Origin of the sequence: Halomonas alkalicola, from assembly GCF_030704205.1 — a bacterium.
Lineage (GTDB): Bacteria > Pseudomonadota > Gammaproteobacteria > Pseudomonadales > Halomonadaceae > Halomonas > Halomonas alkalicola.
The window spans coordinates 1,974,242-2,085,057 of record NZ_CP131913.1 but is presented as its reverse complement, the minus strand read 5'-3'; the positions used below and the strand labels follow the sequence as shown (position 1 = coordinate 2,085,057).

Genomic DNA, 110,816 nt, shown 5'->3' with positions numbered 1-110,816 from the left:
GCAGCAGGGAGACCTGACGGTAGGCCCAGGCCTGCTTGGTGAGGTCGTCGTAGACGATCAGGGCGTCTTCGCCGCGGTCGCGGAAGTACTCGCCCATGGTGCAGCCGGCATAGGGCGCCAGGAACTGCATCGGGGCCGGGTCGGCTGCGCCGGCGGCGACCACGATGGTGTGCTCCATGGCACCGTGCTCTTCGAGCTTGCGCACCACGTTGGCGATGGTGGACTGCTTCTGGCCAATGGCGACGTAGATACAGGTGACGCCTTTGCCCTTCTGGTTGATGATCGCATCGACGGCGATGGCCGACTTGCCGATCTGGCGGTCGCCGATGATCAGCTCACGCTGGCCGCGACCGATCGGCACCATGGCGTCGATGGACTTGAAGCCGGTCTGGATCGGCTGGTCCACCGACTGACGGGTGATGACGCCCGGGGCGACCTTTTCCACCGCGTCGGTAAGCTTGGCGTCGATGTCGCCCTTGCCATCGATGGGGTTGCCCAGGGCATCCACCACGCGACCCTTCAGCTCGGGGCCCACCGGCACCTCGAGGATGCGGCCGGTACAGCTGGCGGTCATGCCCTCTTCCAGCTGCAGGTAGTCGCCCAGCACCACGGCGCCCACGGAGTCGCGCTCGAGGTTGAGCACCATGCCGAAGATGCTGCCGGGGAATTCGATCATCTCACCGAACATCGCATCCTCGAGCCCGTGGATCTTCACGATGCCGTCGGAGACGCTGACGATGGTGCCCTGATTACGGGCTTCGGATGCGACGTCAAGCTTTTCGATACGCTGCTTGATGATGTCGCTGATCTCGGAAGGATTCAGTTGCTGCATGCCATGTCCCTCAGACTCAGGCGGTAAGGGCTTCGGCGAGGCGGTTCAATCGACCGCGCACCGACCCGTCGATGACGGTGTCGCCGGCGCGCAGGATCACGCCACCGAGAAGCCTGGGATCCACCTGAGTGGTAATGGAGATTTCGCGATTCAGGCGCTTCTTGAGCGCACCGGCGAGCTTCTGCTGCTGCTTGGCGTCGAGTTCGAAGGCCGACACCACGGTCACGTCGACGCGCTGCTCGTGGTCGGCACGCAGCCGCTCGAACTGCCCGGCGATGGCGGCCAGCGCCGGCAGGCGACGCTGGTCGGCCAGCTCATCGAGGAAACGACGCGCCGCGTCGTCCACCTTGATGTCGGCCACATCGACCAGCAGCGCCACCTTGCGCTCGTGGGTGAGCTTCGGACTGGCAACGAGTGCCTGGACGTCCCGGTTGGCCATGACCTGGCCCAGGGTGCCCAGCATCTCGGACCAGGCATCCAGCGCCTTGTGATCACGCGCATACTCGAACGCCGCCTTGGCGTAGGGCCGTGCGACGGTAGATGTTTCCGCCATGGATCACCTCCTCACAGTTCGGCAGCAAGCTTGTCGACCAGCTTGCGGTGTGCCTTTTCGTCGATGGAGGCTTCCAGAACACGCTCGGCACCCACGATCGCGAGGCGCGACACCTGAGCGCGAAGCTCTTCCTTGGCGCGATTGATCTCCTGATCGATCTCGGCGCGGGCGCTGGCCACCAGGCGCTCGCCCTCTGAGCGAGCCTGCTCGCGAGCTTCCTCGACGATCTGCGAGGCACGCTTGTTGGCCTGCTCGAGGATCTGTGAGGACTGCTCCTTGGCTTCGCGCAGGGTCTGAGACGCCTGTTCTTGAGCGAGCTCGAGGTCACGTGACGCACGGCTGGCCGCGTCGAGGCCGTCGGCGATCTTCTTCTGGCGCTCGTGAAGCGCAGAGCTGATCGGCGGCCACACGTACTTGATGCAGAACCAGACAAAGATCGCAAAGGCGATCGTCTGCCCGATAAGCGTCATGTTGATATTCACGGGTAAGTACCTCTGACTGGTTCGTGGCGACCGGGTAGAAGCGAACCGAGCGCCCTAGAGGCGCTCGGTTGGGCCATTAACCGGCAACGACGAAGATCAGGTACATCGCAATACCAACGCCGATCATCGGCACGGCGTCGAGCAGGCCGGCCATGATGAAGGTACGGGTCTGCAGCTGGTCGCTCATTTCCGGCTGACGCGCGGTGTTGTCGAGCAGCTTGCCACCCAGCATGGCGAAACCGAAGCCGGTGGTCAGGGCGCTAACGCTGATGATCAGGGCGGCGGCAATGTAGACGATTTCCATGGTAGTACTCCTGGTAGATTGAATTACAAGGGTTTAGGGGTTGGTTTGGTGAAGCGTTGCTCGGGTCTCAGTGGTGCTCGTGTGCGGCGCTCAAGTACACGATGGAGAGCGTCGTGAAGATGAAGGCCTGCAGCGAGACGACGAGGATGTGGAAGATGGCCCACGGCACGTCCAGCAGCCAGATGGCCCAGAAGGGCAGCAGAGCGATCAGGATGAAGATCACCTCACCGGCGAACATGGCGCCGAAGAGACGGAAGCCAAGGCTGATCGGCTTAACCAGCAGACCAACGATCTCGAGGATCAGGTTGAAGGGGGCCAGCAGCCAGGTATTGAAGGGGGTGAGCGCGAGCTCCTTGGCGAAGCCGCCAACGCCCTTGACCTTGCAGCTGTAGTAGATGATCAGCAGGAAGACGCCGATGGCCATGCCCAGGGGGGCATTGATGTCGGTGGTGGGGACGATCTTCATGTACTCGAAGCCCAGCTTGCCGAACATCTCGGGGAAGTAGTCCACCGGGATCAGCTTGAGGCTGTTCATCAGCAGGATCCACATGAACAGCGTCAGCGCCAGGGGCGCAATGCTGGGGTTCTTGCCGTGGAAGGTGGAGCGGGTGAGGTTCTCGATGAACTCCACCACGATCTCCACGGCGTTCTGCAGCCCGCCGGGCACGCCGGTGGTGGCCATGCGACCGGCCTTGTGGAAGACCCACAGGAACAGCGCCCCCATGGCGATCGACCACCCCATGGTGTCCAGGTGGATCGCCCAGAAGCCCATCTCGGTGGCTTCGGCGGAGGTGCTGGCCAGCGACCAGCCGTTTTCCGGATGCCTGCCAAAGGTCAGGTTCTGGAGGTGGTGCTGTATGTAATAAATGGCGGTCACTTCGTTTTCCGCTGCCATACTGCGCTTCCTCAGGTTCGTGGGGGTGACCCCTCACTTACCAGCCAGGGACTCAGCCAGTGCGTGAGTTGGGCCGCCACATATGCGACAAAGAATAAAGCTGGGTTTGAGGGAGGCACTGTGACGAACACGATCACGAACAGTGCCACCGTCAAACCGAACTTGCCCGCTGCCGCCTGGTAGAAACTCATGACATTCCGGCGCCCGCGATACAGCCCCCGCCACACGAAGTAGAGCGATGGCAGCAGGCTGACCAGCCCGCCCAGCAGGGCCGATGCCGCGCCTTCGGCCCCTGCCTGCCAGAGCCCCAGCAGGGCCACCAGCAGGGCGGCAAGCCCCTGGGCAAGGAATAGCCGCGTGAAGTCCAGCTGCCGGCGAGCGGCGTTGGCTCTGTGCATCGTGTCGACATCCTGGCCGCGCAATCCGCGGGACGACTTTGCCGCTGCTATCCTGCCTAGGTTCAGGCAAACACCGGCGGATTATAGGGAAGGGCTATCGGAGCTTCAACAGAACGGCCTGGGAAATTCCCGGCTTCGGTCCTCCCTTGCGACCAAAGGTGCAGGGATTGTCAACAGACACCCCCCTGCCGTTTTGCCTAGCGGATGTGCTCGAGAATGCCGTCTAGCTCGTCGAGACTCGAGTAGCGAATGGTCAGCCGCCCCTTGCCACCGCGGCCGTGCTGGATCTGCACCGGGGCACCCAGCAGTTCGCCCAGACGCGTCTCCAGACGCGCCACATCGGGGCTCGCCACAGGCTTCTCGGTTCGCTTTGGGTCGCCGGCGACGAGTCGTTTCACCAGCGCCTCGGTATCGCGCACGGTGAGGTCCTTGTGGACCACCTCGTGGGCCGCCTTGCGCTGCTTGGCGCCGGAGAGCCCCAGCAGGGCCCGGGCGTGGCCCATGTCGAGGTCGCCGCGCTCCAGCAGGGTCTGCACCTCGGGGTCGAGCGCCAGCAGGCGCAGCAGGTTGGCCACCTGGGCCCGGGACTTGCCCACGGCGTCGGCGACCTGCTGCTGGGTTAGCTCGAACTCCTCCAGCAGCCGCTTCAGCGCCAGCGCCTCTTCCACCGGGTTGAGGTTCTCGCGCTGGATATTCTCGATCAGGGCCAGGGCCAGGGCGACCTCGTCGCTCACCTCGCGGATCACCGCGGGGATCACGTCCAGCTCGGCCAGCTGGGCGGCGCGCCAGCGCCGCTCGCCGGCGATGATCTCGTAGCGCTCCTCGCCGACGGGGCGCACCACGATGGGCTGCATCACACCTTGGGCGCGAATCGAGTCGGCCAGCTCTTCCAGGGCTTCAGGCTGGATATCGCGGCGCGGCTGGTACTTCCCGCGGGTCAGCTGGTTCAGCGGCAGGCGCTCGAGGCGCTCCCCCGCATCCGGCGCCTGCGCGACCGGGGCCTCGTCGACCCCCTCGCCCTCCATCTCGGGCAGGTCGAGGCTCTCACGGCGACGGGCGCCGGCCCCAATCAGCGCATCCAGTCCACGTCCCAGGGCGCGTTTACGCGTCATCGACACTCCCTCATCACAGCGTTTGCGGCATGCAGACGCCGGATGTCATCACAGCGACAGCCGGCGAATCAGTTCCTTGGCCAGCACCCGGTGGGCCTGGCTGCCCCGCGAGAAGCGGGCATACTTGGTCACCGGCAGGCCGTGGCTGGGCGCCTCGGCCACCCGCACGTTGCGCGGAATGGTGGCCTTGAGCAGGGTATCGCCGAAGTAGTCGCGCAGCTGCTTGGTGACGTCGCGAGTCAGGCTGTTGCGGGCATCGAACATGGTGCGCAGGATGCCGTAGACCTCGAGCCCGGGATTCACGCTGTCCTTGATCTGCTCGACGGTATCGAGGAGCGCCGAGAGCCCCTCCAGGGCGTAGAACTCGCACTGCAGCGGGATCAGCACCCCGTGGGCCGCGGTGAGGCCGTTGACGGTGAGCATGTTGAGCGACGGCGGGCAGTCGATCAGCACCACGTCGTATTCGCCGGCCACATCGGCCAGCGCCCGCTCCAGGCAGCGCTCGCGTCCGGCCTCGCGGTCGAGCAGCGCCACCTCGGCGGCGGTGAGGTCGCCGTTGCCCGGCAGCAGCGCATAGCCCGCCTCGGGACAGTCGAGGATCACCTCGATGGCACCGCGGTCGCCCAGCAGCACGTCCAGCACGCTGCCGTCCAGCTCATGCTTGTCCACCCCGCTGCCCATGGTGGCATGCCCCTGGGGGTCGAGGTCCACCAGCAGCACGCGGCGATCCAGCGCCGCCAGGCTGGCGGCGAGGTTGACCGCGGTGGTGGTCTTGCCGACGCCACCCTTCTGGTTGGTCAAGGCGATGATCTTGGTCACGGGCAACTCCCTTGCTGGGAAACGCGGGTTGTCATGGGCGCGAGCCATCGGCCTGGTGCTCGAGGACCACCAGCAGCCGGCTGCCGACCTCGAAGGGCACCTCCAGGGCGTGCCGGGCGACCGGCACCACGCCCTCCGGCACGCCGGCCAGTTCGTCATCCACCGCCGGGCCCTTCATGGCCAGCCAGTGGCCGCCGGGGGCCACCAGCGGCAGCGTCAGGGCGACGAAGTCGCCGAGGCTGGCGAAGGCCCGGGAGATCACCTGGTCGAAGCGCCCCTCGAAGGCCTCGACCCGGGCCTGCACCGGGGTGACGTTGGTCAGGTCAAGCTCCATCACCGCCTGGCGCTGGAAGCGCACCTTCTTGCCGTTGCTGTCGAGCAGGCTCACCGCGAGCTCGGGCCTGAGGATCGCCAGCACCAGGCCGGGAAAGCCGGGTCCGGCCCCCACATCGAGCAGGGTCGGCCCGGTCACGAAGGGCAGCACGGCGGCGCTGTCCAGCAGGTGGCGAGCGACCATCTCATCGGGCGAACGTACCGCGGTGAGGTTATAGGCGCGGTTCCACTTGTGCAACAGGCCGACCAGCGCCAGCAGGCGCCGACGCTGCTCGGCGTCCACGGCGATCCCCAGCCGTTCGAGCCCCTGGTCGAGACGCGCTTCGACCCGCGTATCCGCTTGGGTCATGCGCTGGCCGCCCTGTGGTCATCGAGCAGGCGCCGCTTCTTGAGATGGATCAGCAGGATCGAGACCGCCGCCGGGGTGACCCCGGAGATGCGCGAGGCCTGGGCCAGGGTCGCCGGCTTCGCCTCGGCGAGCTTCTGGCGAATCTCGTGGGAGAGCCCCTCGACCCGCGCGTAATCGAGATCCAGCGGCAGGGGGGTGGCCTCGTGGCGCTTGAGCCGGTCGATCTCCTCCTGCTGACGGTCGATATAGCCCTGGTACTTGGCCTGGATCTGCACCTGCTCGGCGACGCTTTCATCGGCCACCGGCTCGCCCGGCAGACCGGGCAGAGCGGCGACATCGTCATAGCCGAGCTCCGGACGCTTGAGCAGGTCCATCAGGCTGTATTCCCGGGAGAGCGCCTTGCCGGTCTTCTCGGCCACGGCCTCGGCGGCCGCCGTGCCGGGCTGCACCCAGCTGGCACGGAGCCTGGCGCTCTCGGCGTCGATCGCCTCGCGCTTGGCGCTGAAGGCGGCCCAGCGGGTCTCGTCCACCAGCCCCAGCTCGCGGCCCGCCTCGGTCAGGCGCAGGTCGGCGTTGTCCTCCCGCAGCAGCAGCCGGTACTCGGCCCGGGAGGTGAACATGCGGTAGGGCTCCTTCGTCCCCAGGGTGATCAGGTCGTCCACCAGCACCCCGAGGTAGGCCTCGTCGCGGCGCGGCCACCAGGCCGCCAGCCCCTTGGCCCGCCGGGCGGCGTTGAGCCCCGCCAGCAGCCCCTGGGCGCCGGCCTCCTCGTAGCCGGTGGTGCCGTTGATCTGCCCGGCGAAGAACAGGTTGTGGATGAATTTCGTCTCCAGCGAGTGCTTCAGGTCCCGCGGGTCGAAGAAATCGTATTCGATGGCGTAGCCGGGCCGCGTGATATGGGCGTTTTCCAGCCCCCTGATCGAGCGCACCACCTCGAGCTGCACGTCGAAGGGCAGCGAGGTGGAGATGCCGTTGGGGTAGAGCTCGTGGGTATCCAGCCCCTCCGGCTCGATAAAGACCTGGTGGCTCGCCTTGTCGGCGAAGCGGTGCACCTTGTCCTCGATGGAGGGGCAGTAGCGCGGCCCGACGCCCTCGATGACGCCGGAGTACATCGGCGAGCGGTCGAGGTTGGCGAAGATGATCTCGTGGGTGCGCGCATTGGTGTGGGCGATATGGCAGCTCACCTGGCGCGGGTGCTGGGCCCGACTGCCCAGGAAGGACATCACCGGGGTGGGGGTGTCACCGGGCTGCTCTTCGAGTACCGAGAAGTCGAGGCTGCGTGCATCCAGCCTGGGCGGGGTGCCGGTCTTGAGGCGGTCGACCCGGAACGGCAGGGCGCGCAGGCGCTCGGCGAGACGATTGGAGGGCGGGTCGCCGGCGCGGCCGCCGCGGCTCTGCTCGAGGCCGATATGGATCACCCCGCCGAGGAAGGTGCCGGTACACAGCACCACGGTCTCGCCGAGGAAGCGGATCCCGGTCTCGGTGACCACGCCGCGGACGGTGTCGCCCTCGACGATCAGGTCGCCGGCGGCCTGCTGGAAGAGCGTCAGATTGGGCTGGTTCTCCAGCATGCCGCGGATCGCCGCCTTGTAGCGCACCCGATCCGCCTGGGCCCGGGTGGCCCGTACCGCGGGACCCTTGCGGGCGTTGAGCACGCGGAACTGGATACCGCCGAGATCGGTGGCCATGGCCATGGCGCCACCCAGCGCATCGATCTCCTTGACCAGATGGCTCTTGCCGATCCCGCCGATGGCGGGATTGCAGGACATCTGCCCGAGGGTCTCGATGTTGTGGGTCAGCAGCAGGGTCTGACAGCCCATGCGGGCGGAGGCCAGGGCGGCTTCGGTTCCGGCATGGCCTCCGCCGATGACGATGACGTCAAAGCGGTCGGGGTAATCCAAGGTGCACCTCGTTGGCGCCGCGGCGCCGTCTTCCGGTCGGGGGATGAAATCAGCCCGGCAGTATAAACCCCCTGTGGGTAATCGTCAGGGTTTTCCACACCGCCTTCGCCCTTCCCTGTGGCTTCCCTCTCCCTAACATTAAATATCAATATATAAAGAGAGAAGTTCTGCTGTGGTAGTAACTACTGGTGTGGACAAAAACAGTGGATAACCCACAATACCCTTTTGATATCAATGCTCTGTATTGTTGACCAAAGGCGGGACAAGAGGGTGACTGCCTGCGCACATGCCGTCCTGAGCCTGTGGATGGAATGGCGACTTGCCCACAGCGGGACTCCTGCACGGCTTGTCCACCGCCGGGTACCTGTCTTGTGCCCGCGGCTGTGAACAACCGGCCTTCTTATCCACGACCCCCTCTGGCATGGGCCCTGCAGCGCAGATCGGCCTCGCCGTAGAAAATTCTATCCACAGGCGAAAAAAAGCCCCTGCCGATGCCGACAGGGGCTTTTCGGTCGCTCCGAGGGGGCGATGTCAGTGCTTGAGGACCCGGGCCAGGAAGCTCCGGGTGCGCTCGTCGGCGGGGCGATCGAAAATCTGCTCCGGCGGTGCCTGCTCGGCGATCTCACCCTTGTGGATGTAGATCACCCGGTCGGCGACCTCCCGGGCGAAGCCCATCTCGTGGGTGACGATGATCATGGTCATGCCTTCGCGTGCCAGCTCGCGCATGGCATCGAGGACCTCGCCGATCATCTCCGGGTCCAGCGCCGAGGTGGGCTCGTCGAAGAGCATCAGGCGCGGCTCCATGGCCAGGGCGCGGGCCAGGGCCACGCGCTGCTGCTGGCCGCCGGAGAGCTGGGTGGGGTGCTTGGCGGCCTGGTCGCTGATGCCGACCCGGGCCAGCAGCCGCTCGGCGGTCTCCACGGCGTCGGCGCGGCTCCAGCCGCGCACCTTCATGGGGGCGAGGATGACGTTGTCCAGCACGCTGAGGTGGGGAAAGAGGTTGAACTGCTGGAACACCATGCCGACCTCGGTGCGGATCCGCTGCAGCGCACGGCCGCTCTTGCCGTGGGGAGTCAGCTCGTTGCCGTCCACCTCGATGTGGCCCGCCTGGAACTCCTCCAGGCCGTTGATGCAGCGGATCAGCGTGGATTTCCCCGAGCCGCTGGCGCCGATGATCACGACGACCTCCCCCGGGGTCACCTCGAGGTCGATCCCCTTGAGCACGTGAAGGTCGCCGAAGTGCTTGTTGACCTTCTCCATGCGCACGATGGGAGCGGTCGCCTTGTCGTTCTGTGTCATGGGTGGGCTCCCTCTATTGTCCGACCAGGCCGCGCTTTTCCAGCTGGCGCAGCAGCAGCGACAGGCTCCAGGTGATGGCCAGATACATCAGGGCCACCATGAAGTAGACCTCCAGGGCGGTGAAGGTCGTGGCGATGTAGATCTGCCCCTGGCGGACCAGCTCGCCCACGCCGATCACCGAGAACAGCGAGGTGTCCTTGATGCTGATGATGCCCTGGTTGCCCAGGGGCGGGATCATGCGGCGGAAGGCCTGGGGCCAGATCACGTAGCGGAAGGCCTGGGTACGGGAGAGCCCCAGCGACAGCGAGGCCTCGCGCTGGCCGCGCTCGATGGACTGGACCCCGCCGCGCACCACCTCCGAGATGTAGGCGCCGGAGTTGACCGCGATGGCGGCGATGCCGGCGGTCAGGGCGTTGATGGGGCTGCCCAGCAGCTGGGGCAGGCCGTAGAAGATGAACAGCACCTGGACCAGGATCGGCGTGCCGCGGAATACCTCGATATAGAGGATCGCCGGCCAGCGCATCAGGCGCGACGGGCTGATCCGCATCAGGCCGAAGACGATGCCGATCACGAAGCCGATGGCCAGTCCGCCGAAGGAGATCAGCAGGGTCCAGGGAATGCCGGGCAGCAGGTGCGGGATGGAGCGGAACGCCGCCGCCCAGTCGAATTGAAAGGTCACGTCCACGGGCGTTTCTCCGGGATGGCTGAAAACGAGGCGGGGCCGGGAGGTGTTACCGCCCGGCCCCGCTGGTCAGCTCGTCGTCTCGTCACGACGAGGGTTCAGGGCGCGCCCGGTTCACTCCTCCGAGGGGGCCTCGCCGAACCACTTCTCGTAGATCTCGGCGTAGGTGCCATCCTCGCGCATCTCGGCCAGGGCCTCGTTCACCGGCTCGACCCACTGGCTGCCCTTGTGGAAGACGATGCCGTACTGCTGGCCCTCGTAGAGGGGACCTACCACCTTGGTACGGCCCTCGCCGCGGGTCTGCGAGAAGTAGGCGACGTTGGGGGCGTCGTAGAAGGCGGCATCCACGTTGCGACCGAGCAGCGCCATGTACATGTCGCTGTTGCCCGGGTAGGGGGTGATGTCGGCGCGATCGCCCAGCTGCTCCTGGAGGAAGTCATAGCTGGTGGAGCCGATGCGGGTGGCGATGGACATGCCCTCGAGATCCTCGATGGTCTCGACGCTGTCGTTGTCGGCACGCACGATGATCTGCAGGCCGGAGTCGTAGTAGGGGTCCGAGAAGTCGACGATCTGGGCGCGCTCCTCGGTGATGGTGACCCCGGCGATGGCGATCTCCTGGCTGCCGGTCTGCACCGCCGGGATGATGCCGGCGAACTCCATGGTGGTCAGGTTGACCTCGAAACCGGCCCGCTCGGCGACCTCGTTGATGATGTCCATGTCGAAGCCGATCATCTCGCCGGTCTCGGGATCCATCATCTCGAAGGGCACGAAGCTGGGGTCGGTGACCACGTTGACACGGGGCGTGTCGGCCAGCGCCGAACCGGCCGCGCCGAGGCCCAGCGCGGCGGCCAGGGCAGATTGCTTCAGGAGGGGTGAAGCGTGAGTCGATCTTGTCATGAGATTCCCCGTTCTTGAGTCTTTTCTGATGGGTCTCGCCTCTTCAACCATGGCGAGAATGCTCCAGAGCGTCAAGTCGGGGTCTCTCACGTACGCCGTGTCACGGACGCCGGGGAGGCGGCGTCACACCATGAAGGAGGCGCCGCAGCCACAGGTGGTGGTGGCGTTGGGGTTCTGGACCAGGAAGCGGGCGCCGGCCAGCCCCTCCTCGAAGTCCACGGTGGAGCCCACCAGGTACTGGTAGGAGAGCGGATCGACCACCAGGGCGACGTCGCCGAACTCGATGACGGTGTCATCCTCGGCGACCTCATCGGCGAAATCGAAGCCGTACTGGAAGCCCGAGCAGCCGCCGCCGGTCACGTAGACCCGCAGCTTGAGCTGACGGTTGCCCTCCTCCTCGATCAGCGACTGGAGCCGTCTGCGCGCGCTGTCGGAGAGCAGCAGGGGCGTGGGAACAAAGGATTCGGCACCGCTCATGGAGAGCTCCCTCGGGGGAAACGGAAAATTCGACCGGTCATTATCTCCAATCCCCAGCAAAATGGTCAACTTTTGCCGGGGGAGAGGGCGAGCGGGGATCAGGGCATCAGCGCCGGGGCGGCGAGGCCGGCCTTCTCGTCGAAGCCGAACATCAGGTTGAGGTTCTGGATCGCCTGGCCGGAGGCGCCCTTGACCAGGTTGTCGATCACCGCAAGCACCACCACCGTGTCGCCGTTGCCCGGGCGGTGCACGGCGATTCGGCAGAGATTGGCGCCCTTGACGCTGCGGGTCTCGGGGTGGCTGCCGGCGGGCATCACGTCGACGAAGGGCTCGCCTTCGAAGCGCTGCTCGAAGAGCGCCTGCAGGTCGCCCGGCTCGCCGATGAGGCGCCCGTAGAGGGTGGCGTGGATGCCCCGGATCATCGGCGTCAGGTGGGGCACGAAGGTGAGCCCCACCGGCGAACCGGCGGCGTCGCCCAGGCCCTGGCGGATCTCCGGCAGGTGGCGGTGGCCGGCGGCGCCATAGGCCTTCATGGACTCGCTGGCCTCGGCCAGCAGCGAGGGCACCTTGGCGCCGCGGCCCGCGCCGGTCACCCCGGACTTGCAGTCGGCAATGATATGCCCGGCATCGATCAGGCCGGCCTCGAGCAGCGGCAGCAGGCCGAGCTGCACGGCGGTGGGGTAGCAGCCGGGCACGGCGATCAGGCGCGCCTGGCGGATCCTGTCGCGGTTGACCTCGGGCAGGCCGTAGACCGCCTCGCCCAGCAGCGCCGGCGCGCCATGGGGCTGGCCGTACCACTCGGCCCACTCCTCGGCGTCGCGCAGGCGGAAGTCCGCGGAGAGGTCGATCACCCGGGTGCCGCGCTCGAGCAGATCAAAGGCCAGGGCGTGGGCCACGCCGTGGGGGGTGGCGAAGAAGACGGCGTCGCAGGCGCCGAGACGGTCGGCATCGGGCTCGCTGAAGGCCAGGGTGTCGTAGTGGCCGCGCAGGTTGGGGTACATGTCGCAGACGCGCACGCCCGCCTCGGAGCGGGAGGTGATGGCCTCCACCTCGACCTCGGGATGCTGGGCCAGCAGCCTGAGCAGTTCGACCCCGGTATACCCGGTGCCACCGACGATTCCGACCTTGATCACGTTGACCTCCTTCCGCTTGGCCCTGGGCTGGGCTCGGTTGTGATGAATATGATACACAAGAAGGCAGGGGCCGACCCAGCCGGCTCCGTCACTGGCCGAACAGGAACCTCGCCGTGCCGCGTTTCTCACTGCCGGACTTAAGCCTGGAGGGCTTCCGCCAGCGCCTGGCCAGCGTAGACGCCCTCCCCCAGCTCTGCGTGCTGGGGGTGGTGTCGGGGCTGATCACCGGGGGCTTCATGGTCGGCTTCCGGCTGCTGATCGACCTCGGCGCCCTGGCCTTCATGCCCGGCGGCGACCCCGAGGCCTTCGAGGGGCTATCGCCCCAGGTGCGCTCGGCCCTGCCGATCCTGGCGGTGATCCTCGTTGGCGTCTTCCTGTGGCGCCAGCCCGAGAAGGCCCGCAAGCTGGGCGTCGGCCACGTGATGGAACGGCTCACCTACCATCAGGGGCGCTTTCCCCTGCGCAACTGGCTCAACCAGTGGTGGGTCGGCGTGGTCACGGTGCTCGGCGGGCTCTCCGCCGGCCGCGAGGGGCCGGCGATTCACCTCGGGGCGGCGGCCTCCAGCGGCCTCGGCCAGCAGCTGCGCCTGCCTCACAACAGTCTGCGGGTGCTGGTCGCCTGCGGCACCGCCGCCGGGATCTCCGCCTCCTTCAATACCCCCATCGCCGGGGTCATCTTCGCCATGGAAGTGGTGATGATGGAGTACACCATCGCCGGCTTCATGCCGGTCATCCTGGCCTCCACCATGGGAGCGTTGGTGGCCCAACTGGTCTACGGCTCCGAGCCGGCCTTTCAGGTGCCCACGGTGAGCCTGGGCTCCCTCTCCAACCTGCCCTGGCTGGTGGTGACGGCGCTGGTGATCGGCCTGCTGGCGGGGCTCTTCATCCACGTGGCGCGCAGCGAATGGATCAAGGGGCTGCCGGTGTGGCTGCGCCTTTCGCTGGTGGCCGTGGCCACCGCCGGCGTGGCCTGGTGGTACCCCGAGGTGCAGGGCATCGGCTATGACAGCCTGAGTGCTTCGCTGACCGGGGACCTGGCGGTGGACGTGCTGCTGGCGCTGGTGGTGGCCAAGCTGCTGCTGACGGCGATCACCGTGGCCAGCGGCATTCCGATCGGCATCATCGGCCCGGTGCTGGTGATCGGCGCGGCGGCGGGGGCGCTGATGGGGCTGCTCGGCGGCTGGATCTGGCCCGGGCGGGGCGCCGATCCGGGGGTCTATGCGATGCTCGGCATGGCGGCGATGATGGGGGCGGTGCTGCAGGCGCCGCTGGCGGCACTGATGGCCCTGCTGGAGCTGACCCACAATCCCAACATCATCCTCCCCGGCATGCTGGCGGTGGTGGTCTCCGGGCTCACCTCGCGGCAGCTGTGCCGCTGCGACGGCTTCTTCATCAGTGCGACCCGCCATGGCCTGCACCCGCTGCAGCAGCCGCTGATGCAGGCGCTCTCCCGGGTCTCGGTGCCGGCGGTCATGGAGCGCAGCCTGGAGCGCACGCCGCGCATGGTGACGCGGGAGCGCGCTCGGGCGCTGCTGACCCGCAACCCCATCTGGGTCCTGATCGAACGCTCCAGCGACGACAAGCCGGTGCTGGCATTGAAGGCCGCCGACCTGGCGCGCTGGCTGATGGAGGCCGAGTCGGAGCCGCGAGCGGAGGACGGGGACGGCGAAGGAGAAGACGCCGAGCTCATCGACCTGCTGGAGATTCCCGGCCTGCGCCTGGAGCTGGCGCCCATCCACCTGCAGGCGACCCTCTCCGAGGCCTTCGAGCGACTCAACGACCAGGCGGTGGATGCGCTCTACGTGGAGCATGGCAACCGCCCGAAACAGAAGCGGATTTCCGGTATCATCACGCGCGGCGCCATCGAGCGATACTATTCGCTCAAGGAGTAGCCCTTCGAGGATTGGCCCCTCGGGGGGCTTCCTCCGAGGGGCGCCATGCTCGGCGCTCGCGCCCTTCCCGCCACCCTCTCATGAGGAGTCTTCATGTATCTGTGGATCAAGGCCCTGCACCTGATCGCCATGGTGACCTGGTTCGCCGCCCTCTTCTATCTGCCGCGCCTCTATGTCTACCACGCCATGGCGCGGGATCGCGGCGAGCAGCAGGCGATCGACCACTTCCTTGTCATGGAGCGCAAGCTCTACCGGGGCATCATGACCCCCTCGATGATCGCGGTGCTGGTGTTCGGCGGCTGGATGCTCTACCTGATGCCCTTCTGGCTCAGCCAGGGCTGGCTGCATGCCAAGCTGCTGCTGGTGGCGCTGCTGGTGGCCTACCACCACGTCTGCCTGATCTACCTCAAGCAGCTGCGCGACGGGCGCTGCACGAAGAGCCACGTCTTCTTCCGCTGGTTCAACGAGCTGCCGGTGATCGCCCTGCTGATCATCATCTTCCTCGCCGTGCTCAAGCCCTTCTGATGGCGACCCCCGAGACGGTGTCGCCCCATCTGCCGGTGGTGCTGGTGCTGGCCGGCCATGACCCCACCGGGGGCGCCGGCCTGATCGCCGACGCCGAGGCGATCGCCGCCTGCGGCGGCTGGGCGCTGACCATTCCCACCGCGCTGACGGTGCAGAACTGCCGCGACGTCCAGAGGGTCGTGCCCGCCGATCCCGACATCATGCGCGCCGCCGCCGCGGCGCTGGACGACTTCGAGGTCGCCGCCATCAAGGTGGGCCTGGTGGCCGACCTGGCCAGTCTGGATGCGGTGACCGACATCGTGCGGTGCTTCCCCGGCGTGCCGCTGGTGGTTGATCCGGTGCTCAGGGCCGGCGGTGGCCGTGAGTTGTCCACAGCCGAGCTGGTGGATGCCTTCCGCGAGCGGCTGCTGCCCCTGGTGGATATCCTGACCCCGAATAGGGACGAACTGGCCCGGCTCTCCGCCCAGCCCGGCGAGGATACCGAGCGGGCGGTGGAGCTGATGACCCTGGGCTGCCAGGCGGTGCTGGTCACCGGCACCGACTCGCCGGTGCCCGGCACGCCGGGTGATCGCGTGGCGCATACCCTGCACACGCCGGATCAGAGTCGACAATGGAGCTGGCCCCGCCTGGAAGGGCGCTACCACGGCTCCGGCTGTACCCTGGCCGCGGCCCTGGCGGCGCGGCTGGCCGCCGGTGAGTCGCTGGTGGGCGCCTGCGAGCAGGCCCAGGCCTTCACCTGGCAGGCGCTGGCCAACGGCTGGCGGCCCGGTGAGGGACAGTCGTTGCCGCGCCGGCTATGGCGACTGCCCGTGACGCCGGTCAAGGGAGTGGACGAGCCGGCTGCCTCCGGGTGAGCCACGGGCTGGCCATCCCCTGCCCGAACGCCGAGAATGGGGGCAGTCGGGTGGCCATGAAAAGGTTATCCAGAGAATTATCCACAGCTTTCGAGGACGAGATACGCCATGACCACATCCGCCGAGCTCTTCGAACGGGCCTGCCGCCACATCCCCGGCGGCGTCAATTCGCCGGTGCGCGCCTTCAAGGGCATGCAGCGTCCGCCGGTGTTCATGGAGCGCGCCCAGGGCGCCTACCTCTTCGACGTGGAGGGCAAGCGCTATGTCGACTACGTGGGCTCCTGGGGGCCGATGATCACCGGCCATGCCGACCCCGACGTGCTGGGAGCGGTGCGGGAGCGCCTGGATCGCGGGCTCTCCTTCGGCACCCCGACGGCCATCGAGACCACCATGGCGGACCTGATCTGCGAGATGATCCCCTCCATCGAGATGGTGCGCATGGTCAACTCCGGCACCGAGGCCACCATGTCGGCGATCCGCCTGGCCCGTGGAGTCACCGGCCGTGACAAGATCGTCAAGTTCGAGGGCAACTACCATGGCCACTCCGATTCGCTGCTGGTCAAGGCGGGCTCCGGGGCGCTGACCCACGGCGAGCCGAGCTCCCCCGGCGTGCCGGCCTCCCTGGCCGAGCACACGGTGACGCTCTCCTACAACGACATCGACGCCGTGGAGCAGTGCTTCGAAGAGATCGGTGACCAGATCGCCTGCATCATCGTCGAGCCGGTGGCCGGCAACATGAACTGCATTCCCCCGCAGCCGGGCTTCCTGGAGTGCCTGCGCAGGGTCTGCGATGCCAACGACAGCGTGCTGATCTTCTACGAGGTGATGACCGGTTTCCGGGTGGCGCTGGGCGGCGCCCAGGCGCATTACGGCATTCGCCCGGATCTCACCTGCCTCGGCAAGATCGTCGGCGGCGGCATGCCGGTGGGCGCCTTCGGCGGCAGCGCGACGATCATGTCCAACATCTCGCCGCTCGGCCCCGTCTATCAGGCGGGCACCCTCTCCGGCAATCCGCTGGCGATGTCCGCCGGCATCGCCCTGCTCACCAAGCTGCGCGAGCCCGGGTTCCACGACGCCCTGGCCCAGCGGGTGGAGACCCTCTGCCATGGCCTGAAGGAGCGTGCCAGCGCCGCCGGCGTGGAGATGATCACCCAGCATGCGGGTGGCATGTTCGGTCTCTTCTTCACCGGCCAGAGTCGCGTCGACAACTTCGCCCAGGCCACCGCCTGCGATGCCGACGCCTTCCGGCGCTTCTTCACCGCCATGCTGGACGAAGGCGTCTACCTGGCTCCCTCGGCCTACGAGGCGGGCTTCATGTCCAGCGCCCATACGCCGGAGGATATCCAGCGCACCCTGGATGCCGCCGAGAAGGCCTTCGTGACCATGCAGCAGGGCTGAAGCGACGTTTCACCAAACCGACTGCCACCACCCATCAGGAGACTCGTGATGCCCCACTCCGCCGCTGTGCCCCACCGGGCCTGTGATGCCAACGAGAGCCTGGAATCGCTGGTGGATTCCCTGGTGGCCTACCATCGCCTGCCCGAGGCGGCCGCACCGCATGGCGACCCCGTCCTGCCCCTGGTGCAGCTGGCGCAGGGGGAGCTGGCCACCATTCGCGCGGGCCTGCTGGACGAGGAGGAGCGCCAGCGGCTCGATCAGCTGGGTGAATGGCTGGAGCAGGACCTGGTGCGCCTCGGGTCCCTGCTCGAGGCCCGCCGCGACCGCCTGGTGACCAGCTGGGCACTGGCCCATCCCGACAGCCGCCTGTGCCATGAGGGCCGGACCCTGCTGGCCAATGCCATCGGGCGGGATCCGGGGGCGCCGGGCGCCGACCTGCCGGCCGATCCCGCCAGCGACCTGGCGGCGTTGCTGGTGGGGCTGGAGGCGCGCGGCGAGTCTGCGCTCACTCGCCAGGCGCTGGATCGCTACCTGCGCCTGTCGGGGGACTATCCCCAGGCGCGGCTGCTCTCGCTGTTCGGCACCTGCCACGCCTTGAGCGGTGCGCGTCGTGCCCTGCAGCGTCGCCCGGCGCCTGACCAGGACCCTGAGCATCCGGCGAGGCTGGCGGAGAGCATGGCCGAGTGCCGGCGCTACCTGGCCCTGGCGGAACGCATCGCCGAGTTCCGCTTCCCGCCGCTGGTGATTGCCGTGGGCGTCTCGGGCAGCGGCAAGAGCCGCTTCACCGAGGGATTGGTCAGCCGTCTGGGAGCGATCCGGGTCTGCTCGGATGCCGAGCGGCGGCGGCTCCACGACCTGCCCCAGGAGATTACCTACCCACAGGGGGCGGCAGCCGCACCGGCTGTGGATATCTTCAGTGAGGCCGCCACCGAGCGTACCTATCGCCACCTGGCGAGCTGTGCCGGCACCCTGCTGGATGCCGGCATCCCGGCCTGCGTGGATGCCACCTGCCTGAAACGCTGGCAGCGGGACCTGCTGCGGCAGCAGGCCGAGGCTCGCGGCCTGCCCTGCCTGGTGGTCAGCTTCGAGGCGGATGAGGCCACGCTCAGGCGGCGTATCGAGAAGCGTGCCCGCCGCCAGGGGGGCGAGGTGTCCGACAGCCTGGCGCTGCTCGACCATCAGCTGGCGGAACGGGAGCCCTTCGGTGACGAGGAGCGACTGCATCTGGTCCATCTGGACACCACCGCGGATAACGCCGCCGAGACGCTGGTCGATCTCATCGAGGAGCACGTGAAGCTGGGCTGAGGCAGCCCTGGCGTTCAGCCAGGGCCTCGGGTATGCCCCGCGTCGCGTCGCGGGTAGTGCTGATCGGGGGGCGGCGGCACGCCCAGGTTCTGGCGAGCCCAGTTGACGGCCTGGATGCGATTGTGGACGTCGATCTTGCGAAAGATGTTGTAGAGGTGTGACTTGACGGTGTGCTCGCTGACGAAGAGGCGGTCGGCGATCTCGCCGTTGGAGGCCCCGGAGCCCAGCAGGCCGATGATCTCCAGTTCGCGATGGGTCAACCCACATACCGGGCGGTAGGAGTTGAGCTGCTGGCGGCGCAGGAAGGAGATCATGCGGGTCATCAGGGAGCGCGACATCCACAGCTCCCCGGTCATCAGCGACTGCAGCCCCTTGCAGATCATCTCCAGGCTGTCACTGCGGTAGAAGACGCCCCGCAGGTGGAGGGCCGAGAGGGTCTGCACGGCGTGATCCTCGTCCAGGAGGTTGAAGGCAGCCAGCGAGATTCGCTCATCCTCCATGGCGCGGGCGTGCCACTTCTGCATGAGCTCTTCACCGACATGGTCGGCATCCAGCAGGATCAGGGTGGGCTGTATCTCCCTGGGCTTCCATTCGCTGCCTGGCGGCAGCACCGTGATCGTGCAGGCCAGCTGCTTGCGCAGATAGTCGATGAAGAGCTGGCACTGGGGGCTGCTGGAGGTCACCAGCAGCATGTTTTTATCCTGATCCATGTTCGCCCCCCTGAGGAAGCTCAGCCGGCAAGCTGGCTAGCGGCAGGTAAAGGAGTGACGGTGGGTGTTCAGCCCATAGTGTTGGCTATTCTGTTACATCCCGTTACTTCTCATTAGTTATATCTCGATGCGATTTTTATTTCATTTTGATGAATGGCGAGGGTTGAGGTTCCGGATCAATGGCTTGGCGGATGCGTTCTCGCTGGCCTCGAGGCGAGCCCTTACCAAAATCAGCCGACTTTCATGAGCGATGTCATACTCGCGGCGGTCTCGAGGACGCCGTGCCGTGCGCCGGCCATTTGCTGTTGTCGCTCGGCACCCTAGAATGGCAGGCCGTCAATCGTCAGGAATCTCACCATGACCTCGACCCCCCTGATCCTTGCCAGCGGCAACGCCGGAAAGCTGCGCGAGTTCCACCAGCTGCTGGCGCCGCTGGGCCTCGATGTCAGGCCCCAGGCGGAGTATGACGTCCCCGAGGTGGAGGAGACCGGCCTGACCTTCGTCGAGAACGCCCTGCTCAAGGCGCGGGAGGCGAGCCGGGTCAGTGGCCTGCCGGCGTTGGCCGATGACTCGGGACTGGAGGTCGATGCGCTGAACGGGGCGCCCGGGATCTACTCGGCGCGCTTCGCCGGTGAGCCGAAGAGCGATGAGCGCAACAATGCCCGGCTGCTGGAGCGGCTGGCGGAGGTGCCCGAGGGGCAGCGAACCGGACGCTACTGGTGCGTGCTGGTCTACCTGCGCCACGCCGAGGACCCGGTGCCGCTGATCGTTCAGCGCAGCTGGAAGGGCGAGATCCTGGCCCATCCCCGCGGCGAGGGTGGCTTCGGCTACGACCCGCTGTTCTGGCTGCCCGAGCAGGGCATGAGCGTGGCCGAGCTGTCGTCGGCGGAAAAGAATCGCCTGAGCCATCGCGGGCGCGCCCTTCAGGCGCTGGTCGAGGCGCTGGGCCAAGGCCCAGGGGCACGATGATCGCCCTGCCGCCCCTTGCGCTCTATGTGCATGTGCCCTGGTGCGTGCGCAAGTGCCCCTACTGCGACTTCAACTCCCATGGCGTCGGCCGCGAGCAGGCGCTGCCGGAGCAGGAGTACCTGGCGGCCCTGCTGGCCGACCTCGATGCCGACCTGCCGCTGGCCGCCGGTCGGGAGCTGGTCAGCCTCTTCATCGGCGGGGGCACGCCGCGCCTGATGTCGGCCTCCTTCTATCGTCAGCTGCTGGAGGGCGTCGCCGCGCGGCTGCCCACGGCCCGGGACATCGAGATCACCCTGGAGGCCAACCCGGGCACCCTGGAGCGCGGGCGCTTCGCGGGCTATCGCGAGGCGGGCATCAACCGGCTCTCCCTGGGGGTGCAGAGCTTCCAGGATGCCCAGCTGCAGGCGCTGGGTCGCATCCACTCGGGTCGTGACGCCGAGGCCGCGGTGCTCGAGGCCCGCGAGGCGGGCTTCGACAACCTCAACCTCGACCTGATGCACGGGCTACCGGGCCAGACCCCCGAGCTGGCCCTGGACGACCTGGAGCGGGCCCTGGCGCTCGCCCCCGAGCACCTCTCCTGGTACCAGCTCACCCTCGAGCCCAATACCGAGTTCCACTCCCGGCCGCCGCGGCTGCCCGAGGAGGAGGTGCTCTGGGATATCCAGGACCTGGGCCACGAGCGGCTGGAGCGGGCCGGCCTTCTGCGCTACGAGATCTCGGCCTACGCGCACCCGCAGCGGCGCTCGCGACACAACCTCAACTACTGGCGCTTCGGCGACTACCTGGGAATCGGCGCCGGCGCCCATGGCAAGCTGAGCGCTGTCGATGGCGATGCCGGCCTGGCCATCGAGCGGCGCTGGAAGGCCCGCCAGCCGGAGGCCTACCTGCGCCGCGCCCGCGACCCCCGGGGGTTCATCGCCGGCCACAGCCCCATTGCCGACGAGGAGCTGCCGCTGGAGTTCGCCATGAATGCGCTGCGTCTGGTCGAAGGGGTCTCCCTGGCGCGCTGGCGAGCCGCCACGGGCCGCCCGTCCGCCGTGCTCGAGGCGCGCCTCGAGCACGCCCGTAAAAAAGGACTTCTCGTGGAAGATGCCGATCGACTGCAGGCATCGCCTCAGGGTCTATTATTCTTGAATGAACTGCTGGCGCTGATCGGCATGGAATGACCGATCCACCGGCCTCATCGCAGCCCGTGATACCGATGAACTGCCCGGCAGGGATGCCTACCGGGTCTACTGATGATTGCATGGAGATCTGACCTCATGATCAAGCCCACTCGCTTCCTCGTCCCGCTTGCCGCCGCTGCCCTGCTGGTGGGTTGCGCCACGACCGACCCCTATTCCGGCCAGACCCAGCGCAGCCAGACCGGCACGGGTGCCGCCATCGGGGCCGCCGTGGGGGCCGCCGCGGGCGCGCTGAGCGGTGACGGCAGCACCAGCCGCCGTGATCGCGCGCTGATCGGTGCCGCCGTGGGCGCCGCCGCCGGTGCCGGCATCGGCGCCTACATGGATCGCCAGGAGGAGGAGCTGCGTCAGAGCACCCGCGGTACCGGCATCGAGGTCGATCGTCGCGGCGACGATATCGTGCTCAACATGCCGAGCAGCGTGACCTTCGGCTTCGACTCCAGCGAACTGACCATGAGCGCTCGCAACGCCCTCAACGACGTGGCGTCGATCCTGACCCAGTACACCGATACCCGGGTCAACATCGCCGGTCACACCGACAGCACCGGCAACGCCGACTACAACCAGCGTCTCTCCGAGCGTCGCGCCGAATCCGTCGGCAACTACCTGGCCCAGGCGGGCGTCTCGCGCAATCGCCTCTACATGACCGGCTATGGTCCGTCCCAGCCCGTGGCCAGCAACGCCACCGAGGAGGGGCGCGCCCAGAACCGTCGCGTCGAGATCACCCTGACCCCCATCGAGAGCCAGTTCCAGTAAGGCCAGGCGAGCCCGCCGAGTGCCAGAGTGGGGCCTGCCGCCTGAAGCGGCAGGCCCCTTTTCCTTGTCCCGTCCTTGCCGAGTCGCCAAACCCCATCCATGCTTTCCTATCAGCACGCCTACCACGCCGGCAACTTCGCCGACGTCCACAAGCACCTGACCCTGCATGCGGTCATCGATCATCTTTTACGTAAAGATTCTTCGATTACGTACATCGATACCCATGCCGGTCGCGGCCTCTATCCACTCGATGCCGCCGAGACCTCCCGGCTGCAGGAGTACCGGGACGGGGTCATCCCGCTCTGGAAGGCCCGCCAGGCGCTGGCCAGAGAACCGCTGCTGGGCGACTGGCTCGCGGCCCTGGCGAGTGCCCAGCCTGACCCTTCGCGGCTGACCCACTACCCCGGTTCCCCCTGGTGGATGGGTCATCGGCTGAGGGCCCAGGACCAGCAGTGGCTCTTCGAGCTGCACCCCGGCGAGCACGAGCACCTGAGCCAGCAGCCCTTCCCGGCAGCCGCCCAGCGGATCCATGGCGATGGCCTCAAGGGCCTGCTTCAGCGGCTGCCGGTCAAGACGCCGAGGCTCTGCGTGCTGATCGACCCCAGCTACGAGCGCAAGGAGGAGTATCTCGAGGTGGCCGAGACGCTGCTGACGGCCATGCGCAAGGCGCGTCATGCGGTGATGCTGGTGTGGTATCCGCTGCTGCCGGCGGGCCGCCACCGCGAGCTGCTGGAAGCGCTCCGCGACGGGGGGCTGCGCAAGGTCTGGTACGGCGAATTCACCCGGCAGGCCCCCAGCGAGGCGGAGCGCGGTATGTATGGTAGCGGCATGCTGGTGGTCAACCCGCCCTGGGGCCTCGACGAGCGCCTGGCCGCGGCGATGGCGCCCGTGGTGGCCCACCTGGGCTCGCCGGGGAGCTATCGCAGCGGCTGGTGGGTGGAGGAGTAGCGGAAGGAGGGCACGGCTATTTCCCGATGCAGAAGCTGCCGAAGATCTCGCCGAGAAGATCGTCGGCGCTGAATTCTCCGGTGATCTCGCCCAGCGCCTGCTGGGCGTCGCGCAGGTCCTCGGCCAGCAGTTCGCCGGCACCGAAGCCGGCCAGCTGAGCCTCGCCGTTCTCCAGGGCCTGTCGCGCCCTGTCCAGGGCATCCAGGTGGCGCCGGCGTGCCGAGAAGCGCCCCTCGGTGGTGCCGCTGTAGCCCATCACCTCCTTGAGATGGGCCTTCAGGTTATCCACACCCGCACCGGTCCGGGCGGAGAGCCGGATCACCGGGGTGGCTGTGGATAACTCGATGCCGGGCGCGTCCCGGGTGGTGTCGATCTTGTTGCGCACCAGCGTCAGCCGCCTCGGGTCCGGCAGCCTGGCCACGAACTCGGGCCAGATCGCCATGGGGTCGAGGGAGTCGGTAGTGGTGGCGTCCACCAGCAGCAGCACCCGGTCCGCCTTCTCGATCTCCGCCCAGGCCCGTGCCACGCCGATCTGTTCCACGGCGTCCGGGGTGTCGCGCAGGCCGGCGGTATCGATGATGTGCAGCGGCATGCCATCGATGTGGATGTGCTCGCGGAGCACGTCCCGGGTGGTGCCGGCGATATCGGTGACGATGGCGGTCTCCTGCTCGGTGAGGGCGTTGAGCAGGCTCGACTTGCCGGCGTTGGGCCGGCCGGCGATCACCACGCTCATGCCCTCGCGCATCAGCGCCCCCTGGCCGGCGGCGGCGCGCACCGCCGAAAGCTCCGCCATCACCCCGTCGAGCCGCTCGGCCACCTTGCCGTCGGCCAGGAAATCGATCTCCTCCTCGGGGAAATCGATGGCCGCCTCCACGTAGATGCGCAGCTCGATGAGCCGCTGCACCAGCGCCTCGACCCGGCGCGAGAAGTCCCCCTGCAGGGAGCGCAGGGCATTCTCGGCGGCGGCCCGGGAGCTGGCGTCGATCAGGTCGGCGATCGCCTCGGCCTGGGCCAGGTCGAGCTTGTCGTTGAGGAAGGCGCGTTCGGAGAACTCCCCGGGGCGGGCCAGCCGAGCGCCGAGCGCCACGCAGCGCTCGAGCAGCAGGTCCATGATCACCGGACCACCGTGCCCCTGGAGTTCCAGCACGTCCTCGCCGGTGAAGGAGTGGGGTCCGGTGAAGTAGAGGGCGATACCCTCGTCGATCACCGCCGATTCGCCCCGGAAGGGCCCGTAGTGGACGCGGCGCGGGGCAGGGCAGTGGCCCACCACCGCCTCGGCGATCGCGGCGCACAGCGGCCCCGAGACGCGGATGATGCCCACGCCCCCCCGGCCGGGGGGCGTGGCGAGGGCGGCGATGGTGTCCTGATCGTGGAGGATGGCCATGGGAATCTCCTCGTGGTGGCGGGGCCATTGTCCGTTTCGGGCCCCGTAAACGCCAGACCCCCGCACGGGGCGGGGGTCCGGGGAGGTGCGGCAGGGACTCTCCGCTACCGGGTCGTCATGCCGACTCTACTTGGTCTTCATGCCCTTGCCGACGGTGGGATCGTTCTCGATCTTGCGCGTGATGGCGTACTGCTGGGCGATGGAGATGATGTTGTTCACCACCCAGTAGATCACCAGACCGGCCGGGAACCACAGGAAGAAGAAGGTGAAGACGATGGGCAGCATGCGCATGATCTTCGCCTGCATCGGGTCCGGAGGCGTCGGGTTGAGCAGCTGCTGCACGAACATGGAGGCGCCCATCAGGATCGGCAGGATGAAGAAGGGATCCTTCACCGAGAGATCCTGGATCCAGAACATGAAGGGCGCGTGGCGCAGCTCCACGGACTCCAGCAGCATCCAGTAGAGGGCGATGAAGACCGGCATCTGCACCAGGATCGGCAGACAGCCGCCCAGAGGATTGATCTTCTCCTTCTGGTAGAACTTCATCATCTCCTGGGACATCTTCTGGCGGTCGTCGCCGTACTGCTCCTTCAGGCGCTGCATCTCCGGCCCCAGCTTGCGCATGCGGGCCATGGACTTGTAGGCCTTGGCGGAGAGCGGCCACAGGGCCAGCTTGACCACGATGGTCAGCAGCACGATGGACCAGCCCCAGTTGCCGATCAGGCTGTGGATCTGGTCGAGCAGCCAGAACAGCGGGTTGGCGATGAACCACAGCCAGCCGAAGTCCACGGTGAGTCGCAGGTTGGGGGCCACGGCCTCCAGGTAGTCCTGCACCTTGGGACCCATGTAGAGGGTCGCGCCCAGGCGCGCCTCGCCCTCGGCGGCGACGCTGGTCACCGGCCCGGCGAAGGCGGCGACGTTGCGGTTCTGCGAGTCCGTGGTGGCATAGAAGAGGTTCTGCTGGTTCTGGGGCGGCGCCCAGGCCGAGACGAAGTAGTGCTGGATGATCGCCACCCAGCCCCCCTGGGAGTCACGGTTCTCGAAGCGACCACGCTGAATGTCGTCGAAGTCGACCTTCTCGTAGCGGCTATCCTGGGTGGAGTAGGCCGCCCCCAGATAGGAGCTCATGCCCAGGGCCACGCCGCTGGAGGGGTCCGGGCTGTTGTCGCGGGCCAGCTGGCCGATGAAGCGCGCGGTGACCGGTGCCTCGGTGTTGTTGGCCAGGTAGTAGTTGACGTCCACTGCATAGCTGCCGCGCTCGAAGGTGAAGCGCTTGATGACGTCGACACCGTTGACCTCGGCGCGGAGGTCGACTTCCAGGCGGTCCTCACCCTCGCTCAGGCGGTACTCGGTCTGCTCCGGCGTGAAGGCGATGCGGCCGGCCTGGCCGTCGAGCTGCAGGCCGGAGCGCGCCACGTAGCTGCGGCTCTCGCTGTCGGAGAGCAGCACGTAGGGACGATCCGAATTCAGCGTCAGCTTGTGCTGTGGCAGGGCGGCGTAGACGACATCACCGCCCTGGGGGTCGATGCGCAGGTCCAGCACATCGGTCACCACGGCGATCAGGTCGCGGCTGCTGGTGGGCGAGCTCACCTCGCCGGGCATGGCCTGACTGACGTCGCCCGTTGCGCTGGGCGTGGCGTGCACGGCCAGGCCATCCGGGTCGGCCGGCTGGGCCTCGCCGTTGGCCGGGCTGCTGGTGAAGGAGGGGGCCTCGGGCTCAGGGGAGACCTGGCCATAGTCCTGATTCCACTGCACGACGATCAGGTAGGCGAGCACCGCCAGGGGGATCAGCAAGAGGAGTCGTTTTACGTCCATGAGGTTTCTGCCCGATGGGTGGTGAACTTGCCGCGGGCGAGATGGAAAACATCTGCCCGAGATAGACAAAAGCCTGCCAGAGGCAGGCTGGATGCCGAACACGGACTCTCGGCGGGGATACCGGCAGGGTCGGGGAACACCATGGAAAGGGGCCTCGACATGGTGACGACTCCTGGTTGGCCGGTCATCCGCCCTGACTGGCGTTCGCGCTGGGTGTCCCGGTACCTGGCTGGTCGTCGACGGCGGCCTTGCTTGCCTCGCGCTCCAGACGTCGCCACATCCCGTGCAGCTGGCGATGCAGGACCTCGTTATCGAGCTCCTTCACGCCTCGCCTGGCCATCAGCACGATGTCCACGGCGGGCAGACGCTGCTGCTGAAGGCGTATGGATTCGCGGGCGAGTCGCTTGAGGCGGTTGCGGTCGACGGCACGGCGAAGGTTCTTCTTGCTGACGATCAGGCCAAGGCGTGGATGCCCAAGGTCATTGGGGATCGCCAGGGCCATGAGCCCCTTGCCATGAACCTTGTAGACCGCGTTGTCGAAGACCTGCCGATACTCCCCGGCCGTCAGCAGACGCAGACGGCGGGGGAAGTCCTGACGGGACACCTGGGGTCCGTGATCAGGCGCTCAGGCGCTTGCGGCCCTTGGCACGACGGCGGGCCAGGACGGCACGGCCGTTCTTGGTGGCCATACGGGCACGGAAACCGTGCACGCGCTTACGCTTCAGAACGCTGGGCTGAAAGGTGCGTTTCATAACTCGTTATTCCCACGTGGTTTTCAGGAAGAATCGACAATTTCGAGGCGTCCGGTTTCCACAGAGGACCCCGGGGGTATTCGGCTCAAGACCGGAAATTGTAGTGATATCGCGGCCCGGGTGCAATTTTTCCGTACGCGATGGCCAGTGCGATGACGGCGCAGGCGCCTCACGAGCCCTGCCGTCGGGTCTGCCATCGACCACCACGACTACTATTACTATTTTCTATCCCTTTTAAAGAGCCTGTTATTAATAGTGGGGACAGTATCTGTGGATAAGATGGCTTTCCCGAACGTAAACAATCTTCTGCTGCAGGATATAGGCTGTGGACAGGCGGTGGGATGGCACGGGATGCCCTGTGCAGAAGCGGTGGATGCAATCGCTAGTCGTCCACAGCGAGATATTGTCCCCAGCGTTCGGCGGGACCCATCCCCGGGGTCCAGGGAAAGTTTTCCACAGCCGCGGCGCGGCGCCCCCAGGGTGTGGATAACCATCCTCGGGGGCGATACAATATGCGACCGTTTTCCAACCGATGGTGAGGCCGCGTGGCGCTAGCTCTCTGGCAACAGTGTCTGGACACCCTTCAGGACGAGCTGAACTCCCAGCAGTTCAACACCTGGATTCGCCCGCTGCAGGCGGAAGAGGGGGAGTCGGGTGAGCTGTGTCTGCTGGCCCCCAACCGCTTCGTGCGTGACTGGGTCAGCGACAAGTATGCCAAGCGCATCGGTGAGCTGATGCGCGAGCTCTCCCCGGCCAAGCCTCCCAAGGTGGTGCTGACGGTAGGCAGTCGGCGCAGCGCGCCCCAGCCCCAGCCACGTGAACTGGGCAACCCGGTATCGGCCGCGCCACGACGCCCCGCGGCACCCGCCGTGCATACTCCCCCGCGTGGTGAGGTGGCCGATGAGCGCGAGCTCGACGCCCAGCGCGAGGAGGGCGCGGGCCGCCGGGCGGCCGGGGAGCGCCAGGTGCAGGTCGAGGGCAGCCTCAAGCACAGCAGTGGCCTGAACCCCAACTTCACCTTCGAGACCTTCGTGGAGGGCAAGTCCAACCAGCTGGCCCGGGCCGCCTCGCGGCAGGTCTCGGAGAACCCGGGAGGGGCCTACAATCCGCTGTTCCTCTACGGCGGGGTCGGCCTCGGCAAGACCCACCTGATGCACGCCGTTGGCAATGCCCTGGCCGGGCGGCGGGAGAATGCCCGGGTGGTCTACCTGCACTCCGAGCGTTTCGTGGCCGACATGGTCAAGGCGTTGCAGCTCAACGCCATCAACGACTTCAAGCGCTTCTACCGCAGCGTGGACGCGCTGCTGATCGATGACATCCAGTTCTTCGCCGGCAAGGAGCGCTCCCAGGAGGAGTTCTTCCACACCTTCAATGCCCTGCTCGAAGGCGGCCAGCAGATGATCCTCACCTCCGATCGCTATCCCAAGGAGATCAGCGGGGTGGAGGAGCGCCTGAAGTCGCGCTTCGGCTGGGGGCTGACGGTGGCCATCGAGCCGCCGGAGCTGGAGACCCGCGTCGCGATCCTGATGAAGAAGGCCGACCAGGCCAAGGTCGACCTGCCTCACGATGCGGCCTTCTTCATCGCCCAGAAGATCCGCTCCAACGTGCGTGAGCTGGAAGGGGCCCTGAAGAAGGTGATTGCCGACTCCCACTTCATGGGCAAGCCGATCACCCAGGACTTCATCCGCGAGTCGCTCAAGGACCTGCTGGCGCTGCAGGACAAGCAGGTGGGCGTGGACAACATCCAGCGCACCGTGGCGGAGTACTACAAGATCAAGCTTGCCGACCTGCTTTCCAAGCGTCGCTCGCGCTCGGTGGCGCGCCCTCGCCAGGTGGCCATGGCCCTGGCCAAGGAGCTGACCAACCACAGCCTGCCCGAGATCGGCGATGCCTTCGGTGGTCGCGACCACACCACGGTGCTGCACGCCTGCCGCAAGGTGAAGTCGCTGCAGGAGGAGAGCGCCGATATCCGGGAAGACTACAAGAACCTGCTGCGCCTGCTGACCAGCTGACGGCACCAATGCCGGATCCTCCGGCATGGGGCGCCGGAGCGACACCGCGCCGCGATCGCCGCTACTCCTTGCCCTCATCCCCCAGCGCCCCCCCCCCCGGCCCGGCTGTGGTTAAATGATGGCCTAGCCGTTCGGCCCGGGCCGCACGGGCCGCAATCCTTCAGGACTAGACGTGGAGCCGACATGAAATTTTCCATCTCCCGCGAAGCGCTGCTGCGACCGCTGACGCTGGTGGCCGGTGTGGTGGAGCGACGCCAGACTCTCCCGGTACTCTCCAACGTGCTGATCCAGGTCGATCAGGACCAGGTAGCGCTCACCGGCACCGACCTCGAAGTGGAGCTGATCGGGCGCACCGTGGCCAGCCAGGTGGATGAGCCGGGGGCCGCCACCGTGCCGGCGCGCAAGCTGATGGATATCTGCAAGTCGCTGCCCGACCATGCCGAGATCCAGCTCTCCCTGGAGGAGGGCAGGGCGGTGCTGCGCAGCGGCCGCTCGCGCTTCACGCTCTCGACCCTGCCGGTGGCGGAGTTCCCCAACATCGAGGACAGCCAGGGCAGCATCGAGCTCGCCCTGCCGCGGGGCGTTCTGAAGCAGCTGATCGACGCCACCTCCTTCGCCATGGCCCAGCAGGACGTGCGCTACTACCTGAACGGGATGCTGCTGGAGATGCGCTCCGGTCTGGTGCGTGCCGTCGCCACCGATGGCCACCGCCTGGCGGTCTGCTCGCGTCCCGTCGAGATCCAGGTGGAGCCGGCCCAGAAGCTGATCGTGCCGCGCAAGGGCATCCTGGAGCTGGTTCGCCTGCTGGACGACGGCGAGGAGCCGGTCAGCCTGACCCTCGGGGCCAGCCACATCCGCGCTCACACGGGGGATTTCACCTTCACCTCCAAGCTGGTGGACGGCAAGTTCCCCGACTACGAGCGGGTGGTCCCCCGCGGCGGCGACAAGGTGTTCATCGCCGAGCGCGCCGAGCTGCGCCAGGTGCTCTCTCGCACCGCCATCCTCTCCAACGAGAAGTACCGCGGCGTGCGCCTGCACCTGGCCGAAGGCAACCTCAAGGTGATGGCCAACAACCCCGAGCAGGAAGAGGCCGAGGAGAACATCGCCATCGAGTACAGCGGCCCCGGCCTCGAGATCGGCTTCAACGTCGGCTACCTGATCGATGTCCTCAACGCCCTGGACGAGGACCGCGTGCAGATGACCCTGGCCGACCCCAACAGCAGTGCGCTGATGGAGGAGCCGGGAGGCGGCGATGCTCTCTATGTCGTCATGCCCATGCGTCTCTAGTGACTGGCGGCGGCACCCGCGGTGCCGCCCTGCCTGGATCTCTCCATGCCACTAGATCGCCTCGCCTTTCAGGGTCTTCGCAACCTTCAAGCCATTGATTTTCAACCGGGTTCTCGAATCAACCTGGTCACGGGAGACAATGGCAGCGGTAAGACCAGTCTGCTCGAGGGTATCCATGTGCTCGGCATGGGGCGCTCCTTCCGCACCCGCCAGATGCGCCATGTGATCGGCCATGATGCCGAAGGCCTGGTCCTGCATGGTCGCCTGGCGGGTGACCCCCCGATTCCCTTCGGCGTGCGCCGCCGCCGGGACGAGAGCGAACTCGAGATCCGCCTCTCCGGTGAGCGCGTCAGCCGCCTCTCTCGCCTGGTCGAGACGCTCCCCCTTCAGCTGATCAATCCCGATGCCTTCCGTCTCCTGGAGGGGCCTCCCGCGGGACGACGGGAGTTCCTCGACTGGGGAGTGTTTCACGTGAAACATGACTTCCTGGAGGCGTGGCAGCGGGCCCGTCGGGCGCTGAAACATCGGAATGCCCTGCTCAGGCATGGTAGAATGGACGGTGCTTCCCTGTCGGCCTGGGAGCACGAGTTCGTCCACTGGAGCGAGCGCATCGATGCCCTGCGCAGCGCCTGGGTCAACGCCTTCCTCCCGGTCTTCGAGGAGACCCTGGCCGGCCTGATGCCGTTGCCGGGTCTGCAGCTGCGCTACACGCGCGGCTGGGACAGGCGCCGTGAGCTCGGTGAGATACTGAGCCAGGGCAGGGAGGTCGACAGGCAGATGGGCTTTACCCAGCAGGGTCCGCAGCGGGCGGACCTGGCGGTCAGGCTGCATCGGCGCCCCGCCGTGGAGGTGCTCTCCCGGGGCCAGCAAAAGCTGGTGGTGAGTGCCCTCAAGCTGGCGCAGGGGCGGCTGCTGGAGGCCGCCACGGGGCGACACTGCCTCTACCTGATCGACGATCTCCCGGCAGAGCTGGACAGCGCCCACCGACGGGTGTTCTGCCACTGGCTGGAAAGCATGCACTGCCAGGCGTTCATCACCAGCGTCGATCACGACGCCCTGGCAGATCTGTGGCAGCCCGCCACCCCCGTCGCGATGTTTCACGTGAAACGTTCGCCATCGGGAGAGGGGCAGCTGGCGCCACTGGAACGACAGACTTCATGATGGAGCAGTCAATGAGCGAACAGGCCTACGACTCATCGAGCATCAAGGTACTCAAGGGGCTGGATGCCGTACGCAAGCGTCCCGGCATGTACATCGGTGACACCGATGACGGCACGGGCCTGCACCATATGGTGTTCGAGCTGGTGGATAACTCCATTGACGAGGCGCTGGCCGGCTACTGCAGCGAGATCCGCGTGGTCATTCACCCCGACGAGTCGATCACGGTCAGCGACAACGGCCGCGGGGTGCCCACCGACATTCATGAGGAAGAGGGGGTCTCCGCCGCGGAAGTGATCATGACGGTGCTTCACGCCGGCGGCAAGTTCGACGACAACTCCTACAAGGTCTCCGGCGGCCTCCACGGCGTGGGGGTGTCGGTGGTCAACGCCCTCTCCGAGGAGCTCAAGCTGACCATCTGGCGCGCCGGCGAGGTGTTCGAGCAGATCTATCACCACGGGGTGCCCCAGGCGCCGCTGAGCGTGGTGGGCAAGACCGAGAAGACCGGGACCCGCGTGCACTTCCGCCCCTCACCGCAAACCTTCGCCAACATCGAATTCCATTACGATATCCTGGCCAAGCGTCTTCGGGAGCTCTCCTTCCTGAACTCCGGCGTGGCCATTCGTCTGGTCGATGAGCGCAGCGGCAAGGAGGAGCTGTTCCACTATGAGGGTGGCCTCAAGGCCTTCGTCGACCATCTCAACACCAACAAGACGGTGCTTAATCCGGTCTTCCACTTCAACGCCGAGCGCGAGGATGGGGTGGGCGTGGAAGTGGCGATGCAGTGGTCCGACTCCTTCAACGAGAACATCTTCTGCTACACCAACAACATTCCCCAGCGGGATGGCGGGACGCACCTGGCGGGCTTCCGTGCCGCCCTGACCCGGACGCTCAATTCGTATATCGAAGCCGAGGGCCTGCTCAAGAAGTCCAAGATCAACACCTCCGGCGATCGGCGATGACGCTCGTGAGGGCCTGACGGCGATCATCTCGGTGAAGGTGCCGGACCCCAAGTTCTCGTCCCAGACCAAGGACAAGCTGGTCTCCTCCGAGGTGAAGACCGCAGTCGAGCAGGAGATGGGGCGACTGTTCTCCGACTACCTGATCGAGAAGCCCAACGAGGCCAAGTCGATCGTCAACAAGATGCTCGATGCCGCCCGCGCCCGAGAGGCGGCGCGCAAGGCCCGCGACATGACGCGTCGCAAGGGTGCGCTGGATATCGCCGGCCTGCCCGGCAAGCTGGCCGACTGTCAGGAGAAGGACCCGAGCCTTTCCGAGCTCTTCCTGGTCGAGGGTGACTCGGCCGGCGGCAGCGCCAAGCAGGGCAGGGACCGTCGCACCCAGGCGATCCTGCCGCTCAAGGGCAAGATCCTCAACGTGGAGAAGGCGCGCTTCGACAAGATGCTCTCTTCCGCCGAGGTGGGCACCCTGATCACCGCCCTGGGCTGTGGCATCGGCCGCGAGGAGTTCAATCCGGACAAGCTGCGCTACCACTCGATCATCATCATGACCGATGCCGACGTGGACGGCTCCCATATCCGGACCCTGCTGCTGACCTTCTTCTTCCGCCAGATGTCACAGCTGATCGAGCGCGGCCACGTCTTCATCGCCCAGCCGCCGCTCTACAAGGTCAAGCGTGGCAAGCAGGAGCTCTACCTCAAGGATGAGCAGGCGATGACCGACTACCTGACGGCCACCGCGATGGACGGTGCCCGTCTCTATGTCAACGCCGACGCACCGGGGATCAGCGGTTCCCAGCTGGAAGGGCTCGTCAACCAGTATCGTGAAGTGATGCGCCGCATCGATCGCCTGTCGCGGGTCTATCCCATCGAGGTGCTCAAGCGGATCGTGCATGCGGCGCGCCTGGACGGCGAGGCCAGCCTGCGGGATCGTGTGACCATGCAGAACTGGATCGACCACCTGCAGGGCGAGATGGATGCCGTGGTGGCCTATGAGGGTGGCCCGCGCTACACCTTCCGGCTTGAGGAGGACACCGAGCGGAGCCTCTACCTGCCGGCGGTGACGCTCACCGCTCATGGTGTGACCACCGACTATGTGTGGGGCATCGATTTCTTCACCAGCGCCGACTACCGCGGCATGGGCGAGCTGGGGGAGACCCTCGACGGCCTGCTGGAGGAGGGCGCCCATGTGGCCCGCGGGGAGCGTCAGAAGCGCGTCTCGACCTTCCACGAGGCGCTGGAGTGGCTGATGACCGAGGCCCAGCGCGGGCTGTCGATCCAGCGCTACAAGGGGCTGGGGGAGATGAACCCGGATCAGCTCTGGGAGACCACCATGAACCCCGAGACTCGCCGCATGCTGCGGGTCACCATCGAGGATGCCGTGGGGGCGGACATGATGTTCAACACCCTCATGGGGGACGAGGTGGAGCCGCGTCGCGACTTCATCGAGCGCAATGCGCTGGTGGCCAATCTCGACGTGTGACGCCCATCGATCAGGTGAGGCCATGTTTCACGTGAAACACGGCTGAGCGCCAAGCAGAAGCCCGCTACAGTTACCTGTGGCGGGCTTTTTCCTGGCTGGCCAGCAATCTCCTGATGCTCCTGGCTCCCGGCTCCCGGCTCCCGGCTCCCGGCTCCCGGCTCCCCCGGCCTAGCTGTGTTCTTCCTGTTCCAGCAGCCAGTCGACGAAGCCGGCCAGGTCGTCGAAGACGTGGGTGTCGCTGCCCTCTGCCGCCAGTTCCGGGTGGCTGGCCAGGGTGCGTTCCCCCTTGCCGGTGCGAACCAGCACCGGCCGGCAACCCATGGGTTCGCCGGCCTGGAGGTCGCGCAGGCTGTCACCCACCATCCAGCTGCCGGCGAGGGTCTGCATGCCGAGCTCGACACGGATCTGCTCCAGGAGGCCGGGCAGCGGCTTGCGGCAGTCGCACTCATCGCCAGGGCCGTGGGGGCACCAGGCGATATGGTCGATGTCGCCGCCGGCCTCCTTCACCAGCCGATCGAGCTCTTCGTGCATCTCGGCCAGGGTGGCCTCGTCATAGTAGCCACGGGCGATGCCGGACTGGTTGGTGGCCACTGCCACCGTCCAGCCGGCCCGGCTCAGCCGGGCAATTGCCTGGATGGCGCTGGGGTAGGGGATCCACTCGGCCAGGGATTTCACATAGGCATCGGAATCGCGGTTGATGACACCGTCGCGATCGAGGATCACCAGGCGGTCGGGGGAGGGCATTCGGTCGGGCTCCTGCGGTCAGCGAGAGGGGGAGTGTTTCACGTGGAACACGTCCTGCCAAGCGGCCCGGCCATAGATGACGAGTACGGCGTGGTTGTTTCACGTGAAACACACACCCGTTCGCCGGGCATGAAAAAGGCCGGCAGCGCTGGCTGCCGGCCTTCGTTCCCTTTGCCCGGTGTTACTGCTGCAGCTGGGCGATATCCGCCACTTCCAGGAAGAGCGCACGCAGGCTGGCCAGCAGCGCCAGGCGGTTGGCGCGAATGGCCGGATCGTCGGCCATCACCATGACCTGGTCGAAGAAGGCATCCACCGGCTCCCGCAGGCCGGCCAGGGCGTCCAGCGCCTCGGCGTAGCGGCCCTCGGCGAACAGCGGCATCACGCGTTCGCGCTGGGCGCTGACCGCCTCGTGAAGGGCCAGCTCGGCCGCCTCCTGAAGCACGCCGGCGTCGACCTGGCTGCCCACCTCATCGGCCTGCTTGGCCAGGATGTTGGAGACCCGCTTGTTGGCCGCGGCCAGGGCGGCCGCCTCCTCGCGGCCGGCAAAGGCCTGGACCGCACGCAGCCGCCGGGCGAAATCCAGCGGGCGGGTGACCGGGCGGGCGCGTACGGCCAGGTAGGCCTCGGCGGAGATGCCCTCGTCCTGGCCCCAGGCGCGGAAGCGGTCGAGCATGTAGCCGAGCACCTCGTCCACCAGCTTCTCGGCATAGGGCAGCTCCTGATGCTGGGCGGCGGCCAGCTCGAGCAGCTCGCGCAGGTCCAGGTTCAGCTCACCCTTGACCAGGATGTTGAGCACGCCGATGGCCGCGCGGCGCAGGGCGAAGGGGTCCTTGGTGCCGGTGGGACGCTGGCCGATGCCGAAGATACCGGTCAGGGTGTCCAGGCGGTCGGCCAGGGCCAGGGCCAGGGCCAGCCCGGTGCGGCTGTGGGGGATGGCGTCGGCGGCGAAGCGCGGCAGGTACTGCTCCTCCAGTGCCTGGGCGACGTCGGCGGCCTCGCCATCATGCTCGGCGTAATAGCGGCCCATGATGCCCTGCAGTTCGGGGAACTCGAGCACCATCTCGGTGACCAGGTCGCACTTGGCGAGCTCCGCGGCGCGGCGAGCGTGGCCCACGTCGCCGCCGATCTGGCCGGCAATGAAGGCGGCCACGGCGGCACTGCGGTGGGCCTTGTCGGCCAGGGTGCCGAGCTGCTGCTGGAACACCACGCCGGCGAGCTCGTCGATGCGCGAAGCGAGGGGCCGCTTGCGATCCGTGTCGTAGAAGAAGGCGGCATCGGCCAGGCGGGGGCGGATCACCTTCTCGTTGCCCTCGATCACCTGCTGGGGGTCGGAGCTTTCGATATTCGAGATGGTGATGAAGAGTGGCTTGAGCTTGCCCGCCTCATCGAGCAGGTGGAAGTACTTCTGGTTGGCCTTCATGGAGGAAATCAGCGACTCCGCCGGTACCTCCAGGAAGCGCTCGTCGAAGCTGCCGGTCAGGGCTACCGGCCACTCCACCAGGCCGCTGACCTCGACCAGCAGATCCTCGTCGATCACCGCGGTGGCCTCCTGGACCTCCGCCTCGGCCAGCACCTGCTCGCGGATGCGCTCCCGACGGCGGTCGCGGTCGGCCAGCACCCAGGCCTGCTCCAGCGCCTCGAGGTAGTCATCGGCATGGGCCAGCTCGATGGCGGCGGGAGCGTGGAAGCGGTGGCCGTATGTGGTGCGGCCCACTGCGAGGCCCAGGACCTCGGCTTTGACCACTTCGCTGCCGAACAGCACGACCAGCCAGTGTACCGGGCGAGAGAACTCCACCCGGGAAGCCCCCCAGCGCATGTTCTTGGGCACCGGCAGGGCGGCGATGGCCTTCTGCAGGATGGCGGGCAGCAGGGCAGCGGTGGATTCCCCCTGCTGCTGCTCGCGATAGCCGAGCCAAGTGCCCTTGTCGGTCTCCAGGTGAATCAGGTCGTCGACGGTGACGCCGCAGGAGCGCGCAAAGCCCTCGGCGGCCTTGGTGGGCTGGCCATCCTTGAAGGCGGCGGCGAGCGCTGGGCCGCGCTTTTCCACCTCGCGGTCGGGCTGGCTGTCGGCCAGCGCCTCGATGCATACCGCCAGGCGGCGCGGGGTGGCGTAGGCGCGTACCTCGCCATGGGCCACCTCGGCGTCGGCGAGCCCGCGACGCAGGCCATCGGCCAGGGCGTCGGAGAGGGCGTCGATGGCGTTCGGCGGCAGTTCCTCGACGCCCAGTTCAACCAGCAGGGTGTTGGCAGCCATGCTCAAGCGTCTCCCTCGTCGGCAAGCAGTTCCTTCCGCAGGGCTTCGGGAGCCAGCGGGAAGCCGGCGGCCTTGCGGGAGTCGTAGTAGGCGTGGGCCACGTCCCGGGCCATGGTGCGCACGCGCAGGATGAAGCGCTGGCGTTCGGTGACCGAGATGGCGTGGCGGGCGTCGAGCAGGTTGAAGGTGTGGGAGGCCTTGAGCACCTGCTCGTAGGCGGGCAGCGGCAGGCCGGCCTCGAGCAGGCGGGCGCAGTCGCGCTCCTGCTGGTCGAAGGCGCCGAACAGGAAGTCGACGTCGGCATGCTCGAAGTTGTAGGCGGACTGCTCGCGCTCGTTCTGCAGGTAGACATCGCCGTAGGTGACCCTGGAGCCGTCCGGTGCCACGGTCCAGACCAGGTCGTAGACGCTGTCGACGTTCTGCAGGTACATGGCTATGCGCTCGAGGCCATAGGTGAGCTCGCCGGTGACCGGGTAGCACTCGATGCCACCGGCCTGCTGGAAGTAGGTGAACTGGGTCACCTCCATGCCGTTGAGCCAGATCTCCCAGCCCAGCCCCCAGGCGCCCAGGGTGGGGGACTCCCAGTTGTCCTCGACGAAGCGGATGTCGTGCACCAGCGGGTCCAGGCCGAGGTGCTTGAGGGAGCCCAGGTAGAGCTCCTGGAAGTCGGCGGGGGAGGGCTTCATCACCACCTGGAACTGGTAGTAGTGCTGCAGGCGGTTGGGGTTCTCGCCGTAGCGGCCGTCGGTGGGGCGGCGCGACGGCTGCACATAGGCGGAGTTCCAGGTCTCGGGGCCGATGGCGCGCAGGAAGGTGGCCGGATGGAAGGTGCCGGCGCCGACCTCCATGTCGAGGGGCTGAAGGATCACGCAGCCCTGGTCGGCCCAGTACTGCTGCAGGGCCAGGATCAACCCCTGGAAGGTCGAGACGTCAGGCGCCGGCCCGGAGGTCGGCGCGGATGTCGAGGACGAGAGAGTCATTGCGGAAAGCACCGTTGGCCATGAATTCACAGGTCGTCAAGTATACAATCACCGGAAGATCGGTTATAGGCGCACGCCCCGAGACAGAGGATATCCCCATGATCGTAGTGACAGGCGGAGCCGGCTTCATCGGCTCGAATCTGGTGAAGGCGCTCAACGAGCGCGGCCGCCAGGATGTGATGGTGGTCGACGATCTGTCGGACGGCACCAAGTTCGTCAACCTGGCCGACTGCACCCTCGGCGACTACCTGGACAAGGACGACTTCCGTCGCCGGGTCGAGGCGGAGCTGCGCGGCGAGCCGGCCCAGCTGCCCGAGATCGAGGCGATCTTCCACGAGGGGGCCTGCTCGGACACCACCGAGTGGGACGGTCGCTTCATGCTCGACAACAACTTCGAGTACTCCAAGGTGCTGCTGCACTTCTGCCAGAAGCGCGGCATCCCCTTCCTCTACGCCTCCTCGGCGGCCACCTACGGCGGCAGCGAGGTGTTCGTGGAGGCGCCGGAGCACGAGAAGCCGCTCAACGTCTACGGCTACTCCAAGCTGCTCTTCGATCAGTACGTGCGCGCCCGCTGGGATGAGTTCGAGAGCCAGGTGGTGGGCTTTCGCTACTTCAATGTCTACGGCCCCCGGGAGCAGCACAAGGGCAAGATGGCCAGCGTCGCCTATCATCACCACACCCAGATCCGCGGCGGCGACAGCGTCAAGCTGTTCGGTGCCTGGGAGGGCTATGAGGCCGGCATGCAGAGTCGCGACTTCGTCTACGTGGGCGATGTGGTCAGCGTGAACCTGTGGTTCCTCGACAATCCCCAGGTGTCCGGTATCTTCAATCTGGGCAGCGGTCGCGCCGAGCCTTTCAAGGCGATCGGCGAGGCGGTAATCGACTACTACGGCCGCGGCACCATCGAGTACATCGACTTTCCCGAAGAGCTCAAGGGGCGCTACCAGAGCTACACCCGTGCCGACATCGGCAGCCTGCGCCGGGCGGGCTACGACCGCGAGTTTCGCACCGTGGCCGAGGGGGTCGGCGAGTACCTGGAGTGGCTGAATGGCTGAGCCGGCCCCTCCGGGAGAGTCTGGCGGCGAGCGTATCCTGGTGGTTGGCCCCTCCTGGGTCGGCGACATGGTGATGGCCCAGAGCCTGTTCATGACCCTCAAGGCGCGCCATCCGGGCTGCCGCCTCGGCGTGGTGGCGCCCGGCTGGTCGCTGCCGGTGCTCGAGCGCATGGCGGAGGTGGACGAGGCGATCGCTCTGGACGTTGGCCACGGCGAGTTTGGCTGGAAGGCACGCCGCGATGTGGCCCGCACCCTGCGCGGCCGCTTCGATCGCGCCATCGTGCTGCCACGTTCCTGGAAGTCGGCGCTGGTGCCCTGGCTGGCGCGCATTCCGCAGCGTGTCGGCTTTACCGGCGAGCAGCGCTATGGCCTGCTCAACGAGCGACGCCGGCTCGATAAGGCCGTGCTCGACCAGACGGTGAAGCGCTTCGTGGCCCTGGGGCTGCCCGCCGGGGAGACGCTCGATGGTCACGTCCCGATACCGCGCCCGCGCCTCGCCGTGGATGCCGCCAATCTCGCCGAGCTGCGTCGGGCTCACGGGCTCTCGTCACGCCCGGCCATCGGCATGATGCCGGGGGCCGAGTACGGTCCCGCCAAGCAGTGGCCGCTCGAGCACTTTCGCACCCTGGCCGAGGCGCTGGTGGCCGAGGGGTTCGAGGTGCGGGTGCTGGGTGGCCCCAAGGATGCCGAGGCCGGCGAGGCGATCGCCCGGGGGCTGGAGCATGTCCACAACCTCTGCGGGCGGACACGGCTGGCCGACGCCGTGGACCTGCTGGCCGACTGCCGCCAGGTGGTCACCAACGACTCGGGGCTGATGCACGTGGCGGCGGCGGTGGGTACCCGGGTGCACGCCCTCTATGGCTCCTCCTCGCCGGCCTACACCCCCCCGCTCACCGACAGCGCCGAGATCCACACGCTGGGCCTCGACTGCTCCCCCTGCTTCGCCCGGACCTGCCCCCTGGGCCATACCCGCTGTCTCGTCGACCTCTCCCCCGAGCGGCTGCTGGCGGCGGTGCTCGCCGCCGAGCGCCGCCTGGCCGTCGAGAAGTAGCCTGCCCTACTGGACGCTGGCCGGCGTTTCGCCGGTGGCGTCATAGGGCGACTCCACCACCTGGTCGTCGGTCGGCGACGACTCCTTTTCCTCGGACTCCTGAGGGCGGTCTGGCACCAGGCCCTCCCAGAGTCGCTGCTGCAGGGCATTCTCCTCGCGCATCCGGGTGTTGATCCCCGCGAGCCCGTGACGCTCCACCAGGGTCTCGGTGTCGGCCAGCAGCGAGACGCCGAGACCCGCACGGTGCTCATCGATGGTAAAGCCCATCGCCTCCAGCAGGGTCGGGAAGAGGTCGACCATGGAGGCCTCCCGCCGGGTGCGAGTGCCGGCCTCGATGCCGGGGCCGAGCAGCATGAAGGTGTTGTCGCGCTCGCCGGCGATCAGCAGGTCCCACACCGAGACCCGCATGGTGAGGTGGTCGCTGGCCACCACCACCAGGGTGTTTTCCAGCAGCCCCTCCGCCTCCAGGCGCTCCACCAGGTCCCGGGCCAGCCAGGCCGAGCATTCCACCGAGTAGAGGATGTCGACGCCGTCGAACTCCCCCTGGCGGTCGATGCAGCTCTGGGCGGGATAGCCGTTGGGGGCGTGGCCGGCGATGGTGAGGTTGACCACGCCCCAGGGGCCGTCGTGTTCGGCCTCCAGCCGGCGGATCTCCTCGACGGTGAAGTCATAGAGCGAGTCGTCGTGGAGCCCCCAGTTGTTCAGATACTCCGGATCCTCCAGCCGAGGCGCCAGCTCCTCGCGTCCCATCACGGTGTCGAAGCCGTGGCCCTCGTAGAAGAGCCCCTTGCCGGCGAAGGCGGTGCTGGCACCGCCCAGGTAGCTGAGCCGGTAGCCCTGTTCGGCCAGGAGATCCCCCAGGCAGTCGACCCCCGGCACCACCTTGTCCAGCGGCGAGAACTGGCGGTCATGCAGCAGGCCGGCGGGCATCAGCGGCGTGCCGCACTGGCTGGCGATCATCCCGGCCATGGTCCAGCCGGTATTGTCGAGCTGGCGAATCCCCTCGAAGACCCGGCCGCGCGCGCCCAGCGCATCGAGGTCGGCATAGGCGTCGCCGAAGCGCGCGCGGCGCGCGGTCGGCGTAGGTGCGCTCGATGCTCTCCAGGTAGAGCAGCAGCAGGTTGGGCGGATCGGACGGGGCCTGCTCGATCACCGGCGCCACGTAGCGGCGGTCCAGCCAGGCGCCATCGTCAGTGACGATGGCCGCGCCGCGCTGGGTCATGCCGTAGAGCAGGGGGTTGCTGGCCAGCAGCACCAGGGCCAGCAGGCGCTCGCCCAGCCGCCAGCGGTGGTCGGTCCGTACCAGCCAGGTGAAGGCCGCCAGCAGGGCGAGCATGCTCAGGCTGTAGAGCACGGCGGCCACCAGGCGGTCGCTGCCGCCGTGGTCGGACATGCCGGCCTGGAGGTGGAAGAAGATCGCCCCCAGGTCGACGATGCCGAAGCTGTCGTTGAGATAGACGTAGAGCCCCCACAGCGCCAGGGGCAGCAGCGACCAGGGCCACACCCTGGCGGCGGGGCGCGGGGCACGCGGGGCACCCCAGCGCAGCAGCCAGCCGGTAGCGAGCCAGGCGCTGGCGCTCACCGTCAGGGCCCAGGCGGGCAGCAGGCTGATGGTCACCACGGCATAGCCGAGGCAGAGCCCGATGGCGAGTAGTGCCCACCAGCGCGGGTGGCGAAGGAGAGAGGGCAGTTGGGGAAGGGGCATGGGTATCATCGGTCAGGGGGCTATCAGCAGAGCTTATCAAGCCTTGGGAGGCGTCACACACTCGGCCGGGTGGTGCCGGCAAAGGGGGCGCCTTACACTGAGTGTCCCACTTCGCCCTCAAGGACTATCGATGTCGATTGCCGCCGTGCTCATCGTCAAGAACGAGCAGGATCACCTGCGGGCCTGCCTGCAGACCCTCGCCTGGGTCGATGAGATCGTGGTGGTGGATGCCGGCAGCACCGACGGGACCCTCGCGATCGCCCGCGACTTTACCGACAAGGTGGCAGTGGAGGATGACTGGCAGGGCTTCGGCCGCCAGCGCCGGCGCGCCGAGGCGCTGGTGGAGAGCGACTGGATCCTGATGGTGGATGCCGACGAGCGGGTGACGCCGGCGCTGCGTGAGAGCCTGCAGGCCGCGGTGGCACAGAATAGCCCGGCGATCTACACCCTGCCGCGTCTCTCCTGGTGCTTCGGCGGCTTCATTCGCCACTCCGGCTGGTACCCCGACCGGGTGGCGCGCCTCTATCCCCGCGGCCGAGCCGGCTACAACGACGCCCTGGTCCACGAGAAGCTGGAAAACCCCGAGGAGCTGCCGGTGCGGCCTCTCGAGGGCGATCTGCTGCACTACACCTACCGCGACCTGCGCCACTACCTCGAGAAGTCGGCCCACTATGCCCAGGCCTGGGCCGAGCAGCGGGCGGCACGTGGCAAGCGCGGCAGCCTCGCCGCGGGCATCGGCCACGGTATCGGCTGCTTCCTGCGCATGTACCTGCTCAAGGCGGGCTTCCTCGACGGTCGTCAGGGGCTGCTGCTGGCGCTGCTCTCGGCCCACTCCACCTTCGCCAAGTACGCCGACCTCTGGGTCAGGACCCGGACGTCACCGCCGCCGGAAGGCGGCACAAGAGATCGCTGACCGCCTCGGCCGCCGCGGGAATGTCGATGGTTGCCATGTCCTGCTCGCCGGCATCCGCGGGCGGGCAGAAGGCGAGGCGGCGCTCGGCGTGGTTGCAGGTCTGCCAGCGCAGGGGGGTGGCGGAGCGGTGGGCCGGGTAGAAGCCGGCGGTGGCGATATCCAGGCAGCCGGCGATATGCAGCGGCCCGGTGGAGCCGGCGACAAAGAGGTCTGCCGCCGCCAGCGTCCGGGCGAAGTCCTCCAGGCCGGCCCGCGGCGGCAGGCGCTGCGCCTCGAGGCCGGCCTTGCGCAGCGGTGCCAGGATCGCCTCGGCGGTGGCCTCTTCGCCGGGACCGGCGGTCAGCACCCACTGGGCGCGTCTCTCCATCGGCAGGCGGGCATCCACCTCCTGCACCAGCCGCACATACTGCGCGGGGGAGAGGTTGACCGCCGAGCCGCCGCTGCCTCCGTGGAGAAACACCCAGGACCGCGCCGGGTCGAGGCCGAGCTCCTCGGCGAGGCGCCGGCGCTGGGCCCGGCGCTCGCCTTCCGGGAGGGGCCACCAGGGCGGCTCGGGCTCGATATCCGGTGTCAGGTCGAGCTCGCTCAGGAGCGCCTCGGCCAGCTCGATGTTGTAGCGGTACTCCGGCTTTTCCGAGCGCGACCTGCGCTGCACCACCCTTCGGTTGTAGAATAGCTGCGCCCACTTGGTGGCCGGGGCCAAGCGCAGCGGAATGCCCGCACGCCACCCCAGCCAGCCGATGCGGGGCGTGGAGAAGAGCGTGAGCAGCGCATCGAAGCGTGCCGCCTTCACCTCGGCCAGCAGCCGGCGCTGCTCGGCGCGGGAGGCGCCATCGCCCGGGTCGAGCAGCACCTCGTCGACCCAGGGGCAGAGGCGCGCCATGGGCACCGTATAGGCCGGTACCAGCACGCTCACCCGGGGGGCAGGGCTTGCCGCCTTGAGGCGGGCCAGGGCCGGCCAGGCGAGCATGAAGTCGCCGAGCTTGTCATTGCGAACCACCAGCAGGCGCGGCGCGGCGCCCCGGGCGGTGGAAGTTGCAGTCATCCGGGCTCCCGAGCCCCGAGATACCGAAGGAGTCAGCCTTGTCGCACAAGGTCCTGCATATCTGTCTCTCCAGCGGCTGGGGCGGACTGGAAATGTATCCGTCTCGGATTATACCCGAGCTGGCCCGCCAGGGGTGGCAGGCCCACGGCCTGGCCCTGGCCGGCTCCCGGGTCGCCGAGAGCTTCCGCGAGGCCGGCATCGAGCCGCTGACCCTGGCCTCGAAGGGGCGGGCGCTGTTGGCCGCGGGCCGGGTGCTGGCCTACCTCGGGGCCCAGGGCGTCGACGTGATCCACTGCCACAAGTCCAGCGACCTGCGCCTGGGAGCGCTGCTGGTGACCCTGCGGCCATCGCTGCGCCTCTTCTTCACCGATCATATGGGGGTGACCCGCCCCAAGAAGGATCTCTACCATCGCTGGGCCTACGGCAAGGTCACGCGGCTCTTCGCCATCAGCGAGGCGACCCGACAGCGCAACCTGGCCGCCTTCCCGCTCCCCGCCGAGCGCATCCGCCGCCTCTATCTGGGCATCGACCCGGCCCCCTATGTGCCCCGTCTCGATGACCCGGCGCGCGCCGCGCTGCGCCGCGCGCTGGGCGTGCCCGAGGGCGCCGTGGCCATCGGCCTGCCGGGGCGGCTGACGCCGGGCAAGGGGCAGGAGGTGTGGATCGAGGCGCTGGCCCGCCTGGCCGAGGCTAGCCCCGGGCTTGCCTGGCACGGCGTGCTGATCGGTGGCCTGACAGCGGAGGAGGGCAGCGACGAGGCCCACGTGGCGGCCCTGCGGCGGCGCATCGGCGAACTGGGCCTCGAGGCGCGCATTGCCTTCACCGGCTTTCGCCGCGACCTGCCGCGCCTGTTCGAGGCGCTGGAGATCGTATGCGTTCCCTCGCGCAACGAGGCGTTCGGCCTGAAGGTGATCGAGGCCATGGCGGCCGGCAAGGCGGTGGTCGGCAGCGACAGCGGGGCCATTCCCGAACTGCTGGATGTCGAGACGGGGCGCCTGGCGCCCCCCGAGGACGCCGCGGCCTGGGCCGCCGCCCTGGCCGAGCTGGCCGATGACGCCGAGCTGCGCCAGCGCCTGGGGCAGGCGGCGCGGCACCGCGTCGAGAAGGACTTTACCCTGGCGGCCCACGTGGCCAGTCTGACCCGCGAATACGAGAACCCAAAAGGAGCTGAGGGCGAGTGAGAGCCTGGATCGACAAGTGTGCCTACCTAAGCCGGCGCGGAGGGCGCTGGTTGGAGAGTACGGCTCCGAACGAGGTGAGGCGTATCCTGGTGATTCGCCAGTGCGCCTTCGGCGACTACATGGCGGCGAGGCCCTTTCTGGTCGAGCTGCGGCGGCTGTTTCCCGAGGCGCATATCACCCTGGCCACGGTGACGACCTACCGCTATGCGGTGCCGGAGGACCTGGGGGATGAGGTCTTCGTGCAGGAGACGCGAGGCAGCCTGGCGGAGCAGTGGCGCTCGCTGCGCGCCCTGGAACCCGTGGATATTCTCTTCGACCTGGCCGATACCTCCCGCTCCCGGGTGCTGACGCTGATGGCTCCCGCCGCCATCAAGCTGGGCTTTCCCTATCGCGGCGTGTTCAACCGGCTGCTCTACGACGTGGGCCTGCGGCGCTCCAACTATCACTACGAGGCCGAGGTGCTGCTCGACTTCCTCAAGGTCATGGGGCACAAGCCGCGCTACCCGCTCGACTTCGCCATGCCTGTGCATCGGCAGGCGGAGTCGCCCCGGGTCATTGCCTACTTTCCCTTCGCCTCCAAGGCGGAAAAGTCCCTCTCCCTGGACTCCTGGTGCCAGCTGATCGACAGGGCGGCGCGGGAGTTTCCGGACTACCACCACGTGCTGCTGGAGGGACACAAGGCCGAGGAGTCCGGCGACTTCCTGGCCGAGGTGGCGGCGCGCCAGGCCAACGTCGAGGTTCAGCCGCGCATGTCTCTGGAGGCGCTGGGCCCCTGGATGGCCGGCGTATCTGCGCTGGTGTGCGGGGATACCGGCGTGCGCAACCTGGCGCTGGCCACCCATACGCCGACCCTGGGGATCTTCTTCCAGACGCTGCCCTATCGCTACTGGCCCCGATACGAAGACCTCCACGAGGCGGTCTTCCTGAGAAGCGGCGAGGTGCCGGGCAGCACCGATATCCTGCAGGGGCTCGAGGAGCTGCTGACGCGGGTCTATCCCGAGCGCGGTGCGCCGCGTCAGTCGGTGTCCGACGCCTCCTCGTAGCCCCTTCGGATCGGCGCCATGGCATCACCGGCGTCGAACTTGGCCAGGGAGCGCTCGAGGCGGGCCAGGTTGGCGTCCTGCCAGGCGCCCTTCGGGCGCAGGCGGCAGCGGTCCAGGTCGATCAGCCACACCGCGCCATGTTCATCCACCAGCAGGTTGCGGGCGTTGAGATCCACGTGGTCGAGGCCGGCGTCGTGGAAGCGGCGGATGGTGGTGCCGACGCGCCTCAGCAGGTCGTCGTCGGTTTTGTCGGTTTCCAGCCGGCTGGCCAGGGCCCGGGCGCCGGGAATGCGCTCGGTGATCAGGGCGGCCTCGTAGGTGAGGCCGTGGCGGGTGACGGCGGCGGCCACCGGGGTGGGCACCGGCAGGCCGCGCTGGTGGAGGTCGGCGGTGAGGCGCAGCTCCCGGAAGGCGCGGGTGCGCTCCAGGCCGGTCCAGAGGTAGCGCCTGGCGCTGAGCCGGGCGATCAGGCCGCCGCGGCGGTAGGTGCGCAGCACCCACTCGCGCTCCTCGTCGGCGTCCAGAAACAGACTGGCCCCGCGTCCCGGGGCCTCGCCGGTGACTCGCGAGGCCTCCCGCCAGGCTTCCGGCTCGAAGGTCCGGGGGCCGATACCGGGGAGCCTTGTGGACCAGCGGGCGGCCTGGTTGTCGAAGAGGATCGACATGGACATGGTCGCGACATGGCGTATGACCAGTGGCATGTCACTTCCTTGTCGGTGCGACCGCTGCCGCTGTTGGTTGCCGCGACCTGTTCAGCGCGGCGTCGAGGTCGGCCAGGAAGCGGCTGGCAGCACGCCGCTTCTTGTTGTGGTTGCGGCCCGGCACCATGGCGTACATCGGTACCAGGGTGTTGTCGCCGAGCCCGTCTACCAGTGCAAAGTAGTCGTTGCCATTCGGATCACAACCGAGCACCAGGTTGTTGCGGCTCAGGTCGCCTGTAATGGCCGAAGAAGAGAGCAGGCGGTCGAAAAAGGTCGCCAGTAGATCCCGGTGGTGTGGCTTGGCGTGTGACTCGCCAAGCAGCCGTGAGAAGGTGGGGGCGAGCCGGCCGTCGGCTCCCTGAATCGCTTCCACGCTGAGCCCGGCTCCCAGGTCGGTGGCGATGAGCCCGGTGATGCCGGGGAGATGACGGATCAGCTTGTCATCCGTATTTTCTAAAATACGAATATATACGCGAAGCTCGCGCAGCTGGCGGGTGACCTGAAAGCGTGCCTTGAGGCGTCCCGAACCGTGCTTGACCACCTTGATCAGTTGGCCGGGCCGTTCGGGGTGGGGATAGATGAGGCGCGAGCCCCCGCTGGCCAGCGGCTCGATATCGGCGAGTCGTATCAGCGTAGAAGGCTCTGGCATATCAGGTTTCCCCGGTGGTGTCTGAGCTGTCTCTTGTGTGCACAGTGTGACCGCTGTCGTGGTGTGGGGGTAGAATGCTGGTCTATTCGCGCGACACGTTGCCAACCCCATGAAGCATCCTCTGCCTGCACAACCCCGACACATCGGCGTGCTGCGACTCTCCGCCCTGGGCGATGTCTGCAACCTGGTACCGACGGTTCGCGCCCTGCAGCGCCAGTGGCCCGAGGCGCGCATCACCTGGATCATCGGCAAGGGCGAGCACAGTCTACTGGCCGGCCTCTCCGGGGTCGAGTTCGTGGTCTACGACAAGGCCACCCGGCTTGCCGGCATGCGTGCGCTGTGGCGCGAGCTGGCCGACACCCGCTTCGACGTGCTGCTGCACATGCAGCAGGCGCTTCGCGCCAGCGTGCTCTCGCTCGGCCTCAAGGCCGGGGTGCGGGTGGGCTATGACAAGGCGCGCGCCAAGGATGCCCAGCACTGGTTCACCCATCGCCAGCTGGCGCCCCATCCCCGGGCCCACGTGCTGGACTCCTTCCTGGACTTCGCGCGTCTGCTGGGCGTGGAGGACCTCTCCCTGGCATGGGACCTGCCGGTGCCCGAGGCGGCCCATGACGAGGCGCTGGCGCTGACCGGGGACGCCCCCTACCTGCTGATGAGCCCCTGCGCCAACCCGCGGCTGCGCAACTTCCGCAACTGGTCCGCCGAGGGCTATGCGGCGGTGATCCAGCACGCCTGGCAGCAGCACGGTCTGCCGACCCTGCTCACCGGCGGTGGCAGCACCCAGGAGCGCGAGAAGGGCGAGCGCATCCACGCCCTCTGCGATCCGGGGGCGGTGATCGACGCCATCGGCGGCACCTCCCTGAAGGGGCTGCTGGCGCTGATTGCCCGTGCCCGGGCCGTCATCGCCCCGGACTCCGGGCCGGTGCACATGGCCAATGCCATGGGCACCCCGGTGGTGGGGCTCTATGCCACCACCAACCCCGACCGCGCCGCCCCCTACTGCTGGCAGGCGTTCGTGGTCAATCGCTACCCCGACGCCGTGCGCACCTACCTGCACAAGTCTCTGGAGGAGATTCCCTGGGGACAGCGGGTGCGCCACCCCGACGCCATGTCGCTGATCCACGCCGAGGATGTGATCGAGCGCCTGGAGGCGCTGCTCGATCGCGCCGCCGCCACCCACCCGGAAAGGGAGCTTCCCGACGATGAAACTTGATCTGACCTCCCTGGAGCGCTCACGCCTGCTGGTGGTGGGCGACGTCATGCTCGACCGCTACTGGCACGGCGGCACCTCGCGGATCTCCCCCGAGGCGCCGGTGCCGGTGGTGCGGGTCGAGGAGTCAGAGGACCGGCCCGGCGGCGCCGCCAACGTGGCGCTCAACATCGCCTCGCTGGGCGCCCATGCCGCCCTGGCCGGGCTGGTGGGCGACGACGACAATGCCGACCGCCTGGTGTCCCGCCTGGAGAGCGCCGGAGTGGGCACTCACTTCGCCAGGAGCCCCGGCATTCCGACCATCACCAAGCTGCGGGTGATGAGCCGCAACCAGCAGCTGATCCGCCTGGACTTCGAGGAGGGGCTCGGCGAGGTGGACACCGCGGGCCTGCTGGCGGAGGTGGAGGCGGCGCTGCCCGAGGCGGACCTCGTCATCTTTTCCGACTATGGCAAGGGCACCTTGAACCGCGTCCAGGAGCTGATCCGCCTGGTGCGCGCCAGCGGCAAGCGGGTGCTGGTGGATCCCAAGGGGAGCGACTTCTCCCGCTACCGCGGGGCCAGCGTGATCACCCCCAACCTGGCCGAGTTCGAGGCGGTGGTGGGCCACTGCCGGGACGACGCCGAGCTGGCCGAGCGCGGCGAGGCGCTGCGTGCCGAGCTTGCGCTCGAGGCGCTCTTGATCACCCGCAGCGAGAAGGGCATGACCCTGATCCGCGAGGGCCACGAGCCGCTGCACCTGCCGACCCGGGCCCGGGAGGTCTACGACGTCACCGGCGCCGGTGACACCGTGATCGGCGTGCTGGGGCTGGCGCTGGCCGCCGGCCACGCCTTCCCCGAGGCGATGACCCTGGCCAACCTGGCCGCGGGACTGGTGGTGGCCAAGCAGGGCACCGCGACCCTCTCCATCGCCGAGCTCTACACCGCCCTGCAGGGCGACAAGCTGGCCGAGTTCGGGGTGATCGAGGAGGCGGCGCTGATCGAGGCGGTACGCGCCGCCCAGGCCCGGGGCGAGCGGGGGGTGATGACCAACGGCTGCTTCGATATCCTGCATGCCGGCCACGTGGCCTACCTGGAGCAGGCCCGCAAGCTGGGCGACCGGCTGATCGTGGCGGTCAATGACGACGCCTCCATCGCCCGCCTCAAGGGCCCCAAGCGCCCCATCAACCCCCTGGCGCGGCGCATGCAGGTGCTGGCCGGTCTCGGCGCCGTGGGCTGGGTGGTGCCCTTCGCCGAGGACACTCCCCAGCGGCTGATCGAGGCGGTGCTGCCCGACGTGCTGGTCAAGGGCGGCGACTACCGCCCCGAGCAGATCGCCGGCGGCGAGGCGGTGCGCGAGGCGGGCGGCGAGGTCCAGGTGCTGGGCTTCGAGGATGGCGTCTCCACCACGGCGATGATCTCCACCATCCTCGACCGTGAGGCCTGATGGGCTGGCCCCGGGCCCTCTACTCGGTGGCGCTGCATCTGCTGTCGCCACTGATCTGGTGGCGTATCCGCCGTGAGCATGCGCTCACTGACGCCCGCGGGGAGGCTGGCGAGAGTCCCCGGGCCCTGCGCCTGGGGCGCATTCCCGAGACGCCGCCCGGCGAGCCCATGCTGTGGCTGCACTGCGCTTCCGTGGGCGAGGTGCTGGCGGCCCGGCCGCTGATCGAGGCGCTGCTGGCGCGCTATCCCGGGCACCGCCTCACCCTCACGACCATGACCGCCACCGGCGCCGAGCGGGCACTGGCCCTGGCGGCATCCCGCGACGACGGCCGCCTCGTCCACCGCTTCGTGCCGCTGGACTTTCCCGCCGCCGCCGCGCGCTTCGTCGAGCGCCGAGCGCCTGCGTCCCGAACTGGCGCTCTTCTTCGAGACCGAGTTGTGGCCCAACCTGCTCCACGCCTGCCGGCGTCGCGGCGTGCCGGTGGCGGTGATCAATGGCCGGCTATCCCCCAGGGCCTTCCGGGGCTATCGGCGCCTGCGCCCTCTGATGGGCGAGGCCCTGGCCTGCGTCGACTGGCTGGCGGCCAAGTCCGCCGCGGATGGGGAGCGCTTCCGGGCACTCGGCATGGCCGCCAAGCATACCGCCGTGGTGGGCTCGCTCAAGTTCGATATCGCCATCGATGACAAGGCTTTCGAGGTGAGTGAGGGCTTGCGTACTCGCCTGGGCGAGCGGCCGGTGTGGGTGGCCGGCTCCACCCATGAGGGCGAGGAGGCGGCGCTGCTGGCCGCCCATGCCAGGCTGTGCGAGCGCCGGCCCGAGGCGCTGCTGGTGCTGGTGCCCCGCCACCCCCAGCGCTTCGACGAGGTCGCGATGCTCTGCGAGCAGGCGGGCATGCCCCTGGCGCGCCGCTCCCGCGACGAGTGGCCCACGGCCACCACGGCCGTCTACCTGGGGGATACCATGGGGGAGCTGCTGGCGCTCTACGGCGCGGGGGATCTTGCCTTCGTGGGGGGCAGCCTGGTGCCGATCGGCGGCCACAACCTGCTGGAGCCGGCCGCCCTCGGCGTGCCGGTGCTCACGGGGCCTGCGCTTGCCAACTTCGCGGAGGTGGCCGAGGTGCTGCGCGAGGCCGAGGCCCTGGTAGAGGCGGCCGATGAGGCGGCGCTGGCCGCCGCCCTGGCGGCGCTCTTCGCCGACCCCACCGAGCGGCGCCGGCTCGGCGAGGCGGGCCGCGCCGTGGTGGCGGCCAACCGCGGGGCGCTGGCGCGCACCCTCGAGGGCCTGGCGCGGCTGCTGCCGACGAAGTGAGGGCTCGCTTCGCCGTCGGGGCAGGTCAGGCGGGAGTCAGTCGCTCCACGCCGTGCTCGGTTCCCAGCAGCAGCACGTCGGCGCCGCGGGCGGCGAACAGGCCGTTGGTGACCACGCCGACGATGGCGTTGATTCTGGCCTCCATGGCCACCGGGTCGTCGATCATGAACTCGAAGCAGTCGATGATCTGGTTGCCGTTGTCGGTGACCACCCCCTCGCGATAGACCGGATCGGCGCCCAGCTTGACCAGCTCCCGGGCCACGTAGGAGCGCGCCATGGGAATCACCTCCACCGGCAGCGGGAACTCGCCCAGCCGCTCGACCTTCTTGGAGGCATCGGCGATGCAGATGAACCTCTCCGCGCAGGCGGCGACGATCTTCTCCCGGGTCAGGGCCGCGCCGCCGCCCTTGATCATGTGCAGGTGAGCGTTCACTTCGTCGGCACCGTCGATGTAGAAGGGCACGGTGCCGACGCTGTTGAGCTCGAACACCTCGATGCCGTGGCCGCGCAGGCGCTCGGCGCTGGCCTCGGAGCTCGCCACGGCGCCCTTGAAGTCGTCGCGCAGGGCGGCCAGCCGGTCGATGAACAGGTTGGCGGTGGAGCCGGTGCCGATGCCGAGCACGGTGCTGCGCGAAAGCCAGGGCTTGATCTCGTCGATGGCGGCCGCGGCCACGGCGTCCTTCAGCTGATCCTGGGTCAGGCCGGCCTGGGTCATGGGTCGCTCTCCTTGGGTGGGGTGAATCGGCGGAATGGATGGGCGGGAAGTCGGGCGCCATTATAGGCCAGCGAGGCCCGTCTGCCGATCAGGGCCATCGAAGTTGGCAGTGCCGCTCAAGGCTGTTCCGGTGACAGGCCCTCGAGGGGGCGCTACGAGTACTTCCCTGTAGGCTACCTCGGCCATCCCTGGTCCTCGGACCCCCTCTCCGACCTGTCCCCGGCGCCTTTCGCTCTCACCCTATCGGTAATTGCGGTAGCCCAGCCAGCCATGGCGCCGCTGGACGCCAGGCCGGCCGGGATGCTACCAATAGGGGTTCTCTGCAGTGCAGCAACCGTCTGGCGCCCCGCGTCACGCCTCTGGGATATCAGGATGCTCGAAGCTACCGTCAAGAAGATTCTCCAGGCCCGGGTCTACGAAGCCGCCCGGGAAACGCCGATCTCCCCGGCACCCTTCCTCTCCCGTCGCTTCAACAACACCATCCTGATCAAGCGCGAGGACCTCCTGCCGGTCTATTCATTCAAGATTCGCGGCGCCTACAACAAGATGGCCCAGCTCAGCGAGGCCCAGAAGGCCAGGGGCGTGATCGCGGCGTCCGCCGGCAATCATGCCCAGGGGCTGGCCATGGCCGCCAAGCTGATGGGCGTCAAGGCGGTGATCGTGATGCCGCGCATCACGCCGGAGATCAAGGTCCAGGCGGTGCGAGCCCGCGGGGCCAAGGTGGTGCTCAAGGGCGATGCCTTCGCCGCGGCCGCCGAGCACGCCCAGGAGCTGATCAAGGAGCACGGCTACACCTATATTCCGCCCTTCGACGACATCGACGTGATCGCCGGTCAGGGCACCGTGGCAGTGGAGGTCCTGCGCCAGCACGCGGGCCGCCTGGACGCCATCTTCGTGCCGGTGGGCGGCGGCGGCCTGATCGCCGGGGTGGCCGCCTATGTGAAGTACCTACGCCCGGACATCAAGGTGATCGGCGTCGAGGCCGAGGACAGCGCCTGCCTGAAGGCGGCCATGGAGGCCGGGCGGCGAGTGACCCTGGGGCAGGTCGGCGTCTTCGCCGAGGGGGTGGCCGTGGCGCAGATCGGCAAGGTGCCCTTCTCCATCGTCCGCGACCTGATCGACGACGTCATCACCGTCAACACCGACGAGATGTGTGCCGCGGTGAAGGATATCTTCGAGGATACCCGGGCGGTCTCGGAGACCTCCGGCGCCCTGTCCCTGGCGGGCCTCAAGAAGTACATCCAGCAGACCGGCGCCGAAGGGCAGACCCTGCTGTGCATCAACTCCGGCGCCAACACCAACTTCGACCGCCTGCAGCATATCGCCGAGCGCACCGAACTGGGCGAGCAGCGCGAGGCGATCCTCGCGGTGACCATTCCCGAGCAGCCGGGCAGCTTCAAGAAATTCTGCAAGACCATCGGCAAGCGCATGGTCACCGAGTTCAACTACCGCTATGCCGACCCCGAGAACGCCCATATCTTCGTCGGCGTCCAGGTCAAGCCGGGCGGCGAGGATCGCCAGGCGGTGATCGACCGCCTGCGGGAGGCGGGCTACCCGGTGGAGGACCTCACCGACAACGAGCTCGCCAAGCTGCATATCCGCCACCTGGGCGGCGGCCGGCCGAAGGAGCACTTCGACGAGGAGGTCTACCGCTTCGAATTCCCGGAGCGCCCGGGCGCGCTGATGAACTTCCTGACCCACCTGCCCCACGACTGGAACATCTCGCTGTTCCACTACCGCAACCATGGTGCCGCCTACGGCCGGGTGCTGGTCGGCATGCAGATCCCCAACGGTGACCGCACCCACGTGAAGGAGCACTTCGACGAGATCGGCTATCGCTACTGGAAGGAGACGGACAACGCCGCCTACCGGCTGTTCATGGCCTGACCGGGTGTCCCGGTGGGGTAAGTGCTGACTCGCGCCCTGTGCCACGGCAGCCGGGTGTTTCAATCTGTAAGCGTTGGGTAAGGACGGTTGTGGTGAGGGCCGGATGGCCCTATAGTCACGCCCAGTTCCCCCCCCCCTACGGAGTCGATGATGAAGCGCAAGCCCGATCTGGTCATGGCACTGGTGCTGCTGTTCTGTATCGGCCTCGTGGCGACCGGCTACGCCCAGGCGCTCGCGGGCAGCTGAGCCCGGCGAGGCGGCCGACAGCGCCATGACCAGAGAACGATAGCGAACGGGGCGATGCCGAGAGGCATCGCCCCGTTCGTCGTGTTGGGCGTGGGTATCAGGGCCGAATGACCCGGGCGTCGCTGACAATGGCGTCCAGCGGCACGTCCCAGGGCTCCACCGGCAGGGAGGCGACCCGCTGGCACTCGTGGGCCAGGCCGACCAGCCTTGGCCGCGGGCCGGGGCGGCGGGTGAAGGCCAGGCTGCGGTCGTAGAAGCCGCCGCCCATGCCCATGCGCTGCCCCTCCTCGTCGAAGCCCACCAGCGGCAGCAGGATCAGGTCCAGGGCCCAGGCGGGCAGGCGCCGGGCGCGATGGGCGCCATGGCGGGTCTCGGGCTCCGGGATGCCGTAGCGATTGGTCGCCATGGGGGTGTCGGGGTGGTAGTGCACGAACCACAGCCGGTTGCGCGAGAGTGGACGCAGCACCGGCAGGTGGACGCGGGCGCCGCGACGACGCAGCCAGCCGATGAGCGGCGTGGGGGCGATCTCGGCATCGTTGGGCAGGTAGAGGGCGACCCGCCGGGCGCGCTGGACCTCCGGCAGCCGGCGCAGCCGGCGGCACAGGCGTTGGCTGGCGGCCTGGCGCTGCTCTGGGGTCAGGGCACGACGACGTCGACGCAGCTCGCGGCGCAGGGCCTGGCGAGAACCGTCGAAGGATTCGAGAAGAAGGGGTGCGGCTGGTGTCGTCATGAGGTGGGTCATGGCAGACGAGGTTCCCCAGAGTGCCGCTGTCGTTCTGGCCCTTGAACCCAGTGGTTCAAGGTGGGTGGCCGCAGCCGAACCGTCAGGCTTTCCGACGCACGGACATGCACACGGGTCCGGCTAGCATATGGCCCCCTGGGTACTGCGCATAGGCTCGAGGGACGATAACGACTGGCAAACACCCCAGGGAACACCTTCATCCTACCAGAGCCACTGGGAGTGGCCAACGGATTCTGCAGCGGGCGCTCAGCGCTGGGGGGCATCGGCCAGAGCGCGCGCCAGGCGGGCACTCAGCGTGTCCAGGTGACGCTCGCTGGCGCGCTGGGTGTCCAGTGCCTCGAGGAGTTCGTTGGCGATGTTGAGGGCCGCCATGATGGCGATCCGCTCGGTGCCAAGCAGGTTGTTCTGGGCGTGGATGCCGCCCATGGCGCGGTCCAGGTAGCGGGCGGCGCGCTCCAGCTTGTCCTGCTCGTCGGGCGGGCAGGCAATGATGTAGCTGCGCCCCAGCAGGGTGATATCGGTGGTCGGACGCGAGGCGTCGGTCATCGGAAGGCTCCGGGTCGGCCTGCCGGGAGAGCTGCCGCGCGCCCCGGTGGCCCGATGCGTTAACATCCATGGCAGGAAAGGTTTCGGACCTCACTATAAGAGAGCCCTTCCGGGGCGGTCAACGCGCCGCCCCCGGCGAGGCTCTTTCTTGCCCGCACCCGTCACGGATCATCTCATGTCACTGATCAACGAACGCCAGGACTTCTCCACCATCGCCGACCTCTTTCTGCTCCACGGCAGCATGCAGTCGCCGGCCTTCCTGGATGGCCGCCTGTGTGCTGGCCTGGCCATGCACGACCTCTCCGCCGAGGCCTGGCTCGAGGAGGTCTGCCTGGCACTGGGCGTCGAGCAGCCCCGCGACGAGCCCAGTGCCGAACGCTTCCTCGGCTGGCGGCGCCAGACCCTCGACGCCCTGGCCGGCAGCGAGCTCGGCTTCGAGCCGCTGCTGCCCGACGATCTCTTCTCCCTGGCCGAGCGCGCCCGGGGGCTCCAGGAGTGGACCCTGGGCTTCCTGGAGGTGGTCAGGGACGCCGGTGACGGCCCCCGCGAGGCCTGGTCGCCTGCCCTGCGTGAAGCCCTCGACGACCTGGCCGCCGTGGCTGCCATGGAGGTCGAGCTCGAGGAGAGCGCCGAGAACGAGGGGGACCTCTTCGCCCTCACCGAACATGTCCGCATGGCCGCCATGCTGCTCTACACCGAGCAGCATCCCGGCAGGCCCCAGGTCGAGGATGCCGGGGACGACACCCGCCACTGACCCTGTGCCTGCCTGAGCCCAGCCGCCGACCCCCATCCAGAGGAGCCTCCATGCTGCCCGAGATCCTGCCCCGCCCTGCCCCCATCACCAACGATGAGTACCTGGCGCGGCGCCGCGCCCTGATGGCGGCGCTGCCCGCCGACAGCGCCGTGCTGCTGCCCGGTGCCTCCCTGGTCACCCGCTCCCGGGACAGCGAGTTTCCCTTCCGCCAGGACAGCGACTTCCACTACCTGACGGGATTCCCGGAGCCCGATGCCCTGCTGGTGCTGCTGCCGGGGCGCCCCGAGGGCGAGAGCGTGCTCTTCTGCCAGGATCGCAATCCGCTGATGGAGGCCTGGACCGGCATCCGGCTGGGCGCCGAGGGTGCAGTGCGCGAGCACGCGGTGGACCAGGCCTTCGAGAACGCCGAGCGCGACGAGCGGCTCGAGGCGATGCTGGACGGCCGTCGCACCCTCTACCTGCCCCTGGACAGCCCCGAGGCCATGGCCATCGCCGAGGAGGTGCGCAGCGCCCTGGCGGCCAGGGTCCGCCAGGGCGCTTCGCCCCCGGCGGCGCTGGCGGACGTGGCGCCGCTGCTCCACGAGGCGCGGCTGATCAAGAGCGAGGCGGAGCTCGCGCTGCTGCGCCATGCCGCACGGATCTCCGCTAGGGCCCATGTGCGGGCCATGCGCACGGCGCGCCCGGGGCTCGCCGAGTACCACCTCCAGGCCGAGCTGGAGCACGAGTTCCGCTGGCAGGGCGGCAGCGGGCCGGCCTACGCCAGCATCGTCGGTGGCGGCGCCAATGCCTGTGTGCTGCACTACATCGAGAACCGCGCCCCGCTGCGGGACGGCGACCTGGTGCTGATCGACGCCGGCGCCGAGTTCGACCTCTATGCCGGCGACATCACCCGCACCTTCCCGGTAAACGGCCGCTTCAGCGAGGCCCAGCGCGCCCTCTATGCCCTGGTGCTGGGGGTTCAGGAGCGGGCCGTGGCGGCGATCGCGCCCGGGGTGACCCTGGCCGAGCTCCACGAGGGCGTGGTGCGGGGCCTCACCGAGGGGCTGATCGGCCTGGGGCTGCTCGAGGGCGAGGTGCAGGCGCGCATCGATGACGAGAGCTACCGGCGCTTCTACCTGCACTCCACCTCCCACTGGCTGGGGCTCGACGTCCATGACGTGGGCGGCTACCGCCAGGCGGGGGAGCCGCGCTCCCTAGTGCCGGGCATGGTGCTGACCGTGGAGCCCGGCCTCTACGTTCCCGCCGATGAGGATATTCCCGCCGCCTTCCGCGGCATCGGCATCCGCATCGAGGACGATGTGGTGGTCACCGCCGGCGGGCATGAGGTGCTAACCGCCGGAGTGCCCAAGGGAATCGACGAGATCGAGGCGCTGATGGCGGCAGAGTGATCGCCACAACAGCCATCGAATTCAGCATTATGTAATTTACATTACGAAATATCCTGCTCGGAGATGCCGTGAATCAACCCCGACCCTCAGCTCGCCCTGGCCGGGCGGGCGACCCGGAGGCCGTCCCGGGCGGCGCCCGGACCCCGCGTCGCGTGGATATCGCCATCGTCGGCGGCGGCCTGGTGGGGGGGGCCAGCCAGCCTGGCCTGCGCCCTGGTGCCCATGATCGAACGGGCCGGCCTGTCGGTGGCGGTGATCGAGGCCGCCCCGATCCGCGAGATGGCCGACGCCCCCTTCCAGCCCAGCTTCGATGCCAGGGCCAGCGCCATCGCCCAGGGGTCGGCGGAGCACTTCGCCGGCATGGGGCTGTGGCCGGCCCTGGCCGAGCACGCCGCGCCGATCCGGCGTATCCACGTCAGCGAACGCGGCCGCTTCGGGGCGACCCGGCTCACCAGCGAGGAGCTGGGAGTGGCCGCCCTGGGGCATGTGATTCCCAATGCCTGGATGGGGCGGGTGCTGCATCGGCGCCTGGCCGAGCTGCCCATCGCCTGGCACTGTCCGGCCAGGGTGGAGAAGATCGCGCCGACGTCCGGCGGCCACCGTCTCACCCTCTCCGACGGGGAGCGCCTCGAGGCCGGGCTCACCGTGCTGGCCGACGGCGGCCGCTCGGGGCTCAAGGAGCGGCTCGGCATCGAGAGCGACAGCCACCCCTACGACCAGGTGGCGCTGATCACCAGCGTCGAGCTGAGCCGGCCCCACGACGGGGAGGCCTGGGAGCGCTTCACCCCGGAGGGCCCCATCGCCCTGCTGCCGCTGCGCGGCCAGGCCATGGAGCTGGTCTGGACCCACCCGCTGGGCGCCGAGCAGCGCCGGCTGGCCCTCGGCGACGGCGACTTCCTGGCCGAGCTGCAGCGGGCCTTCGGCGACCGCGCCGGACGGTTCCGGCGGGTGGGGAGCCGCCATGCCTATCCGCTGAGCCTGGTGACCGCTCGCGAGACCACGCGCCCGGGCCTGGCGGTGCTGGGCAACGCGGCCCATGCGCTGCATCCGGTGGCGGGGCAGGGCTTCAACCTGGCGCTGCGCGGGGTGATGGACCTGGTGGCCGCCATGGAGGCCGGCCGGCAGCGCGGCGAGGCACCGGGCAGCGCCGGGGTGCTGGCCGACTTCGAGGCGCGCCGCCACGCCGACCGTCACAACGTGGTCCGGTTCAGCGATGGCCTGGTGCGGCTGTTCGGCATCGAGAGCGCGCTGCTCTCCCATGCCCGGGCGGCGGGGCTGATCGGCCTCAACCTGGCCGGCCCGCTGCGCCGCGGCCTGGCACGGCGCGCCATGGGGCTGGAACGCTAGAGGAGAGACATCATGAGGAAGCGACCATGAGTGCAGTGGGCAAGGAGCGGCCGATGGAGGCGAGTGCGGAGCCTCAGGGCCACGACGAACGACCGGCGGGCGTCGCGGAGCACGCCGAGGTGGTGGTGGTCGGGGCCGGCATGGTCGGGGCGGCCCTGGCCTGCCTGCTGGGCCAGGCGGGTGTCGAGGTGGCCCTGGTGGACGCCCGCGAGTCGCTGCTGGACCACGAGGCGGTGGGGCGTGGGCGGCCCGGCATGCGGGTCAGCGCGCTGACGCCGGTCTCCCAGCGGCTGCTGGAGCGGCTCGGTGCCTGGGAGTGGATGGCGGCGCGTCGCATCAGCCCCTACCGGTTCATGCAGGTGTGGGAAGCCGAGGGCAGCGGCGAGGTGAGCTTCTCCGCCGAGCAGGCCGGAGTGGCGAAGCTGGGCCATATCGTCGAGAACGACGTGACCCAGGCCGCCCTGGAGCGGCGCCTGGTGGCGCTGCCCTCGGTGCGGCTGCTGCTGGGTGCCCGAGTGACCGGCTTGACGGACGCCGAGGGGGGGCGGTGCGTGCACCTGGCGGATGGCCGCCGTCTGGTGGCCCCCCTGGTGGTGGCCGCCGATGGCGCCCGCTCGCCGCTGCGCGAGCTCGCCGGCATCGAGACCCGCCAGCGCGATACCGGCCACCGGGCAATGGTGACCACGGTGAAGGTGGCGAGGCCCCACGGCGAGGTGGCCCGTCAGGCCTTCCTGCCCACCGGCCCCCTGGCCTTCCTGCCGCTGCGCCTGAACGGCGAGTCTGACCACTGCTCCATCGTCTGGTCCACCTCGCCGGAGGAGGCCGAGCGGCTGCTGGGCCTGGCGCCCGAGGCGCTGGGAGAGGCGCTAGCGGCGGCCATCGACCATCGGCTGGGTGAGGTGACGGTGGTGGACCGCGCGGTGGCCTTCCCGCTGGTGCAGCGCCATGCCGAGCGCTATGTGCTGCCGGGGCTGGCGCTGGTGGGGGATGCCGCCCACAGCATTCACCCCCTGGCGGGCCAGGGGGTTAACCTCGGGCTGATGGATGCGGCGGTGCTGGCGGAGGAGCTGCTGGCGGCGCGGCGACGCGGCGCGGCGCTGGGCGATGAGCGGGTCCTGGCCCGCTATGCGCGGCGCCGGCGCGGCGACAACGCCGGCATGCTGGCGCTGATGGATGGCTTCCGGCTGCTGTTCGGTGCGCGCCACCCGGCGCTGGCGCTGGCCCGCAACCTGGGCATGGGCGCCGTGGACCGGCTTACCCCGCTCAAGCGCCTGCTGCTGCAGCAGGCGACGGGGCATCGGGGACGGCTGCCTAGGACATGCCGCTGATGGAGCCGGCCTAGCGCCGGCTCAACACATTGAGCGCCTTGAGCAGGTTGAGCGCCTCGCCGAGCTGGTAGTCCTCGCGCAGGCGCTCGCTGAGCTCGGCGCGCTCCCGCGGCGCGTCGCGGGAGCGCAGGTGCCCCTCGAGGTCCGCCTCGCGCACCTCGCGGCCCGTCTCCGTCACCTCCACCCGGCCGCGCACCACCTCCACGTCGGGCTCGATGCCCTGGGCCTGGATGGAGCGGCCGTTGGGGGTGTAGTAGAGCGCCGTGGTGAGCTTGAGCCCCTCGCCGTTGCCCAGCGGCATGATCTGCTGCACCGAGCCCTTGCCGAAGCTCTCGGTGCCCATCACCACCGCCCGGCGCTGGTCCTGCAGGGCGCCGGCGACGATCTCCGCCGCCGAGGCGCTGCCGCCGTTGATCAGCACCACCAGGGGCACTTCCGGGGCGGCGCTGCCCGGGCTGGCGCTGAACTGCATCTCGGTGTCCGGCAGGCGCCCCTCGGTATAGACGATCAGGCCGCTATCGAGGAAGGCGTCGGCGACGCCCACCGCCGCCTGCAGCACCCCGCCGGGATTGTTGCGCAGGTCGAGCACCAGGCCGCTCAGCGGTGCCTCGCGCTCCAGGCGGCGAATCTGCTCGGCGACCTGGTCGCCGGTGCGGGTCTGGAACTGGGTGACGCGCAGGTAGCCGAAGCCTGGCTCCAAAAGCTCGCTGCGCACGCTCTCGGTGCGGATCACCTCGCGGGTCAGGGTGACGGTGCGCGGCGAGCTCTCGCCGCGGCGCAGGATGGTGAGCTCGATGCGGGTGCCCGGCTCGCCGCGCATCAGGTTGACCGCCTCCTGCAGCGAGAGGCGCTCGGTGGGGGTGTCGTCGATGCTCAGGATCTGGTCGCGGGCCTGCAGGCCGGCACGGGAGGCCGGGGTGTCATCGATGGGGGTGATCACCGTCAGTTGGCCGTCCTCGAGCCCCACCTCGATGCCGATCCCGCCGAACTCGCCCTGGGTCGACTCGCGCAGGCTCTGGAACTGTTCACGATCCAGGAAGGCGGAGTGGGGGTCGAGCTCGCTGAGCATGCCGCGCATGGCGTTGCGCAGCAGGGTGGCATCGTCCACCTCCTCCACGTAGGCGCGCTTGATGCGCTCGAACACCTCGGCGAAGGTCTGGATCTCCTCCACCGGCAGGTCGTCATTCACCGCGCTCACGGCGGGCAGGGGGAGCGCCAGCAGGGCGACGGGCAGCAGCGAGGCCAGCAGGCGTCGCGGCGAGAGGGCGAGGCCGGCCCTGCCAGGCATGGGAAGCGCTGGGGTCATGCGATCTCCGCTGTTCCGGGACGGTAGGGAGCCAGCATAGCCCGGCGGCCCCGGGCAGGGAAATAGCGCGCTCCTCAGCGCGTGGCGATCCACGACTGCGGATCGATGGGATCGCCGCCGCGGCGCACCTCGAAGTAGAGCGCCGGACGCTGGTGGCCACCGCTGTTGCCCACCGCTCCCAGCACGTCACCCCGGGAGACCGCCTGCCCCACCTGCACGCCGAACTGCTGGAGGTGGGCGTGCAGGGTCATCACCTGATCGCCGTGGTCGATGATCAGCAGGTTGCCGAAGCCGCGCATCCAGTCGGCGAACACCACCCGGCCGGCGTGCACGGCCCGGACCGGCGTGCCCTCGGCGGCCTGGATCAGGATGCCGTTGCGATGCACACCGTCGCCGGCCCGGAAGCGCGAGGCGACGCTGCCCTGCACCGGCCAGGGCAGGTCGCCCCGGGTCTGCTCGATGGCGGTGGAGGGGGGCGGGCGCTCGAGCCTGGCCAGCTCCTCCTGCACCTGGCGCAGCACCCGCTCGGCATGAGCGCGATCCTGCTCCAGCTCCGTCAGGCGGACCTGTTCGCTGGCGTAGCGGCTGTCGAGGTCGGCCACCAGCGCGGCTCGTTCGCGCATCTGCTCGGCCAGGTCGCTGGAGCGGGCGGCGAGCTCCGTGGCCAGGGCGTCGAGGCGCTCGCCGCGGGCGTCGAGCTCGCGGCGGGTCTCGCCCAGGGCGGTATCGAGCCGGGCCAGCTCATCGAGACGCGCGTTGCGGGCCCGGGAGAGATGGTTGAGGTAGTGCTGTAGGCGGTCGAGGCGGGCGGGGTCGTCCTGGTTGAGCAGCAGCTTGAGCTGCGGGCTCTGGCCCAGACGGTAGAGGGCATCGAGCTGGATATTCAGGGCCTCGACCTGGTCGGCGCGCTCCGCCTCCAGCAGGTCGCGGCGCCGCTCCAGGGTGACGATCTCGTCGCCCAGCTCCTCGCGCTCCTCCTGCAGGAGGTCGAGGCGACGATGGGTCTCGGCCAGGGCGGTCTCCACCCGGCGCAGTCCCTGGCTGGCCTCCGCCTGGGCCTCCCGCGTGGTGGTCAGGCGTCGCGAGACCCCCTGGATCTCGCTGCCGATGGCATCGAGCCGCTCCCGGGCCGCCCGCTCGCTCGGCTGGGCGGCCAGCGGCGCGGCCAGGCAGAGCGCCAGCAGCGCCACCGTAAGCCGGCCTGCCCCTCGGGGCAGGCGGCGTGGGCTGGCCATGGGGCGGCCCGCGTCAGGAGGCCGCGTCGAAGTCGACCAGCACCCGGCCGGTCATCTCCTCCGGCACCGGCTGGTCCATCAGGGTCAGCAGCGTCGGGGCGATGTCGCACAGGCTGCCGTCCTCCTGGAGCCGCGCCGGGCGCGGGCCCACGTAGATCAGCGGCACAGCGAAGGTGGTGTGGGCGGTCTGGGGGTTGCCGGTCTCCGGGTTGACCATCTGCTCGGCGTTGCCGTGGTCGGCGGTCACCAGGCAGGCGCCGCCGACCTTCTCGATCGCCTCCACCACCCGGCCCACGCAGGTGTCGACGGCCTCGATGGCCTTCACCGCGGCGTCGAAGTCGTCGGTGTGGCCGACCATGTCGCCGTTGGCGTAGTTGCAGACGATCAGGTCGTAGTCGCCGGACTCGATGGCCGCCACCAGCTTGTCGGTGACCTCGACGGCGCTCATCTCAGGCTTCTCGTCGTAGGTCTTCACATCCTGGGGGGAGGGCACCAGGATCCGGGTCTCGCCCTGCTACTCGGCCTCGCGGCCGCCGGAGAAGAAGAAGGTGACGTGGGCGTACTTCTCGGTCTCGGCGATGCGCAGCTGGGTCAGGCCGCGGCTCTCCATCACCTCGCCCAGGGTGTTGGTGAGCGACGCCGGCGGGAAGGCCGCGGGGGCGGGGATGTCGGCGGCATACTGGGTCAGCATCACCAGGCCGTCGGCGGCGAGGCGCGGGCAGACGCGGCGCTCGAAGCCGTCGAAGTTTTCCTGGACGAAGGCGCGGGTCAGCTCCCGGGCGCGATCGGCGCGGAAGTTCATGAAGATGGCGGCGTCGCCCTCCTCCAGCACCACCGGGGCGCCGGTGGGGCGGATGCTGGTAGCGGCCACGAACTCGTCGGTCTCGCCGCGCTCGTAGGCGGCGCGCAGCCCCTCCTCGGCGCTCACCGCCTCGAACTCGCCGACACCCTCGGTGAGCAGGCGGTAGGCCTTCTCGACGCGATCCCAGCGGTTGTCGCGGTCCATGGCGTAGTAGCGGCCGATGATGGAGGCGACGAAGCCGTTGTCGGCGCCGACCAGCTCGGCGAGGCGCCCGTTGGCGCGCTCGAGGGAGGCCAGGGCGCTCTTGGGCGGCATGTCGCGACCGTCCAGGAAGCCGTGGACGTAGATACGCTGCGCGCCGCGGCGGGCGGCCAGCTCGGCCATGGCAATGAAGTGGTCGTCGTGGCTGTGCACGCCGCCCGGGGAGAGCAGGCCCAGCAGGTGCACCGCCCGGCCCGCCGCCACGGCGGCATCGATGGGCGCGGTCAGGGCGTCGATGAGATCCAGGTCGCCGTCCTCGATCGCCTTGGTGATGCGGGTGAAGTCCTGGTAGACGACGCGGCCGGCGCCGAGGTTCATGTGGCCCACCTCGGAGTTGCCCATCTGGCCGTCGGGCAGGCCCACGTGGCGGCCGTCGGTGTGGATCAGGGTCGCCGGATGCGCCTGCTGCAGGCGGTCCATCACCGGGGTGCGGGCGGCCAGCACGGCGTTGTGGGCGGCGTCCGGGTTATGGCCGTAGCCGTCCAGGATGATCAGGGCGACCGGGCGTGGCGTGCTCTGGCTGGCGGGGTTCGTCATGGGGCTGTCCTCGATGCGTGGCTGGCGACACTTCAGTGCCCGGGATGGCTTGCAGCGCAGGCGCTGCGCCGGTGTGCTGCCCCGGGGCGGCCGGGAAGCGGGCGGGGTCGCGGCAGATGGCGGATTGCGGCATGATATCGTATGGCGCCGCCGGGCGTCATTGCCGGCCGCAGCCCGCGGGACGTCGTGTATACTGGGCGCCGTTCATTCGGCGGGCCCGCCTGGCCCCGGCCTTCCCCTTCGTGCACCGAGACAAGAGTTATCTGGACCCATGATCGATCAGCTGTTTGAATTCGTGCAGAACCACCCGCTGCTGGTGGGCGCCTTCCTGATGGTGCTGACCGCCTGGATCCTCTACGAGGTCCGCAACAGCAGCGCCAACGGCGTGACCGCGAGCGAGGCGACCCAGCTGATCAACCGCGAGGATGCGGTGGTGGTGGATACTCGCGATGCCGACGCCTTCAAGGCCGGCCATATCGCCGGGGCGCGCAACATCCCCCAGAGCCGCATCGACGAGCGCCTGGGCGAGCTCAACAAGGTCAAGGAAAAGCCGATCATCGTGGTCTGCAAGTCGGGCCAGACGGCGGGCATGACCGTGGCCAAGCTGGCCAAGGCCGGCTACCCTCGCGTGCTCAAGCTCAAGGGCGGCATGATGCAGTGGCAGGCCGACGGCCTCCCGGTCGTGCGCAAGTAACCCCCTTCATCGAATCCACTTCGTTCATCGAGTCAAAGGACCTTTCCCATGGCGGAAGAGAACAACCAGAACGCCGCAGCCGGCAACCCGGCGGCCGGCCAGCAGGACAAGCCCCAGCTGCAGTTCTCCGTGCAGCGCATCTACGTCAAGGACATCTCCTTCGAGGCGCCCAACTCGCCGGCGGTCTTCCAGCAGCCCTTCAAGCCCAAGGTCGGCCTGGACCTCAACACCTCCAGCCGTCAGGTGGGCGAGGGCCTCTATGAGGTGGTGATCAAGGTCACCGCCCAGGTGACCCACAGCGAGGAGGGCACCACCTCCTTCCTGGCCGAGATCGAGCAGGCGGGCCTCTTCCGCATCGCCGGCATCGAGGGGGCCCAGCTGGAGCACACCCTGGGCGCCTTCTGCCCCAACGTGCTCTTCCCCTATGCCCGCGAGTGCATCGACAACCTGGTCAACCGCGGCGGCTTCCCGCCCCTGATGCTGGCGCCGGTCAACTTCGAGGCGATCTACGCCCAGAAGAAGAAGCGCGAGGCCGAGCAGGCCCAGGCTCAGGCGACCCAGTAAGGGCGACGGCGACCCGTGACGACTCACCGGAAAGCGCCGCGCATCCACGTCGCCGCCGACTTCATCGTCGGCGGCGACGTCGTTCTGCCCGAGGGGCCCGCCCGCCACGTGGCGCGGGTGCTGCGCCTGGGCGAGGGCGCCCCGCTGCGCCTCTTCGACGGCATGGGGCAGGAAGCCAGCGCCGTGCTGGTGGAGGCCTCGCGCAAGCGGGTGGTGGCGCGCATCGAGGCCGTCGCAGCGGGCGGCGGCGAGTCGCCGCTGGCCGTGCACCTGGGCCAGGCGATCTCCAAGGGCGATCGCATGGACTACGCCATCCAGAAGGCCGTGGAGCTGGGGGTGGCGGCCATCACGCCGCTCTACACCGAGCACGGCGACGTGCGCCTCAAGGGCGAGCGCGAGGCGAAGAAGCTCGCCCACTGGCAGGCCGTGGCGGTCAGCGCCTGCGAGCAGTGCGGCCGCGCGGTGGTGCCGCCGGTGCACCCGCCGCTGGCGCTGGCCGAGTGGCTGGCCGAGCGCGGCGAGGCGCTGCGCCTGGTGCTGCATCCGGCCACCGACGCCCAGGGCGGGCTCGAGCGGGAGACTGCCCCGGTCGGCGTGGCCCTGCTGATCGGCCCCGAGGGCGGGCTCGCCGAGGACGAGGTCGAGGCCGCCCGGGCCGCCGGCTTCGCCGCGCTCACCCTGGGGCCGCGCATCCTGCGCACCGAGACCGCCCCGGTGGTGGCGCTGAGCCTGCTGCAGTACCGCTTCGGGGATCTGTGAGCGCTCGCTGACCCCTCTCATCCCTGGCTTCGAGGAACATCGCCATGTCCGATTCCCGTGAACCGCGCACGCCGCGTCCCGCCGCCGGCCGGCGCTACCGTGCCCCGAAGTGTGCGGTGGGCGAGGTCGCCTACCTGGAGGTGGTCACCGTCAACGAGACCGGCGCCTTCCTCGACTGGGGGCATCCCAAGGACCTGCTGCTGCCCTACGGCGAGCAGCGCTTCCGGCCCAGCGTGGGCAAGCGGGTGCTGGTGAGGATCTACGAGGACCAGCAGGGGCGGCCGGTGGCCTCCCAGAAGCTCGACCGCTTCGTTGCCGACGAGGCCGAGGGTCTCGCGGCGGGTGACGAGGTGACCCTGGTGATCGCCGAGCAGACCGATCTCGGCCTCAAGGCGGTGGTCGACCATCGCTGCTGGGGGCTGCTCTATCGCGACGACATCACCCGGCCGCTGCGTCGCGGCCAGCGCCTGACCGGCTACGTGAAGCGCCTGCGCGAGGATGGTCGCCTGGACCTCTCGCTGCTGCCCCCGGGCGCGGCGCGCCTCGACGTGGTGGGCGAGACGGTGCTCAAGGCGCTGCGCGCGAGCGGCGGCTACCTGCCGCTGGGCGACAAGAGCGATGCCGCCGAGATCAAGGCGCGGCTGGGGGTGAGCAAGAACGCCTTCAAGCAGGCCATCGGCCGGCTCTACAAGCAGCGCCTGATCACCCTTTCGCCCACCGGCATCCGGCTGGCGCCCGGCGGCGAGTAGCCGGCATACTGGCGCCATCCATTCACTCGACCGGAACCCCGAGCCCATGAGCGAACGCGCCCCGAAGATCGGCGTGGTGATGGACCCCATCGCCGACATCGCCTACAAGAAGGACACCACCCTGGCCATGCTGTGGGCCGCCCAGGACCGCGGCGCCTCGCTGCACTACCTGGAGCAGGAGGACCTCTTCCTGCGCGACGGCCGCGCCTTCGGCCGGCTGCGCGACCTCACCGTGCACCGCGACCCGGTCCACTGGTACGACCTCGGCGAGCCCGAGCCGCGCCCCCTGGCCGAGCTCGACGTGATCCTGATGCGCAAGGACCCGCCGGTGGACGCCCATTTCCTCAATGCCGTGCACCTGCTGGGCTTCGCCGAGCGCGAGGGGGTGCTGGTGGTCAACCCCACCCGAGCGCTGCTCGAGTGCAATGAGAAGCTCTTCGCCCAGCAGTTTCCCCAGTGCTGCACGCCGACCCTGGTCTCCTGCAGCGAACCCGAGCTGCGCGCCTTCCATGCCGAGCACCAGGACGTGATCTACAAGCCCCTGGACGGCATGGGCGGCAGCGGGATCTTCCATGTGCGCCCGGAGGGCCGCAACCTCGGCGCCATCATCGAGACCCTCACCGAGCGCGGCCGCCGGCAGATCATGGCCCAGCGCTATATCCCCGAGATCACCGACGGCGACACCCGCATCCTGCTGGTGGATGGCGAGCCGGTGCCCTATGGCCTCGCCCGGGTGCCCATGGCCGGCGAGACCCGCGGCAACCTGGCCGCCGGCGGCACCGGGGTGAGCCGCGAGCTCACCGAGCGCGACCACTGGCTGATCGGCCAGGTGCAGCCGATGATCCGCGACAAGGGGCTGATGTTCGTCGGCCTCGACGTGATCGGCGCCTACATCACCGAGATCAACGTGACGAGCCCCACCTGCGTGCGCGAGATCGACGACCAGCGCGGCACCGATATCGCCGGGCTGCTGCTCGACGCCATCGAGCGCCGGCTCGCCGAGCGGCGGGCCTAGCACAGGGGGGCGGGAGAGCCCATGAGTGCCTGCGTCAACGACCCCATCCGCTATGCGCCGGTGACCCGGCCCCATCGCCACTGGCTGGCCTGGTCGCTGGCGCTGCTGCTGCACCTCGCGGTGATCGGCGTGGTGGCCAGCTGGCAGTTCGCCGCCCCCCCCGCGCCGCGCTCGAGCCTCGACGTGGTGCTGGTCACCCGCCCCAGCGAGGCGCCGGTGACGGCCGACGCCATCGCCGAGGCCGACCAGCAGGCCGCCGGTAAGCAGCAGGAGGAGGCGCCGGCGGAGTCCCGCGCGGCGCCCATGGAGGAGCTGCCGCTGGTGCAGGAGAGCGTCAGCGACGTGGACCCGGCCACCCCGGCCGAGCCGGAGCAGGCGCGCCTCGAGCCCGAGGCACGCCCCGACGAGCGGGCGCCGCCCGCCGCCGCCGCCGACAGCGAGGAGGCGCGCTGAGACGACCCCCCCGAGCCCCGCGAGAGCGCCCCCCAGGCGGCGGATGCCGCCGCCCCGCCCAGCGTCACCGCGCCCTCCGCCTCGGGCCGCGACCTGCTGGCCCAGGCCACCCGCAGCATCCGCGAGCAGGGCCTCAGCCCGGAGGCGGCGGGCCCCGCGGGCGACAGCCCGCAGCTGGCCGCCCAGCGCGCCGCCGAGGCGCGCTACATCGACGACTGGACCCGCCGGGTGGAAGACTACGGCAACCGCGTGCATCCGGCGCCGCGCCATCTGCAGGGACAGCTGCGCATCCGCGTGGTGATCGGCCGCGACGGCGGGCTTCGCCAGGCGGAGGTGGTACAATCCTCGGGACATGCCGAACTCGACCAGGCCGCGCTGGACACCGTCCACGGTGCGGCGCCCTATCGCCCCTTCGATGCGGGCATGGGCAGCCTGGACACCCTCTCCATCACCCGCGTCTGGCGGTTCGGCCAAGGCAATCACTACGGCGTGCGCTAGGGAGCGTTAACAATTAGGCCAGCCATATGACGGCGGATACAAGGTTGAGTAGCGACTGGTAGTTTCTCGCCAGTCGCTCATAGCGTGTTGCCAGCCGCCTGAACTGCTTGATTTTCTGGAAGAACCTTTCTACCAGGTTGCGATCCTTGTAACAGTGCCAATCTATCTCGGGGCATTCCAAGCGATTCTTTCTCGGCGGAATCACCGGCTCGGCGCCCACCGCTCGAATGATGTCCCTCAAAGCGGTGGAATCATACCCCTTGTCGCCAAGCACCGCCGCTGGAGAAAAGCCCGCCAGTAACGCTGGGGCGGCTCCGTACTCAGACGCTTGGCCCGGTGTGAGGATTAGCCGTACCGGGTTGCCGAGGGCATCGACCGCCGCGTGGATCTTGGTGCTCAATCCCCCACGCGATTTCCCCATGGCTTCGGTGCTCTGAGCCGTTTTTTTTTTGCCGCCCCATGCTGATGAACTTTGACGATACTGCCATCTATCATCAGCTGCTCCATGTCGGGATCATCGGCTAATGTGTCGATAACCTGCTGCCAGACCCCCTTCTTAGACCACCGGTTATAGCGCATGTAGACAGTGTGCCAGCGACCGAAGGCGTCGGGCAGATCACGCCAGGGAGCGCCTGTCCGGGCGATCCACAGGACGGCTTCCACGAACAAGCGATTGTCCTTGGCCGTCACCCCGCGATCTGAAGCTTTGCCGGGGAGCATGTGCTCGATGCGCTCCCATTGGTCATCACGTAGCATTAGCCGAGGCATAGATCACCGAAAAATGCTGATATTCTAAATCAGCCCGATCTCCATCGGCAATTGTTAACGCACCCTAGGACCGCCGGGGAGTCTCATGCAACATTTCGGTTTGAAGGATCACTTCCTGATGGCGATGCCGCACCTGGAAGATCCCAACTTCGCCGGTAGCCTGAGCTACCTGTGCGACCATGACGAGAAGGGCACCATGGGGGTGATCGTCAATCGGCCGCTGGAGCTGACCCTCGAGGCGCTCTTCGAGCAGCTGGAGCTCGGCGGCGAGGAGAGCCCCCATCGCAACGCGCCGGTCTACTACGGCGGGCCGGTGCACAAGGATCGCGGCTTCATCCTGCATCGCGGCTCCAGCACCCCCTGGGACTCCAGCATCCAGGTCACCGAGGAGCTGGCCCTGACCACCTCCATGGACATGCTCCAGGCGCTGGCCGCGGGCGAGGGGCCCGAGGACTTCCTGGTCTGCCTGGGTTGCGCCGGCTGGGAGGCCGGCCAACTGGAGCAGGAGATCCTCGACAACGCCTGGCTCACCGTGGAAGGGCGCTCCGACATCCTCTTCGAGGTGCCGCCGGAGCAGCGTCTGGGGGCCGCCGCCGGCATCCTCGGCATCGACCTCAACCTGATGACCCGCGAGGCGGGGCACTCCTGATGGCGGCAGGGCAAGGCTGATGGCACGGGAAGGCGAGCGGCTGATCCTGGGGTTTGACTTCGGCACCCGGCGCATCGGCGTGGCGGTGGGCAACGAACTGCTGGCCAGCGCCCGCGAGCTCGACCCCCTGCCGGCCCGGGACGGCATCCCCGACTGGCAGCAGGTGGCCCGGCTGGTGGAGGAGTGGCGCCCCGAGCTCTTCGTGGTGGGACTGCCGCTGACCGCGGAAGGGGAGGAGCAGCTGATGAGCACCCGCGCCCGCAAGTTCGGCAAGCGCCTGTTCGGCCGCTTCGGGGTGCCCTGCGAGATGGTCGACGAACGCGGCTCCACCGGCGAGGCCAAGGTGATCGCTCGGGAACGCGGCCACCGCGGCAACTACCGGGAGGCGAGCGTCGACGGCATCAGCGCGGTGCTGATCGTCGAGCGCTGGTTCGCCGCCCGGGAGGGGCTGCCCGGCCGCTGAGCGACGAGCTCAGGCCGGGTCGGCCCGGTCGAAGTCCTGCACCGAGAGCCCGGCGAACTTCTCCAGGAAGAACACCAGGGTCGCGGGGTGGTGGAAGCGCTCCTCGAACTGCTCCTGCTGGCCGTCACGCCGTCGCGTCACGCTGGCCCGGTACTCGTCGCCCGCCTTCACCACCTGCACGCTGGCCTCCCGGTCGCCCTCGCGCTTCTGCGCCTCGAGCCGCGACTGCCCCTCCAGCAGCGTCTCCAGCTGCCGCGCGGCCGCGAGCTCCTCGGGGGTGGCCCAGATCGCCTGATCGCGGTCGCCGTAGCGGTAGAGGATCACCACCAGCAGCAGCGCGAAGACCGCGCTGGTCAGCATCCAGGTGATGGTAACGCCGTCCAGGGAGACCGACAGCAGCACGAAGAGCTGCGCCACCGCCCCCACGGCGAGTACCCCGGCCAGCGGCCGCCACATCCGCGGCCCCATGACCCCGCGCTTGAGGATGTATCCCCACAGCCCCGCCACGGCCACAAGGCCCACCACCAGGTGCACCATGGCCAGCGGGGTGCCGCCGCCGGCCAGCAGGGCGATTGCCCCGATCAGCAGCAGCAGGCTGTAGAACACCGCCAGTAGGCGGTAGGCGCGTTGCAGGCTCATGGGTCTCTCCTCGCAGGCTGATGTCAGACATCAAGCATAGGCGAAGCGCGCCGAAGCGCCTCCCGTCAGAGCTCGCGGTCGTCAACGCCCACGCGGGTCGGCACGAACCAGCGCACCGGGCGCAGCTCCTTCTCGATCAGCTCATCCACCTGCAGCAGGGTGGCGAAGATCGCCATGCGCACCGGGATGCCGTTGTCGGTCTGGCGGAAGATCGCCAGGCGCGGGTCACCGTTGAGGTCCACGTCGAGGTCATTGGCGTCCGGGCGGCTATCCCGGGGCAGCGGGTGCATGACGATGGTGCTGTCGTTGCAGCGGCCATCCAGGAAGGCGCGGTCCACGGTGAAGTCCCGCGACAGGCTGAAACCCTCGCTCATCTCCTCGGTGAAGCGCTCCTTCTGGATGCGGGTGGTGTAGACCACGTCCACGTCGCCGAAGTCGCTGGCCAGGCTGTCGCGCTGCTCCACGCGGTGGCCGCGGGAGGTCACCAGGTCGATCAGGTGGCTCGGCATCTCCAGCCCCGGCGGCGCCACCAGGGTGATGCGCAGCGGTGCGTAGAGGGAGAGCAGCTTGATCAGCGAGTGCACGGTGCGGCCGAACTTCAGGTCGCCGGTCATCAGCACGTGGGCGCCGGCCAGCTGCTTGCCCAGGCGGGTGAACTCCTTGTCGATGGTGTAGAAGTCGAGCAGCGCCTGGCTGGGGTGCTCGCCGGGACCGTCGCCGCCGTTGATCACCGGCACGTTGGTGGCGGCGGCGAACTCCGCCACCGAGCCCAGCTCGGGGTGGCGCATCACGATGGCGTCGCAGTAGCCGCTCATCACCCGGCTGGTGTCGTAGAGCGACTCGCCCTTGGCCATGGAGGAGAAGGTGAAGCCGGTGGTGTCGCAGACGCTGCCGCCCAGCCGGCAGAAGGCCGCGTTGAAGCTGACCCGGGTGCGGGTGCTGGCCTCGAAGAAGAGGTTGCCGAGCACGGCCCCCTCCAGCACGCGGGTGACCTGGCGCCGCTGGGCGATGGGCTCCATGCGGGCGGCGACCCGCATCAGGTGATCGACATGGTCACGGGTCAGGGAATCGACGGAGAGCAGGTGGGAACTCATCGGCGCGGCCTCGGCTGGCGGGGGAGTGGACGGCCGCTAGTGTACTCCGCCGCGGCGCCGGCTTCACTCGGCTCCGGCGACGGCGGGCGCCCCCGGGGCGGCCTGGGCGAAGGCCGGCAGGGCGCGGCAGCGCTCGGTGATGCGCCGGATCCTCGGGTAGGGCGAGAGGTCGCACTCGAAGCGCTCGGCGTTGAACACCTGGGGCACCAGGCAGAGATCCGCCAGGGTGGGGGTGTCGCCGTGGCAGAAGTCGCCGCTGCCCGCCTCGGGGGTCAGCATCGCCTCCAGGGCCTGGAAGCCCTCGGCGACCCAGTGGCGGTACCAGGCCAGCTTGGCCGCCTCGTCCGCCCCCAGCTCGCCCACCAGGTACTTGAGCACCCCCAGGTTGTTGAGCGGGTGGATCTCGCAGGCGACCAGCTGGGCCAGGGCGCGCACCCGGGCGCGGCCGGCGGGGTCCGCCGGCAGCAGGGCGGGCGTCGGATGCACCTCGTCCAGGTACTCGCAGATCGCCAGCGACTGGACGAGGGTCACCCCCTCGTCGGTCTCGAGCGACGGCACCAGCCCCAGGGGGTGGCGGGCGAGGTTGGCCTCACCGCGCTGCTCGCCCTTGACCAGGTTGACCGGGACCTGGTCATGGGCCAGGCCCTTGAGGTTCAGGGCGATGCGCACCCGGTAGGCGGCCGAGGAGCGGAAGTAGCCGTAGAGCGTGGCCATGGGGCTCTCCTTGCTGGGTTCGAGACGTCAGGGCTGGTACTTCACCACCTGCTGGTCGATGGCGCCGAAGATGCTCCTGCCCTCGCGGTCGAACATCTCGATGCGCACCCGGTCGCCGAAGCGCATGAAGGGGGTCTTGGCCGCGCCGTGCAGGATCTGCTCCACCCTGCGTACCTCGGCCAGGCAGCTGTAGCCCACGCCACCGTCCGCCACCGGCTTGCCGGGGCCGCCGTCGGCGTCCGGGTTGGAGACGGTACCTGAGCCGATGATGGCGCCGGCGCCGAGATAGCGGGTCTTCGCCGCGTGGGCGATGAGCTCCGGGAAGCCGAAGATCATGTCGGGGCCCGCCTCGGGCTCGCCGAACTTCTCGCCGTTGAGGTGCACGGTCAGCGGCAGGTGGACGCGGCCGTCCTGCCAGGCGTCGCCCAGTTCGTCCGGGGTGACGGCGATGGGCGAGAAGGCGGAGGCGGGCTTGGCCTGGAAGAAGCCGAAGCCCTTGGCCAGCTCGCCGGGGATCAGGCCGCGCAGGCTGACGTCGTTGACCAGCATCACCAGCTTGATGTGGCCGGCCGCCTGCTCCGGGGTCACCGCCATGGGCACGTCGTCGGTGATCACCGCGATCTCGCCCTCGAAGTCGATGCCGTGCTCCTCGCTGACCGCCTCGATGTCATCACAGGGGGCGAGAAACTTGTCGCCGCCGCCCTGGTACATCAGCGGGTCGGTCCAGAAGGTCTCGGGCATCTCGGCGTTGCGCGCCTGGCGCACCAGCTTGACGTGGTTGAGGTAGGCGGAGCCGTCGGCCCAGTGGTAGCTGCGCGGCAGCGGCGAGTGCAGCTGGCCCTGGTCCAGGGCGAAGGCGCCTTCGGCGCTGCCCGCATTGAGCTCGGCGTAGCGGGCCTCGAGCTTCGGGCTCACCGCGTCCCAGGCCTCGATGGCCTGCTGCAGGGTGGGGGCGATGTCGGTGGCGGAGACGCCGCGGGAGAGGTCCCGGGAGACGATGATCAGTTCACCGTCGCGTCCGTTCTTGAGGGTGGCCAGTTTCATGGGCGTTCAATCCTTGTCGTCGGGGGCGGGGCCGCGTGGCGGCCCCGTCGTCATTCTGGGTGAGGGGCGCGTGGCTCAGGGCCGGTTCGGATCGAAGTGCGAGCGCAGGGTCGACCAGACGTCCACGTAGTCGCGCTGGCGGAACTCCGCCTCCAGCGCCGCCTCGGTGGGATGGTAGACGTAGCGGCTCTCGAACATGAAGGCCAGGGTGGCGCCCTGGTAGTGGGGCGTCAGCTCGGCATTCGAGGCCTTCTCGAAGGTCTCGGCATCCGGCCCGTGGGGCGACATGCAGTTGTGCAGGCTGGCGCCGCCGGGCAGGAAGCCCTCCGCCTTGGCATCGTACTCGCCGTGGATCAGCCCCATGAACTCGCTCATCAGGTTGCGATGGAAGTAGGGCGGACGGAAGGTGTTCTCGGCCACCATCCAGCGCGGCGGGAAGATCACGAAGTCGATGTTGGCCATCCCCGGGGTGTCGGAGGCGGAGGTCAGCACGGTGAAGATCGAGGGGTCCGGATGGTCGAAGCTCACCGTGTTGATGGTGTTGAAGCTGGCCAGATCGTACTTGTAGGGGGTGACGTTGCCGTGCCAGGCCACCACGTCCAGGGGCGAGTGGTCCAGGTCGGTGACCCAGAAGCGCCCGGAGAACTTGGCCACCAGCTCGAAGTCGCCCTGCAGGTCCTCATAGGCCGCCACCGGGCTCAGGAAGTCGCGGGGGTTGGCCAGGCCGTTGGCGCCGATGGGGCCGAGGCCGGGCAGCTCGAAGGGGCTGCCGTAGTTCTCGCACACATAGCCGCGGGCGGCGTCGACGCCCGCCCCCAGGCGCACCTGGAACTTGATGCCGCGGGGGATCAGGGCGATCTCGCCGCTGGCGACCTCCAGCTCGCCCATCTCGGTGCGCAGGCGCAGGGTGCCCTGCTGCGGCACGATCAGAAGCTCGCCGTCGGCGTTGTAGAAGAAGCGCTCGGTCATGTCCCGGTTGAAGGCGTAGACGTGCACGCCGCAGCCGGCCTGGGTGCCGGCATCGCCGTTGACGGCGATGGTCAGCAGGCCGTCGACGAAGTCGGTGGGCGCCTCGGGCAGCGGCACCGGGTCCCAGCGCATCTGGTTGGGGTCGGCGGCGGGGCGGGCCAGCGGCGCGGTGGCCACGGCACGGTCGGGCAGCGGCCGGTAGGCGCTCTGGGAGACCGAGGGGCGGATGCGGTAGAGCCAGCTGCGGAAGTTCTGGTGGCGCGGCGCGGTGAAGGCGGAGCCGGTGAACTGCTCGGCATAGAGGCCGTAGGCGCAGCGCTGGGGCGAGTTCTGCCCCTCGGGCAGGGCGCCGGGCAGCGCCTCGCTGGCGAAGTGGTTGCGAAAGCCGCTCTGGTAGTTAAGGAAAGTCGTCATTGTCATGTGATCCGCCTAGTAGTTTCAATTGAAACCAGTGCCACAATACTAGGCTCAAGCGGTTTCATATGCAACTATAAGCCGGCTGCGTGTGTATCACGAGGAACAGGAGAGGGTGACGATGTCGTCAGGCGAAAGTCATCAAGAAGTGCAAATGCAAGGGCCCAAGCGGCTCGATCTCGACCAGTTTCTTCCCTACCGGCTTGGTAGCCTCGCCGATCGCATCAGCGGTCAGCTGGCCGCTATGTACGAGGAGCGTTACGCGGTCAACGTGGCCCAGTGGCGAGTGCTGGCCTGGCTCAGTCATCGCGATGTGCTGAATGCCAAGCAGATCTGTGAGGCAACGGGAATGGATAAGGCGCGTGTCTCCCGGGCGGTGCAGGCGCTGGTCGATCGCGAATTGGTCAGTAGAACCCCTTCACAGCGAGACCAGCGCCTGCACGACCTTCGCCTGACAGAGTCAGGATGGCTGCTCTTGTCGGAATTGATACCTGACGCGAGAGCCTGGGAGGCCGAGCTGGTGTCCTCCCTCAGCGACAGCGAATATCGCGAGCTGCTCAAGCTGATGCGCAAGCTTGAGCGGCAACTGGAGCGTATCGGCTAGCTGTATCAATCGATCAGCCCCTTTACACAGGAGCGCCCGGCCATGGCCGGGCGCTCCTGTGTCATCGATACGATGAGGTACTCAGGCTTCCGGCACCCGTCCACCCAGCCGGGCGGTGATCTCGGCGGCGGTGTCGCGCACCAGGGCGCCGAGCTCCAGCAGGCGTGTCTCGGGGATGCGCGCCACGGGCCCGGAGACCGAGATGGCGGCCAGCGGGATGCCGTGCTCGTCATGGATGCAGGCGGCCACGCAGTGCAGGCCGATGGCGTGCTCCTCGCGATCGCAGGCGAAGCCCTGGCGGCGAATCTCGGCGAGGCCCGCGCGCAGCGATTCGGGCGTGTGCAGGGTGTTCTCGGTGACCCGGGCCAGGCCCCGCTCGGCGAGGACACGCTCGAGCTCGTCGTCGGGCAGCCAGGCCATCAGCGCCTTGCCGACGCCGGAGGCGTGCAGCGGCGCCCGGGAGCCCAGCCGGGTGATCATGCGCATCATCTGGGACGACTCGCTCTGGGCCAGGAACACCGCGGTGCCGTCGTCGCGGATGCCCAGGTTGGCGGTCTCGCCGGTCAGGGCGGTGAGGCGGCGCAGGAAGGGGCGGCTGGTGGCCACGAAGTCGCGGGCCTCGAGGAAGCTGTTGCCGATGCGGAAGGTCTTGACGTCGATCTTCCAGACGCCGAGCTCGCTGTCCTGGGTGACGAAGCCCTGTCCCTGCAGCGCCTGGAGCAGGCGATGGGTCGTCGAGGGGGCGAGATCGGCCTGTTCGGCCAGCTCCGAAAGCGCAAGCCCCCCGGGGCTCGCCGAGAGGCGCTCGAGCAGGTTGAGCCCGCGTACCAGCGACTGGCTGTGGCCGCCGCTGGCCTTCCCCGATCCCGCGGGTCGTCCCGCCGTCCTGCGCTTGACCTCGCTCACCCTCGACTCTCCTCGTATCGGCTGCCCGCTATGGGCCACAGGATACCCTGTCGGCCGCGGGCTGTCGCGCCTGCGGAAATCACTTCCACACCCTCTCTGCGCGAGGCCGTCGACCCTTGCGATCGCCGGCACCCGGCGCTATCGAGGGCGCCCCGAGCTATCGATGCTGCCCTGAACTATCGATGTCGCCCCGAACTACCGATGTCGCCCCGAACTATCTATGTCGCCACTGCGGCGGGCGCTTCTCGATAAAGGCGTCGATGCCCTCACCGGCGTCCTCGGCCATCATGTTGCAGGCCATCACCTCGCCGGCGAAGGCGTAGGCCTCGTCCAGGGGCATCTGCAGCTGGCGCTGGAACATGCCCTTGCCGGTGCGCACCGCCACCGCGCTCTTGGCGCAGATGCTGTCGGTGAGCGCGGCCACGGCGTCGTCCAGGGCGTCGTCCTCGGCCACGCGGTTGATCAGCCCCCAGTCGCGGGCGGTCTCGGCATCGATGAACTCGCCGGTGAGCAGCAGCTCCATGGCGCGCTTGCGGCTGACGTTGCGCGACAGCGCCACCGCCGGGGTGGAGCAGAAGAGCCCGGCATTGATGCCGGAGACGGCGAAACGCGCGGAGCGTGCGGCCACGGCCAGGTCACAGCTGGCCACCAGCTGGCAGCCGGCGGCGGTGGCGATGCCCTGCACCCGCGCGATCACCGGTATCGGCAGCTCGACGATGGGCTGCATCACCCGGCCGCAGCGGGCAAAGAGCTCCTGGTAGTAGGCCTTGTCGGGGTTGGCGCGCATCTGCTTGAGGTCGTGGCCGGCGCAGAAGGCACGCCCCTCGGCGGCGATCACTACGCAGCGCACGCTGCCATCGTTGGCCAGGCGGCCGAGCTCCTCCTTGAGGGCGACCAGCATCGCCTCGGAGAGGGCATTGAAGCTCTCCGGGCGGCTGAGGGTCAGGGTGGCCACGCCGCCTTCATCGCGGCGCCGCAGGGGCGGAGTCGAGTCGCTCATCATGGTCTCCCGGTTGTTGTTCGGCGTCTGACGCCCAGCCTAGCGCGCCCGGCCGTGGGCGCGCACTTCGACCATGGATAGTTCGACCGTGGAGAGTCCGGCCATGGAGAATCCGGTCATGGAAAGGGGAGCGAGGCCCCTGAACGCGAACCGCCGCGTCGAATGACGCGGCGGCAGGCCTTGCGGGAGGCGGCGGGAGGCGTCAGGCCTGCTGGCCGCTCTCGGAGTAGAGCACGCGCACCTTGAGGGTGTGTTCCACCTGGCGAAGGGCATCGAGGGCCTGGGGGCCGTAGGCCTTGTCGACGTCGATCACCACGTAGCCGACCTTCTCGTTGGTCTGAAGGTACTGGCCGGCGATGTTGATGCCGTTCTCGGAGAGCACCCGGTTGATCTCGGACATCACGCCCGGCACGTTGTCGTGGATATGCAGCAGGCGATGCTTGTCCGGGTGGGCCGGCAGGGCGACCTCGGGGAAGTTGACCGAGGTGACGGTGGTGCCGTTGTCGGAGTAGGTGACCAGCTTCTCGGAGACCTCGATGCCGATGTTCTCCTGGGCCTCGAGGGTGGAGCCGCCGATGTGCGGGGTGAGGATGACGTTGTCCAGGCCGCGCAGCGGGCTCTCGAACTCCTCGTCGTTGCCCTTGGGCTCCACCGGGAAGACATCGATGGCCGCGCCGTTGAGCTTACCGGCCTTGATGGCGTCGGCCAGGGCCTCGATTACCACCACGCTGCCGCGGGCGGCGTTGATCAGGATGGCGCCCTCTTTCATGCGGGCGATCTGCTCGGCGCCGATCATCCACTTGGTGGAGGGCAGGTCGGGCACGTGCAGGCTGACCACATCGGCACGACGCAGCAGCTCGTCGAGACTGCCCACCTGGCGGGCGTTGCCCATGCCCAGCTTGGTCACCACGTCGTAATAGATGACGTCGAAGCCCAGCGACTCGGCCAGTACGGAGAGCTGGGAGCCGATGCTGCCGTAGCCGACGATCCCCAGGGTCTTGCCGCGGGCCTCGTGGGAGTTCCTCGCCGACTTCTGCCAGCCGCCGCGGTGGGCCAGGGCGTTCTTCTCGGGGATGCCGCGCAGCAGCATGATCGCCTCGGCCAGCACCAGCTCAGCCACCGAGCGGGTGTTGGAGTAGGGGGCGTTGAAGACCGGGATGCCGCGCACCAGGGCCGCGGTGAGGTCGACCTGGTTGGTGCCGATGCAGAAGCAGCCCACGGCCACCAGCTTCTCGGCAGCGGCGAAGACGCGCTCGTTGAGCTGGGTGCGGGAGCGAATGCCGATGAAGTGCACGTCGCGGATCTTCTCGATCAGCGCCGCTTCGTCCAGCGAGGTGGGCAGGTGCTCGATGTTCGAGTACCCGGCGTTGTGCAGATTGTCCACCGCGCTCTGGTGGACCCCCTCGAGCAGCAGGACCTTGATCTTGCTCTTGTCCAGGGACGTCTTGGCCATGGTCGAATCAACCCCTTCCGGCGCGTGCCGCATGCAGTGACAGGTAGGAAAAAAGAGGCGCTATTCTAGCACAGGCCCGCCATGAGCCAGGATGAAAATGCTGCGCTGCCAAGATGAACGCCCTGCAAGTCAGGGCACCCGGCACCGGGGCAGACGACGCCCGGGGGGGAGCGTGTATACTGTCGCCTTTCGAGACGCCGGATGCAGTCGGCAGCGGGGCGAGGAGAGCGATGGCGGAGCGCAGGCAGCGGCCCGATGGCCAGCAGAGTGACGTGGCGGAGGCGACCGATTTCGCCACCACCGTCGATCGCCTCGAGCGGCTCGTGGAGCGGCTCGAGTCCGGCGAGCTGTCGCTGGAGGAGTCCCTGGCCGCCTTCGAGGAGGGCATTCGCCTGACCCGCGACGCCCAGCGCCGCCTCGACGAGGCGGAGCTCAGGGTGCGCACCCTGACCGAGGGCGCCGAGGGCGGCATGACCCTGACGCCCTTCGCCCCTCCCGCGGAGGATGAGAGTGAACGCTGAGACCCTGGCGGCCGGCCTGGCCGCGGATCGTGCCCGGGTGGATGCCCGGCTGGAAGCGCTGTTCGGCGAGCGGGGCGCCGCGGTGCCGCGCCTGGATGCCGCCATGCGCCACGGCGTGCTGGTGGGCGGCAAGCGGCTGCGCCCGGTGCTGGTCTATGCCGCCGGTCGCGCCCTGGGCGCGGCGGACGACGCCCTGGATGCGCCGGCCATGGCCATCGAACTGGTCCACGCCTACTCCCTGGTCCATGACGATCTGCCGGCCATGGATGACGACGACCTGCGCCGCGGCCAGCCCACGGTACACAAGGCCTATGACGAGGCCACCGCGATCCTGGCCGGTGACGCCCTGCAGGCGCTCGCCTTCGAGGTGCTGGCCCGCTCCACTCATCCGCGGCTGGCCGCCATGCTGGTCACCCTGGCCGAGGCCGCCGGCCGCGACGGCATGGTGGCCGGCCAGGCGCTGGATCTGGCGGCCGTGGGCGGCCACCCCGACGTGGCAGCGCTGGCCACCATGCATGGCCACAAGACCGGCGCGCTGATTCGCGCCGCGGTGCGCCTGGGCGGGCTCGTCGCCGTGGCCGAGACGGATCCGCGCCTGGCCGCCCTGGACGACTACGCCCGCGCCATCGGCCTGGCCTTCCAGATCCATGACGACGTGCTCGATGTGACCGGCGACACCGCCACCCTGGGCAAGGCGTCCGGGGCGGATGCCGCTCGCGACAAGCCCACCTACCCGAGCCTGCTGGGGCTCGAGGGCGCCCGCGCCCGCGCCGGCGAGCTGGTGGAGGAGGCCGTGGCGGCCCTCGCCCCGCTGGGCGAAGGCGCGATTCCCCTGAAGGCCCTGGCCCGCTACATGATCGAGCGCGACCACTGACACGACAGATGAGCCCATGAAGCTGTTCGACGAGATTCCCGCCGAGCGTCCGGCCACGCCGCTGCTCGACACCCTGGACACCCCGGCCGCGCTGCGTGCCATGTCCACCGCGCAGCTGGCGCAGGTGGCCGACGAGCTGCGCGCCTACCTGCTCTACAGCGTGGGGGTCTCCGGGGGGCACTTCGGGGCCGGCCTCGGCGTCGTGGAGCTCACCGTGGCGCTGCACCAGGCGCTGGAGACCCCCTACGACCGCCTGGTGTGGGACGTGGGCCACCAGGCCTATCCCCACAAGATCCTCACCGGGCGCCGCGAGGCGATGCCGAGGATCCGCCACCACGGTGGCCTGGCGGCCTTCCCGCGCCGGGCAGAGTCGGAGTACGACACCTTCGGGGTGGGCCACTCCAGCACCTCCATCTCGGCGGCGCTGGGCATGGCCCTGGCCGCCCGGGCCCGCGGCGAGACGCGGCGCACCTGCGCGGTGATCGGCGACGGCGCCCTGACCGCCGGCATGGCCTTCGAGGCCCTGGCCCACGCCGGCCACGTGGACGCCAACCTGCTGGTGGTGCTCAACGACAACGAGATGTCGATCTCCGAAAACGTCGGCGGCATCGCCAGCTACCTGGCGCGAATCCTCTCCAGCAAGCCCTACCTGACCATGCGCGAGGGGGGCAAGAAGGTGCTCTCCCACCTTCCCGGGGCCCTGGAGCTGGCGCGGCGCACCGAGGAGCACATGAAGGGCATGGTCAGCCCGGCCACGCTCTTCGAGGAGATGGGCTTCAACTATATCGGCCCCATCGACGGCCACGACCTGCCGCTGCTGGTGCAGACCCTGCGCAACCTGCGCGACCTGGAGGGGCCGCAGTTCCTCCACGTGCGCACCCGCAAGGGACGCGGCTTCCTGCCCGCCGAGGCCGACCCCATCGGCTACCACGCCATCACCAAGCTGGAAAAGAGCGAGCCGGAGAAGAACGGCCAGACGCCGCCGCCGCTCAAGCCCGCCGCGTCGAAGAAGAAATACTGCAACGTCTTCGGCGACTGGCTGTGCGACATGGCGGCGGCCGACGAGCGGTTGATCGGCATCACCCCGGCCATGCGCGAGGGCTCCGACCTCGTGCGCTTCTCCCGGGAGCATCCCGAGCGCTACTTCGACGTGGCCATCGCCGAGCAGCACGCGGTGACGCTGGCCGCCGGCATGGCCTGCGAGGGCATGAAGCCGGTGGTGGCGATCTACTCCACCTTCCTGCAGCGCGCCTACGACCAGCTGATCCACGACGTGGCGGTGCAGGACCTCGACGTCACCTTCGCCATCGATCGCGCCGGCCTGGTGGGCGAGGACGGCCCCACCCACCACGGCAGCCTGGACCTCTCCTTCCTGCGCTGCGTGCCCGGGCTGGTGGTGCTGGCGCCCGCCGACGAGGCGGAGTGCCGCGCCATGCTGAGCGCCGCCTACCACCACCCCGGCCCCGCCGCGGTGCGCTACCCCCGCGGTACCGGCCCGGGCGTCACGATCCCTACCCACCTGGAGCCGATGCCGATCGGCCAGGCCGAGACGCGCCGCGAGAGCGGCGCCGAGCCGGGGCGGCGCGTGGCCCTGCTGGCCTTCGGCAGCCTCAACACGCCGGCCGCCGAGGTGGCCGAGCGCCTCGACGCCACCCACCTCAACATGCGCAGCATCAAGCCCTTGGACCGCGAGGCAATCCTGGCCGCGGCCCAGGGCCACGACCTGCTGGTGACCCTGGAGGAGAACGTGGTGGCCGGCGGCGCCGGCAGCGCGGTGGGCGAGTTGCTGGCCGCCGAGGGCGTGCAGGCGGCGCTGCTCAACCTGGGGCTGCCGGACGCCTATGTGTAACACGGCAAGCCCGCCGAGCTGCTTGCCGAGTGCGGCCTGGATGCCGCGGGCATCGAGGCCGCGATCAGGGCGCGGCTGGGCTAGCCCTTGCGTTTGATATCCACGTCGCTGGCCTGGGTGAAGTCGCCCAGCGCCATCATGTGGCCGAGCTTGCCGGCCTTGGTGGAGAGGTACTGCTCGTTGTGGGGGTTGAGCCCGGTGGTCAGCGGGACGCGTTCCGCGATGTGCACACCGGCGCTGGTCAGGGCCTCGACCTTGCGCGGGTTGTTGGTCATCAGCCTGAGCGAGGCAATGCCCAGGTGCTCGAGCATCGGCACGCAGAGATCGTAGCGACGCAGGTCGGCGCCGAAGCCAAGCTGCTCGTTGGCCTCCACGGTATCGGCCCCCTGATCCTGCAGGTGGTAAGCGCGGATCTTGTTGAGCAGGCCGATGCCGCGCCCTTCCTGGCGCAGGTAGAGCAGCACCCCGCGCCCCTCGTCGGCGATGCGCTTGAGAGCCTCCTGGAGCTGGTAGCCGCAGTCGCAGCGCATCGAGAAGAGGGCGTCGCCGGTCAGGCACTCGGAGTGGACCCGCCCCAGCACCGGCTCGCCGTTGGCCACGTCGCCCAGGGTCAGGGCGATATGGTCCTTGCCGGTGGCCTCGTCCTCGAAGCCGTGCATGGTGAAGGTGGCCCAGGGGGTGGGCAGTCGAGAGGCGGCGATGAAGCGAATCGTCACTGGGTACCTCGGTATCAGGCCGCGGGCGGTGCCGCAGAGTGGTGGGCCATTCTAGCAGGAACGGCGGCGTGGCTCACGGGCGCGTTGAGATCAGGCCGAGCCGGCGCCGCCGCCACCGTGGAGCTTGGCCTCGGTCAAGCCTGGCGTGCGGTGATGCGCTACAATGGCGCGACATTTCCCGTGGATGACCGCCTGCATGGAACTCAAGAACGATCGCTTTCTGCGCGCCCTGGCGCGTCAGCCTGTCGACCGCACCCCGGTATGGATGATGCGCCAGGGCGGCCGCTACCTGCCGGAGTACCGCGCCACCCGCGCCGAGGCCGGCGACTTCATGGATCTCTGCCGCAACCATGACCTGGCCTGCGAGGTGACCCTGCAGCCGCTGGAGCGCTATCCGCTGGACGCGGCGATCCTCTTCTCGGATATCCTCACCATTCCCGATGCCATGGGCCTGGGGCTCTACTTCGAGACCGGCGAGGGACCGAAATTCCGCAAGCCGGTGCGCACCGCCGAGGACGTGGCGGCGCTCAGCGTGCCCGACGCCGAGCGCGACCTGGACTACGTGATGCGGGCGGTCTCCACCATCCGCCGCGAGCTCAACGGCCGGGTGCCGCTGATCGGCTTCTCCGGCAGCCCCTGGACGCTCGCTACCTACATGGTGGAGGGCAGCTCCAGCAAGGACTTCCGCCACGTCAAGACGATGCTCTACGACACGCCCAGCGTGATGCATGACCTGCTCGACACCCTGGCCACGGCGGTCACCGAGTACCTCAACGCCCAGATTCGCGCCGGCGCCCAGGCGGTGCAGATCTTCGACACCTGGGGCGGGGCGCTCTCCACCCCGGCCTATCTGGAGTTCTCGCTGCGCTACATGGAGCAGATCGTCGCCGGCCTGATCCGTGAGCACGACGGGCGCAAGGTGCCGGTCATCCTGTTCACCAAGAACGGCGGCCAGTGGCTCGAGGACATCGCCCTGGCGGGCCCCGATGCGGTGGGCCTGGACTGGACGACGGAACTGTCCGATGCCCGCGCCCGGGTCGGCCACAAGGTGGCCCTGCAGGGCAACCTGGACCCCAACGTGCTGTTTGCCCGTCCTGCGGCGATTCGTGCCGAGGTGGCGCGCATCCTCGACAGCTACGGCGCGGGGCCCGGCCACGTCTTCAATCTGGGCCACGGCATCAGCCAGTTCACCAACCCGGACAACGTCACCGCCTTCATGGAGGCGCTGCACGAGCTGAGCCCGGCCTACCACCGCCGGATCCAGCATGGCTGAGAGGCCCCTGCTGACCTGGCTTGAACGTCTGCACGACCGGCGCCGCCTTTGGGCGGCGCTGGCCGTTCTCGGGGCGCTGGCCATCGCCCTGGGCAGCCTGACGCCGGGCAGCCAGATGCCCTCGAACCTGCCGTGGGACAAGCTCAACCACTTCATCGGCTATGCGGGCCTCGCCGGGCTGATTGGCCTGGCCGGGGTGCGCCTGCCGCTCGCCTTCCTGGTTGCCGTGCTCTACGGCATCGCCATCGAAGTCGCCCAGATCCCGGTGCCGGGCCGCAGCGGCGGCGACTGGGCCGATATCCTCGCCAACTCCCTCGGTGCTACCTTCGCGGTGCTGCTGCTGGCAGCCTTCCGGCGCTGGCTGCGCTGAGCCCCTGCCCAGGCGACGTTCGGCCGTGCATGCACCCGAATGGTGAGCGGCTTCGCGCGGCCGCCCGAAACGGGGCGCTGCACGTGGGTGGGGCCGCCGCCGCTTGCGTTGAAATGGCGCGATCGCGGCAGGCTAACCGGGCTGGAACGATCCTTGCTAGTGTCCAGAGACGTGCTCCGGCACGTCTCAACAATGGACAACGATCTCATCTAGCGAGGGACGATCCCCATACTGAACAAGAAGAACAAGCTGATGCTGCTGGCCTCCGCCGGCGCCCTGACCCTGGCCGCCGCCGGTGTCGCCCAGGCCTCCACCCTGGAGGAGACCCGCAACCGCGGGGCGGTGCAGTGTGGCGTCAGTGACGGCCTGCCGGGCTTCTCGGCCCCGGATGACGAGGGCGAGTGGCAGGGCCTGGATGTCGACGTCTGTCGCGCCGTGGCCGCCGCGGTCTTCGGCGACGCCGAAGCGGTGCGCTACGTGTCGCTCAACGCCGTGGAGCGCTTCACCGCGCTGCAGTCCGGCGAGGTGGACGTGCTCTCCCGCAACACCACCTGGACCACCACCCGCGACACCACCCTGGGCCTCAACTTCACCGGGGTGACCTTCTACGACGGCATCGGCTTCATGATCCACACCGAGATGGGCATCGACAGCGCCAAGGAGCTCGACGGGGCGGCGATCTGCGTGCAGTCCGGCACCACCACCGAGCTCAACGTCGCCGACTACTTCCGCGCCAACGGCATGGAGTTCGACCCCATCGTCTTCGATACCTCCGAGCAGACCGTGGGCGGCTATGAGGCCGGCCGCTGCGACGTGCTCACCTCGGATACCTCCCAGCTGGCCGCCCTGCGCATCCAGCTCTCCGATCCGGACGCCTCCAAGATCCTGCCGGAGATCATCTCCAAGGAGCCGCTGGGGCCGGTGGTGCGCCAGGGCGATGACCAGTGGTTCAACATCGTGAAGTGGTCGCTGTTCGCCATGCTCAACGCCGAGGAGATGGGCATCACCAGCGACAACGTCGACGAGATGCTCGAGTCCGATGACCCGGACATCGCGCGCCTGCTGGGCCAGGACGGCAACTACGGCGAGGGCATGGGCCTCTCCGCCGACTGGGCCTACCAGATCGTCAAGCAGGTGGGGAACTACGGCGAGAGCTTCGAGCGCAACGTCGGCATGGACTCCCCGCTGGAGATCGAGCGCGGGCTCAACGCCCTGTGGACCGACGGCGGCATCCAGTACGCTCCGCCGATCCGCTGAGCCCGGAGGCCGGGGCGGCACCCCTCGCCCCGGCGCCTTCCCCGCTGGCCGTCCCGGCAGATCCGGGGCGGCCGGCGTGAATCCTGCTTGACGGATCCAGGCGGAGACTTCCCATGTCCGTTCGACACCCGGCCCGCCGCCCCGCGGGCCCACGCCCCCCGTTCTGGCGCGACCGCGCCAAGCGGGCGCTCTTCTTCCAGGTGCTGCTGCTGGCCGCCGTGGCGGCCTTCCTGCTCACCATCATCGGCAACACCCAGGACAACCTTGCCGCGCGAGGCATCACCACCGGCTTCGGCTTCCTGGGCAACACTGCGGGCTTCGGCATCGTCCAGAGCCTGATCGACTACTCCTCCCAGAGCACCTATGGCCGCACCTTCCTGGTGGGGCTGCTCAATACCCTGCTGGTCTCGGCACTGGGGGTGCTGGCGGCGACCGTCATCGGCTTCACCGTGGGCATCGCCCGGCTCTCGCCCAACTGGCTGATCGCCCGGCTGGCCAGCGGCTACATCGAGACCTTCCGCAATATCCCGCTGCTGCTGCAGATCTTCTTCTGGTACTTCGCGGTGCTGCGGACCCTGCCGGCGGCCCGCGACAGCCTCAGCTTCGGTGAGGTGATCTTCCTCAACGTGCGCGGCCTCTACCTGCCGGAACCGCAGTTCGAGTCGGGCTTCGGGCTGGTGCCGCTGGCCACCCTGGTGGCGGTGGTGGCCAGCATCGTGCTGGTGGTCTGGAACCGGCGGCGCCACGAGGCCACCGGGCGGCGGCTGCCGGCGGGCTGGATCTCGCTGGCGCTGATCGTCGGCCTGCCACTCTCCGTGCTGGTCGTCACCGGGGTGCCGGTGACCTGGGAGGTGCCGGAGCTGCGCGGCTTCAACTTCCGCGGCGGTATCACGGTGATCCCGGAGTTCCTCGCCCTGTGGGTGGCGCTCTCCATCTACACGGCCTCGTTCATCGCCGAGATCGTGCGCTCTGGGATCCAGGCGATTCCCCACGGCCAGACCGAGGCGGCCCAGTCGCTCAGCCTGCCCCAGGGGCTGGTGCTGCGGCTGGTGGTGATCCCCCAGGCGCTGCGGGTGATCATCCCGCCGCTCACCAGCCAGTACCTCAACCTGATCAAGAACTCCTCGCTGGCCACCGCCATCGGCTATCCGGACCTGGTCTCGGTGTTCGCCGGCACCACCCTGAACCAGACCGGCCAGGCCATCGAGGTGATCGCCATGACCATGGCGGTCTATCTCACCATCAGCCTGCTGGTCTCGCTGTTCATGAACTGGTTCAACGCCCGCGTGGCGCTGGTGGAACGCTAGGAGAGCGCCATGACGATTCGCGACAAGATGATCGAGGCGCGACCGGCGCCGATCCGCACCGTGGGCCCCCTGGCCTGGCTGCGTGCCAACCTGTTCAGCGGCCCGGTCAACAGCGTGTTCACCCTGCTGGGCCTCTACCTGCTTTACCTGCTGCTGGCGCCGACGATCCAGTGGGCGATCATCGATGCCGACTGGGTGGGCACCAGCCGCGACGACTGCTCCCGTGAGGGGGCCTGCTGGGTCTTCATCAATGCCCGCCTGACCCAGTTCATCTACGGGCTCTACCCGCGGGCCGAGCTGTGGCGGGTGAACATCGTCTTCGCCGGCTTCGCGGCGCTGATCGCCTGGCTGGCCATTCCGCGGCTGCCCTTCAAGCGCTGGGTGGCCGTCGCCACCCTGGTGGGTTTCCCGGTGGTCGCCTATGTGCTGCTCTACGGCGGCTACTTCGGCCTGCGGGTGGTGGAGACCCACCGCTGGGGCGGGCTGATGCTGACCCTGATCCTCGCCGTGGTGGGGATGGTGGCGGCGCTGCCGATCGGCATCCTGCTGGCCCTCGGCCGCCGTTCGCAGATGCCCATCGTCAAGAGCTTCTGCGTGGTGTTCATCGAGTTCTGGCGGGGGGTGCCGCTGATCACCATCCTGTTCATGGCTTCGGTGATGCTGCCGCTGTTCCTGCCCACCGGGGTCAGCGTCGACCGCCTGGTGCGGGCGCTGATCGGCATCACCCTGTTCCAGAGTGCCTACATGGCCGAGGTGGTGCGTGGTGGCCTGCAGGCGATTCCCAAGGGGCAGGAGGAGGCGGCCGCGGCACTGGGCATGGGCTACTGGAAGCGCATGGGGCTGATCGTGCTGCCCCAGGCGCTGAAGATGATGATCCCCGGCATCGTCAACACCTTCATCTCGCTGTTCAAGGACACCACCCTGGTGATGATCATCGGGCTCTTCGACCTGCTGGGCATCGTCCAGGCGGCACTCTCGGACTCCCGCTGGCTGGGCTTCGCCCTGGAGGGCTACATCTTCGCCGCCTTCATGTTCTGGATCTTCTGCTTCAGCAGGTCGCGCTACAGCCAGTACCTCGAACGTAAACTGAATACCGGCCACAAGCGGTAAGGAACGAAAACAATGAATGAACAGGCAACCCGGGCCGGCGCCGAGACCCCCATGGTGGAGATGCGCGGCGTCAACAAGTGGTACGGCGACTTCCATGTGCTGCGCGATATCGACCTCACCGTGAGGCGCGGCGAGCGCATCGTCATCTGCGGCCCCTCCGGCTCCGGCAAGTCGACGCTGATCCGCTGCATCAACCACCTGGAGGAGCATCAGGAGGGGGAGATCGTGGTGGGCGGCGTGCCGCTCACCCAGGACGTCAAGCGCATCGAGCAGATCCGCCGCAGCGTCGGCATGGTGTTCCAGCACTTCAACCTCTTTCCCCACCTGACGGTGCTGGAGAACTGCTGCCTCTCGCCCATGTGGGTGCAGAAGAAGTCGCGCCGGGAGGCCGAGGCCCAGGCGATGCAGTACCTGGAGCGGGTGCAGATCGCCGAGCAGGCGCGCAAGTACCCGGGCCAGCTCTCCGGCGGCCAGCAGCAACGGGTGGCCATCGCCCGTTCGCTCTGCATGCACCCGGACGTGATGCTCTTCGACGAGCCCACCTCGGCGCTGGACCCGGAGATGATCAAGGAGGTGCTCGACGTCATGATCGAGCTGGCCCGCGAGGGGATGACCATGCTCTGCGTGACCCACGAGATGGGCTTCGCCAAGACCGTGGCCGATCGGGTGATCTTCATGGACCAGGGGCAGATCATCGAGGAGAACGCTCCCGAGCCCTTCTTCAACGCGCCCCAGTCGGAGCGGACCCGGCTCTTCCTCAGCCAGATCCTCGGCCACTGAGCCGCGCCCGTGGAGCGCTGCCTCCCTAGAGGCGGGGCTCCCGGGCCGGCGTGGTCTCGGCCTGGCCGCCGGCCAGGTCCAGTGAGGGCTCCCGGGCGGCCTGCCGGGTGCGCAGCGGTTCGGCCGGGCGCCGTACCCGGGCGCTACCCACCACGCTGTCGTCGGGGTCCAGCGCGCGGGCGTCGCTGGTCCAGGCGGCGCCGGGGTCATGCACCGCCGGGCGGCGCTCGAAGGAGCGGGTGATCACCGGCCCGGCGCCGAGCTGGCCGGCCAGATGGTGGGGCAGCAGCCACAGCTCGGCGAGCAGGCGCAGGGCCACCGCGGCCAGCAGCCACAGGCCGACGCCCAGTGCCAGCGTTGGCCAGGCCTCCGTCCAGCCCAGCGGGGCGAGCCAGGGAGTGCGGGGCGCCAGCCACAGGGCGGCACCGGCCGCGAGGGCGAGCTGCAGCAGCAGGTGACAGGTGAGCAGGGTGCCGCGGGACAGCGGGCGGCGGGGAAACAGGAACTGTTGCATCGGGGTCCTCCCGGAGGCACATCGTGGCGATGAGGCGCGCCGACGTCCATGCCGGCGATGATGGGATGCTACCGCAGATGGTGCACGGCTGCAGCCGTGGCGTCGCGCGATGCGGGCATCATGGCAGCAGCGTGATGCTGGCCGGTGCCAGCGGCGCGCGGTCGCGATGGGCGCTCAGCGGGCGCCCCTCCAGGGCGGTGAGCAGGATCTGCAGCGGATCGCCATGGCTGACCAGCAGGATGGTCTGTCCCTGCGCCTGGGCTTCCAGGTCAGCGATCACGGCGAGCAGGCGATTCGCCACGCGGGTGACGCTCTCCACGCCGAAGGCCTGGTGCTCGGGGTCCTCGGCATCCAGGGTCCAGGTGTGTGCGTAATGGCTGTCCGCCAGGCCTTCCAGGGTGCCGAAGCTGCGCTCGCGAAGACCGACATGGGGCTCGGGGGCCAGGCCGAAGTGCCGGGCGACCCGCTCGGCGGTCTCGGTGGTGCGGCGGAAGTCGGAATGCAGCAGGCGTTCGGGGCGTGGCCAGCGCCAGTCGTCCAGCAGCTCCGCCAGCTGGGCCTGGCCCTGGCTCGAGAGCCCGAAGCCTGCCAGGCCACGCTCCGGGGTGCTGATGATCAGCCCCCGGGCGTTGGCCTCGCTGTGGCCGTGGCGCATCAGCAGGTAGCGGTTGCGGCGGGGGGGATGAGCGGGGAGAGACGGGGTCGACATGTGCTGGCCGTATCGTGGGGACGTTCTCGGATACTATCCCAGATCAAGCACCGGCGCAGTTCTTCGCCGCCAGGGGCGCCGGTGGGTTGACCGGGCCCGGGACGCTTGCCAATGTTGAGTGAGTAGTGCGGCCGAGACCCGTGGTCTCGGTATCGGTAGAACCTGCATCAAGGAGAGGCTATGACGACGTATATCGTGGTGGCAGACGCAGCGCGGGCTCGGATCTTCACCCGCGACGCGCTCAAGCTGGTCGAGCAGGAGAGCCTGGTGCATGCGGCCAGCCGGCTCCATGAGGGTGACCTGGTGACCGACCGCGGCGCCGACGTGCACGAGTCGACGTCGACGACCTCGCGCTCCTCCGGTGGCGAGAGCACCGCCCGCACCCATGAGGAGATGATCTTCGCCAAGGAGGTGGCCGAGCGCATCTACCGGGCCCGCGTCGACAACACCTTGCAGAAGCTGATCCTGGTGGCGCCGCCGCGCTTCCTCGGCCAGCTGCGCGAGAAGATCGACGGCCCCACGGCCAAGCTGGTGATTCACTCCCTGGCCAAGGATCTCTCCAAGGCCAGCCTCGAGGAGATCCAGGAGGCGGTCAGCGATATGCGCTGAGACGCCCCTCCTCCCCCGTTCGTCGCGCGGGCCCGGCCACCATGGCCGGGCCCGCTGCCGTTGTGGCCCTCAGGGCACCGGTGGCAGGGCGATCTGGTCGCTGCGGGTGATGCCCTCGGTCATCTGCCGGCACAGCTTGAGGAATTCGCGCATGCCGGTGGCCAGGTACTTGTGGCGGTGCCAGATGAAGGCGAACTGGCGGCTCAGGTCCAGCTCCGGGGTGGGAATCGGCACCAGGCTGCCGCGGCGGAAGGCGTCGCGCAGCGCCAGTTTCGACACGCAGCCGATGCCTAGGCCCGATTCCACGGCACGCTTGATGCCCTCGGTATGCTCCAGCTCCAGCAGCACGTTGAAGCGGCCGCGGCGGTGGCGCGCGGCCTGCTCCAGGGTCAGGCGGGTGCCCGACCCCTGTTCGCGCATGATCCAGGCCTCGCGCAGCAGCCGCTCCAGCTCCACCGGGCCGCCCCCCGCCAGGGGGTGGCGCGGTGAGCAGAACACCGCCAGCTCGTCCTCCACCCAGGGCTGGGTGACCACGTCCTCCGCCTCGCAGTGCCCCTCGATCAGGCCCAGGTCGAGCTCATGGTGGCGCACCCCCTCGATGATGGCGCGGGTGTTGCGCACCGCCAGGCGTACCCGGCTGCCGGGGAAGCGCTGCATGAAGTCGCCGATCAGCAGGGTGGCCAGGTAGTTGCCGATGGTCAGGGTGGCGCCCACGTCCAGGGTGCCGATGCCCTGGCGGCCGCGCAGCAGTTCCTCCACCTCCTCGGCCCGGTCGAGCAGGGCCACCGCCTTGGGCAGCAGCTGGAAGCCCAGGGCGTTGAGCTTCAGGCGCTTGCCGATGCGGTCGAGCAGCTGGCAGTCGAACTGGCGTTCCAGCTCGGCCAGGGCGGTGCTGGTCGCCGACTGGGAGAGCGACAGGGCCCGTGCCGCCCGGGAGACGCTCTCGTGCTGGGCCACGGCGACGAAGACCTCCAGCTGGCGCAGGGTGAAACGCATGTCGCAGGCTCCGGTGATCCATATCAAGACTATGGATAAGGGTTATCCATACAATCCATTTAACAGATAACGCCCTTTCCCTTAGAATTCAATGCAAATATTAACCAGCCATCTATTCCTTTTTGGAATATAAAGCCTTTCGGGAATACTAGGAGCCGTCATGAGCAAGTTTGCCCTGGAAGAGGTGCTCAGCGTCCACCACTGGAACGACACCCTGTTCAGCTTCCGTACCACCCGCGAGCGCAGCCTGCGCTTCAAGAACGGCCAGTTCGTGATGATCGGCCTGGAGGTGGGCGGCAAGCCGCTGATGCGCGCCTACTCCATCGCCAGCCCCAACTACGAGGACCACCTCGAGTTCTTCAGCATCAAGGTGCCGGACGGCCCGCTGACCTCGCGGCTGCAGCACCTCAAGGTGGGCGATCAGATCATGGTCAGCCGCAAGCCCACCGGCACCCTGGTCACCGACGACCTGCTGCCGGGCCGCAACCTCTACTTCCTGTCGACGGGCACTGGCCTTGCGCCCTTCATGAGCCTGATCCAGGACCCGGAGGTCTACGAGCGCTTCGAGAAGGTGGTGCTGATCCACGGCGTGCGCAGCGTCAGCGAGCTGGCCTACGCCGATTTCATCCAGAAGGAGCTGCCGGCCCACGAGTACCTGGGCGACGAGATCGGGGAGAAGCTGGTCTACTACCCCACGGTGACCCGCGAGGAGTTCCACACCATGGGCCGCCTCACCGACCATATCCGCACCGGCAAGCTGTTCGAGGACACCGGCCTTCCGCCCATGGACCCCAAGCAGGACCGCGCCATGATCTGCGGCAGCCCCGCCATGCTCGACGAGACCAGCGCGCTGCTCGACGACCTGGGCTTCAAGATCTCCCCGCGCATGGGCGAGCCCGGCGATTACGTGATCGAGCGGGCCTTCGTCGAGAAGTAAGCACCGGGCTTCAGGCCCCAAGCAAAACCCCCGGTGCCTAGGCATCGGGGGTTTTGTGTGTATCGCCCTTGAACTCAGGCTGGCTCTGCGGCGTTAGACCGCGTCCTTGCCCGTTTCACCGGTGCGGATGCGGATCACCTGCTCGAGAGGCGTCACGAAGATCTTGCCGTCGCCGATCTTGCCGGTGTTGGCGACTTGGGTGATGGCGTCGATCACCTTCTCGGCCATGTCGTCGTCCACGGCCACCTCCAGCTTCACCTTGGGCAGGAAGTCCACCACGTATTCGGCGCCGCGATAGAGCTCGGTGTGACCCTTCTGGCGACCGAACCCCTTCACCTCGGTCACGGTGATCCCCTGGACGCCGATCTCGGAGAGGGATTCCCTCACGTCGTCGAGCTTGAAGGGCTTGATGATGGCGGTCACCAGTTTCATGGTCGGACTCCTCGTCTGTTCGGTGCGGTGGCCGAGCCACCCGCTTGCGCCTGATCGTCCTCTAGCATACACCGCGGCGGGCGGGATGAAAAAAGGCCCCCGAAGGGGCCAGGTGGAGCATGCCGTCTCACATGGTGAGCATTGCCATCACTTCTTGGCGACGCTGAACTCGGGGTAGGCCTCCAGGCCGCACTCGGCCAGGTCGACGCCCTCGTATTCCTCTTCCTCGCTGACGCGGATGCCCATCACCGCCTTGAGCACCACCCAGACGAGCAGGCTGGCGAGGAAGACCCAGGCGAAGATGCCGACGATGCCGAGCAGCTGGGCGCCGAAGGTGGCGTCGCCGTTGGAGAGCGGCACCACCAGCAGGCCCCAGATGCCCACCACGCCGTGCACGGAGATGGCACCAACCGGGTCGTCGATCTTCAGCTTGTCCATGGCCACGATGGAGACCACCACGATGGCGCCGCCCACGGCACCGATCAGCGCCGCACTCAGGGCGGAGGGGGCCAGCGGCTCGGCGGTGATGGCCACCAGGCCGGCCAGGGCGCCGTTGAGGGTCATGGTCAGGTCCGCCTTGCGGAACCACAGCTTGGCCAGGATCAGGGCGGCGATCACGCCACCGGCGGCCGCGGCGTTGGTGTTGACCAGCACCTGGGCGACGTTGTTGGCGGAGTCCACATCGGAGACCTTGAGCTCGGAGCCGCCGTTGAAGCCGAACCAGCCCATCCACAGGATGAAGGTGCCCAGGGTCGCCAGCGGCAGGTTGGCGCCGGGGATGGCATAGATGCTGCCGTCCTTGCCGTACTTGCCCCTGCGGGGGCCGAGGACCAGCACGCCGGCCAGGGCCGCGGCGGCACCGGCCATGTGCACGATGCCGGAGCCGGCGAAGTCGGAGAAGCCGGCGGCGTCGAGCCAGCCGCCGCCCCAGGTCCAGAAGCCGGAAACCGGGTAGATCACGGGGGTCATCACCACGGCGAAGGCCAGGAAGGCCCACAGCTTCATGCGCTCGGCCACGGCACCGGAGACGATGGACATGGCGGTGGCCACGAACACCACCTGGAAGAAGTAGTCGGCGCGCATGGAGTAGTAGGGGGCGTCATCGCCGCCGGCCAGCACCGCATCGACGCTGTTCTCGCCGCCCAGCAGGAAGCCCAGGTTGGGCAGGATGCCGCCCTCGGGGCTCGAGTACATGATGTAGTAGCCCACCAGCAGGTACATGGTGCAGGCGATGGCGAACAGCGCGATGTTCTTGGTGAGGATCTCGGCGGTGTTCTTGGAGCGGACCAGGCCGGCCTCGAGCATCGAGAAGCCGGCGGCCATCCACATCACCAGCACGCCGCAGATCAGGAAGTAGAAGGTATCGAGCGCATAGCTCAGCTCTGTCAGTTCACTCATGTCAGTCTCTCCAGAGGCAGGAAACGATCAGACGGCGTCGGCACCGCGTTCACCGGTGCGGATGCGGATGACATCCTCGAGCGGGGTCACGAAGACCTTGCCGTCGCCGATCTTGCCGCTGTTGGCGGCGCCGCAGATGGCATCCAGGACGGTCTCCAGGCGGCTGTCGTCCACGGCGACCTCGACCTTGACCTTGGGCAGGAAGTCGACGACGTACTCGGCGCCGCGATAGAGCTCGGTGTGCCCCTTCTGGCGGCCGAAGCCCTTGACCTCGGTGACGGTGATGCCCTGGACGCCGTTGTCGGCCAGCGCCTCGCGGACGTCGTCCCGCTTGAATGGCTTGATGATGGCGGTGATGAGTTTCATCCCTTGTCTCCCCGGTTGCGTTGGGTATGGGCACGGCGGCCGCATGCCCTGCTACTGCGTCAAACGTGCCAATGCTTGGTAAATGCATCTAAAAACAGCTGGTTGGGTGGGAGTTGCGGCCGTGTGGCCGATCTCCCGGGGAAGGGGGGGCGGGCGGTTGCACCGTGCTGGTGCCGGGTCATGGTGCAGGCGCGCCATCCTGGCGCATCGGCAGGGCATGCGTTCGCGGCGGGCCATGCGTATCCTGTAGCCGGCATTCCACACGTTCAGGAGAGACCCATGGTGAGCCATGACCGTATCAGCCGACTGGCCCAGCAGATCGGCGAGCGCCTGCAGGGCGCGTCCCAGGCGCCGGAGGAGGTGCAGAAGGGGATTCAGCAGGTGGTGCGCGGCGCCTTCGACCGCCTGGAGCTGGTCTCCCGGGAGGACTTCGACATCCTGATGGATGTGCTGCAGCGCACCCGCGCCCGCGTCGAGGCGCTGGAGCAGCAGGTGGCGGCGCTGGAGACGCTGCTCGAGGAACGCACCGCCGAGGTGCCGGCGCCGTCAGCGGCGGCCCCCGAGGCTCCCGAGGAGGATGCCGGCGGCGGCGAAACCGGCCGCTGAGCCTGCCGGGCGCTCTGGCGTCTCCTGGGCTAGCCTGAGGGCAGGATTCCAGGCGAGGGAACGCCCATGACGCTGGCGATCGTCCATACCCGTGCGGGCCTCGGCCTCGAGGCCCCCGAGGTGCAGGTGGAGGTGCATCTGGCCAATGGCCTGCCGGGGATGACCCTGGTGGGACTGCCCGAGGCCGCCGTGAAGGAGAGCCGCGAGCGGGTGCGCAGCGCCCTGGTCAACGCCGGCTTCGACTACCCCCTGCGCCGCATCACCCTCAACCTGGCTCCCGCCGACCTGCCCAAGGAGGGTGGGCGCTTCGACCTGCCCATCGCCCTGGGACTGCTGCTGGCCTCGGGGCAGCTGCCCCCGGAGGCCCTGGCGGACATCGAGAGCGTCGGCGAGCTGGCCCTGGACGGTGGCCTGCGCCCGATCACCGGTATGCTGCCCCTGGCCCTGGCCACCCGCCGTGCTAGGCGGCGGCTGATCGTGCCCCGGGCCAACGCCGAGGAGGCGGCGCTCGCCGGCGACCTCGAGGTGCTGCCCGCCGACCATCTGCTGGACGTGGTCGCCCATCTGCTGGGCCAGGTCCCCATCGCGCCGCACCGGCTGGCGTCTCCGCCGGAGGCGGCGACATCGCTGCCCGATCTCGCCGAGGTGCGCGGCCAGTACCAGGCGCGCCGCGCCCTGGAGGTGGCCGCCGCGGGCTCCCACAACCTGCTCTTCGCCGGCCCGCCGGGCACTGGCAAGACCATGCTGGCCAGCCGCCTGCCGGGCATCCTGCCGCCGCTGACCGAGGAGGAGGCGCTGGAGGTGGCGGCGGTGCGCTCGGTGAGCGGCCTGCCGCTGGCCGCCGAGTGGGGTCGCCGCCCCTTTCGGGCGCCGCACCATACCGCCAGCGCCGTGGCCCTGGTAGGCGGCGGCTCGAAGCCGCGACCCGGAGAGATCTCGCTGGCCCACCACGGGGTGCTGTTCCTCGACGAGCTGCCGGAGTTCTCGCGCCACGTGCTGGAGGTGATGCGCGAGCCCATGGAATCGGGCCAGATCCATATCGCCCGGGCCAGCCACCAGCGCCGCTTTCCGGCTCGCTTCCAGCTGGTGGCGGCCATGAATCCTTGCCCCTGCGGCCATCTGGGGGACCCGCGGCAGGCCTGCCACTGCACCGCGGCCCAGATCCAGCGCTACCAGGCGCGGCTCTCCGGGCCGCTGCTCGATCGCATCGACCTGCAGGTGGAGGTGCCGGCGCTGCCGCCGGAGCAGCTCACGGCGGCGACGACGGGGGAGTCCTCGGCGATCGTCCGCCGGCGGGGGATGGCCGCGCGGGAACGGCAGCTGGCGCGGGGGGCGCTCAATGCCCACCTGGCGGGGCGGGCGCTGGAGGCGGCCTGCGACCTCGCCAGCGCCGACCGCGCCTGGCTGGCGCAGGTGCTGGAGCGGCTCAGGCTCTCGGCGCGGGCCTACCACCGGGTGCTGCGGGTGGCGCTGACCCTGGCCGACCTGGCCGGCGAGCCGAAGCCGGCCCGGGAGCAGCTGATCGAGGCGATCGGCTATCGGCAGCTGGATCGGCTGCTCAAGGGGTGATCCCAGCAGGGCTCTTGCAGATCGTTAGATCGCTCAAGGCTGTTCCGGCGACAGGCCTTCGAGGGGGCGCTATGAATACGTCCCTGTAGGCTACCTCGGCCATCCCTGGTCCTCGGACCCCCTCTCCGACCTGTCCCCGGCGCCTTTCGCTATGGCGTCATGAGTAATCGCGATAGCAGCCTAAGAAGAGTTGCCGGTGAACGGGTGCTACAGCGCCGTGGCGTCCAGGGCGCCCTGCAGGCTCTCCTCCCACATCACCGAGTCGCCGCCGGGGCGGCGCAGCACCAGGGTCAGGCGGTAGGGCAGAAGCTCCCGGTCCGAGAGCCGCAGGCGCGGCCCGTCGGCCATCAGCCGGCTCTCCAGGCGCCACTGGTTCTCCCCACCCCCTTCTCCCATGCTGTCGCTCCAGTCGAGCACCTGGGGGCCGTCGCTCACCGCCAGCAGCGCCCGGGTGAGGCTCTCGCGGAAGCGCTCCTGGCCGATGCTGAGTTCCCCGTTCACCTCCGGAGTGGCCAGCAGCAGCACCTGGTCAGCGGGGGGCTTGGGCAGGGCGGAGGCCTCCATCACCCGGCCGGCGGCGCGCTCGCCGAGGTTGAGCAGCGCCTGACGCAGGGTCTCGGGGCGATCGGGGGCGGCGGCGCAGCCGGCCAGCAGCAGGGGGGCGAGGAGCAGGGAGGCGATCAGGGGGCGGCGGTGGGCGGTCATGGGCGGTCGATCTCGCGGTGGGCGGCGGCGGGCGCCAGGTCGTCGATGAAGCGGTCCAGGGTGTCGAAGAGCGCCTGGCGGATCGGCTCGGCCTCGTTGACCAGGTGGTGGCGCGCCTCGGGGTGGCGGTGAATCTCGGCATTGGGAAACTTGCGCTCCAGCACGGCGAGGTTCCACTCCCAGTCCACCGTGAGGTCCTGCTCCCCCTGCAGGATCAGGGTCTTCACCGGCGTGGGGGGCAGGGCGAGCAGCCGCGGCATCCAGCGGCGCATGGCGCTGACCCAGCCTATGGCGACGCGATCGGCCTGCAGCGGGTCGCCCTCGCGCAGGAAGGCGGCGAAGTCGGTGTCGGTGGAGTTGGCGCGGAACCTGCGCGGGATGGAGCGCACGAAGGGACCCACCAGCAGGTGCAGCCAGCTGGACTGGTTCCAGCCCCAGGGGCGTACCAGCGGGGCCAGCAGGGCCAGGCCGGCCCAGTGGCCGTCGTCGCCGCGGGTCAGGGCGTCGGTGGCCAGTATCGCCGCGCCGGTGCTTTGTCCCACGCCGATCCAGGGGCGCGGGGCGAGCCCCCCCGCCTCCAGGTGCTGCTGCAGGGCGTGGAGGCAGCCCCCGTAGTCGTCGAAGTCATCGATGGAGGCCCGCGGCCCGCTGGAGAGCCCGTGGCCAGGCAGGTCCCACAGGACCACGCGCCAGCGGCGTTCCAGCAGGCGCTCCAGCAGGTGGCGGTAGAGCCCCAGGTGGTCGAAGTAGCCATGCACCACGAAGGCGGTGCCGACCGGGTCGTCGGGGCTCCACACCTGGGTCCAGAGCCGGGAGTCCCGGGCGTCCACATAGCCCACGTAGAGCCCCACGTGCTCGGCCAGCAGTGGGGCCAGGCCGTAGTGGCCGAGGTAGCGCTCCAGGTGATCGTCGCCGGGCACCGGCTCGGCGGGGGTGACCAGCCGAACCGGGCCCAGCGCCTGCAGTGGGGTGAAGTCGCTCATCGAATCCTCCGCGGCGCACGACCATGCCGGCCCGGGGCTTGGACCGACACCATGGAAAGCGGGCAAGCTGTGCGGGCCTGCCTTATCTTTTGGTCTAGCTGAGCGCGATCCCGGCGCTTTGCGGGTTTACACATGGAAGTATTTTCCACAAAATCACGGGCACAGCAGTCACTCCACCCCTGTCCCGGCAGACTGGCACGCGACCCGCCGGCTGCCAAGCACGAGGAGATCCAACATGACCCAACGTGTCACTCGCCATCGCCTTCAGGTGGCCGCCGAGCTGGACCGCTTCATCAGCGAGCAGGCGCTCCCGGGCACCGGCGTCGATGCCGAGGCGTTCTGGGCCGGCGTCGATGCCCTCTTCCATGATCTGACCCCGAAGAACCGCGAACTGCTCGCCGAACGCGATCGCCTGCAGGAGCAGCTCGACGCCTGGCACCGTGAGAATCCCGGTCCGGTGGGTGACATGGCCGCCTATCGCGCCTTCCTCAAGGAGATCGGCTACCTGGCCGAGGCCCCCGCCAAGGTCGCGGTGACCACCGCCAACGTGGATCGCGAGATCGCCGTCCAGGCCGGCCCGCAGCTGGTGGTGCCGGTGAGCAACGCCCGCTATGCGCTGAATGCCGCCAACGCGCGCTGGGGCAGCCTCTATGACGCCCTCTACGGCACCGACGCCATCTCCGAGGAGGACGGCGCCGAGAAGGGCACGAGCTTCAACCCCAAGCGCGGCGAGAAGGTGATCGCCTATGCCCGCGGCGTTCTGGACCGCGCCGCGCCGCTGGCCACCGGCTCCCACCGCGACGCCGTCAAGTACGCACTGCGTGATGGCCACCTGGTGATCACCCTGGAGGGCGGCCGCGAGACCGGCCTCAAGGAGCCCGGCAAGCTGGTGGGCTACACCGGCGAGGCGGCGACCCCCGAGTCGGTGCTGCTGGTCAATCACGGCATGCACCTGGAGATCCAGATCGACCCGAGCCACCCGATCGGCAAGACCGACCCGGCCGGGGTCAAGGACGTGGTCGTCGAGGCGGCGCTGACCACCATCATGGACTGCGAGGACTCCGTGGCCGCGGTGGACGCCGAGGACAAGGTGGGCGTCTATGCCAACTGGCTGGGCCTGATGAAGGGCGACCTGGAGGAGCAGGTGGAGAAGGGCGGCAAGACCATCACCCGCCGCCTGCACGCCGACCGCACCTTCACCACCCCCGACGGCGGCAGCCTGACCCTGCCCGGCCGCTCGCTGATGTTCGTGCGCAACGTCGGCCACCTGATGACCAACCCGGCGGTGCTCGACGCCGAGGGCAACGAGCTGCCCGAGGGGATCCTCGACGGCATCGTGACCGGCCTGATCGCCCTGCACGACCTCAAGAAGGGCGAGGGTGAGCCGCGCAACTCCCGCGAAGGCTCCATGTACATCGTCAAGCCCAAGATGCACGGCCCGAAGGAGGTTGCCTTCTCCAACGAGCTGTTCGGCCGCGTCGAGGACCTGCTGGGCATGGCCCGCGACACCCTCAAGATGGGCATCATGGACGAGGAGCGCCGCACCACGGTGAACCTCAAGGCGTGTATCGCCGAGGCCGCCTCCCGCGTGGTCTTCATCAACACCGGCTTCCTCGACCGCACCGGCGACGAGATGCACACCGCCATGGAAGCGGGCCCGATGATCCGCAAGGGCGACATGAAGGGCGCCGCCTGGATCCAGGCCTACGAGAAGAACAACGTCCAGGTCGGCCTGGCCTGCGGCCTGCGCGGCCGCGCCCAGATCGGCAAGGGCATGTGGGCCATGCCGGACCTGATGGCCGCCATGCTGGAGCAGAAGATCGGCCACCCCAAGGCCGGCGCCAACACCGCCTGGGTGCCGTCGCCCACCGCCGCCACCCTGCACGCCCTGCACTACCATCAGGTGGACGTCACCGCCATCCAGCGCGAGCTGGAGGCCCAGGGCGAGCCGGACTACCTCGATGAGCTGCTCAGCGTGCCGGTGGCCGCCGAGGCCAACTGGTCCGACGAGGAGATCCAGCAGGAGCTGGACAACAACTGCCAGGGCATCCTCGGCTATGTGGTGCGCTGGGTCGAGCACGGCGTGGGCTGCTCCAAGGTGCCGGACATCCACGATGTGGGCCTGATGGAGGACCGCGCCACCCTGCGGATCTCCAGCCAGCACATCGCCAACTGGCTGCACCACGGCGTGGTCGACGCCGCCCGGGTCCAGGCGACCCTGGAGCGCATGGCCAAGGTGGTGGACGAGCAGAACGCGAACGACCCCGCCTACACGGCGATGAGCGCCGACTATGCGGGCTCCAGCGCCTTCCAGGCCGCCAGCGACCTGATCTTCAAGGGCCGCGTGCAGCCCTCCGGCTACACCGAGCCGCTCCTGCACCACTGGCGCGCCGTGCACAAGGCGAAGTAACCCAGCCGAAGCAAGAAGGCATCGCGCAGGCCGACGCGGCCTGCCGTGCACCAGAAGCGCCCCGGGTATCTGCCCGGGGCGCTTTCGGTTATGTTGACGCCAGCGTCACTTCGCCCTATCCACTGCAAGGAGCCCGCCGATGACCCTGATGACCGCCGCCACCATCGAGGACTTCCTCGACGAGGTCTTCCCTCAGCGTATCGGAACCATCGAGGCCGTCGATCACATGCGCGCCACCATGAGCCTGGCCATCGACGACGACCACCTGCGCCCCGGCGCCAGCGTCTCCGGTCCCACCCTGATGGGGCTGGCCGACGTCTGCCTCTACGTGGCGATCCTGGCCCAGATCGGTCCCGAACCCATGGCGGTCACCAGCGACCTGCACTGCCGCTTCCTGCGCCGTCCGCGGGGCGACCGCGACATCATCGCCACGGCGCGCATCCTCAAGCTGGGCCGGCGCCTGGCGGTGGGCGAGGTGCAGCTCTTCTCCGCTGGCGACGAGGAGCCCGTGGCGCTGGTCACCGCCACCTACGCGCTGCCCGATCGCGACTGAACCGGCCCGCGCGCCCACTCAGCGCCGCGGAGCGCGCAGCACCGCGCCGGCCAGCGCCAGCCAGCCGGCGATCAGCAGCACCCCGCCGACGGGCGTGATCATGCCGAGGCCGCCGGCGCCGCTCAGCGCCATGGCGTAGAGCGAGCCCGAGAAGAGCCCCATGCCGGCCGCCCACAGGCCCATGGCCAGCCGCTGTCCCGCCAGGGGCGCCGTAGCGCGCCAGGCCAGCACGGCGAGCAGCGCCAGGGTGTGCCAGGCCTGGTAGCGCACTCCGGTCTCGAAGGCCGCCACCAGGCGCGGGGCCAGCTGCCCCTCCAGGGCGTGGGCGCCGAAGGCCCCCGCCATCACCACCAGGGCGCCGGAGAGCGCCGCCCCCAGCCACCAGCCTCGGTCCTGCATCGGGGTCTCCTCATCTCGCGTCATGGCCGCCACCGTACCCCGCCCGGGCGGACTCGGCTACAATGTCGGGTCCGAAAGCCAACGCAACGACAGCCACCGGAGCGCAGAGAGAAGGCCATGCAGATCCAGCTCAATGGCGAGGCGCATACCCTGGCGCCCGAGCTCACGGTCGCCCAGCTGGTCGAGTCCCTGGGGCTCGCCGGCCGGCGCATCGCCGTGGAGGTGAACGAGGAGATCGTGCCTCGCAGCGAACATGCCGACACCCGCCTGGCCGAAGGCGACCGGGTCGAGGTCGTGCACGCCATCGGCGGCGGCTGAGCGCCGCGCCCGACGCCCTACCGCGAAGACAACCACACAAGGCAGACTCGATGACAGACTTCTTCCAGGACCAGCCCCTGCGCGTCGCCGGGCGCGAATTCGCCTCCCGCCTGCTGGTCGGTACCGGCAAGTACAACGACTTCGACGAGACCGGCGAGGCGATCGCCGCCTCCGGCGCCGAGGTGGTCACCTTCGCCGTGCGGCGCACCAACCTGGGCCAGGAGGCCGGTGAGCCCAACCTGCTCGACGTGATCTCCCCGGAGCGCTATACCCTGCTGCCCAACACCGCCGGCTGCTACACGGCGAAGGACGCGGTGCGCACCTGTCGGCTGGCCCGCGAGCTGCTCGACGGCCACAACCTGGTGAAGCTCGAGGTACTGGGCGACGACTCGACCCTCTACCCCAACGTGGTGGAGACCCTGGCCGCCGCCGAGGTGCTGATCAAGGACGGCTTCGACGTCATGGTCTATACCAGCGACGACCCCATCGTGGCGCGCGAGCTCGAGCGCCTGGGCTGCTGTGCCATCATGCCGCTGGGCTCGCTGATCGGCTCCGGTTACGGCATCCAGAATCCCCACAACATCCGCCTGATCATCGAGCAGGCCAGCGTGCCGGTGCTGGTGGATGCCGGGATCGGGACCGCCTCCGATGCCGCCATGGCCATGGAACTGGGCTGCGACGGCGTGCTGATGAACACCGCCATCGCCCACGCCCGCCAGCCGGTGCTGATGGCCAGCGCCATGAAGAAGGCGGTGGAGGCGGGCCGCGAGGCCTTCCTGGCCGGGCGCATGCCGCGTCGCCAGAGCGCCGACCCCTCCTCGCCCTTCGCCGGCCGCATCAACGGCTGACGCCTCCAGCGATCGCCCGCACCGAACGCCTGACACCCGCGCCCAGAACGAGAGCCCCGACCGCCCCATGAGTGACCAGTCCCGCGACGATACCGCCACCACCGGACCGGAAGGCCCGGACGCCCCGCTGCACCGCCGCGGCATCAAGAGCTATGTGCTGCGTGCCGGGCGCATGACCCAGGCCCAGACCCGCGGCCTCGAGGAGGTCTGGCCGCGGCTGGGCCTGACCTTGGCCGATGGCCGCCAGGACCTGGATGCCCTGTTCGGCCGCTGCGCGCCGCGGGTGGTGGAGATCGGCTTCGGCATGGGGGCCTCGCTGATCGAGCAGGCCGAGACCCACCCCGACACCGACTTCATCGGCATCGAGGTGCATGCCCCGGGCGTAGGCAAGCTGCTCGACGAGGCCGACAAGCGTGGCCTGACCAACCTGCGGGTCTACCGGGAGGACGCCCTGCGGGTGCTCGAGGAGTGCCTGCCCGAGGGTAGCCTCGACACCCTGCAGCTCTTCTTCCCCGACCCCTGGCCGAAGAAGAAGCACCACAAGCGGCGCATCGTGCAGCCCGCCTTCGTCGAGCTGGTACGCAGCCGCCTCAAGGTCGGCGGCACCTTCCATATGGCCACCGACTGGGAGGCCTACGCCGAGTGGATGGCCGAGGTGATGGACGCCGCCCCGGGCTATGCCAACACCGCCGAGCCCCAGACCGCCCCCTACGTGCCGCGGCCCGAGTTCCGCCCACTCACCAAGTTCGAGGCCCGCGGCGAGCGCCTCGGTCACGGCGTCTGGGACCTGATCTACCGTCGCGTCGACTGATCACGCGCTGCCCTCGCTCCTCGAAGCCCCCGCCATGCAGGGGCTTCGTTGTTTGTGTGGGATGAAAACAGCCGTTAAGCGGATCGGCGTGGGTTTCTGCCGAGGCCGAGCATTCGTTGTAGGAACTGGGCTCTGCCCGGCGAAGGGAGGCCGAAGGACTCCTTGGCTGTGTGCGGTAGCTCAAGTAACGCCGCCGGGGCGCCTGCGGCGCCATTCGCCCGGCGGAGCCGATCTCCCACCAGTCGTCTAAAGCCTTGCGACGTTAAGGGGCAGCGCTGAGACCGGCACGCCAATCGTGATAACGAAAAAAAGCCGCCCTCGATGGGGCGGCGGCAAGACCCTGGGGTGGTAAAGAGCAGCAATGAGGAGGGACCCTCCAGACCAAAAAAAGCCGCCCTGGGCAGGGCGGCGGCAAGACCCTGGGGTGGTAAGGAGCAGCAATGAGGAGGGACCCTCCAGACCAAAAAAAGCCGCCCTGGGCAGGGCGGCGGCAAGACCGTGACTAGCAATGAGGAGGGAGAAACCATGGCAGGTGACTGGCGGTACCTGCGATGGCAGTGGCGGCTCATCAACGCCACTGGAAACAAGAGTAATCATTCTCATTTACGGCGTCAACAGTAATGCGAATATTTTTTATTTGCGTTTATCCTGGCGGTGCCCTTAGCCGGCCAGGCGCAGCCACAGGGGCAGGGTAGCCATGGCCAGCAGGGTCTGGGCGGTGATCAGCGCCGCCATCATCTCGGCGTCGCCGCCCAGCTGGCGCGCCAGGATATAGGCGGAGGTAGCGGTGGGCAGGGCGGCGAACAGCAGCGCCACGTCTCGGCTCACCGGGTCGAGACCCAGCGCCAGGGCGAGCAGCAGCACCAGGGCAGGCATCAGCCCCAGCTTGATGGCGTTGGTGACCCAGACGCCGCGATCGAGGCGCAGCAGCGCCTCGGGGCGCAGCGCCACCCCGACCGCCACCAGGCCCAGCGGCAGGGCGGCGCGGCCGAGCAGCTCCACCGTGTCCGCGCTCCACCCCGGCAGCCCGATGCCGCTCACGTTCAGGCCGATGCCGATCAGGCAGCCGAGGATCAGCGGGTTGCGGGCCAGCGCCGCCAGGCTCCTGCCGAGGCTGCCGGCACCGAGGGTCCCGGCGGCGATGAAGCTCGCCACGCACATGACGTTGACCACCGGCACCATCAGCGCCACGGCCACAGCGGCCACGGTGGCCCCCGGCGTGCCGTGCAGGGCGGCGGCCCCGGCCACCCCCACGTAGGTGTTGAAGCGCAGCGCCCCCTGGAAGGCCGAGGTGAAGGCCGGCGGGTCGAGGCCCAGCCAGCCTCGCAATCTCCACAGCAGGACGCCGAAGAGGCCCATGGCGCCGAGCAGGGCCAGGGCCACGCGCGCCACCGGCACCTGGCTGACGTCGGCGGTGGCCAGGGTCGACACCAGCATGGCGGGAAACAGCAGGAAGTAGATCAGCCGCTCCAGCAGGGGCCAGAAGTCGCCGCCCGGCTGGCGCAGCCGGCCCAGGGCGGCGCCCAGCAGGATCAGCAGGAACAGCGGCCCCAGCGCGTTTGCCACGCCTGTCATGGTCATCTCCTTGATCGGGTTGCCCTGCGACATCCTTGCGCACTCTGCCACAGGCGAATGCTGATAAGCTTACCGCGACATTTCCTCTCGTGAGCACTTTCCCTCGTCACCATGCCGACTTCTGTCTCCTCCGACCCGGCCATCTCGCGCCCTCCGCTGCTGCGGCTGCTGGTCCTCTTCACCCTGGGCACCGTGGCCGTGGCACTCTGGTACCTGACCAGCTACAGTCTTCGCGGTGACGACAATGTGCGCTGGTACGTCGAGGAGACCGGCTGCGAGCTGAGCCAGGGCCCCTGTCGGGCGCCCCTGGGCGAGGGGGCTAGCCTGACGCTGGACCTGGGGGCCGAGGGTGAGATCCGCGCCCTGGAACTCCTGCCGATGTCGGTGGCCCTGGAGGGCGTCGAGGCGGACTCGGTGGTGGTGGACTTCATCGGCCGCGACATGGACATGGGGCTGCATCGCTATCCGCTGGCCCGTCAGGCCGATGGCGCCTTCCGCGGTGAGGGACAGATCCCGATCTGCACCGAGGCGGTGATGCCCTGGCGGGCCAGGGTGATCGTCACCAGCGGTGACCACCGCCTGGGCAGCGGATTCAATTTCGAGGTGGAGAGAAGCCGACTATGAAACGACAGGGACTCTGGGCGGGAATCGCGCTGATCGTGCTGGTGCTGGGGGTGGGCGGCTACGGCTGGTTCCAGCAGCAGTTCGCGACGAGCGGTGCGGGCAACGGCCCGACCGGCGGCCCCATCGAGCTCTCCTCGACCCACGGGGAGTTCTCCCTTGCCCAGCTCGAGGAGGATCAGCTGGCGGTGGTCTTCTTCGGCTACACCTACTGCCCCGACGTCTGCCCCATGAGCCTCGCCGTGGTGCGCCAGGCGCTGGCCGAGCTGGACGAGACGGAGCGCGAGCGGGTGGTGCCGCTGATGATCTCGGTGGACCCCGAGCGTGACACCCTCGAGCGGCTGGCGGAGTACACCGGCTTCTTCGGCGATGCCTTCATCGGCGCCACCGGCAGCGAGGCCGAGCTCGAGGAGCTCGCCGAGCGCTACGGCGTGATCTGGCGGCGGGTCGAGACCCCGGAGTCGGCCATGGCCTATACCATCGACCACAGCTCGTCGCTCTACCTGGTGGATCGCGAGGGGACCATCCTGCGGCGAGTGCTCTACTCGCCGGCGCCCCATGCCCTGCTCTCGGCCCTCGACGAGGCGCTCTGACTGGCGTCTTCGGCTGACGCTGCGACCCCGCCTCAGGGCGGGGTCGCGGCTTCCTGCAGTCGCTCGATCATCGCCATGAGGGCGCGAACCTGGGTGCCCTCCCGGGTATCGTGCAGCGGATGGAGCTGCCAGGTGCTCTCGGCGAAGCCCCACCAGTCCCAGCACCCCTGGGGGTTGGCCAGGCTGGTCTCGGCCTGGGGATAGAGCACCACCCGATCGTGGGCGGCGGCCCACTCGTTGAGGCCGCTGTGGCGCACGAAGGTCTCGCCGATCTGCTCCGCGCCCATGCCGCAGCCGTGCAGCGCGACCGTCAGGCCACAGCCGCCCTCGTTGCACGCCTCCGGCACGAACAGGTAGCCCGAGTCATCGAGCCCCTTGACGGCGAAATCGCCCTGATCGAAGTGCAGCAGGTCGCCGGCGGGCGCCTCCGGCGCCTCGTTGGCCCCCGGTTCCGCTGCCTCGTTTGTCTCTGACGGCGCATTGTGGAGCCAGGCCATCGCCTCACCGGCGAGGTCCTGGTCGCAGCCCAGCAGGTGGGTGCCGCCGCCCTGGCGGCAGTCGCCCAGCTCGGTGGCCGGGGGCGGGGTCGCCTGCTGGCCGATGGGCCAGCCGTGGCCGACGTTGTCACTGGTCACGAAGCGCAGCTGCGCCTCGGGGTCCGCCAGCCAGCCGGCGAGCTGCTGGGCCAGGGCCGCGCCCAGAGCCGGGGCGACGGTCTCGTCCGCGTTGCCATGCCAGACGAAGGCGCGCAGTTCGGCCAGGGCCTCGGCGCTGCCCACGCGGTCATGCTCGCGGTAACCGGCGAGGCGCTGCTCCAGCTCATCGAGGGGCGGCGGGCCGAGCCGGGTGGTCATGCACTGCCCCAGGGCGCGGCGCAGGGTGCCCTGGGCGCAGGACCAGGGGCCAGTGCCGAGCACGGCAAGCCCCTGGAAGCGCTCGGGCCAGGCCACGGCGAGCTGGGTGGCCATGTAGCCGCCGGAAGAGACGCCGATCACGCTGGTGTCGCTCCCGGAAAGCCCCAGCCGGGGCAGCTCGGGGAGGGCGTCGGCCGCCGCCGGGGCAGCGACGAACGCCGCCAGCACAAGGCCGGCGGCGGGAAGGGAGGAAGGGATCATGGGGCTCCGGCGTCGGGCTCAGTCATCAATGACGTCGAGCAGGTCGACGCGGAAGATCAGGGTCTCGTTGGGACCGATGGGCCCCTGGCCCTGGACGCCGTAGGCCAGCTCGGCGGGGATCACGATCTCCCAGCTATCGCCGACGCTCATCAGCTGCAGGGCCTCCTGCCAGCCGTCGATGACCTGATCGACGCGGAAGCTGACCGGCTCGCCGCGCTCCAGGGAGCTGTCGAAGACGGTGCCGTCGATCAGGGTGCCTTCGTAGTGCACCTCGACGCTGTCCTCGGGGCCCGGGGTGGCGCCGTCGCCGGACTCCAGCACCCGGTACTGCAGGCCGGAGGCGGTGACCTCGACGCCCTCCGCCTCGGCGTTGGCGGCCAGGAAGGCCTCGCCTTCGGCGCGGTTGTTCTCGGCCCGCTGCTCGGCCTCGGCCTGGCGAGAGGCCATCGCCTGCTGCTGGAACTGCATCAGGGTCTCGGCCATCTCCTCGTCGCTCATCGCCAGTTCGCCACCGGCGAAGACGTCCTGGATCGCCTGGGTGAAGGCGTCCACGTCCAGGTCTCTGACGTCCCGCTGGATGCTCTGGCCAAGGGTCACGCCCAGGCTGTAGCCGAGACGCCCCTCGTCGGTCTCCGGCGCAGCCAGCGCCAGGGGGGCGGCGCCCAGCAGGGCGGTCAGGGAAGCGGTGGTCAGCAGTCTCTTCATGAACGGGCCTTGTGGTTAGGCGCGAAGCGCCATCGGTGATTGGAGACCATGGGACTCCGCGGGGGCGGGGCGGTTCCGCACGGCGATGGTGCAAGACCGGCCCGACCGCAGCCATGATACCACCTGGGTCAGACGACCAGCGTGGGACAGTGGGCGGAGCCGGCCACGCGCTGGGCCACGCTGCCCAGCAGCAGGCTCTTGTCGCCGTTGGTGCCCTGGGAGCCGATCACGATCAGGTCGCACTCCCGCTTGCGGGCGAAGCGCACGATGATGCGCGAGGGGCGCCCACCCTTGACGAAGGCGCGCAGCTTCTCGGCCGGCACGCCCAGCTCGAGGGCATGGGCCTTGGCCTGCACGGCGATCTCGGTGGCGTACTCCTTGAGGGCGTCGTCGGGGATCTCGAGCCTGTCCGGACGCACCATGGAGAGCGAGGCCTCCAGCAGGCTGTGGTGCTTGAAGACGCACAGGGTATAGAGCTCGGCGCCGGTCAGCATCTGCAGGCCGACGCCCTTCTCCAGGGCCTTCAGCGCCCCCCTGGAACCGTCCACCGGGACCAGTATCCGATTGAACATGGCGTGTCCTCTCTTGAGGTTATTGGATCAGGGGTAGTGGATCAGCGGAATGCCAGGTCGCGCAGGAACAGGGCGATCTGCGGGAACATGATGATCAGCGCGGCGGCCAGGGTCAGCATGAAGATGAAGGGTGGCGTGCCGCGGATCACCTCCCAGTAGGGTCGCTTGAAGATGGCGATGGCGGTGAAGATGTCGCAGCCGAAGGGGGGTGTCGCCGAGCCTATCGCCACCTGCAGGGTGATCAGCACGCCCACCAGCACCGGGTCGAGGCCCGAGGCGGCGATGGCCGGGGCGAAGATCGGCGTCAGCACCAGGATCACCACGATGGGGTCCACGAACATGCAGGCCACGAAGAAGGCGATGGAGATGGCGATCAGCACGCCCACCGGGCCGGCCTCGTTGATGCCCACGGCGGCGAGGATCGTCTGGGGGATCTGGGCGAAGGAGATGATCCAGGAGAAGCCGTTGCCCACCGCCACCAGGATGAAGACCACCGAGGTGATCAGGCCGGTGGACTTGGCGATGGCGTAGATGTGGTGCAGCTTCAGCGAGCGGAACACCACGAACTCGAGGATCACCGCGTACAGCACGCAGGCGGCCGCGGCCTCGGTGGGGCTGAAGATGCCGCCGTAGATGCCGCCGACGATCAGCACCGGGAAGCCCAGCGGCCAGAGGGCGTCCTTCACCGAGACGGCGCGCTGCTTCCAGGTCGCCTTGGGCTCGGTCGGTACATTGTGGATGGTGGCGTAGACC

General features: G+C 68.8%; 105 protein-coding genes, 1 other RNA gene and 8 pseudogenes (2 of these 114 running past the window's edge). 56 read left to right on the top strand and 58 right to left on the bottom strand.

Features of this window, described 5'->3' with window-relative positions:
• The 15 genes from atpA to argC form a co-directional block, all read right to left on the bottom strand.
• Nucleotides 1–832, bottom strand: partial view of a F0F1 ATP synthase subunit alpha gene (gene atpA / locus B6N23_RS09985; protein ID WP_305498363.1) — the 5' portion only. 713 nt of this gene lie to the left of the window's left edge; 832 of the gene's 1,545 nt are visible here — the first part of the coding sequence; its start codon is at nt 830–832; its stop codon lies beyond the left edge, outside the window.
• 16 nt (nt 833–848) lie between these two features.
• Nucleotides 849–1,385, bottom strand: coding sequence for a F0F1 ATP synthase subunit delta (locus B6N23_RS09980; protein ID WP_305498361.1), 537 nt, complete (start codon nt 1,383–1,385; stop codon nt 849–851).
• 11 nt (nt 1,386–1,396) lie between these two features.
• Complete coding sequence (locus tag B6N23_RS09975) at nt 1,397–1,867, bottom strand: F0F1 ATP synthase subunit B (protein ID WP_169956203.1); 471 nt, start codon at nt 1,865–1,867, stop codon at nt 1,397–1,399.
• Nucleotides 1,868–1,943: 76 nt separating this feature from the next.
• Complete coding sequence (gene atpE / locus B6N23_RS09970) at nt 1,944–2,171, bottom strand: F0F1 ATP synthase subunit C (protein ID WP_169956201.1); 228 nt, start codon at nt 2,169–2,171, stop codon at nt 1,944–1,946.
• A 67-nt stretch (nt 2,172–2,238) separates the two neighbouring features.
• The gene (gene atpB, locus B6N23_RS09965) at nt 2,239–3,066 is read right to left on the bottom strand and encodes a F0F1 ATP synthase subunit A (RefSeq protein ID WP_305498351.1); all 828 of its coding nucleotides are present in this window, start codon (nt 3,064–3,066) and stop codon (nt 2,239–2,241) included.
• An 11-nt stretch (nt 3,067–3,077) separates the two neighbouring features.
• The gene (locus tag B6N23_RS09960) at nt 3,078–3,464 is read right to left on the bottom strand and encodes an ATP synthase subunit I (protein ID WP_305498349.1); all 387 of its coding nucleotides are present in this window, start codon (nt 3,462–3,464) and stop codon (nt 3,078–3,080) included.
• 197 nt (nt 3,465–3,661) lie between these two features.
• The gene (locus B6N23_RS09955; protein WP_305498347.1) at nt 3,662–4,576 is read right to left on the bottom strand and encodes a ParB/RepB/Spo0J family partition protein; all 915 of its coding nucleotides are present in this window, start codon (nt 4,574–4,576) and stop codon (nt 3,662–3,664) included.
• Nucleotides 4,577–4,624: 48 nt separating this feature from the next.
• Nucleotides 4,625–5,395: a ParA family protein gene (locus B6N23_RS09950; protein ID WP_302140001.1), complete on the bottom strand. Its 771-nt coding sequence runs from the start codon at nt 5,393–5,395 to the stop codon at nt 4,625–4,627.
• Nucleotides 5,396–5,426: 31 nt separating this feature from the next.
• Nucleotides 5,427–6,077 carry a 16S rRNA (guanine(527)-N(7))-methyltransferase RsmG gene (gene rsmG / locus B6N23_RS09945; RefSeq protein ID WP_305498344.1) on the bottom strand — a complete coding sequence of 217 codons (651 nt, stop codon included), beginning with the start codon at nt 6,075–6,077 and terminating at the stop codon, nt 5,427–5,429.
• Nucleotides 6,074–7,978, bottom strand: coding sequence for a tRNA uridine-5-carboxymethylaminomethyl(34) synthesis enzyme MnmG (mnmG, locus tag B6N23_RS09940; RefSeq protein ID WP_110069117.1), 1,905 nt, complete (start codon nt 7,976–7,978; stop codon nt 6,074–6,076). Before mnmG ends, rsmG begins: the two co-directional genes overlap by 4 nt.
• A 531-nt stretch (nt 7,979–8,509) precedes the next feature.
• A complete protein-coding gene (locus tag B6N23_RS09935; RefSeq protein ID WP_119022282.1) occupies nt 8,510–9,277 on the bottom strand; it encodes an amino acid ABC transporter ATP-binding protein in 768 nt (255 codons plus the stop codon).
• 13 nt (nt 9,278–9,290) lie between these two features.
• Nucleotides 9,291–9,962 carry an amino acid ABC transporter permease gene (locus B6N23_RS09930; RefSeq protein ID WP_119022283.1) on the bottom strand — a complete coding sequence of 224 codons (672 nt, stop codon included), beginning with the start codon at nt 9,960–9,962 and terminating at the stop codon, nt 9,291–9,293.
• Between the two features lie 111 nt (nt 9,963–10,073).
• Nucleotides 10,074–10,856: a transporter substrate-binding domain-containing protein gene (locus B6N23_RS09925; RefSeq protein ID WP_305498335.1), complete on the bottom strand. Its 783-nt coding sequence runs from the start codon at nt 10,854–10,856 to the stop codon at nt 10,074–10,076.
• A 123-nt stretch (nt 10,857–10,979) separates the two neighbouring features.
• The gene (gene erpA, locus B6N23_RS09920) at nt 10,980–11,333 is read right to left on the bottom strand and encodes an iron-sulfur cluster insertion protein ErpA (protein WP_169956189.1); all 354 of its coding nucleotides are present in this window, start codon (nt 11,331–11,333) and stop codon (nt 10,980–10,982) included.
• 98 nt (nt 11,334–11,431) lie between these two features.
• Nucleotides 11,432–12,466, bottom strand: a complete 1,035-nt coding sequence (argC, locus tag B6N23_RS09915; RefSeq protein ID WP_305498331.1) for an N-acetyl-gamma-glutamyl-phosphate reductase — start codon at nt 12,464–12,466, stop codon at nt 11,432–11,434.
• Between the two features lie 113 nt (nt 12,467–12,579).
• Here argC and B6N23_RS09910 point away from each other — a divergent pair, with 113 nt between their 5' ends.
• From B6N23_RS09910 to B6N23_RS09890, 5 genes are all read left to right on the top strand, one after another.
• Nucleotides 12,580–14,358 carry a chloride channel protein gene (locus tag B6N23_RS09910; protein ID WP_169956183.1) on the top strand — a complete coding sequence of 593 codons (1,779 nt, stop codon included), beginning with the start codon at nt 12,580–12,582 and terminating at the stop codon, nt 14,356–14,358.
• A 93-nt stretch (nt 14,359–14,451) separates the two neighbouring features.
• The gene (hemJ, locus tag B6N23_RS09905) at nt 14,452–14,883 is read left to right on the top strand and encodes a protoporphyrinogen oxidase HemJ (RefSeq protein ID WP_110069110.1); all 432 of its coding nucleotides are present in this window, start codon (nt 14,452–14,454) and stop codon (nt 14,881–14,883) included.
• Entirely contained in the window at nt 14,883–15,737 is an 855-nt protein-coding gene (gene thiD / locus B6N23_RS09900; protein ID WP_305498326.1) for a bifunctional hydroxymethylpyrimidine kinase/phosphomethylpyrimidine kinase, read from the top strand. The genes hemJ and thiD overlap by 1 nt, the downstream gene beginning before the upstream one ends.
• Before the next feature lie 108 nt (nt 15,738–15,845).
• Complete coding sequence (gene hemL / locus B6N23_RS09895; RefSeq protein WP_305498323.1) at nt 15,846–17,135, top strand: glutamate-1-semialdehyde 2,1-aminomutase; 1,290 nt, start codon at nt 15,846–15,848, stop codon at nt 17,133–17,135.
• A 48-nt stretch (nt 17,136–17,183) separates the two neighbouring features.
• A complete protein-coding gene (locus tag B6N23_RS09890) occupies nt 17,184–18,440 on the top strand; it encodes a P-loop nucleotide/nucleoside kinase family protein (RefSeq protein ID WP_305498321.1) in 1,257 nt (418 codons plus the stop codon).
• Between the two features lie 14 nt (nt 18,441–18,454).
• On the opposite strand, the gene B6N23_RS09885 is transcribed toward B6N23_RS09890, so the two are convergent.
• A complete protein-coding gene (locus B6N23_RS09885) occupies nt 18,455–19,150 on the bottom strand; it encodes a LuxR C-terminal-related transcriptional regulator (protein ID WP_305498319.1) in 696 nt (231 codons plus the stop codon).
• A gap of 357 nt (nt 19,151–19,507) precedes the next feature.
• Here B6N23_RS09885 and rdgB point away from each other — a divergent pair, with 357 nt between their 5' ends.
• The 4 genes from rdgB (at nt 19,508) to B6N23_RS09865 (ending at nt 23,007) form a co-directional block, all read left to right on the top strand.
• A complete protein-coding gene (gene rdgB / locus B6N23_RS09880) occupies nt 19,508–20,119 on the top strand; it encodes an RdgB/HAM1 family non-canonical purine NTP pyrophosphatase (RefSeq protein ID WP_305498312.1) in 612 nt (203 codons plus the stop codon).
• Nucleotides 20,116–21,285 (top strand): radical SAM family heme chaperone HemW, encoded by a 1,170-nt coding sequence (gene hemW, locus B6N23_RS09875; RefSeq protein WP_305498310.1) that lies wholly within the window; start codon nt 20,116–20,118, stop codon nt 21,283–21,285. The genes rdgB and hemW overlap by 4 nt, the downstream gene beginning before the upstream one ends.
• Before the next feature lie 96 nt (nt 21,286–21,381).
• On the top strand, nt 21,382–22,059 hold the full coding sequence (locus B6N23_RS09870) for a YiaD family glycine zipper/OmpA-like lipoprotein (RefSeq protein ID WP_305498308.1): 678 nt from the start codon (nt 21,382–21,384) through the stop codon (nt 22,057–22,059).
• 99 nt (nt 22,060–22,158) lie between these two features.
• Entirely contained in the window at nt 22,159–23,007 is an 849-nt protein-coding gene (locus B6N23_RS09865; RefSeq protein ID WP_305498305.1) for a 23S rRNA (adenine(2030)-N(6))-methyltransferase RlmJ, read from the top strand.
• A 16-nt stretch (nt 23,008–23,023) separates the two neighbouring features.
• On the opposite strand, the gene mnmE is transcribed toward B6N23_RS09865, so the two are convergent.
• The 4 genes from mnmE to rpmH form a co-directional block, all read right to left on the bottom strand.
• A complete protein-coding gene (gene mnmE / locus B6N23_RS09860) occupies nt 23,024–24,391 on the bottom strand; it encodes a tRNA uridine-5-carboxymethylaminomethyl(34) synthesis GTPase MnmE (protein ID WP_305498302.1) in 1,368 nt (455 codons plus the stop codon).
• Nucleotides 24,392–24,517: 126 nt separating this feature from the next.
• A complete protein-coding gene (gene yidC, locus B6N23_RS09855; RefSeq protein WP_305498299.1) occupies nt 24,518–26,206 on the bottom strand; it encodes a membrane protein insertase YidC in 1,689 nt (562 codons plus the stop codon).
• Nucleotides 26,207–26,390: 184 nt separating this feature from the next.
• A complete protein-coding gene (gene rnpA / locus B6N23_RS09850; RefSeq protein ID WP_305498296.1) occupies nt 26,391–26,810 on the bottom strand; it encodes a ribonuclease P protein component in 420 nt (139 codons plus the stop codon).
• Between the two features lie 13 nt (nt 26,811–26,823).
• Complete coding sequence (gene rpmH, locus B6N23_RS09845) at nt 26,824–26,958, bottom strand: 50S ribosomal protein L34 (RefSeq protein ID WP_010626003.1); 135 nt, start codon at nt 26,956–26,958, stop codon at nt 26,824–26,826.
• A gap of 545 nt (nt 26,959–27,503) precedes the next feature.
• Here rpmH and dnaA point away from each other — a divergent pair.
• From dnaA to gyrB, 4 genes and pseudogenes are all read left to right on the top strand, one after another.
• Nucleotides 27,504–28,970, top strand: coding sequence for a chromosomal replication initiator protein DnaA (gene dnaA / locus B6N23_RS09840; protein WP_305498282.1), 1,467 nt, complete (start codon nt 27,504–27,506; stop codon nt 28,968–28,970).
• A 183-nt stretch (nt 28,971–29,153) separates the two neighbouring features.
• Nucleotides 29,154–30,257: a DNA polymerase III subunit beta gene (gene dnaN / locus B6N23_RS09835; protein WP_169956140.1), complete on the top strand. Its 1,104-nt coding sequence runs from the start codon at nt 29,154–29,156 to the stop codon at nt 30,255–30,257.
• 45 nt (nt 30,258–30,302) lie between these two features.
• Complete coding sequence (gene recF / locus B6N23_RS09830; RefSeq protein ID WP_305498279.1) at nt 30,303–31,418, top strand: DNA replication/repair protein RecF; 1,116 nt, start codon at nt 30,303–30,305, stop codon at nt 31,416–31,418.
• Nucleotides 31,419–31,429: 11 nt separating this feature from the next.
• Nucleotides 31,430–33,857 (top strand): annotated as a pseudogene (gyrB, locus tag B6N23_RS09825) (DNA topoisomerase (ATP-hydrolyzing) subunit B).
• 168 nt (nt 33,858–34,025) lie between these two features.
• Here the strand turns inward: gyrB and gmhB are convergent.
• From gmhB to glyQ, 3 genes are all read right to left on the bottom strand, one after another.
• The gene (gene gmhB, locus B6N23_RS09820) at nt 34,026–34,601 is read right to left on the bottom strand and encodes a D-glycero-beta-D-manno-heptose 1,7-bisphosphate 7-phosphatase (RefSeq protein ID WP_305498276.1); all 576 of its coding nucleotides are present in this window, start codon (nt 34,599–34,601) and stop codon (nt 34,026–34,028) included.
• A 181-nt stretch (nt 34,602–34,782) separates the two neighbouring features.
• Nucleotides 34,783–36,855 carry a glycine--tRNA ligase subunit beta gene (gene glyS, locus B6N23_RS09815; protein ID WP_305498274.1) on the bottom strand — a complete coding sequence of 691 codons (2,073 nt, stop codon included), beginning with the start codon at nt 36,853–36,855 and terminating at the stop codon, nt 34,783–34,785.
• Nucleotides 36,856–36,857: 2 nt separating this feature from the next.
• On the bottom strand, nt 36,858–37,835 hold the full coding sequence (gene glyQ, locus B6N23_RS09810) for a glycine--tRNA ligase subunit alpha (RefSeq protein ID WP_110069093.1): 978 nt from the start codon (nt 37,833–37,835) through the stop codon (nt 36,858–36,860).
• A 98-nt stretch (nt 37,836–37,933) separates the two neighbouring features.
• Here glyQ and rfaD point away from each other — a divergent pair, with 98 nt between their 5' ends.
• Both rfaD and waaF read left to right on the top strand, forming a co-directional pair.
• Nucleotides 37,934–38,890 carry an ADP-glyceromanno-heptose 6-epimerase gene (gene rfaD, locus B6N23_RS09805; RefSeq protein ID WP_169956130.1) on the top strand — a complete coding sequence of 319 codons (957 nt, stop codon included), beginning with the start codon at nt 37,934–37,936 and terminating at the stop codon, nt 38,888–38,890.
• Nucleotides 38,883–39,941 (top strand): lipopolysaccharide heptosyltransferase II, encoded by a 1,059-nt coding sequence (waaF, locus tag B6N23_RS09800; protein WP_305498272.1) that lies wholly within the window; start codon nt 38,883–38,885, stop codon nt 39,939–39,941. Before rfaD ends, waaF begins: the two co-directional genes overlap by 8 nt.
• A gap of 6 nt (nt 39,942–39,947) precedes the next feature.
• On the opposite strand, the pseudogene B6N23_RS09795 reads toward waaF, so the two are convergent.
• Nucleotides 39,948–41,646: pseudogene (locus tag B6N23_RS09795) on the bottom strand (sulfatase-like hydrolase/transferase).
• 130 nt (nt 41,647–41,776) lie between these two features.
• Here B6N23_RS09795 and B6N23_RS09790 point away from each other — a divergent pair.
• Nucleotides 41,777–42,559, top strand: coding sequence for a glycosyltransferase family 2 protein (locus B6N23_RS09790; RefSeq protein WP_305498270.1), 783 nt, complete (start codon nt 41,777–41,779; stop codon nt 42,557–42,559).
• Here B6N23_RS09790 and B6N23_RS09785 read toward each other — a convergent pair.
• Nucleotides 42,510–43,604 (bottom strand): glycosyltransferase family 9 protein, encoded by a 1,095-nt coding sequence (locus B6N23_RS09785; protein ID WP_305498268.1) that lies wholly within the window; start codon nt 43,602–43,604, stop codon nt 42,510–42,512. The genes B6N23_RS09790 and B6N23_RS09785 overlap by 50 nt on opposite strands.
• Before the next feature lie 38 nt (nt 43,605–43,642).
• On the opposite strand from B6N23_RS09785, the gene B6N23_RS09780 reads away from it, so the two are divergent.
• Both B6N23_RS09780 and B6N23_RS09775 read left to right on the top strand, forming a co-directional pair.
• Nucleotides 43,643–44,785 carry a glycosyltransferase family 4 protein gene (locus B6N23_RS09780; protein ID WP_305498266.1) on the top strand — a complete coding sequence of 381 codons (1,143 nt, stop codon included), beginning with the start codon at nt 43,643–43,645 and terminating at the stop codon, nt 44,783–44,785.
• Between the two features lie 74 nt (nt 44,786–44,859).
• Nucleotides 44,860–45,828: a glycosyltransferase family 9 protein gene (locus B6N23_RS09775; RefSeq protein WP_305498264.1), complete on the top strand. Its 969-nt coding sequence runs from the start codon at nt 44,860–44,862 to the stop codon at nt 45,826–45,828.
• Here the strand turns inward: B6N23_RS09775 and B6N23_RS09770 are convergent.
• Nucleotides 45,801–46,529 (bottom strand): 3-deoxy-D-manno-octulosonic acid kinase, encoded by a 729-nt coding sequence (locus B6N23_RS09770; RefSeq protein WP_305498262.1) that lies wholly within the window; start codon nt 46,527–46,529, stop codon nt 45,801–45,803. The genes B6N23_RS09775 and B6N23_RS09770 overlap by 28 nt on opposite strands.
• Before the next feature lies 1 nt (nt 46,530).
• Nucleotides 46,531–47,178, bottom strand: coding sequence for a YrbL family protein (locus B6N23_RS09765; RefSeq protein ID WP_305498260.1), 648 nt, complete (start codon nt 47,176–47,178; stop codon nt 46,531–46,533).
• Nucleotides 47,179–47,287: 109 nt separating this feature from the next.
• On the opposite strand from B6N23_RS09765, the gene B6N23_RS09760 reads away from it, so the two are divergent.
• The 3 genes and pseudogenes from B6N23_RS09760 (at nt 47,288) to waaA (ending at nt 51,119) form a co-directional block, all read left to right on the top strand.
• A complete protein-coding gene (locus B6N23_RS09760; RefSeq protein WP_305498259.1) occupies nt 47,288–48,391 on the top strand; it encodes a glycosyltransferase family 9 protein in 1,104 nt (367 codons plus the stop codon).
• Nucleotides 48,381–49,811, top strand: coding sequence for a bifunctional D-glycero-beta-D-manno-heptose-7-phosphate kinase/D-glycero-beta-D-manno-heptose 1-phosphate adenylyltransferase HldE (gene hldE / locus B6N23_RS09755; RefSeq protein ID WP_305498258.1), 1,431 nt, complete (start codon nt 48,381–48,383; stop codon nt 49,809–49,811). The genes B6N23_RS09760 and hldE overlap by 11 nt, the downstream gene beginning before the upstream one ends.
• Nucleotides 49,811–51,119: pseudogene (waaA, locus tag B6N23_RS09750) on the top strand (lipid IV(A) 3-deoxy-D-manno-octulosonic acid transferase). The gene hldE and the pseudogene waaA overlap by 1 nt, the downstream one beginning before the upstream one ends.
• Before the next feature lie 25 nt (nt 51,120–51,144).
• Here waaA and rpiA read toward each other — a convergent pair.
• Nucleotides 51,145–51,819, bottom strand: coding sequence for a ribose-5-phosphate isomerase RpiA (gene rpiA, locus B6N23_RS09745; RefSeq protein WP_110069151.1), 675 nt, complete (start codon nt 51,817–51,819; stop codon nt 51,145–51,147).
• Between the two features lie 387 nt (nt 51,820–52,206).
• Between rpiA and ilvA the strand changes: the two genes are divergently transcribed.
• Nucleotides 52,207–53,721 carry a threonine ammonia-lyase, biosynthetic gene (gene ilvA / locus B6N23_RS09740; protein WP_305498255.1) on the top strand — a complete coding sequence of 505 codons (1,515 nt, stop codon included), beginning with the start codon at nt 52,207–52,209 and terminating at the stop codon, nt 53,719–53,721.
• 343 nt (nt 53,722–54,064) lie between these two features.
• Here the strand turns inward: ilvA and B6N23_RS09735 are convergent, their stop codons facing one another.
• From B6N23_RS09735 to B6N23_RS09725, 3 genes are all read right to left on the bottom strand, one after another.
• Entirely contained in the window at nt 54,065–54,697 is a 633-nt protein-coding gene (locus tag B6N23_RS09735; RefSeq protein WP_305498253.1) for a 5-formyltetrahydrofolate cyclo-ligase, read from the bottom strand.
• A 20-nt stretch (nt 54,698–54,717) separates the two neighbouring features.
• Nucleotides 54,718–54,902, bottom strand: a non-coding RNA gene (ssrS, locus tag B6N23_RS09730) — 6S RNA.
• Nucleotides 54,903–54,955: 53 nt separating this feature from the next.
• Nucleotides 54,956–55,255 (bottom strand): cell division protein ZapA, encoded by a 300-nt coding sequence (locus B6N23_RS09725; RefSeq protein WP_305498251.1) that lies wholly within the window; start codon nt 55,253–55,255, stop codon nt 54,956–54,958.
• Nucleotides 55,256–55,430: 175 nt separating this feature from the next.
• Between B6N23_RS09725 and B6N23_RS09720 the strand changes: the two genes are divergently transcribed.
• From B6N23_RS09720 to B6N23_RS09705, 4 genes and pseudogenes are all read left to right on the top strand, one after another.
• On the top strand, nt 55,431–56,009 hold the full coding sequence (locus B6N23_RS09720; protein ID WP_110069080.1) for a UPF0149 family protein: 579 nt from the start codon (nt 55,431–55,433) through the stop codon (nt 56,007–56,009).
• A 50-nt stretch (nt 56,010–56,059) separates the two neighbouring features.
• The gene (gene pepP / locus B6N23_RS09715; protein ID WP_305498249.1) at nt 56,060–57,397 is read left to right on the top strand and encodes a Xaa-Pro aminopeptidase; all 1,338 of its coding nucleotides are present in this window, start codon (nt 56,060–56,062) and stop codon (nt 57,395–57,397) included.
• Between the two features lie 152 nt (nt 57,398–57,549).
• Nucleotides 57,550–58,744: pseudogene (gene ubiH / locus B6N23_RS09710) on the top strand (2-octaprenyl-6-methoxyphenyl hydroxylase).
• A 26-nt stretch (nt 58,745–58,770) separates the two neighbouring features.
• Nucleotides 58,771–60,072 (top strand): UbiH/UbiF/VisC/COQ6 family ubiquinone biosynthesis hydroxylase, encoded by a 1,302-nt coding sequence (locus B6N23_RS09705; protein WP_379686522.1) that lies wholly within the window; start codon nt 58,771–58,773, stop codon nt 60,070–60,072.
• A 10-nt stretch (nt 60,073–60,082) separates the two neighbouring features.
• On the opposite strand, the gene B6N23_RS09700 is transcribed toward B6N23_RS09705, so the two are convergent.
• The 3 genes and pseudogenes from B6N23_RS09700 to gpmI all read right to left on the bottom strand — a co-directional run bounded on the left by B6N23_RS09700 (nt 60,083) and on the right by gpmI (nt 64,213).
• Nucleotides 60,083–61,378: a S41 family peptidase gene (locus B6N23_RS09700; RefSeq protein WP_305498248.1), complete on the bottom strand. Its 1,296-nt coding sequence runs from the start codon at nt 61,376–61,378 to the stop codon at nt 60,083–60,085.
• Between the two features lie 74 nt (nt 61,379–61,452).
• On the bottom strand, nt 61,453–62,613 hold the full coding sequence (locus B6N23_RS09695) for a murein hydrolase activator EnvC family protein (RefSeq protein ID WP_305498242.1): 1,161 nt from the start codon (nt 62,611–62,613) through the stop codon (nt 61,453–61,455).
• 13 nt (nt 62,614–62,626) lie between these two features.
• A pseudogene (gene gpmI / locus B6N23_RS09690) lies at nt 62,627–64,213 on the bottom strand (2,3-bisphosphoglycerate-independent phosphoglycerate mutase).
• 271 nt (nt 64,214–64,484) lie between these two features.
• On the opposite strand from gpmI, the gene B6N23_RS09685 reads away from it, so the two are divergent.
• The 7 genes from B6N23_RS09685 (at nt 64,485) to B6N23_RS09655 (ending at nt 68,945) form a co-directional block, all read left to right on the top strand.
• A complete protein-coding gene (locus tag B6N23_RS09685) occupies nt 64,485–64,907 on the top strand; it encodes a rhodanese-like domain-containing protein (protein WP_169956100.1) in 423 nt (140 codons plus the stop codon).
• A 48-nt stretch (nt 64,908–64,955) separates the two neighbouring features.
• Complete coding sequence (gene secB / locus B6N23_RS09680) at nt 64,956–65,471, top strand: protein-export chaperone SecB (RefSeq protein WP_110069073.1); 516 nt, start codon at nt 64,956–64,958, stop codon at nt 65,469–65,471.
• A gap of 15 nt (nt 65,472–65,486) precedes the next feature.
• Nucleotides 65,487–66,230, top strand: a complete 744-nt coding sequence (locus tag B6N23_RS09675; protein WP_305498237.1) for a 16S rRNA (uracil(1498)-N(3))-methyltransferase — start codon at nt 65,487–65,489, stop codon at nt 66,228–66,230.
• A 44-nt stretch (nt 66,231–66,274) separates the two neighbouring features.
• Nucleotides 66,275–66,979, top strand: a complete 705-nt coding sequence (locus B6N23_RS09670; RefSeq protein WP_305498235.1) for a CvfB family protein — start codon at nt 66,275–66,277, stop codon at nt 66,977–66,979.
• A 46-nt stretch (nt 66,980–67,025) separates the two neighbouring features.
• On the top strand, nt 67,026–67,994 hold the full coding sequence (gene gshB, locus B6N23_RS09665) for a glutathione synthase (protein ID WP_305498233.1): 969 nt from the start codon (nt 67,026–67,028) through the stop codon (nt 67,992–67,994).
• A 21-nt stretch (nt 67,995–68,015) separates the two neighbouring features.
• Complete coding sequence (locus B6N23_RS09660) at nt 68,016–68,447, top strand: hypothetical protein (RefSeq protein ID WP_305498231.1); 432 nt, start codon at nt 68,016–68,018, stop codon at nt 68,445–68,447.
• 228 nt (nt 68,448–68,675) lie between these two features.
• A complete protein-coding gene (locus tag B6N23_RS09655; RefSeq protein WP_305498229.1) occupies nt 68,676–68,945 on the top strand; it encodes an energy transducer TonB in 270 nt (89 codons plus the stop codon).
• Between the two features lie 13 nt (nt 68,946–68,958).
• On the opposite strand, the pseudogene B6N23_RS09650 reads toward B6N23_RS09655, so the two are convergent.
• A pseudogene (locus tag B6N23_RS09650) lies at nt 68,959–69,665 on the bottom strand (IS5 family transposase).
• Nucleotides 69,666–69,798: 133 nt separating this feature from the next.
• On the opposite strand from B6N23_RS09650, the gene B6N23_RS09645 reads away from it, so the two are divergent.
• Nucleotides 69,799–70,362, top strand: a complete 564-nt coding sequence (locus B6N23_RS09645) for a YqgE/AlgH family protein (protein ID WP_302140053.1) — start codon at nt 69,799–69,801, stop codon at nt 70,360–70,362.
• Between the two features lie 19 nt (nt 70,363–70,381).
• Nucleotides 70,382–70,825, top strand: a complete 444-nt coding sequence (gene ruvX, locus B6N23_RS09640; protein ID WP_305498228.1) for a Holliday junction resolvase RuvX — start codon at nt 70,382–70,384, stop codon at nt 70,823–70,825.
• A gap of 9 nt (nt 70,826–70,834) precedes the next feature.
• On the opposite strand, the gene B6N23_RS09635 is transcribed toward ruvX, so the two are convergent.
• The 5 genes from B6N23_RS09635 to hmgA all read right to left on the bottom strand — a co-directional run bounded on the left by B6N23_RS09635 (nt 70,835) and on the right by hmgA (nt 75,699).
• Nucleotides 70,835–71,464: a hypothetical protein gene (locus tag B6N23_RS09635; protein ID WP_169956089.1), complete on the bottom strand. Its 630-nt coding sequence runs from the start codon at nt 71,462–71,464 to the stop codon at nt 70,835–70,837.
• 65 nt (nt 71,465–71,529) lie between these two features.
• Nucleotides 71,530–72,558, bottom strand: a complete 1,029-nt coding sequence (gene pyrB / locus B6N23_RS09630; protein ID WP_110069065.1) for an aspartate carbamoyltransferase — start codon at nt 72,556–72,558, stop codon at nt 71,530–71,532.
• Between the two features lie 63 nt (nt 72,559–72,621).
• Nucleotides 72,622–73,272, bottom strand: coding sequence for a maleylacetoacetate isomerase (maiA, locus tag B6N23_RS09625; RefSeq protein WP_305498225.1), 651 nt, complete (start codon nt 73,270–73,272; stop codon nt 72,622–72,624).
• Nucleotides 73,273–73,299: 27 nt separating this feature from the next.
• Nucleotides 73,300–74,316 (bottom strand): fumarylacetoacetate hydrolase family protein, encoded by a 1,017-nt coding sequence (locus tag B6N23_RS09620; protein ID WP_305498223.1) that lies wholly within the window; start codon nt 74,314–74,316, stop codon nt 73,300–73,302.
• 75 nt (nt 74,317–74,391) lie between these two features.
• Complete coding sequence (gene hmgA, locus B6N23_RS09615; protein WP_305503771.1) at nt 74,392–75,699, bottom strand: homogentisate 1,2-dioxygenase; 1,308 nt, start codon at nt 75,697–75,699, stop codon at nt 74,392–74,394.
• Nucleotides 75,700–75,820: 121 nt separating this feature from the next.
• Between hmgA and B6N23_RS09610 the strand changes: the two genes are divergently transcribed.
• Entirely contained in the window at nt 75,821–76,303 is a 483-nt protein-coding gene (locus tag B6N23_RS09610; protein WP_305498221.1) for a MarR family winged helix-turn-helix transcriptional regulator, read from the top strand.
• 81 nt (nt 76,304–76,384) lie between these two features.
• On the opposite strand, the gene B6N23_RS09605 is transcribed toward B6N23_RS09610, so the two are convergent.
• The 3 genes from B6N23_RS09605 to serA form a co-directional block, all read right to left on the bottom strand.
• Nucleotides 76,385–77,209 (bottom strand): IclR family transcriptional regulator domain-containing protein, encoded by an 825-nt coding sequence (locus B6N23_RS09605; protein WP_305498219.1) that lies wholly within the window; start codon nt 77,207–77,209, stop codon nt 76,385–76,387.
• A 214-nt stretch (nt 77,210–77,423) separates the two neighbouring features.
• Nucleotides 77,424–78,209 carry an enoyl-CoA hydratase gene (locus B6N23_RS09600; RefSeq protein ID WP_305498217.1) on the bottom strand — a complete coding sequence of 262 codons (786 nt, stop codon included), beginning with the start codon at nt 78,207–78,209 and terminating at the stop codon, nt 77,424–77,426.
• 202 nt (nt 78,210–78,411) lie between these two features.
• Complete coding sequence (gene serA / locus B6N23_RS09595) at nt 78,412–79,662, bottom strand: phosphoglycerate dehydrogenase (RefSeq protein ID WP_305498215.1); 1,251 nt, start codon at nt 79,660–79,662, stop codon at nt 78,412–78,414.
• Between the two features lie 230 nt (nt 79,663–79,892).
• On the opposite strand from serA, the gene B6N23_RS09590 reads away from it, so the two are divergent.
• The 3 genes and pseudogenes from B6N23_RS09590 (at nt 79,893) to dxs (ending at nt 82,990) form a co-directional block, all read left to right on the top strand.
• Complete coding sequence (locus B6N23_RS09590) at nt 79,893–80,183, top strand: exodeoxyribonuclease VII small subunit (RefSeq protein ID WP_305498212.1); 291 nt, start codon at nt 79,893–79,895, stop codon at nt 80,181–80,183.
• On the top strand, nt 80,173–81,057 hold the full coding sequence (locus B6N23_RS09585) for a farnesyl diphosphate synthase (RefSeq protein ID WP_305498204.1): 885 nt from the start codon (nt 80,173–80,175) through the stop codon (nt 81,055–81,057). The genes B6N23_RS09590 and B6N23_RS09585 overlap by 11 nt, the downstream gene beginning before the upstream one ends.
• A 16-nt stretch (nt 81,058–81,073) precedes the next feature.
• Nucleotides 81,074–82,990: pseudogene (gene dxs, locus B6N23_RS09580) on the top strand (1-deoxy-D-xylulose-5-phosphate synthase).
• On the opposite strand, the gene ribA reads toward dxs, so the two are convergent.
• Nucleotides 82,987–83,622, bottom strand: a complete 636-nt coding sequence (gene ribA, locus B6N23_RS09575; protein WP_305498196.1) for a GTP cyclohydrolase II — start codon at nt 83,620–83,622, stop codon at nt 82,987–82,989. The pseudogene dxs and the gene ribA sit on opposite strands and share 4 nt — an antisense overlap.
• A 196-nt stretch (nt 83,623–83,818) precedes the next feature.
• Between ribA and hemE the strand changes: the two genes are divergently transcribed.
• The 6 genes from hemE to B6N23_RS09545 all read left to right on the top strand — a co-directional run bounded on the left by hemE (nt 83,819) and on the right by B6N23_RS09545 (nt 89,719).
• Nucleotides 83,819–84,895, top strand: a complete 1,077-nt coding sequence (gene hemE, locus B6N23_RS09570; protein WP_305498194.1) for a uroporphyrinogen decarboxylase — start codon at nt 83,819–83,821, stop codon at nt 84,893–84,895.
• Complete coding sequence (locus tag B6N23_RS09565) at nt 84,888–85,265, top strand: VanZ family protein (protein WP_305498191.1); 378 nt, start codon at nt 84,888–84,890, stop codon at nt 85,263–85,265. Before hemE ends, B6N23_RS09565 begins: the two co-directional genes overlap by 8 nt.
• A 228-nt stretch (nt 85,266–85,493) precedes the next feature.
• Entirely contained in the window at nt 85,494–86,522 is a 1,029-nt protein-coding gene (locus B6N23_RS09560) for an amino acid ABC transporter substrate-binding protein (RefSeq protein ID WP_169956029.1), read from the top strand.
• A gap of 113 nt (nt 86,523–86,635) precedes the next feature.
• A complete protein-coding gene (locus tag B6N23_RS09555) occupies nt 86,636–87,829 on the top strand; it encodes an amino acid ABC transporter permease (RefSeq protein ID WP_305498190.1) in 1,194 nt (397 codons plus the stop codon).
• 9 nt (nt 87,830–87,838) lie between these two features.
• The gene (locus B6N23_RS09550) at nt 87,839–88,939 is read left to right on the top strand and encodes an amino acid ABC transporter permease (RefSeq protein ID WP_305498189.1); all 1,101 of its coding nucleotides are present in this window, start codon (nt 87,839–87,841) and stop codon (nt 88,937–88,939) included.
• A gap of 51 nt (nt 88,940–88,990) precedes the next feature.
• Nucleotides 88,991–89,719 carry an amino acid ABC transporter ATP-binding protein gene (locus tag B6N23_RS09545; protein WP_169959418.1) on the top strand — a complete coding sequence of 243 codons (729 nt, stop codon included), beginning with the start codon at nt 88,991–88,993 and terminating at the stop codon, nt 89,717–89,719.
• Nucleotides 89,720–89,744: 25 nt separating this feature from the next.
• Here B6N23_RS09545 and B6N23_RS09540 read toward each other — a convergent pair whose 3' ends face one another.
• Complete coding sequence (locus tag B6N23_RS09540) at nt 89,745–90,233, bottom strand: hypothetical protein (protein WP_305498187.1); 489 nt, start codon at nt 90,231–90,233, stop codon at nt 89,745–89,747.
• A 118-nt stretch (nt 90,234–90,351) separates the two neighbouring features.
• Nucleotides 90,352–90,942 carry a histidine phosphatase family protein gene (locus B6N23_RS09535; protein ID WP_305498185.1) on the bottom strand — a complete coding sequence of 197 codons (591 nt, stop codon included), beginning with the start codon at nt 90,940–90,942 and terminating at the stop codon, nt 90,352–90,354.
• 180 nt (nt 90,943–91,122) lie between these two features.
• Here B6N23_RS09535 and B6N23_RS09530 point away from each other — a divergent pair, with 180 nt between their 5' ends.
• Nucleotides 91,123–91,551 carry a host attachment protein gene (locus B6N23_RS09530; protein WP_119023102.1) on the top strand — a complete coding sequence of 143 codons (429 nt, stop codon included), beginning with the start codon at nt 91,123–91,125 and terminating at the stop codon, nt 91,549–91,551.
• A 69-nt stretch (nt 91,552–91,620) separates the two neighbouring features.
• Here the strand turns inward: B6N23_RS09530 and B6N23_RS09525 are convergent, their stop codons facing one another.
• Nucleotides 91,621–92,547 carry a LysR family transcriptional regulator gene (locus B6N23_RS09525; RefSeq protein ID WP_119023101.1) on the bottom strand — a complete coding sequence of 309 codons (927 nt, stop codon included), beginning with the start codon at nt 92,545–92,547 and terminating at the stop codon, nt 91,621–91,623.
• A 160-nt stretch (nt 92,548–92,707) separates the two neighbouring features.
• On the opposite strand from B6N23_RS09525, the gene B6N23_RS09520 reads away from it, so the two are divergent.
• Nucleotides 92,708–93,484, top strand: a complete 777-nt coding sequence (locus B6N23_RS09520; RefSeq protein WP_305498181.1) for a ferredoxin--NADP reductase — start codon at nt 92,708–92,710, stop codon at nt 93,482–93,484.
• 93 nt (nt 93,485–93,577) lie between these two features.
• Here B6N23_RS09520 and glnK read toward each other — a convergent pair whose 3' ends face one another.
• The 3 genes from glnK to B6N23_RS09505 form a co-directional block, all read right to left on the bottom strand.
• Entirely contained in the window at nt 93,578–93,916 is a 339-nt protein-coding gene (gene glnK, locus B6N23_RS09515) for a P-II family nitrogen regulator (RefSeq protein WP_110069051.1), read from the bottom strand.
• 147 nt (nt 93,917–94,063) lie between these two features.
• Nucleotides 94,064–95,314: an ammonium transporter gene (locus B6N23_RS09510; RefSeq protein WP_305498178.1), complete on the bottom strand. Its 1,251-nt coding sequence runs from the start codon at nt 95,312–95,314 to the stop codon at nt 94,064–94,066.
• A 27-nt stretch (nt 95,315–95,341) separates the two neighbouring features.
• Complete coding sequence (locus B6N23_RS09505; RefSeq protein WP_305498176.1) at nt 95,342–95,680, bottom strand: P-II family nitrogen regulator; 339 nt, start codon at nt 95,678–95,680, stop codon at nt 95,342–95,344.
• 279 nt (nt 95,681–95,959) lie between these two features.
• Here B6N23_RS09505 and B6N23_RS09500 point away from each other — a divergent pair, with 279 nt between their 5' ends.
• Nucleotides 95,960–96,286: an accessory factor UbiK family protein gene (locus B6N23_RS09500; RefSeq protein ID WP_302140220.1), complete on the top strand. Its 327-nt coding sequence runs from the start codon at nt 95,960–95,962 to the stop codon at nt 96,284–96,286.
• Between the two features lie 66 nt (nt 96,287–96,352).
• Nucleotides 96,353–97,855 (top strand): YifB family Mg chelatase-like AAA ATPase, encoded by a 1,503-nt coding sequence (locus tag B6N23_RS09495; protein WP_305498173.1) that lies wholly within the window; start codon nt 96,353–96,355, stop codon nt 97,853–97,855.
• A 207-nt stretch (nt 97,856–98,062) separates the two neighbouring features.
• On the opposite strand, the gene B6N23_RS09490 is transcribed toward B6N23_RS09495, so the two are convergent.
• Entirely contained in the window at nt 98,063–98,560 is a 498-nt protein-coding gene (locus B6N23_RS09490; RefSeq protein ID WP_302140224.1) for a hypothetical protein, read from the bottom strand.
• Nucleotides 98,557–99,543, bottom strand: a complete 987-nt coding sequence (locus tag B6N23_RS09485) for an alpha/beta hydrolase (RefSeq protein ID WP_305498171.1) — start codon at nt 99,541–99,543, stop codon at nt 98,557–98,559. The genes B6N23_RS09490 and B6N23_RS09485 overlap by 4 nt, the downstream gene beginning before the upstream one ends.
• A gap of 235 nt (nt 99,544–99,778) precedes the next feature.
• Here B6N23_RS09485 and B6N23_RS09480 point away from each other — a divergent pair, with 235 nt between their 5' ends.
• Nucleotides 99,779–101,953: a malate synthase G gene (locus tag B6N23_RS09480; RefSeq protein ID WP_305498168.1), complete on the top strand. Its 2,175-nt coding sequence runs from the start codon at nt 99,779–99,781 to the stop codon at nt 101,951–101,953.
• A gap of 139 nt (nt 101,954–102,092) precedes the next feature.
• Nucleotides 102,093–102,506: a PaaI family thioesterase gene (locus tag B6N23_RS09475; RefSeq protein WP_302140230.1), complete on the top strand. Its 414-nt coding sequence runs from the start codon at nt 102,093–102,095 to the stop codon at nt 102,504–102,506.
• Between the two features lie 18 nt (nt 102,507–102,524).
• Here B6N23_RS09475 and B6N23_RS09470 read toward each other — a convergent pair whose 3' ends face one another.
• Entirely contained in the window at nt 102,525–102,929 is a 405-nt protein-coding gene (locus B6N23_RS09470) for a DUF423 domain-containing protein (RefSeq protein ID WP_379686351.1), read from the bottom strand.
• A gap of 93 nt (nt 102,930–103,022) precedes the next feature.
• Between B6N23_RS09470 and thiS the strand changes: the two genes are divergently transcribed.
• The 3 genes from thiS (at nt 103,023) to trmB (ending at nt 104,882) form a co-directional block, all read left to right on the top strand.
• Nucleotides 103,023–103,223, top strand: a complete 201-nt coding sequence (gene thiS, locus B6N23_RS09465; protein WP_119022683.1) for a sulfur carrier protein ThiS — start codon at nt 103,023–103,025, stop codon at nt 103,221–103,223.
• Nucleotides 103,224–103,273: 50 nt separating this feature from the next.
• Nucleotides 103,274–104,071, top strand: a complete 798-nt coding sequence (locus B6N23_RS09460) for a thiazole synthase (RefSeq protein ID WP_305498165.1) — start codon at nt 103,274–103,276, stop codon at nt 104,069–104,071.
• A gap of 67 nt (nt 104,072–104,138) precedes the next feature.
• Nucleotides 104,139–104,882: a tRNA (guanosine(46)-N7)-methyltransferase TrmB gene (gene trmB / locus B6N23_RS09455; RefSeq protein WP_169956008.1), complete on the top strand. Its 744-nt coding sequence runs from the start codon at nt 104,139–104,141 to the stop codon at nt 104,880–104,882.
• Between the two features lie 660 nt (nt 104,883–105,542).
• Here the strand turns inward: trmB and B6N23_RS09450 are convergent.
• On the bottom strand, nt 105,543–106,457 hold the full coding sequence (locus B6N23_RS09450) for an AEC family transporter (RefSeq protein WP_305498161.1): 915 nt from the start codon (nt 106,455–106,457) through the stop codon (nt 105,543–105,545).
• A 111-nt stretch (nt 106,458–106,568) separates the two neighbouring features.
• On the opposite strand from B6N23_RS09450, the gene B6N23_RS09445 reads away from it, so the two are divergent.
• Nucleotides 106,569–107,081, top strand: coding sequence for a hypothetical protein (locus B6N23_RS09445; protein WP_169956006.1), 513 nt, complete (start codon nt 106,569–106,571; stop codon nt 107,079–107,081).
• On the top strand, nt 107,078–107,671 hold the full coding sequence (locus B6N23_RS09440) for an SCO family protein (protein WP_169956004.1): 594 nt from the start codon (nt 107,078–107,080) through the stop codon (nt 107,669–107,671). Before B6N23_RS09445 ends, B6N23_RS09440 begins: the two co-directional genes overlap by 4 nt.
• A gap of 32 nt (nt 107,672–107,703) precedes the next feature.
• Here B6N23_RS09440 and B6N23_RS09435 read toward each other — a convergent pair whose 3' ends face one another.
• The 4 genes and pseudogenes from B6N23_RS09435 to B6N23_RS09420 form a co-directional block, all read right to left on the bottom strand.
• Nucleotides 107,704–108,786: a prolyl oligopeptidase family serine peptidase gene (locus B6N23_RS09435; protein WP_305498158.1), complete on the bottom strand. Its 1,083-nt coding sequence runs from the start codon at nt 108,784–108,786 to the stop codon at nt 107,704–107,706.
• Between the two features lie 18 nt (nt 108,787–108,804).
• The gene (gene bamJ / locus B6N23_RS09430; RefSeq protein WP_305498157.1) at nt 108,805–109,491 is read right to left on the bottom strand and encodes a BamJ family beta-barrel-assembly machinery protein; all 687 of its coding nucleotides are present in this window, start codon (nt 109,489–109,491) and stop codon (nt 108,805–108,807) included.
• Between the two features lie 128 nt (nt 109,492–109,619).
• Nucleotides 109,620–110,063, bottom strand: coding sequence for a universal stress protein (locus B6N23_RS09425; protein WP_169956000.1), 444 nt, complete (start codon nt 110,061–110,063; stop codon nt 109,620–109,622).
• A gap of 41 nt (nt 110,064–110,104) precedes the next feature.
• Nucleotides 110,105–110,816 (bottom strand): annotated as a pseudogene (locus B6N23_RS09420) (TRAP transporter large permease) (it continues 574 nt past the right edge of the window).

Bases quoted from the DNA above. Each gene is read 5' to 3' on its own strand.
- B6N23_RS09980 (WP_305498361.1), bottom strand. From the start codon at position 1,385: ATGGCGGAAACATCTACCGTCGCACGGCCCTACGCCAAGGCGGCGTTC.
- atpE (WP_169956201.1), bottom strand. From the start codon at position 2,171: ATGGAAATCGTCTACATTGCCGCCGCCCTGATCATCAGCGTTAGCGCC.
- atpB (WP_305498351.1), bottom strand. From the start codon at position 3,066: ATGGCAGCGGAAAACGAAGTGACCGCCATTTATTACATACAGCACCAC.
- B6N23_RS09960 (WP_305498349.1), bottom strand. From the start codon at position 3,464: ATGCACAGAGCCAACGCCGCTCGCCGGCAGCTGGACTTCACGCGGCTA.
- B6N23_RS09955 (WP_305498347.1), bottom strand. From the start codon at position 4,576: ATGACGCGTAAACGCGCCCTGGGACGTGGACTGGATGCGCTGATTGGG.
- rsmG (WP_305498344.1), bottom strand. From the start codon at position 6,077: ATGACCCAAGCGGATACGCGGGTCGAAGCGCGTCTCGACCAGGGGCTC.
- B6N23_RS09935 (WP_119022282.1), bottom strand. From the start codon at position 9,277: ATGACACAGAACGACAAGGCGACCGCTCCCATCGTGCGCATGGAGAAG.
- B6N23_RS09925 (WP_305498335.1), bottom strand. From the start codon at position 10,856: ATGACAAGATCGACTCACGCTTCACCCCTCCTGAAGCAATCTGCCCTG.
- erpA (WP_169956189.1), bottom strand. From the start codon at position 11,333: ATGAGCGGTGCCGAATCCTTTGTTCCCACGCCCCTGCTGCTCTCCGAC.
- hemJ (WP_110069110.1), top strand. From the start codon at position 14,452: ATGTATCTGTGGATCAAGGCCCTGCACCTGATCGCCATGGTGACCTGG.
- thiD (WP_305498326.1), top strand. From the start codon at position 14,883: ATGGCGACCCCCGAGACGGTGTCGCCCCATCTGCCGGTGGTGCTGGTG.
- hemL (WP_305498323.1), top strand. From the start codon at position 15,846: ATGACCACATCCGCCGAGCTCTTCGAACGGGCCTGCCGCCACATCCCC.
- B6N23_RS09890 (WP_305498321.1), top strand. From the start codon at position 17,184: ATGCCCCACTCCGCCGCTGTGCCCCACCGGGCCTGTGATGCCAACGAG.
- B6N23_RS09885 (WP_305498319.1), bottom strand. From the start codon at position 19,150: ATGGATCAGGATAAAAACATGCTGCTGGTGACCTCCAGCAGCCCCCAG.
- rdgB (WP_305498312.1), top strand. From the start codon at position 19,508: ATGACCTCGACCCCCCTGATCCTTGCCAGCGGCAACGCCGGAAAGCTG.
- hemW (WP_305498310.1), top strand. From the start codon at position 20,116: ATGATCGCCCTGCCGCCCCTTGCGCTCTATGTGCATGTGCCCTGGTGC.
- B6N23_RS09870 (WP_305498308.1), top strand. From the start codon at position 21,382: ATGATCAAGCCCACTCGCTTCCTCGTCCCGCTTGCCGCCGCTGCCCTG.
- B6N23_RS09865 (WP_305498305.1), top strand. From the start codon at position 22,159: ATGCTTTCCTATCAGCACGCCTACCACGCCGGCAACTTCGCCGACGTC.
- mnmE (WP_305498302.1), bottom strand. From the start codon at position 24,391: ATGGCCATCCTCCACGATCAGGACACCATCGCCGCCCTCGCCACGCCC.
- yidC (WP_305498299.1), bottom strand. From the start codon at position 26,206: ATGGACGTAAAACGACTCCTCTTGCTGATCCCCCTGGCGGTGCTCGCC.
- rpmH (WP_010626003.1), bottom strand. From the start codon at position 26,958: ATGAAACGCACCTTTCAGCCCAGCGTTCTGAAGCGTAAGCGCGTGCAC.
- dnaN (WP_169956140.1), top strand. From the start codon at position 29,154: ATGAAATTTTCCATCTCCCGCGAAGCGCTGCTGCGACCGCTGACGCTG.
- recF (WP_305498279.1), top strand. From the start codon at position 30,303: ATGCCACTAGATCGCCTCGCCTTTCAGGGTCTTCGCAACCTTCAAGCC.
- gmhB (WP_305498276.1), bottom strand. From the start codon at position 34,601: ATGCCCTCCCCCGACCGCCTGGTGATCCTCGATCGCGACGGTGTCATC.
- glyS (WP_305498274.1), bottom strand. From the start codon at position 36,855: ATGGCTGCCAACACCCTGCTGGTTGAACTGGGCGTCGAGGAACTGCCG.
- glyQ (WP_110069093.1), bottom strand. From the start codon at position 37,835: ATGACTCTCTCGTCCTCGACATCCGCGCCGACCTCCGGGCCGGCGCCT.
- rfaD (WP_169956130.1), top strand. From the start codon at position 37,934: ATGATCGTAGTGACAGGCGGAGCCGGCTTCATCGGCTCGAATCTGGTG.
- waaF (WP_305498272.1), top strand. From the start codon at position 38,883: ATGGCTGAGCCGGCCCCTCCGGGAGAGTCTGGCGGCGAGCGTATCCTG.
- B6N23_RS09790 (WP_305498270.1), top strand. From the start codon at position 41,777: ATGTCGATTGCCGCCGTGCTCATCGTCAAGAACGAGCAGGATCACCTG.
- B6N23_RS09785 (WP_305498268.1), bottom strand. From the start codon at position 43,604: ATGACTGCAACTTCCACCGCCCGGGGCGCCGCGCCGCGCCTGCTGGTG.
- B6N23_RS09770 (WP_305498262.1), bottom strand. From the start codon at position 46,529: ATGCCACTGGTCATACGCCATGTCGCGACCATGTCCATGTCGATCCTC.
- B6N23_RS09765 (WP_305498260.1), bottom strand. From the start codon at position 47,178: ATGCCAGAGCCTTCTACGCTGATACGACTCGCCGATATCGAGCCGCTG.
- B6N23_RS09760 (WP_305498259.1), top strand. From the start codon at position 47,288: ATGAAGCATCCTCTGCCTGCACAACCCCGACACATCGGCGTGCTGCGA.
- hldE (WP_305498258.1), top strand. From the start codon at position 48,381: ATGAAACTTGATCTGACCTCCCTGGAGCGCTCACGCCTGCTGGTGGTG.
- ilvA (WP_305498255.1), top strand. From the start codon at position 52,207: ATGCTCGAAGCTACCGTCAAGAAGATTCTCCAGGCCCGGGTCTACGAA.
- B6N23_RS09735 (WP_305498253.1), bottom strand. From the start codon at position 54,697: ATGACGACACCAGCCGCACCCCTTCTTCTCGAATCCTTCGACGGTTCT.
- B6N23_RS09725 (WP_305498251.1), bottom strand. From the start codon at position 55,255: ATGACCGACGCCTCGCGTCCGACCACCGATATCACCCTGCTGGGGCGC.
- B6N23_RS09720 (WP_110069080.1), top strand. From the start codon at position 55,431: ATGTCACTGATCAACGAACGCCAGGACTTCTCCACCATCGCCGACCTC.
- pepP (WP_305498249.1), top strand. From the start codon at position 56,060: ATGCTGCCCGAGATCCTGCCCCGCCCTGCCCCCATCACCAACGATGAG.
- B6N23_RS09705 (WP_379686522.1), top strand. From the start codon at position 58,771: ATGAGTGCAGTGGGCAAGGAGCGGCCGATGGAGGCGAGTGCGGAGCCT.
- B6N23_RS09700 (WP_305498248.1), bottom strand. From the start codon at position 61,378: ATGACCCCAGCGCTTCCCATGCCTGGCAGGGCCGGCCTCGCCCTCTCG.
- B6N23_RS09695 (WP_305498242.1), bottom strand. From the start codon at position 62,613: ATGGCCAGCCCACGCCGCCTGCCCCGAGGGGCAGGCCGGCTTACGGTG.
- B6N23_RS09685 (WP_169956100.1), top strand. From the start codon at position 64,485: ATGATCGATCAGCTGTTTGAATTCGTGCAGAACCACCCGCTGCTGGTG.
- secB (WP_110069073.1), top strand. From the start codon at position 64,956: ATGGCGGAAGAGAACAACCAGAACGCCGCAGCCGGCAACCCGGCGGCC.
- B6N23_RS09670 (WP_305498235.1), top strand. From the start codon at position 66,275: ATGTCCGATTCCCGTGAACCGCGCACGCCGCGTCCCGCCGCCGGCCGG.
- gshB (WP_305498233.1), top strand. From the start codon at position 67,026: ATGAGCGAACGCGCCCCGAAGATCGGCGTGGTGATGGACCCCATCGCC.
- B6N23_RS09660 (WP_305498231.1), top strand. From the start codon at position 68,016: ATGAGTGCCTGCGTCAACGACCCCATCCGCTATGCGCCGGTGACCCGG.
- B6N23_RS09645 (WP_302140053.1), top strand. From the start codon at position 69,799: ATGCAACATTTCGGTTTGAAGGATCACTTCCTGATGGCGATGCCGCAC.
- ruvX (WP_305498228.1), top strand. From the start codon at position 70,382: ATGGCACGGGAAGGCGAGCGGCTGATCCTGGGGTTTGACTTCGGCACC.
- B6N23_RS09635 (WP_169956089.1), bottom strand. From the start codon at position 71,464: ATGAGCCTGCAACGCGCCTACCGCCTACTGGCGGTGTTCTACAGCCTG.
- pyrB (WP_110069065.1), bottom strand. From the start codon at position 72,558: ATGAGTTCCCACCTGCTCTCCGTCGATTCCCTGACCCGTGACCATGTC.
- maiA (WP_305498225.1), bottom strand. From the start codon at position 73,272: ATGGCCACGCTCTACGGCTACTTCCGCTCCTCGGCCGCCTACCGGGTG.
- B6N23_RS09620 (WP_305498223.1), bottom strand. From the start codon at position 74,316: ATGAAACTGGCCACCCTCAAGAACGGACGCGACGGTGAACTGATCATC.
- hmgA (WP_305503771.1), bottom strand. From the start codon at position 75,699: ATGACGACTTTCCTTAACTACCAGAGCGGCTTTCGCAACCACTTCGCC.
- B6N23_RS09610 (WP_305498221.1), top strand. From the start codon at position 75,821: ATGTCGTCAGGCGAAAGTCATCAAGAAGTGCAAATGCAAGGGCCCAAG.
- B6N23_RS09600 (WP_305498217.1), bottom strand. From the start codon at position 78,209: ATGAGCGACTCGACTCCGCCCCTGCGGCGCCGCGATGAAGGCGGCGTG.
- serA (WP_305498215.1), bottom strand. From the start codon at position 79,662: ATGGCCAAGACGTCCCTGGACAAGAGCAAGATCAAGGTCCTGCTGCTC.
- B6N23_RS09590 (WP_305498212.1), top strand. From the start codon at position 79,893: ATGGCGGAGCGCAGGCAGCGGCCCGATGGCCAGCAGAGTGACGTGGCG.
- hemE (WP_305498194.1), top strand. From the start codon at position 83,819: ATGGAACTCAAGAACGATCGCTTTCTGCGCGCCCTGGCGCGTCAGCCT.
- B6N23_RS09565 (WP_305498191.1), top strand. From the start codon at position 84,888: ATGGCTGAGAGGCCCCTGCTGACCTGGCTTGAACGTCTGCACGACCGG.
- B6N23_RS09555 (WP_305498190.1), top strand. From the start codon at position 86,636: ATGTCCGTTCGACACCCGGCCCGCCGCCCCGCGGGCCCACGCCCCCCG.
- B6N23_RS09550 (WP_305498189.1), top strand. From the start codon at position 87,839: ATGACGATTCGCGACAAGATGATCGAGGCGCGACCGGCGCCGATCCGC.
- B6N23_RS09545 (WP_169959418.1), top strand. From the start codon at position 88,991: ATGGTGGAGATGCGCGGCGTCAACAAGTGGTACGGCGACTTCCATGTG.
- B6N23_RS09540 (WP_305498187.1), bottom strand. From the start codon at position 90,233: ATGCAACAGTTCCTGTTTCCCCGCCGCCCGCTGTCCCGCGGCACCCTG.
- B6N23_RS09535 (WP_305498185.1), bottom strand. From the start codon at position 90,942: ATGTCGACCCCGTCTCTCCCCGCTCATCCCCCCCGCCGCAACCGCTAC.
- B6N23_RS09530 (WP_119023102.1), top strand. From the start codon at position 91,123: ATGACGACGTATATCGTGGTGGCAGACGCAGCGCGGGCTCGGATCTTC.
- B6N23_RS09525 (WP_119023101.1), bottom strand. From the start codon at position 92,547: ATGCGTTTCACCCTGCGCCAGCTGGAGGTCTTCGTCGCCGTGGCCCAG.
- B6N23_RS09520 (WP_305498181.1), top strand. From the start codon at position 92,708: ATGAGCAAGTTTGCCCTGGAAGAGGTGCTCAGCGTCCACCACTGGAAC.
- glnK (WP_110069051.1), bottom strand. From the start codon at position 93,916: ATGAAACTGGTGACCGCCATCATCAAGCCCTTCAAGCTCGACGACGTG.
- B6N23_RS09510 (WP_305498178.1), bottom strand. From the start codon at position 95,314: ATGAGTGAACTGACAGAGCTGAGCTATGCGCTCGATACCTTCTACTTC.
- B6N23_RS09505 (WP_305498176.1), bottom strand. From the start codon at position 95,680: ATGAAACTCATCACCGCCATCATCAAGCCATTCAAGCGGGACGACGTC.
- B6N23_RS09500 (WP_302140220.1), top strand. From the start codon at position 95,960: ATGGTGAGCCATGACCGTATCAGCCGACTGGCCCAGCAGATCGGCGAG.
- B6N23_RS09495 (WP_305498173.1), top strand. From the start codon at position 96,353: ATGACGCTGGCGATCGTCCATACCCGTGCGGGCCTCGGCCTCGAGGCC.
- B6N23_RS09490 (WP_302140224.1), bottom strand. From the start codon at position 98,560: ATGACCGCCCACCGCCGCCCCCTGATCGCCTCCCTGCTCCTCGCCCCC.
- B6N23_RS09485 (WP_305498171.1), bottom strand. From the start codon at position 99,543: ATGAGCGACTTCACCCCACTGCAGGCGCTGGGCCCGGTTCGGCTGGTC.
- B6N23_RS09480 (WP_305498168.1), top strand. From the start codon at position 99,779: ATGACCCAACGTGTCACTCGCCATCGCCTTCAGGTGGCCGCCGAGCTG.
- B6N23_RS09475 (WP_302140230.1), top strand. From the start codon at position 102,093: ATGACCCTGATGACCGCCGCCACCATCGAGGACTTCCTCGACGAGGTC.
- B6N23_RS09470 (WP_379686351.1), bottom strand. From the start codon at position 102,929: ATGACGCGAGATGAGGAGACCCCGATGCAGGACCGAGGCTGGTGGCTG.
- thiS (WP_119022683.1), top strand. From the start codon at position 103,023: ATGCAGATCCAGCTCAATGGCGAGGCGCATACCCTGGCGCCCGAGCTC.
- B6N23_RS09460 (WP_305498165.1), top strand. From the start codon at position 103,274: ATGACAGACTTCTTCCAGGACCAGCCCCTGCGCGTCGCCGGGCGCGAA.
- trmB (WP_169956008.1), top strand. From the start codon at position 104,139: ATGAGTGACCAGTCCCGCGACGATACCGCCACCACCGGACCGGAAGGC.
- B6N23_RS09450 (WP_305498161.1), bottom strand. From the start codon at position 106,457: ATGACAGGCGTGGCAAACGCGCTGGGGCCGCTGTTCCTGCTGATCCTG.
- B6N23_RS09445 (WP_169956006.1), top strand. From the start codon at position 106,569: ATGCCGACTTCTGTCTCCTCCGACCCGGCCATCTCGCGCCCTCCGCTG.
- B6N23_RS09440 (WP_169956004.1), top strand. From the start codon at position 107,078: ATGAAACGACAGGGACTCTGGGCGGGAATCGCGCTGATCGTGCTGGTG.
- B6N23_RS09435 (WP_305498158.1), bottom strand. From the start codon at position 108,786: ATGATCCCTTCCTCCCTTCCCGCCGCCGGCCTTGTGCTGGCGGCGTTC.
- bamJ (WP_305498157.1), bottom strand. From the start codon at position 109,491: ATGAAGAGACTGCTGACCACCGCTTCCCTGACCGCCCTGCTGGGCGCC.
- B6N23_RS09425 (WP_169956000.1), bottom strand. From the start codon at position 110,063: ATGTTCAATCGGATACTGGTCCCGGTGGACGGTTCCAGGGGGGCGCTG.